This window comes from Streptomyces sp. NPDC088745 (genome assembly GCF_044751045.1).
Lineage (GTDB): Bacteria > Actinomycetota > Actinomycetes > Streptomycetales > Streptomycetaceae > Streptomyces > Streptomyces cremeus.
Map to the genome: position 1 here is coordinate 56,933 of NZ_JBIVLB010000014.1, position 110,553 is coordinate 167,485.

The following is a 110,553-nucleotide window of genomic DNA, read 5'->3' on the forward strand; positions in this document are numbered from 1 at the left end:
GGTCATGGGACCAGCCTACCCCCGCTCACTACATGTGTAGTAGCGTGCGAAGTGTCACTACAGGTGTAGTCACCCAGGAGGCGTCATGTCCCCGCACGTGCCCCGGAACTCGCAGCACCGGCCCCGCCGCGCCCTCGTCGTCGGCAGCGGCATCGGCGGCCTCACCGCCGCCGCCACCCTTCTCCAGCGCGGCTGGCAGGTCACCGTCCTGGAACGGGCCGCCTCCCTGGACCCGGTCGGCGCCGGCATCGGCCTCGCTCCCAACTCCCTGCGCGCCCTGGACGTCATCGGCCTCGGCGACACCGTCCGCGACCTCGCCGCCTGGCAGGGCGAAGGCGGGATACGCGCACCGGGCGGCCGCTGGCTGTCCCGTACCGACAGTGCCGCCGCCGCCGAGCGCTTCGGCGGACCGCTCGTCCTGCTGCACCGCGCCACCCTCGTGGACGTCCTGTCCGCCGCGCTCCCCGAGGGCACCGTCCGCACCGGCGCCGCCGCCTCCCTCGTGGACGCGGGCGAGCCCGGCGGACGGCCCGCCGTGGTCCGTACCGACGCGGGCGACATCGAGGCCGACGTCGTCGTCGGGGCCGACGGCGTGCGCTCGGGAGTCCGGAACGTCCTCTTCCCCGAGCACCCCGGAGCCGGCTACGCCGGGTTCACCACCTGGCGGGTCGTCGTCCCCGCGCCCACCGGCCCCTTCGCCCCGCACGAGACCTGGGGGCGCGGCATGCTCTGGGGCACCCAGCCCCTCAAGGACGGCCGGGTCTATGCCTACGCCGCCGCCCGCACCCCCGTCGGAGGCCGCTCGGCCGACGGCGAGAAGGCCGAGCTGCTGCGCCGCTTCGGCGACTGGCACCACCCCGTGCCGCAGATCGTCGCCGCCGCCACCGACGACCAGGTCCTGCGGCACGACGTCTTCCACCTGGACACCCCGCTCGACACCTTCCACCGCGGCCGCGCCGTCCTCATCGGCGACGCCGCACACGCCATGTGCCCGACCATGGGCCAGGGCGGGAACCAGTCCATCGAGGACGGCGTCGTCCTCGGCCACCACCTGGACCCGGACGGGGACCTCGGAGCGGGGCTCGCCGCCTTCACCGCGGACCGGCTGCCCCGTACGACCGGCATCGTCGCCAAGTCCGCGAAGATCGCCCGGCTGGCCATGCCGGCCGGCGCACCGGGCGCGGCCCTCCGCGACACCGTGCTCCGCCTGGCGGGCCTGGGCCCCTCCGCGCTGGCCCTGCGGGCCTTCGACGGAGTCTGCGACTGGCGGCCCCCGCAGCGCACGTATGCTGCCCGGACACCTGTTCACCAGGCACGACAGGCCCAGCAGTCCTAGCAGCACAGAGGGAGACCCCCGTGAAGATCGGCGTCATCGGCCTCGGCGACATCGCGCAGAAGGCGTACCTGCCCGTCCTCGCGTCCCTTCCGGGGGTCGAGATCCACCTCCAGACCCGCACCCTCGGCACACTGGCCCGCATCGCCGAGACCCACCGCATCCCGTCCGCCCGGACCCACACCACGCTCGACGGGCTCCTCGCGCAGGGCCTGGACGCGGCCTTCGTGCACGCGTCGACCTCCGCGCACCCGAAGCTGGTCACCGCCCTCCTGGAGGCGGGCGTCCCGACGTACGTGGACAAGCCCCTCGCGTACGACCTGGCCGACTCCGTGCGGCTGGTGGAGCTCGCCGAGGAGCGCGGGGTCAGCCTCGCCGTCGGCTTCAACCGCCGGCTGGCCCCCGGTTACGCGCAGTGCGCCGACCACCCGCGCGACCTGATCCTGATGCAGAAGAACCGCGTCGGCCTGCCCGAGGAGCCCCGCACCTTCGTCCTGGACGACTTCATCCACGTCGTCGACACCCTGCGCTTCCTGGCGCCCGGCGAGATCGACCACGTCGACGTGCGGGGGCGCGTGGTGGACGGGCTGCTGCACCACGTCGTGCTCCAGCTCTCCGGCGACGGCTTCACCGCGATCGGCACCATGAACCACGTGTCGGGCTCCACCGAGGAGATCCTGGAAGTCTCCGGCCAGGACAGCAAGCGGCAGGTCGTCAACCTCGCCGAGATCATCGACCACAAGGGGCAGCCGACCGTCCGCCGCCGCGGCGACTGGGTGCCCGTCGCCCGCCAGCGCGGCATCGAGCAGGCCGTCACCGGGTTCCTGGACTCCGTACGGGCGCAGAGGCTGCTCGGTGCCCGCGACGCGCTCGCCACGCACGAGCTGTGCGAGCGCGTGGTACGGACGGTCCTGGGACAGGCTTCCTGAGGCGGCGCACCCCCTCCGCGGCGAGCAGCAGCGCCAGTGCGGCCAGCGCCAGGTGCACCGCCCAGTCGCCGTACCGCGCGTACGGGGTCAGACCGGCCGCCAGCGGTACCTCGTAGACCGCGGCGGCGCTCCGGTCGGTGCCCAGCGGCCGCCCGATCCGGCGGCCGTCGGGCCCGTACACACTGCTCACCCCGGTGAGCGTGGCGTGCACCATCGGCCGCCCCGACTCGGCGGCCCGCAGCGCGGCGAGCGTCGCGTGCTGCTCGGGGGCCCAGCTGTGCTGGAAGGTGGACGTCGCGGACTGCGCGATCAGCAGGTCCGCACCGTCCCTGACCAGGCGGCGGCTCATGTCGGGGAACGCCGACTCGAAGCAGACCAGCGGGCCGGGACGCAGCCCGTTCGGCAGCGCCATCACCACCGGGGCCGTGCCCCGCATCCGGTCCTCGCCGGCCGCCTTGCCGACCGAGGTGGCCCAGCCGAGCAGGGCGCGCGCCGGGACGTACTCACCGAACGGGACGAGCCGCATCTTGTCGTACCGCGCCCCCGTCGGCCCCTCGGGCCCCACCAGCACCGACGACTTGAAGATGCCGGGCCGGTCGGAGCGCCGGGCGTCCACGTTCACCAGGAGATACGTGTCGAGGGCCCGGGACAGTGCGGTGATCCGGGCCGCCACGTCGGGCCGGGCCACCAGGTCCTCGCCGACGCTGCTCTCGCCCCACACCACCAGGTCCACCCGCTCTCCCGCGAGCGTACGGGTCAACTCCTCGCCCCGGGCCAGACGTTGTCCGGCACTGCCGTCGCCGTCGAAGATCCCGGGCTGGACGACGGCGACCCTGGCGGTGCGCTCGGCAGCCGGAAGCGGGGCCAGGAACCGTCCCGTCCCGGCGAGCACGGCGCAGCCCAGGAGGGCGCAGAGGGCCGCGGTGCGGGCGTGCCGCAGCGTCAGCAGCACCACGACGGCGGTGTTCACGGCCACCACCAGCAGCGTCACCAGCCACACCCCGCCCAGTGAGGCCAGCCGCAGCGCGGCCGTCACGTCCCACTGCGAGGAGCCGAGCAGCCCCCAGGGACCGCCCAGCGCCTCCCAGGAACGGGCCAGTTCCACCATCAGCCACCCGGACGGCAGCACGGCGACGGCGGCCGCGGCGCGCCGCACGGTCGGTCTGCCGCCGAGCAGGAAACGTACGAGCACACCCCACGGCAGCCACAGCAGCCCCAGCAGGGCCGCCAGCACCACGATGAACACATGCAGGCTCGGCATCAGCCAGTGGTGCACCGCCACCACGAACCCGACCCCGCCCAGCCACCCCTCCAGCGCGGCCCGCCGGCCGGTCGGCGCCGACCGGAGCAGCAGCATCCAGGGCACCAGGGCGACATACGCGAACCACCACAGCCCCGGCGCGGGGAACGCGAACACCGGCAGGGCCCCGGCGAGGAGCGCGGCGAGGGCACGCCGGGGACGGGTGGCGAGCACACGACGCCGGGGCGGCGCCGGTGTTCGGACGAGGTCCCCGGCGGGTGCCTCCCGGCCGTCGTCCGGTCGCAGGCGGTCCGGGTGCCCGCTCGACACCCACTGCTTCGGCATGCCGCGCCTCCTCACCACCGCCGTGATGATCCCAGTGTGGGGGAGCGGGGCACGGCGGGACAGTGGGCGTTCAGAGCGCGTGCGGGTCCGTGCGCCGCCACTTCTCGTGCACGGTCACCCGGCGCACCCGCCAGGCGCCCTCCTCGGAGCGCAGCAGCTCGAAGGCGTAGCGGCCGCCGGTGACGAAGTTCGGGGCCGGGGCGCCGGCCGGGCGGCCCGGCTGCTCCAGGAACATCGGGTTGAGGTAGTCGGCCTGGAGTTCCGCCCGGTCGCCCGTGTCCCCGTTGAGGTCCTCCAGCCGCAGCCGCCGGTTGACGATCAGGTGCTGACGTACGGGAAAGACCGTGAGCGTCTCCGCGAGCCACCCGGCGACCTCCCCCGCCGGGCCCTCGATGCCGCCGGCCGAGCGGTAGTCGGCGCGGCCGTCGGGGGTGAACAGGGCCTCGTACGCGGTCCAGTCGGCGTCGTCGACGGCCACGGCGTAGCCGGTGATCACCGCGTCGACGGCCAGCCGGTCCATAACGGTCGCGAGTTCCACACGCTGGGTCATCGCCACAGTCTCGACCAGCGCGGTCGCGCCGCCAAGGGCCCGTGGGGCACGAGTGTGCGCCGCCCCGGCCCGTGGCGCGCCCCGGCCGGCGGCTCAGCCCGCCGACTCGCCCGCGTGCGGGCTCAGCACGCCCATGCCCACCAGCACGAACAGCAGCACCCCGAGCGTGATCCGGTAGTACACGAACGGCATGAAGCTCTTCGTCGTGATGAAGCGCATGAACCAGGCGATGACGGCATACCCGACGCCGAACGCGACCACGGTCGCCAGGAGCGTCGGCCCCCACGACACGTGCCCCCCGCCCACGTCCTTCAGCTCGTAGAGTCCGGACGCCAGTACCGCCGGAATCGCCAGCAGGAACGAGTACCGGGCCGCCGACTCCCGGGTGTAGCCCATCAGCAGGCCACCGCTGATCGTCGCCCCGGACCGGGAGACGCCCGGGATCAGAGCCATCGCCTGGCAGAGGCCGTAGACCAGACCGTCCTTGACGCCCAGGTCCTTCAGCGTCTTGCGGTGGTTGCCCGCCGTGTGCCGGCCGGTCTCCCGCTCCGCGCGCGCCGCCAGCCGGTCCGCGACGCCCAGCACCACGCCCATCACGATCAGCGTGGTGGCGATCAGGCGCAGGTCGCGGAACGGGCCCTCGATCTGGTCCTTGAGCGTCACGCCCAGCACCCCGATCGGGACCGAACCCACGATCACCAGCCAGCCCAGTTGCGCGTCGTGGTCGCTCCGCATCGACTTGTCCCGCAGCGAGCGGAACCACGCGCCGACGATCGTCGCGATGTCCTTGCGGAAGTAGATCAGGACCGCCGTCTCCGTGCCGATCTGGGTGATCGCGGTGAACGCCGCCCCCGGGTCGTGCCAGCCCGCGAACGCCGCCGTCAGCCGCAGGTGGGCGCTGGAGGAGACGGGCAGGAACTCGGTCAGGCCCTGGACCAGGCCGAGGATGAAGGATTCGAACCAGCTCATGAGGGGTGGCGCCGTCCCGAGAGGGCGCGCGGCGGAGCGCCGCCGCGCGGAGGGTGGGGTGAGTGGTGCGCAGCGTACCCGCGGAAGGTGGCCGGAGGGTGATCAGCGGGCGTCGGGCGTGGCCCGGTGCCGCCGCCGGGAGTTCACTTGTGCGAGAGGGGGAGCGCGGGGGCCTTCGCCCGTTCGGGAGCCGGGTCCGAGGGGGCGTCGGCGGACGCCGGCACCGCGGACCGGCCGATCGAGTGCCGCTTGCACCAGGCCACCACCACCCCGGCGATGCTCGACACCACGATGAACCCCGTCGAGATCAGGAACGCCGGGGAGGTCGGTGAGGAGGCCTCGCTGCCCGCTATGACGTACGCCAGGGTGTTGGGGATCGAGCCGAGGCCGGTGGCCGTCAGGAAGGACAGGTACCGCATGCGGGAGACCGCCGCGCAGTAGTTCGCGGCGGCGAACGGCACCCCGGGGAAGAGCCGGATCGCCAGCATCGACCGGAACCCGTGCCGGCTCAGCACCCCGTCCGCCGCCAGCAGCACCCGCCCGCGCAGCATGGGCCGCAGCGCGTCCTGGCCCAGCAGCCGGCCCAGCCCGAAGGAGATGCCGGCGCCCAGCACGGTGCCGCCGATGGACGTGGTGAGACCGAGCGCGGTGCCGAAGAGGGCGCCCGCCGCCAGGTTGAGGATCGGGCGCGGTACGAAGGCCACGGTGCACAGTCCGTACGCGACCCCGAAGAGGACGGCGGCCATGGCCCCGCCCCACTGCGGCGGCCAGCCGTCGGCCAGCATCTTCTGCGGCTCGTAGAGCAGGACCGCGGTCGCCGCGGAGGCGAGGACGACCAGGAGCAGCGCGAGACGCGCCCAGGGCGACAGCAGCACGCGCGCGAAGCGCACGGCGGCGGGAGCGCCGGAACGGGTGGTGCGGGTGCGGGTGCCGTCCGGGCGGGGGGTCTCCGTGCCGGGGACGTCCGTGCGGCTCTCTGTGCGGGGGGCGTCCGTGCCGGAACCGTGCGTGCCGGTGCCGCCCGTGCCTGTGCCGTCCGGGCGGGGCCTCTCGATGCCGGGGCCGTCCGTGCCTGTGCCGTGCGGGCGGGGCCTCTCGATGCCGGGGCCGTCCGTGCCTGTGCCGTCCGGGCTGAGGCTCTCCGTGCTGGAACCGTCCGTGTTATGGCCGGCCGTGCCGGTGCCGTCCGAGCTGAGGCTCTTCATGCCGGGACCGTCCGTGCCATGGCCGACCGTGCCGTGGGCGTCCGGGCTCGGGCTCTCCGTGTCGGTGTCGGCCGTGTCGGGGTCCTCCCCGGCGGCGGTGCCCGTGACTCTGCCCGTGCGGGGTCCGTCCGCGTCGGAGCGGTCCGTGCACGGGGGGGCCGTGTGCGGTGCGTCCGTGCGGGGCGTGGCCCCAGAGGCGTGGTCGAACATCCCGGGAGACTAACTGACATACGCGTGTGATCGCCGTAATGTGCACCGCATGACCGGCTTGACCCGTACGGGCGACAGCGGCCCCAACGGCGCGCTCGCCGACACCGTCATGGCGCGGCTCACCACCGAGTACCCGGCCGCCGCGGACCCGGCACGGGCGGCGCAGGTGGCGGCGTACATGAAGCACATCGCCCCCTTCCTCGGCATTCCCACCCCCGAGCGCCGCGCCCTCTCCCGCACCGTCCTCGCCGGCACGCCGCGCCCCGACGAGGCCGACTGCACGGAGATCGCCCTGCGCTGCTGGGCCCTGCCGGAACGCGAATACCACTACTTCGCCGTCGACTACGTGCGCGAGCACGCCGGACGCCTCTCCTCCGGTTTCCTTCCGACGGCCCGGCACCTGATCACGACCACCTCCTGGTGGGACACGGTCGACCTGCTCGCCGCGCACGTCGTCGGCGCGCTGGTCGCGGCGGACCCCGGGCTGAAGCGCGTGATGGACGACTGGATCGGCGACGACGACCCGTGGGTCGCCCGCACCGCCCTCCTCCACCAACTGCGCTTCCGGGCCGCCACCGACAGCGGCCGCCTCTTCGCCTACTGCGAACGCCGAGCGGCCCACCCCGACTTCTTCCTCCGCAAGGCCATCGGCTGGTGCCTGCGCGAATACGCGAAGACCGACCCGGCGGCCGTCCGCGCCTTCGTCGACGCCCACCGCGACACGCTCTCCCCGCTGTCGGTGCGCGAGGCCCTGCGGAACCTCTGACCACGGCACGGCACGGGACGGCAGAAGGGGCCGTAAGGACCCGCGCGGACGCGGACCGTACAGCCCCTCCCGGACCCCCTACCCGAGCACCTCGCTCACGGTGCCCGCGCCGACCGTGCGGCCGCCCTCGCGGACCGCGAAGCCGAGGCCCGCCTCCAGCGGCACGTCACGGCCGAGTTCGACCGTCATGGTGACGGTCTCGCCGGGACGCGCGACGGCGGCCTCGCCCAGGTCCACGTCACCGACCACGTCCGCGGTGCGGAGGTAGAACTGCGGCCGGTAACCGGAGGTCAGCGGCGTCGTCCGCCCGCCGTCCCCGGCCGACAGGACGTGCACCCGCGCGACGAAGCGGCGCGCGGGCGTCACGCTGCCCGGCGCGGCCACCACGTGCCCCCGGCGCACCCCGTCGCGGGGCACTCCGCGCAGCAGCAGCGCGACGTTGTCCCCGGCCTGCGCGGAGTCCATCGGCTTGCCGAAGGTCTCCAGACCGGTCACCACCGTCTCGATGTCCGCGCCCAGCACCTCCACCCGGTCCCCGATCCGCACCGTGCCGCGCTCCACGGCACCGGTCACGACCGTGCCGCGCCCGGTGATGGTGAGGACGTTCTCCACCGGGAGCAGGAACGGCGCGTCCACGTACCGCTCGGGCATCGGCACATAGGTGTCGACCGCGTCGAGCAGCGCCTCGACGGACGCCTCCCAACGGGGGTCGCCCGCGAGGGCCTTGAGGCCGGAGACGCGGACGACCGGGACGGCGTCGCCGCCGTAGCCGTGCGCGGTGAGCAGTTCGCGGACCTCCAGCTCGACCAGGTCGGTCAGCTCGTCGTCCCCGGCGTCGGCCTTGTTGAGGGCGACGACGATGTGGTTCACGCCGACCTGGCGGGCGAGCAGGACGTGCTCGGCGGTCTGCGGCATGATGCCGTCGAGCGCGGACACCACCAGGATCGCGCCGTCCAGTTGGGCGGCGCCGGTGACCATGTTCTTGACGTAGTCGGCGTGGCCGGGCATGTCGACGTGGGCGTAGTGGCGGGTGTCGGTCTCGTACTCGACGTGACTGATGTTGATGGTGATGCCGCGCAGCGCCTCCTCCGGCGCCCGGTCGATGCGGTCGAACGGGACGAAGGTGGCGGCCCCCCGGTCGGCGAGGACCTTGGTGATGGCGGCGGTGAGCGTGGTCTTGCCGTGGTCGACGTGACCCATGGTGCCGATGTTGAGGTGCGGCTTGGTGCGGACGTATGCCGTCTTGGGCATGGCTGTTTTCCTCTGCGAAGTGACGCGAAGCGTGAGTGGACCCCCTGGGCCTGCCGACCCTCCCCGTACGGGGTCCGCCGGACGCGCTCCGGGAAGGGTCAGCTTCGGGCGCCGTCGAGGGGCGCTGCGGCAGCAGTTGCGACTGCTGCGGGGAATGCGGCCTCTGCCGCGAGGTGCGCGGACGCCGCGAGGTGTGCGAGGACGGCAGCCTTCGGCGCGTCCGCGACTGCGGACGGCGCTGCGAGGAAGGCGTACCGGAACATGAGCCAGATCATTGCCGATCCGCCCGCGTCCGGCGAATGGTTTTCCGGCAGGCGCCGGCGGGGCGGGGACCCCGGCGGGTCCGGGGGAGAATGTACGGATGAAGGAATCCGTGCCCGTCGTACGCGAGGTGGACGGCGGCGTCGCCAGGTTGCTCCCCGACGTCGACCGGCCCCGGGCCTGGCTGCTCACCGTCGACGGGGCGCCGCAGTCGTACGTCGACCTGGACGACCCCGCCCACCTGGAGTTCGAGTACGCGCGCCGGCTCGCGTACGTCGTGGACGGCGTGGGCGGGGCCGGGGAGGCGCTCGACGTGCTGCACCTCGGCGGGGGCGGGCTGTCGTTGCCGCGCTACGTCGCCGTCACGCGGCCCGGGTCGCGGCAGGAGGTCGTCGAGGCCGACCGGGGGCTGCTCCGGCTCGTCACCGAGCACCTGCCGCTGCCGGACGGGGGCGCGGGAGTCACCGTGCACGGGGCGGACGGGCGGCGCTGGCTGGAAGGGGCGGCGGACGCCTCCGCCGATGTGCTGATCGCGGATGTCTTCGGCGGCTCCCGGGTGCCCGCCGCCTTCACGTCGGTGGGGTACGCGCGGGAGGCGGCCCGGGTGCTGCGGGCGGACGGCGTGTACGTGGCGAACCTCGCGGACGGGGCGCCGTTCGGCTTTCTGCGGTCCCAACTCGCTACGTTCCGCGGCGAGTTCACCGAGCTGGCGTTGATCGCCGAGCCGGGGGTGCTGCGCGGGCGGCGGTTCGGCAACGCGGTCCTGGTCGCCTCGCGCGCCCCCCTGGACACCGCCGCCCTCGCGCGGCGCGCCGCCGCCGACGCCTTCCCCGCCCGGGTCGAGCACGGGGACTCCCTGGTGCGCTTCGTCAAGGGCGCGGCCCCGGTGCCCGACGCCGAGGCGGTGGCCTCGCCCGAGCCGCCGGCCGGGGCGTTCGGCATCGGGTGAGGCCCGGGCACGTACCGGATCGTCCGGCGAGGCCCCGGGCACGTACCGGATCGTCGGGTGAGGCCCGGGAACGCACCGGAAAAGGCGGACGGGCGTCCGGCACCTCCGTGGTGCCGGACGCCCGTTCAGCGGGGCCGGGGGAGCGGGTCGCGTCACCGGGCGGAGCGGATCACTTCACCAGCCGGAGCGTGCCCAGGATCTTCATGACGGTCGCGTCCGGAACCTCGTCCTTGACGCCCTTGGCGCTGTGGAAGACCCAGGTCTTGAAGTCGCCCTTCGCGTTCTTGAAGCCGAAGGCGTACGACTTGCCGTCCGACGCGCACTTGTTGGCCTTCTTCACGCCGACCGCCGTACCGACGGAGATGCTGCCCGCCACACCGGCCGTGGTGGTGAAGGGCCTGCCCTTCGTCACGTTGATCTTGCCGGTGCGCTTCTGGTCGTAGCCGCCGAAGACCCAGTTGCCGGCCTGGCCCTGGGCGACCTCCGCGGTGTCCTTCGCACCCTTGATGCTGCCGGTCGTGCCCACGTGGGAGAGGGCGCTCTTGTCCTGGTCGCCGTCGTTGTCCTCGTCGGTGACGCACCACTGCTCCTTGAGCGTGGCGGGCGCGGACATGATGGCGATCGGCGGGCCGGTCGGGTTCTTGGCGTCCTCGAAGCCGATGTACGTGTCGGTCGACTGGACGTCCCACTCCGGCGGCACGTCGAAGATCGAGCCGTGCTTGGGGTTGATGACGACCTTCCAGCCGGGGACGGTCGGCTTGGCGTCGATGCCCGCGCGCGGGTTGCCCGTGCCGCCCGCGCCTGGCGCGGGTGCGCTCGGGGCGGCGGTGGCGGGCTTGGAGTCCCCGTCGGCGCCGGACTGCGAGGCCTTCGGAGCGGCCGCCGGCGGCTTCTCCTCCTTGTCGCCGCTCAGGACGAAGACGCCGGTCACCGCGAGGGCGGCGACGACCACCACGCCCGCGACCACCGCGGTGATGACCGTCTTCTTGCGGTCGTCACCCGGACCGCCGGGTCCGGGCGGACCCGCCTGCATCGGCACCGTGTACGGCTCCTGGTGACCGAAGCCGCCGGGCGGGGGCGTCGGCGCGGCGGCGGGGTAGCCGTATCCGGGCTGGGTCGGCGGCTGGTGGTAACCCGGCTGCTGGTACCCGCCCGGCGGTTGCGTCGGCGGCTGCCCCGGCGGAGGGGGCGGCGTCGGCGGCCCCCCGGCGGGAGGCGTCGACTGGTACCCCGGCTGCTGGTACGGGTTCTGGTTCTGGTCCTGCGGGTTCTGCTCGCCCCCGGGCGGCTGCTGTCCTGGCCACATGGCCAGTAACCATAGAGGTGTGCGAGAGCGGGAGCCACCGTCGCCCCTGGAGGGAGACGGTGAAGGCTTCGCAGGAGGTGCGGGCGGAGGGGATGGCCAAGTCTGACTACTCGTGGGTAACATCACGGCCATGAGCGCAGATCAGATGTCCGTCGGCGAGATGCTCGCCGCCACCGTGCCGATGGCCCGCACCTTGGGGCTGGAGTTCCTGGAGACCACCCCCGAGCGGGCCGTCGTCCGCCTGCCGGACCGGGCCGACTACCACAACCACGTCGGCGGACCGCACGCCGGAGCGATGTTCACCCTCGCCGAGTCGGCGAGCGGCGCGATCGTGATCGCCGCGTTCGGCGACCAGCTCACGCGTGCCGTGCCGCTGGCCGTCAAGGCGGAGATCGGCTACAAGAAGCTGGCCATGGGCGTGGTCACGGCGACCGCCACCCTCGGCCGCCCGGTCGCCGACGTCGTCGCGGAGCTGGACGCGGGCGAGCGCCCGGAGTTCCCGGTCGAGATCGCGATCACCCGTGAGGACGGCGCGGTCACGGGCGAGATGACGGTCGTCTGGACGCTGCGGCCCAACAAGTGACCTGCCGGGCCCCCTTGACCCGGGGCCCTTCCGCGTCCTGCCGTCCGCCGTCGGTGCGAGACCGCGGACGCCGGCGGTGACGTCCTCGACGGCCGGATTCGACCACGAGTGCGGCCTCCGGGACGCAGCCGCCGCGGCCCGTCCAGGGGGGTAGGCTGCCCGGCGTGCGCCTTCGGGGCGCGGGCCGGGCAGTTCGCTTGAGCGCCAGAGATCCACGTACGACGGAGGAACCGGCTTTGCACGTCCAGGAATGGCTGGAGACCGTGCCTGCGGTCAGCATCTACATCCTGGTGGGGGTGGTCATCGGTCTGGAGAGCCTCGGCATTCCGCTGCCCGGTGAGATCGTCCTCGTCAGTTCGGCCCTGCTCGCCTCCCAGCACGGTGAGATCGACCCGTACGTCCTGGGCGCGTGTGCCACGGCGGGCGCGATCATCGGCGACTCGATCGGCTACGCGATCGGCCGCCGGGGCGGAAGGCCGCTGCTCGCCTGGATGGCCGGGAAGTTCCCCAAGCACTTCGGGGACGCGCAGATCGCGATGGCGGAACGGTCGTTCCAGAAGTGGGGCATGTGGGCGGTCTTCTTCGGCCGCTTCGTCGCGCTGCTGAGGATCTTCGCGGGGCCGCTGGCGGGTGTGCTGCGCATGCCGTACTGGAAGTTCCTGATCGCCAACGTGCTGGGCGGCATTCTGTGGGCGGGCGGCACGACGGCGGTCATCTACTCGGTGGGCGTGGTCGCGGAGGCGTGGCTGAAGAGGTTCTCGTGGCTGGGTCTGCTGCTGGCCGTGGCCTTCGGCATCGGGTCCATGCTGGTGCTGAAGAGCCGGGCGAAGAAGGCCGCGGCGAAGACGGAGGCGGAGCAGGCGGGCCAGGCAGGCCAGGGGGACCGGGCGGAGCAGGCGTCGGAGTCCCCGTCGTCGGCCGCCGCGCGCCCCGGGGCCCCGGCCCAGTCGGCGGCCGAGCGGGAGAAGATTTCCGCCAGCGCCGACTGACCCCCCGCGAGTTGCGTTCTCCCGCCCACGCCCCCGCGCCGACCACGGCGACGGGGGCGTGGCGCATTTCGCGCGCCTCGCCCAGCGCCGACGACGCGCACGCGGCGGGCACGGTGGCGGCCACGTCCCGGCCCGCGCGCGTCCACCGCCGGAGCGCCCCCCGTGCTTCGCGGAGCTGGTCGCTGCCGCGCGACGCCCGTGTTTCGGGGCACGGGCGGTGCTCCCGGGGAGGGACGACCGAGCGGAGGTACGCGGACCACCTGTGCGCGGCGTTCCGGCCGACCACCGCGCAGGGGGCGGCGGCACGGACCGGGCGGGACGCAGCCCGGGGCGGTCACGCGCCACCCCGCTCCGTCGTGCCCGGGCGGCGTCGTCTACGGTGCCGGGCAAGGACAGCGGCGCGGCAGAACCCGACAACGTACGCACAAGGACCCCATCATGACGGAAACAGCAGGCCGGCCCTTGATCATGGGCATCGGCGGCAAGCAGCCGAAGCTCGCGGACGACGCCTTCGCCGCCCCCACGTCGGTGGTCGTCGGCGACGTGACGCTCGCCGCGGGGGCCGGCGTCTGGTACCACGCGGTGCTGCGCGGCGACTGCGGGCCCATCGTGCTGGGCGCGGACTCCAACATCCAGGACAACTGCACCGTCCACGTCGACCCCGGCTTCCCGGTGACCGTCGGCGAGCGCGTCTCGGTCGGCCACAACGCGGTGCTGCACGGCTGCACCGTCGAGGACGACGTACTGGTCGGCATGGGCGCGACCGTGCTCAACGGGGCGGTGATCGGCGCGGGCTCGCTGGTGGCCGCCCAGGCGCTGGTACCGCAGGGAATGGTGGTGCCGCCGGGGTCCCTGGTCGCGGGCGTGCCGGCGAAGGTGCGGCGCATGCTGACGGAGGAGGAGCGCGAGGGCATCAAGGTCAACGCCCTGATGTACCGGGACCTGGCGGCGCAGCACGCGGCGGCGGCGCGGGAACGGGACGCGTCCGGGGCCTGACGCACACCCCCGGTCGCCACCGCGCAAGCCGCACGGGTCCGAACGGCCGCACTACGGGTCCGAACGGGCGTAACCCGTCCAGCCCTGTCATACGACGAATGGCGCACGGTATGCCTGAATGTGTCCCATTCCTCCTCACCTAGGAGATCAGTATGCGCGCCATAATCGGACGAGCGGTGGCGGCTTCGGCCCTGGCAGCCATCGCGATCGCGCCCCTCGCAGGCACTGCCTCGGCGAGCACGGCGGACCAGTCGGCCAGGGCGACCGCGGCGGCCGACCGCTGCTGGCACCACCACGGGGGCTGGCACTGTGACCACCACTGGCACGGTCATGACCACAATCTGCTGGACCTGGACCTGGGCCTCGGGCTCCTCTGACCCCGAGGGCCTGACCCAGAGGGTCTGACCTCACGCGTCCGACCCTTCGCAGTACCCGGAGCAGTACGCAGGGCCGTACGGAGCACCGTCCCAGTGCTCCGTACGGCCCTCGCGCGCAGGCCGGGCGTGGGGCGAAGATCACAGGTCACGGCGGTGACCGGCCTCCGCGCCGCCGACTACCGTGTGCGGGTGCCGAAGAACAGAAACACGTTCTCTTTTCCCGCCCTCCCGGCCCCGGTCTCGGGAGCCCTCGCCGCGGCCTCGCACTGGCGGCGGCGCGCGACGACGCGGGCCGTGCACGAGGGCTGGCGGCTGGTCCAGCAGGCCGGAGCGGTGAGCGCGCAACGGCCGGGGAAGCTGCGCTTCGGCTCCCTCGGCCACGGCAGCAAGCTGGCCTTCCCGCAGGGCACGGTCTTCGGCGAACCCTGGATCCACCTCGGGGACCACTGCATCGTCGGGGAGAACGTCACGCTGACGGCCGGCCTGATGCCGGGCCTGGACCTCGGCCCCGACCCCATCCTCACCCTGGGCAACGGCGTCGTCCTCGGCCGGGGCAGCCACATCATCGCGGACACCACCGTCACCATCGCCGACGACGTCTACTTCGGGCCGCACGTCTACGTGACGACCACCAACCACAGTTACGACGACCCCGGGACGCCCGTCGGCAAGCAGTGGCCGCGCATGGCGCCCGTGTCGATCGGGCCGGGCTGCTGGATCGGCACCAACGCGGTGATCCTGCCCGGCGCGAAGCTCGGCCGCAACGTCGTCGTCGCCGCCGGGTCGGTCGTCCGGAGCGAGGTCCCCGACCATGCGGTGGTCGCGGGCGCACCGGCCAAGGTCGTACGCACCTGGGACGAGGAGAAGGGCTGGCAGCCGCCGCTGCGCACGCCCGCGCCCGTGCCGATACCGGCGGACATCACGCCGGAACAGCTCGTCGCGCTGGCCGAGTTGGCGGAGGGGGAGGCCTCCTGAGGCGATCCCGGACCCGCACGGGCGTTCCCGTCGGTCCAGTGGATTCCAGTAAAGTGGACCAGCCGTCCAACGCATTGCACGGCCTGGCCACTTCTGGGACGGAACGGTACGTGTCGGACCTCGACCAGCTCACGCAGTCGCTCGCCCGCAACCTCAGGCGCTGGCGCGGTGAACGGGGCTTCACCCTCGACGCGCTGGCCGCCCGCGCGGGTGTCAGCCGCGGCATGATCATCCAGATCGAGCAGGCCCGCACCAACCCCAGCGTCGGCACCACCGTCAAGCTGGCGGACGCCCTGGGCATCAGCATCACCACCCTCCTCGACGAGGAGCAGACCACCCGGGTCCGCCTGGTGACGCCGGAGCAGGCCGTACGGATGTGGTCCACCGGAGCGGGCGGCCACGCCACCCTCCACGTCGGCACCGAGAGCGCGGGCCCCCTCGAACTCTGGTCCTGGCTCCTGATGCCGGGCGACTCCCGCGCCTCCGACCCGCACCCCCCGGGCACCGTCGAACTCCTGCGCGTGACGCGCGGGGAGCTGACCCTGCTGGTGGACGGCACGGCCCACCGGGTGCCCGCGGGCACCTCGGTGACGTTCGAGGGGGACGTACGGCACGCGTACGCCAACGAGGGCACGGAGCCCATGGAGATGACCATGGCGGTCTCGGTGCCGCCGGCCAGACCGGTGCCGCACGCCCGGTAGAAGACGTCGACTGCCGGGCCCGGGGAGTCCTACGATGTCGTGCGTCGACCGGAACGGGGAAGCGCAGTGAACGACCACACTTTGCCGGTGCAGGCACACGGCCAGGGGCAGCCGCCCTGGGGCCCGTTGGACGACCACCTCCTCTACACCTGCGGTGTCGTCCACGACCTCACCCGGGGCCTGCTGTGCAACCGGCCCCCGCTGCCCACCACCACCCGCCTCGCCCCCGGCGAACTCTCGCTGGCCGCGGGCCCCGCCGCCCGCTCCACCTGGCGGCCGCTCGGCGACGGCTCGTACACCCAGACCAGCACCATGGCGATGGGCTCCACCGGCTTCGTCGTCGGGGCGCTCGCCGTCAACGCCATGAGCAATGCCAGCCGCAGGAACCAGGCGATGGCCGCCGCCCAGCCCCGCTGGGTGATGGAGAACGGCCTCGGCGAACTCACCGTCACCGACCGGCGCGCCATCTACTCCCACCCCGAGACCTGGCTCGACCTGGGCTGGCCCGGCCTGGCCACCATGGACCTGGCCGCCCCGGACACCTTCGAGTGCGCCTTCCACGACATCAACGGCCGCGGCTACACCACCGTCCGCCTGCACAGCCTCTGGGCTTCCCTGATCTTCGTCCTCGCCGCCCACGCCGCCTTCCCGGCCCACCCCCGCCTGCTCTCCCACGGCTGGCTGCCCCCGGGCTTCGAGGCGCGGGCGGCGGCCCACGGACGGCCCTGCCCGCCCGTGCGCTGAGCGGCGCTCCGCGGCCTGCCGGTCGCGGCGTCCGCTCCTGATCGCCCAGCCTCAGCCCAGGCGCGGAATCTCGATGGCAGGGCAGCGGTTCATGACCATGTCGAGGCCGGCGGCGCGGGTGCGCTCGTACGCGGCGTCGTCGACGACGCCGAGCTGGAACCAGACGGCCTTCGCACCGATGGCGACGGCCTCGTCCGCGACCGCTCCGGCGAGGTCGCTGTTGACGAAGACGTCCACCACGTCGACGGGGAACGGAATGGCGCCGAGGGACGCGTACCCCTGCTCGCCGTGCACGGTCTCCGCCTTGGGATGAACGGGGACGACGCGCTTGCCGAACTGCTGAAGGACCCGCGCGACTCCGTAGGCCGCGCGCTCCTGGTTCGAGGACAGGCCCACCACGGCCCAGGTGTTCCCGGACTCCGTGAGGATCTTGCGGATCAGTCGCTGTTCCTCGTGCATGTGTTTCTCCTCAGTGCTGTGGTCCGTCGAGTTGAACATGGCCGGCGAGCCCGACTGACTCCGTATGCGTGGAAGGCTCCCACATCCGCGCGGAAGAGAGGACGGGGAGTGCGCGCAGCCCAGGACGGCCGGACAGCGCCGCGACCTGGGCTGCGGCCCGTGGCACTCGCGGCCATGTCGTGCAGGAGTGCGCCGTCTTCGGCGTCCCCGCCGAGAACGGCCTCGGGCAGCGCCCGGTCGCCGTCGTACGGCTCCGGCCCGGCACCGCCGAGCCCTCCGCCGACGAACTGCGCGAGCAGGGCCGCGAGGAACTCGCCGCCGCCGGACCCACCCCGTCGGCCGCCGTCCTCGTCGCCCACGACGCGGCCGGCTTCCCGACCGGCGTCACCCGCAAGGTCCTCGAGCGGGCGACGCGCACCCGTTGGGCCCCCCTCCTCACCGGCGCCGGCCGGGGCTGACTCCCACCGGCACCCGCGATCAGTCAGGAACTCCGAGGGGAGCCCTCCCACGTGCCGCCGTCCGCCCTGCCCGCCCAGCAGCCCTCCGCATACGAGCGCATCGTCCCCGGGGAACCGGACTGGCGCCGCCTTCCCGGCTGGTACGACGCCACCAACGCCCAACGGCGCGAAGCCCAGTGGCGGCGCGCGCACTGCGTCAAGACGCCCCGGCAGCCCAGGCCGTGGTCGGCCCCCTCCTCCAGGGACTCGTCGCGGACCTGCAAGCCCCCGGCCGGGGCGCCAGGGCCCGAGAACGCCTCGGCGGGCGCGCGTATCCGCAGGCCGCATAGGGTGGGCGGATGCAGGAGCAGTACCGGACCGTCGCCCAGGAGGGCGTGCACGAGACCGAGATCAACCGATCCCGGTTCCTGTGCGCCCTCGCGCCCGCCGCCACCGAGCAGGAGGCGCAGGACTTCGTCGCCCGCGTCCGCAAGGAGCACCCCACCGCCTCGCACAACTGCTACGCCTACGTCGTCGGGGCCGACGCCGGCGTCCAGAAGGCCAGTGACGACGGCGAGCCCGGCGGCACCGCCGGGGTGCCGATGCTCCAGATGCTGATGCGCCGCGAGGTGCGGTACGTCGTCGCCGTCGTCACCCGGTACTACGGCGGCGTCAAGCTCGGCGCGGGCGGCCTGATCAGGGCGTACGGGGGAGCGGTCGGCGAGGCGCTCGACGCGCTCGGGACGATCACCCGGCAGCGCTTCCGGCTGGCCACCGTCACCGTCGACCACCAGCGCGCGGGCAAGCTGGAGAACGACCTGCGGGCCACCGGGCGCTCCGTGCGCGAGGTGCGGTACGCGGAGGCCGTCACCATCGAGATCGGGCTGCCGGACGCCGATGTCGACGCCTTCCGCGGCTGGCTCGCGGACGCGACGGCCGGAACGGCCTCCCTCGCGCTCGGCGGAGAGGCGTACGGCGATGCCTGAGGGCCGTGGAGCAGGGGGCACAGCGGGTCACGAGGCCCGTGGGGCGGCGGATTCCCCCGTTGCCGCCTTGATCGTCGGACCCTCCCTTTACTCTCGTGAACCATGAGGCTTCTGCATACGTCCGACTGGCACCTCGGCCGGTCCTTCCACCGGGTGGGACTGCTCGACGCCCAGGCCGCGTACCTCGACCACCTGGTGGCGACGGTCCGCGAGCACGAGGTGGACGCCGTCCTGGTCGCCGGGGACGTGTACGACCGCGCGGTGCCGCCGCTCGCCGCCGTGCAGCTCTTCGACCAGGCCCTGCACCGCCTCGCCGCCGAGAACGTGCCGACGGTCATGATCTCCGGCAACCACGACTCCGCCCGCCGCCTGGGCGTGGGCGCCGGCCTCATCGAGCGGGCGGGAATCCACCTGCGGACCGATCCCGCCGGCTGCGCCACCCCGGTCGTGCTGTCCGACGGCCACGGCGACGTCGCGTTCTACGGGCTGCCCTATCTGGAGCCCGCTCTCGTACGCGACCAGCTCGGGGCCGCGAAGGCCCGGCACGAGGACGTGCTCGCCGCCGCCATGGACCAGGTGCGCGCCGACCTCGCCGCCCGCCCCGCCGGAACGCGGTCCGTCGTCCTCGCCCACGCCTTCGTCGCGGGCGGCGAGCCCAGCGACAGCGAACGCGACATCACGGTCGGCGGAGTCGCCGCCGTCCCCGCCGGGGTGTTCGCGGGCGTCGACTACGTGGCGCTGGGCCACCTGCACGGCGCGCAGACGGTCTCCGAACGCGTCCGGTACTCCGGCTCGCCGCTCGCCTACTCCTTCTCCGAGGTCAACCACCGCAAGACCATGTGGCTGATCGACCTCGGGCCGGGCGGCGAAATCGCCGCCGAGCGGCTCGACTGCCCAGTGCCCCGGCCGCTCGCCCGGCTGCGGGGCCAGTTGGAGGACCTGCTGGACGACCCCGCGCTCGACCGCCACGAGGGCTCCTGGGTCGAGGCGACCCTCACCGACCCGGTGCGGCCCCTGGACCCGATGGCCCGCCTGTGCGCCCGCTTCCCGCACACGGTGAGCCTCGTCTTCGCCCCCGAGCGCGGGCCCGAGGGCGAGCACCTCTCGTACGCCCAGCGGCTCAAGGGCCGGGACGACCAGCAGATCGCGGAGGACTTCGTGGCGCACGTGCGCGGCGGCAGCGGACCCGACGGACGGGAACGGGCCGTTCTGCGGGGCGCGTTCGACGCCGTGCGGGTCGAGGAGACGGTGCGCGAGGTGGCCCGGTGAGACTCCACTCCCTGCACGTCACCGCCTTCGGGCCCTTCGGCGCCCCCCAGCGCGTCGACTTCGACGCGCTCAACGCCGCCGGACTGTTCCTGCTGCACGGGCCCACCGGCGCGGGCAAGACCTCCGTCCTGGACGCCGTGTGCTTCGCGCTCTACGGATCGGTCCCCGGCGTGCGCGACGGGCGCGGCCTCACCCTGCGCAGCGACCACGCCGCGCCCGGCGTGCCCACCGAGGTCGTCCTCGACCTCACCGTCGGCGGCCGGCGGCTCGAAATCACCCGCCGTCCCGCCCAGTTGCGCCCCAAGAAGGGCAACCGGGCCGGCTTCATCACCGACAAGGCGCAGAGCTGGCTGCGCGAGCGCGACCCCGGGACGGGCCAGTGGCAGGCCCTGAGCCGCTCGCACCGGGAGATCGGCGAGGAGATCACCCAGCTCGTCGGGATGAACCGCGAGCAGTTCTGCCAGGTGGTCCTGCTGCCGCAGGGCGACTTCGCCCGCTTCCTGCGCGCCGACGCCGAAGCCCGCGGCAAACTCCTCGGCAAGCTCTTCGACACCCGCCGCTTCGCCGCCGTCGAAGAGCGCCTCGCCGAACTGCGCCGCACCGCCGAACAGCAGGTCAAGCAGGGCGACGACCGCCTCCTCGCACTCGCCGAACGCACCGCCGAGGCCGCCGGGCCCGCCGCCCGCGACCTGCCCCGCCCCGAGCAGCGGCCCGGCGACCCCGGACTCGCCGCCGCCGTCCTGGCCTGGGCCGCCGTCGCCCGCAGCGGAGCCGTGGAGCGCCGCGACCTGGCCGCCTGCGCCGTCACCGCCGCCGACGGCAGGCGGGCCGCCGCCCGGCACGTACTGGAGGAGCAGCGGGAACTGCTGCGGCTCCAGGAGCGGTACGCCGAGACCCGCCGCCGCGCCGCCGCGCTGGACGAACGCCGGGCACAGTTCGAGGACCTCTGCGCCCGCCAGGACCTGGCCAGGGCCGCCGACCGGGTCGCCCCCGCCCTGACCCTGCGGGACACCGCCGAACGCGAACACCGTGACGCCGCCCGCCTCTACGAGCAGGCCCGCACCCGCCTCCCGGCCTCCCTCGCGGACGCCGGGGCCGACCAGCTCGCCGAGCGGGAGCGGGGGATACGGCAGGAACTGGGCGGCCTCGACGCCGCCCGCCGGGCCGAGCGGCGCAGCGCCGAGATCGCCGCCGAGCGTGCCGCCCTGGACCGGGAGGCCCGCGCGGACGAGGACGTGCGCCAGGACGCCGAGGACTGGCTCGCCGGATGGGACACCGTACGACAGCGGCTCCAGGAGCGGATCGAGACCGCGCAGGCGGCCGCGACGCGTGCCGGGCAACTGGAGTCGCAGCTCGCTCCGGCCGCCGCCCGGCTGGCCGCCGCCCGCCGCCGCGACGCGCTCGGCCGACAGTCGGACGGTGCCGACCGGCACCTCCGGGACACCAGGGACGCAGCGGGCGACGCCCGCCAGCACTGGCTCGACCTGCGGGAACGCAGGCTCAGCGGCATCGCGGCCGAACTCGCCGCCGGACTCCGCGACGGCGAGGCCTGCAAGGTGTGCGGGGCCACCGCCCACCCCGCCCCCGCCCGCGCCGGCGCCGGACACGTCGACCGGGACGCCGAACAGCGCGCCGAGGACGCCTACGGGCGGGCCGACGAGGCCAGGGCGCAGGCCGAGAGCGCCCTGTCGCAGCTCCGGCAGGACCACGCGGCCGCCCGGGCGGAGGCCGGAGACGCGAGCGTTGAAGAACTCGCCGAGCTGGAAGGGGAGTTGCGCCGGGACCACGCGGACGCCCACGCCAGCGCGGGCGACATGCACGCCGCCCGGGAGGAGCTCGCCCGCGCGGAGCAGGAGCACGCCCGCCGTCTCGACGCCCGCGAGCAGGCGGACCGGCGCAGCGCCGCCCGCACCTCCCACCGCGAGGCCATCGAACGCGAACTGGCCGTAATCGAGGAGGAGTTGACGAGGGCGCGCGGCAGTGCGGGCAGCGTCGAGGAGCAGTTCGCCACCCTCACCCGCCGGGCCGCCCTGCTGGCGGAGGCGGCGCAGGCGGTCCGGGCGTACGAGGACACCGCCGAGCGCCTCAAGAGCGCCGACGGGGCCCTCGCGGACGCCGCGTTCAGGGCCGGATTCGCCACCCCCGGAGACGCGGCGCGGGCCCTGCTCGACCACCGCGAGCAGAACGCCCTCCAGGACCGCATCGACGCCTGGCAGGCCGAACGGGCCGCCGTCGCCGAGCGGTTGCGCGAGACGGACGCCGCCGAGGCCGCCGCCGGGCCCGCCGCCGTTCCCGGGCGGGCGCAGGCCGCGCTGGACGCCGCCGAGCGCGTCCAGCGGGACGCCACCTCGGCGTACGACGCCGCCCGCGACCGGTGTGCCGCACTGGCCCGCCTGGGCAGGCAGGCCGAGGAGGAGGCCCGTCGGCTGGGCCCGCTGCGCGCCGACTACGAGCGGGTCGCCCGCCTCGCCGGACTCGCCGCCGGAACCTCCGCCGACAACGAACGCAAGATGCGCCTGGAGTCCTACGTCCTGGCCGCCCGCCTCGAACAGGTCGCCGCCGCCGCGACCACCCGCCTGCACCGGATGTCCGCCGGCCGCTACACCCTCGTCCACTCCGACGAACGCTCGGGCGGAACGGGCAGCAGGCGGGCCGGACTCGGCCTGCACGTCGTCGACTCCTGGACCGGCCGCGAGCGCGACACCTCCACCCTGTCCGGCGGCGAGACCTTCTTCGCCTCCCTCGCGCTGGCCCTCGGTCTCGCGGACGTGGTCACCGACGAGGCGGGCGGAGTGCGCCTGGACACCCTGTTCATCGACGAGGGCTTCGGCAGCCTCGACGAGGCGACCCTCGACGAGGTGATCGACGTGCTGGACGCGCTGCGCGAACGCAACCGCAGCGTCGGCATCGTCAGCCACGTCGGTGACCTGCGCCGCCGCATCCCGGTCCAGTTGGAGGTGCTCAAGGGGCGTTCGGGCTCGACCGTACGCCGCAGAGGGGCGGAGGGCTGAGAGCGCGGATCAGGGGCTGATCGCCCGGCGCGGCAGCGGCGAGGAGTACACCACGCTGGTCGTCACCGAACCGAGCGCCCCGATCCGCCCGGCCACCTCCTCCAGGTGCCGCATCGACCGGGCGGCGACCTTCAGCACGAAGCAGTCGTCGCCGGTGACGTGGTGCGCCTCCAGCACCTCCCGCGTCACGTCGAGGAGGTCGTGGAAGGGCTTGTAGTTGCCGTGCGGGTAGCGCAGCCGGACGAAGGCGAGGATCGGCATGCCGATCCGCTCCGGCTCGACCACGGCGGCGTACCCCGAGATCACGCCCGCCTCCTCCAGGCGGCGCACGCGCTCGGTCACCGCGCTGGACGACATCGAGACGGTCCGCGCCAACTCCGCGAACGTGGCGCGGCCTTCGGCTTGCAGGGCTTCCAGGATGCGCCAGTCCGTGGCGTCCGGGGAATATCCGGTCATGCGCACAGACAACAGGGGAATCCCCGGCAGATCAAGAGGAGCGCCGGGGGAATCCACTTCAGCGGACGGATCGCCGACCGTAGATTTCTGGTCATGACCGACACCACGACGCACCCCGTCGCCTCCGCAGCCACCGTCGCACTCACTCCCGCCGCACCCGCCGTGCCGGCCGCCAACCCCGTGCTCCAGACCCCGCCCGCGGCCCCCGCCGACGCCGCCGCGTACTTCGCCGCCGACCTCGCCTTCCACGCGGACGTCTCCGACGTCGCCGCCACCCTGGCCGCTGCCGCCGCCACCGGCGCGGACCCCGGCTTCGTCGTCGTCGACACCCGCAGCACCGCCTCCTGGAACCAGGGCCGCGTCCCCGGCGCCCTGCACCTGCCGAACGCCCTCATCCCCGAGCAGGCCGAACGCCTCCTCGACCGGAGCGTCCCCGTCGTCACCTACTGCTGGGGGCCCGGCTGCAACGGCGCCACCCGCGCCGCCCTCGCCCTGGCCCGACTCGGTTACCCGGTGAAGGAGATGCTCGGCGGCATGGAGTACTGGATCCGCGAGGGGTTCACGTACGAGACCGGGGCAGGCCCAGTGACCCCCGCCGCCGACCCGCTAACCGCCCCGGCCGGCCCGGACGACTGCGGCTGCTGACGCCCCCGGGGCCGCCGGACACCCCGCGGCGGCCGGGAATCCGGTGGCGCGGAGGTGCCCGCTTCGAGAGGATCCGGGTCATGCCCGAGCTCCAGCACCCCGCCGCCGAAGACCTCCGACGCGACCCGCGCCCTCTCCTGGGCCGTACCGCACTCGTCACCGGCGCCAGCCGGCGCGGCGGCATCGGCTGCGCGGTGGCCCGGCGGCTCGCCGCGTACGGGGCGAGCGTCTATCTGCACCACCACGTCCCGCACGACGCCGCCCAGCCGTGGGGCGCGGACCCCGAGGGCCCCGAAGGAGTGGCCGCTGGCGTCCGCGAGGCCCGCAGCGACCCCGACGCGGTCGTCGCCCACGGCCCGGGCGACCTGAGCGCCCCCGAGGCCCCCGCCGCCCTGGTCGCCACCGCCGCCGAAGCCCTCGGCGGGCGCTTGGACGTCCTGGTCGCCAACCACGCCCTCAGCGGCTCGGACGGCACCCTCGACGAGATCGACGCGGACATGCTCGACGCCCACTGGGCCACCGACACCCGCTCGGTGATCCTGCTCGCCCAGGCCTACGCCCGACTGCGCGCCGCCCGGCCGGCGCGGGCCCCGGGCGGACGCCTGCTCCTGATGACCTCGGGCCAGGACCACGGCGGCGGCATGCCCGGGGAACTGGCCTACGCCCTCGCCAAGGGCGCCCTCGCCTCCGTGACCCGCAGCCTGGCCACGGCCTTCGCCGACCTCCGGGTCACCGTGAACGCGGTCAACCCGGGCCCGGTCGACACGGGCTACCTGTCCGGCGGGCCGCACGCCGCCGTCGCGTCGATGTTCCCGGCGGGCCGCTGGGGCCTGCCCGACGACCCGGCCCGGCTGCTCGCCTGGCTGGCCACCGACGAAGCGGCCTGGGTGACCGGCCAGGTCATCGACTCGGAGGGCGGTTTCCGGCGCGGTTGAGACCCGCGCCGGAAACCTCCTCGGCCGGCCGCCCCCGCCCCCGTTCGACGGCTCAGAGCTTCGACAGCTCGTCCACCAGGTCGTCCAGCCCCAGCGACCCCTGCGACAGCGCCGCCATGTGCCACGCCTTCAGGTCGAAGGACTCCCCGTGCGCGGCCCGCGCGTTCTCACGGCCCTTCAGCCAGGCCCGCTCGCCCAGCTTGTAGCCGATCGCCTGGCCCGGCATCGACAGGTACCGGGTCAGCTCGCTCTCCACGAAGTCCGCGGGCCGCCCGCTGTGCATCCCGAAGAACTCCTGGGCCAGGTCCGGCGTCCACCGCTCGCCCGGGTGGAACGGCGAGTCCGCCGGGATCTCCAGCTCCAGGTGCATGCCGATGTCCACGATGATCCGCGTCGAGCGCATCATCTGGGCGTCCAGGTAGCCGAGCCGCTGCTCGGCGTCCTTCAGGAAGCCCAGCTCGTCCATCAGCCGCTCCGCGTACAGCGCCCACCCCTCGGCGTTGGCGCTCACCAGACCGACCGACGCCTGGTAGCGCGACAACTGGTCGGCGACGTGCGCCCACTGGGCGAGCTGGAGGTGGTGGCCCGGCACGCCCTCGTGGTACCAGGTCGACACCAGGTCGTACACCGGGAACCGCGTCTCGCCCATGGTGGGCAGCCAGGTGATGCCCGGGCGGGAGAAGTCCTCGGAGGGGCTGGTGTAGTACGGGGCCGCCGCGCCGCCCGCGGGGGCGATCCGGGACTCCACCCTGCGCACCCGCTCGGCGAGGTCGAAGTGGGTGCCGTCGAGAGAGTCGATCGCCTCGTCCATCAGCGCCTGGAGCCAGACCCGCACCTCCTCGACGCCCTCGATGTGCGTGCCGTGCTCGTCCAGCCAGGCCAGAGCGGCCCACGGGGTCCCGGCTCCGGGCAGGACCTTCTCGGCCTCGGTCCGCATCTCGGCGAGCAGGCGGTGGTACTCCGCCCAGCCGTACGCGTACGCCTCGTCCAGGTCCAGGTCGGCGCCGTTGAAGGCGCGCGCCCACACCGCGTACCGCTCACGGCCCACGGCGTCGGGCGCGTCCTGCACGGCGGGGGCGTACACGTCCCGCATCCAGTCGCGCAGCGCCACCACCGACGCCGTCGCCGCACGGGCCGCCTCGTCCAGCTCCGCGCGCAGCGAAGCGGGGCCGTCGGCCGCGAACTCCTCGAACCAGCCGCGCTCCCGGCCCGCCCACTCGGTGAGCTGCTCGACGAACGTGGCGGTGGGGCGCGGGCCGCCCAGCAGGCCCTGCTCCAGGCCGAGTTCCAGGCACTGCCGGTAGCCCTCGAAGGCGGCCGGGACGCCGCGCAGGCGCTCGGCGATGTCCGCCCAGTCCTCGTCGGTCTCGGTCGGGTTGAGGGTGAAGACCTCGCGGACGGTGTGCGCGGGGGAGTGGATGTTGCTGACCGCGCGCAGGTCCTCCCGCGCCGCGTGCACCGCGAGCTCGGCGGTCAGCCGCTCGCGCAGCAGCCGTCCGCAGCGCCGTTCGGCCTCGGTGTCCGCCTCCGGCCGCTGCTCCGCCTCGTCCAGGACGGCGAGGGTGTGCCGGGCCAGTTCCGCGACGGCCTGGCGGCCCTCGGGGGAGTAGTCGGGCAGTGAGCGGTTGCTCGCCCGGACCCCGAGGCTGGTGCCGAGAACCGGGTCGAGGGCGATCAGGGCGTCGACGTACGCGTCGGCGACCTCGCGCGGGAGCGGGGTGCGAAGGGTGCTGTTGTCTGACATGCGGACATCCTCGTACGAGAAGGGGGTCCGCGTCACTAGTGTTCCGCGACTGCCCCCGGCCGCCCCGTGACCTGCGCGGACGCCGGGGGCAGCAGGGGCCCGCAGTCCCACTGCTGGAAGACCAGCCGGGTCTCCACCCGGGCGACCTCGCGCCGGGAGGTGAACTCGTCCAGGACGAGGCGCTGGAGGTCGGCGGTGTCCGCCACCGCCACCTGCACCAGGTAGTCGTCCGGCCCCGTCAGGTGGAACAGCGCGCGCGACTCGGGCAGCGCCCTGATCCGTTCCACGAACGGGCCGATCAGCTCCCGCCGGTGCGGGCGCACCTGCACCAGCAGCAGCGCCTCGATGCCGCGCCCCAGCTTCGCCGGGTCGAGCCGCAGCTGGTGGCCCAGGATCACACCGGAGCGGCGCAGCCGGGCCACCCGGTCCAGGCAGGTGGAGGGGGCGACGCCGACCTCGGCGGCGAGGTCGCGGTACGTCGTCCGGGCGTCGTTCTGCAGCAGGCGCAGAATGTGCAGGTCGACCGTGTCCAGTACGACGGAATCAGCCATCCGCCGAACGTAGCACGGGAGTTCGACGCATTGGCCCGTCAGGTGTTCAGACTGCGACCCATGACCGCAGCCTCCTCGCCCGCACCCCGGGCCCTCGCCACCCAGGCGGTTCACGCCGGCCGCGAAGACCTCGCCGCGCTGGGCGTGCACGCCGTGCCGCTCGACCTCTCCACGACGTACCCCTCCCACGACAGCCGGGCGGAGGCCGCCCGCATCGACGCCTTCGCCACGACCGGCGAACTGCCCGAAGGGCCGCCGGTCTACGCCCGTCTCGACAACCCGACGACCGCCCGCTTCGAGGAGGCGCTCGCCCGGCTCGAAGGCACCGACGCCTCCGTCGCGTTCGCCAGCGGCATGGCCGCGCTGACCGCCGTCCTGCTGGTGCGGGCGTCGGCGGGACTGCGGCACGTGGTGGCGGTGCGCCCGCTCTACGGATGCAGCGACCACCTCCTCACGGCCGGGCTGCTGGGCACCGAGGTCACCTGGGTCGACCGCACCGACCCGGCGGGCATCGCGGAGGCGATCCGCCCCGACACGGGCCTGGTGATGGTCGAGACCCCGGCCAACCCGACGCTCGCGGAGATCGACATCGCGGCGGTCGCCGCGGCCTGCGGCTCGGTTCCGCTGCTGGTCGACAGCACCTTCGCGACGCCGGTGCTGCAACGCCCGGTCGAGCACGGGGCGCGCCTGGTCCTGCACAGCGCCACCAAGTACCTGGGCGGGCACGGCGACGTGCTGGCCGGGGTGGTGGCCTGCGACGAGGAGTTCGCGCGGCGGTTGCGCCAGGTGCGGTTCGCCACCGGCGGGGTGCTGCACCCGCTCGCCGGCTACCTCCTGCTGCGCGGTCTGTCCACGCTCCCGGTGCGGATGCGGGCCGCCTCCGCGAACGCCTCCGAGCTGGCCCGCCGCCTCGCCGCCGACCCGCGCGTCGCCCGCGTCCACTACCCCGAGCTGGGCGGCGCGATGGTCGCCTTCGAGGTGTACGGGGACCCGCACGCGGTGATCGCGGGCGTCCGCCTGATCACCCCGGCCGTCAGCCTCGGCAGCGTCGACACCCTGATCCAGCACCCGGCCTCCATCAGCCACCGGATCGTGGCCGAACCGGACCGGCGCTCGGCGGGCGTCAGCGACCGGCTGCTGCGGATGTCGGTCGGGCTGGAGGACGTCGAGGACCTGTGGCGCGATCTGTGCGAGGCCCTGGCGGCGGCCGGTTCCGCACCGGCCGCCCGCCAGGGCCTCGACTCCCCGCTCCCCGCCGGCCTCAGCCCCGATCGGGGCCGGGGACGTACGGGAGGCCTTCCCCCGGCGCGAGCCGAAGGCGTTCCGGCGTGACGGGGGAGCCGAGCCGGGCCGTCACCACCAGCGTGCCTTCCTCGATCTGGTAGTCCAGCGGCAGTTCGAGACCGCGCATCGCGGCGACCATGCCGGTGTTGGAGGCCTGGGTGACGGCGTACACGCTCTCGCAGTCCGCCTCGGCGGCCAGTCCCACCAGCCGCCCGAGCAGCTCGGAGCCGATGCCCCTGCGCTGCCAGGCGTCCTCGACGAGCAGGGCCACCTCGGTCTCGTCGCCGTCCCACAGCAGATGGCCGAGGGCGACGAGCCGCCCGGACGCGGTCTGCACGGCCAGGGTGCGGCCGTAGCGGGGGCTGAGCAGGTGGGTGAGGTAGCGGTCCGCGTCGCCGACCGGGCCGTGGTAGCGGAGGTTCAGGGTCCGCTCGGAGCAGCGCCCGTGCAGGGCGAGCGCCGCTTCGAGGTCGTCGGGCCCGGCCCGCCGGACGGTGATGGCGTTGCCCTCGGGCAGCGTCAGCACGTCCTGGCTGCGCGGCACCCGCGGCCCGAGCCGGGCGTCCAGCTCCACCAGCGCCCTGGCCCGCGCGAACTCGGTGGGCGTGAACGGCAGGTACGGCCGCTCCACGGTGATCCCCCCGCCGGACGGGTCCCCGAACCGCATCACGGTTCCTTCGAGCACGCCCTCCACGGGAGCGGTGTGCCCCGACGGCCGGCCGGTGAGGGTGGTGGCGGGCAGCGAGTGGATGGTGCACCGGCCGAGCAACTGGCGCAGCGCGAGCGGCAGTTCGGCGGCATCGAGAGCGGTCCGGGTGGCGAGCCCGAGCACCCGGGCCGGCGCGTCCACGAGGTCGTGCGCGTCGGCCCGCTCCAGCCAGGTGTCGCGCCCCCCGGCGGCCGCGACCTCCCGGGACAGGTCCCGGATCTGCACCTCGGCGGGCGCCCTGAGCAGCAGCTCGTCCACCGTGCCGGCGCCCAGCGGGTGGGCCTGGAGGGTGAGGATGTCGACCTCCAGCCGCGCGAGGACCGTGCACAGCGCGGCCAGCGACCCCGGCTCGTCCTTGACCGTGGTGCGCATCCGCCACAGCGCGGTCCCACCCCGCTCCGGGGCGTCGCCGGTTCCCGTGGCCGCGACGGCTGCGGCGCTTTTGGCGGTTCCCGTGCTTCCGGCGGCTTCGGCGGCCGGAGCCGCGGCCGCCCCGGGATCGGTCGGCGGCGTCGGCGGGGGCGCGTGCCCGTGCTTCCTGGCCCACCAGGTGTGGAACCCGGCGGTGCCGGCGAGCGCCACCGCCGACGCCACGAGCAGCACGGGACCGTCGGGACCGTGCACGATCATGTTCGCGATCGAGTCGGCGACCGCCACCGCCGTGAAGAGCGCGGCCAGCTCCACGAGATCGCGCCGCCAGTGGTGGCGGTGCCGGGTCTTGGCGGGCCGGGAAGAGGATGCCGTGCGGCACTGCGTGTGTGTCATGGCAGCACTCTCGCTCAGCGGTGTTGCGCGATCACGAACGGTTTGTGACTGATGGGTTAAGTGTGCTTCTGGTCGTTTCGCCGCCCTTTTCGGCGGCGGTCGGCCGAAGCTGACCGATCCCGTGGCGGGACACGTTCACCCAGGTCAGGTGGGGGTGTCAAGCCCCTGGCCGCCCGCGATGGCCCGGAGGGCGGCCAAGTGGCGTCCGTACACCGCCCGCCCCTCCGCCGTGAGCGCGAGCCACGTCCGGGCCCGGCGCTCGACGCGCCCCTTGGTCACGGTCACCCACCCGGCCTCCTCCAGCGCCGCCACCTGCTTGGAGAGCACGGAGTCGGACACCTCCACCAGGTCGCGCACGAAGGCGAAGTCGGCCTTGTCGAGCGGGACGAGCGCCGCCACCACGGACAGCCGCACCGGTGAGGTCAACAGCGGTGCCAGCGCGTGCCGGGGGTGCGCCCCGGCCTGCTGCCCGCTCACGCCGTCCGCCGCAGTTCGTACGCCGCCCCCGCCAGCAGGGGCAGTGCGCAGGCCAGGGCGCCCCCGACGGCGAGCGGCACGCTGTCCGCCCACCCGTCCCGGCCGTGCAGCACGATCGTCGCCGCGTAGAGCAGTGCCCAGGAACCGATCAGCAGCCCGTGCCGGAGGCCGAAATGACGCCGCGCCGTCCGCTGCCCGGCCGCGTACACGCTCAGCAGGACGATCATCACCGCGTACCCGGTCATGGTGACGGCGGTGGCCAGCGCGCCGTGCCACAGGACGACCAGGGGGACGAAGCCGAACTGGGCGACGCCGAAGACCAGGAGGTAGCGCGCGTACCAGTTGCTGCCGCGCCGGGCGGCGCCCTCCATCTTCCGCGCCCGTCCCAATGCCGTGACCGCGTCCGTGTATTCGCTGTATTCGCTGTATTCGCTCATGACTCCCCCAACGTCCCGTGAGACCGGTGTTGTTGTCAGGGTGTCATCTGTTTTCCACTTTGGAAAGTAGCCGGTCGCCGGAAGCCGCGGGGCCTCAGCGGCTCGTGTCGAGGACGACCCTCGCCACCGCCGCCGGGTCGTCGTTCATCGGCACGTGCCCGCACCCCGGCAGCCGCACCAGCCGCGCCCCGGGCATGACCCCCTTGGCCCGCACCCCCTGCCGGCGCACCAGCAGCCGGTCCTTCGTCCCCCACGCCACCGTCACCGGCACCTCCCGCACGTCGTCCCGGAACTGCACGCTCAGCCCCGCCGCCAGCGTCGGTTCGAAGGCGGTCGCCCGCCGCAGCGCCAGGGTCTCCGCGACGACCGCGTCCGGCGTGCGGCGGCCGGGCTTGGCGTAGATCGTGCTGGTCAGCGCGAACCGGCCCGCCTCGCTCCGCGCCAGCCGCTCGATCATCGGCAGCGGCATGGCCTTCGCGGCCGCCCGCATCCCGCGCAGGGCGGTGAAGGCGTACCGGCGCTCGGGCGGCGTCCAGAAGCCCGCGGGCGACAGGGCCGTCACCGACCGCGCCAGCTTCTTCCGTCCCATCTCCAGGGCGAGCAGGCCGCCGAGCGAGTTGCCGGCGACGTGCGGCCGGTCCACCCCCAGCTCCCGGCAGAACGCGCCCAGTACCGGAACGACCGCCTCCAGGCCGTACGACAGACCCTCGGGGAGGGACGGCGACGCCCCGAACCCCGGCAGGTCCACGGCGATCACGTCACGCTCCGCCGCCAGCGCGCCCAGCACCGGCTCCCAGGCCTGCCAGTGGTGCCCGATGCCGTGCAGCAGGAGCAGCGGCTCGCCCCGCCCGCGGCGCTCGTACGTCACGGACGCGGTGCGCGGGCCGCCCGGGGACTCGACGGCGAAGGCGACGGTGGCGGTCATGGGGTGACTCCTGGGGGTGGGGAGCGGGCTGCCGGGGGAGCGGCCTTAGACACTCTGTCAGCAACAACTACTCTCCAGTAGCCCGGAGTTCAAGAGTGTGGCGCACACCGCTCGCGCCGTGCTGGACACCGCGTGGCCCGTGGGCTGGGATGGCACGATGACCTCCGAAACGGCCACCGGCGCCGCCGCCCTCTTCGAGGAGCACCGTCCCGTCCTGACCGGCGTCGCCTACCGGATGCTGGGCCGCGTCGCCGACGCCGAGGACGTCGTGCAGGAGGCGTGGCTGCGCTGGTCGGCGGAGGACCGCGAGGAGGTCCGCGCGCCGCGCGCCTATCTCGTACGGATCACCACCCGCCTGGCCATCGACCGCCTGCGGCAGGTGCAGTCGCGGCGCGAGGCGTACGTGGGCCCCTGGCTCCCGGAGCCGCTGGCCACCGACTTCGCCGCGGACGTCCCCGACACCGCCGAACGCGCCGTGCTCGCCGAGTCCGTCTCCCTCGCCGTCCTGGTCGTCCTCGAATCGCTCTCACCGCTGGAGCGCGCGGTGTTCGTCCTGCGCGAGGCCTTCGGATTCCCGTACGGGGAGATCGCCGCCGCCCTCGACAAGTCGGACGCCGCGGTGCGCCAGCTCGCGGGCCGCGCGCGCAAGCACGTGGAGGAGCGCAGGCCGCGCTTCGCCGTGGACCCGGCCGAACGCCGCGATCTCACCGAGCGCTTCCTCGCCGCCGCGACCGGCGGCGACCTCGGCGAGCTGCTCGCGCTGCTGGCCCCCGGGGCGCGGCTGGTCGGCGACGGCGGCGGCAAGGCACGGCTCTCGCTGCGGGTCATGGAGAGCGCGGACAAGGTGGCGCGCTTCCTGCTGGGCGTGGCGAAGAAGACGGTCCCCGGCACGGAGTTCCGCTTCGCCGAGCTCAACGGCGGACCCGCGCTGCTGATCGTGGTGGACGGGGAGGTGGACGGGGTGGTGCAGATCGATGCGGCCGAGGGACTCATTCAGACGGTTTACATCATGCGCAATCCCGACAAACTCTCCGCAGTGCTCCCGGAATAGCAACTTCCGGATTTCTCGCGCCGACCGCCGCCCCTGCCGCCGTCGCTGCCCCGTATCCGGCCGCCGGGTGCGGGGCAGTTTGCGGCTTCATGAACGGTCCGTGGCCTACGCGCATTTCGCTCCCCGCCTTCCATAACCTCCGTAAAGGAAAGCGGATTGGTCTTGACCAAGTAGGGGGGCCGACCTATGGTCGCAGAGTTAGTGCAAGGACCTTTAATAAACAAGGGCGCGGAACGGCGTCTTGGTGGACGTCTCGGAATGCCGCGGGGGTCGCGGCGATTGCGGAGGATCAGGGTGGGGACCACGCAGCTCGAAACGGTGCCGGAGCCGAAGTACTGGCACCTCAAGACCGTGCTCAGCGAGGCACTCGACTCCGACTTCTCGGTCGGCGAGATCCTCCCCAACGAACGGGAGCTCGCGGCCCGCTTCGGCGTCGCCCGGGCCACGCTCCGCCAGGCCCTCGAACAGCTTGAGCTGGAGGGCCGTCTGCAGCGCCGCCGGGGCGTGGGCACCACGGTCGCGCCGCCCCGCATGGGTGTCGACGTGTCGACCTCGCAGCACACCTGGCCGGGGACGGCCGACGACGCCTGGGTGGCCGTCGACTCCGTGCTCGGCGCGCCGCCCGCCGCGGTCAGCCGCATGCTCGGGACCCCCGTGGGGGACGAGCTGCACGTGGTGCGGCGGACGCGGATGACGCACGGGCAGCCGGTCGCGGCCGAACTGCTCTACGTGCCCGGCGCCTCCGTGCCCGAGCTGCCCGCCATCGAGGCCCCGTCGGGGCAGGTCCGGGCCCGTTCGGTGCTGCGCGAGCTCCAGCGGCTCGGCCTTGAGGGACAGGACCGGGCGGTCGAGCTGGGGTCCGCGCGGGCGGACGACGCCAAGCAGTTGGACCGGTTGCCGGGGGCTCCGGTGCTGGTCGTCACGACCCGGTACTTCGCGGCGGGGCGCACGGCGGCGGTGTCCGTGGCCACTTACCGGGCCGACACGTGCCGGTTGACCTTCGGTGACTCGGGTGACCTGGAGATAAGCCACCACGACACCCCAACCGCCCACGCCTCCTGACCTACCGCCCGGGCCCGGAGTACCTCCCTGATCCGCTCGGATGCCGGGCCCGCCCCGCTCCCTTGGGCGACGGGGCGCCTTCCCCTCCCCCCTTCCCCCGCCCCCTTGGGCGACGGGGCCGCCCCAAGGGGGCGGCCCCTCCCGCTCCCGGCCCACCCGGGTGCCGCCCCTTGCGTGAGCGCCTGCGCCGGGCACGCTCCTCCGCCAGGGCCGTGAGCTCAGCCCCGGCACCGGACGCGTCAGCCCCGTTCTGCTCACGCAGGACAGGCCCCGGGCCCGCCCCTTTCCCTAAAGCGCTCGCCGCGCGGCCAGTGCACGGTCCCGTGCAGGAGCGTCGTGGCTGGTCGCGCAGTTCCCCGCGCCCCTGACGGGGCACGGAGTAGCGGTCCGGCGTGGGATGGGTGCGCACGCGCTCAGCGGCGGGCCGTCACCGTCGTCTCCACCGCGAAGAGCTGCTCCTCCACATGGTCCAGCGCCAGCCGCAACGCCCCCGTCGCCACCGACGCCTCGCCGAGCAGCGAGAGTGCCACCCGGGGCGGGCGCAGGCAGAAGCGTTCCAGCTCCGAGCGCAGCGGGTCCAGGACGCCGTCCAGGCCGGCCGCCCACCCCCCGACCACCACCAGCTCCGGGTCCAGCGCCAGCACCAGCGCCGCCACGTCGTGCACCAGCCGCTGCAGGAACCGGTCCATGGCCGCCCGCGCCTGCGCGTCCCCGCGCTTGGCCTGCGCGAAGACCGCCGCCACCGCGTGCTCGTCCAGCGGGTGCAGGGGCTTGTCCGTCGTCGAGAGCAGGCTCTCGGGCCTGGCCTCCCGGCCCAGCAGGTGCAGGGCCCCGATCTCGCCCGCCGCCCCGCCGTACCCCCGGTGCAGCCGTCCGCCGATCAGCGAACCGGCCCCGGGGCTCAGCCCGGCCAGCACGAAGACCAGGTCGTCGGTGTCCTGCCCGACGCCCTTCCAGTGCTCGGCCACCGCCGCGGCGTTCGCGTCGTTCTCCACCAGCACCGGGCAGCGGAAGGACCGCCGCAACCGTTCGCCCAGCGGCAGTCCGGTCCAGCCGGGAAGCGCCGTGCCGAGCCGTACCGTGCCGTCCGCCTCGACGATTCCGGGGCTGCCCACGCCGACCGCCCGCAGTGAGCTGCGCGCCACCCCGGCCCGGCGCAGCACGTCGGCCACCACGGTCCGCACCCGCTCCAGCCGGTCGTCCGCGCTCGCCGACTCGTCCACCTCGCGCGATCCCGCGCCGACGATCCGCCCGTCCAGCCCGGAGATCAGCACCGACACCCGGTGCGGGCCGATCTCGATGCCCAGCAGGTGCCCCGCCTCGGCCCGGAAGCGGAACCGCCGCGCGGGCCGCCCCTGCCGCTTGGCCCCGCCCTCCTCCGCCTCGGCCTCGACGGCGAGCCCGGTCTCGATGAGGCCCTCGACGACGCCCTCGACGGTCGGCCGGGAGAGCCCGGTGACCCGGGTCAGGTCGGTCAGGGTGGGGGAGGCGGCCGCGTCCGCGCCGCGCAGCGCGTGCAGCACCACCGCGGAGTTGATCCGCCGCAACAGAGAGGGGTCCCCGCCGGTCAGCCGCCCCAACGTGTCCTCCCGCCTCGTACGTTTGTCTGGCTGCTGGATCGTATCCGCAGGCCACGCGCGGGGCGAGCCGCACCGTGCAAAGCGGAACCGGATCGTTGCCGGGCGCTAGCCGCCCGTGACGTCCTCGGCCGCCGCGCGCAGGCGCCCGTACTCCTCGGCCATCGTCTCCAGGCTCCAGTGCGCGTTGAGTCCGCTGGGGTTGGGCAGCACCCACACCCGCGCCCCGCCGATGGTCCGCTCCTGCGGGCCGATGCGCGCCTTCTTGTCGTCGAACGCCGTGCGGTACGCGGTCACGCCGACCACCGCCAGCCACGTCGGCCCCAGCCGTTCCACCTTCTCGGTGAGCAGCCGCCCGCCCTCGACGAACTCCTCCGCGCTCACCTCGTCCGCCCGGGCGCTGGCCCGCGCCACGACGTTGGTGATGCCGAGACCGTACGAGAGCAACTCCTCCTGCTCGGACGGCTTCAACTGGCGCGGGGTGAAGCCCGACCGGTGCAGCACCGGCCAGAAGCGGTTGCCGGGGCGGGCGAAGTGGTGGCCGGTGGCCGCCGACATCAGCCCGGGGTTGATGCCGCAGAACAGCACGCGCAGGCCGCCCGCGACCACGTCGGGAATGACGCGGTCACTGGCGGCCCGCAGCTCCTCGGGAGTCACCGGGACCTCACAGGATCGAGCCGGGGGTGTACGCCGCGGCCTCGGGGTGCTGCTTGACGATCTCGTCGATGCGCGCGACCAGCACGCCGACCTGCTGGCCGGCGGCCCCCGTGAAGGACAGCTTGTCCGCCATCAGCTCGTCCAGCTGCGCGCGGTCCAGCGGCATCCGGTCGTCGGCGGCGAGCTTGTCCAGCAGCTCGTTGCGCTCGGCGCCCTGCTCGCGCATGGCCAGCGCGGCGGCCACCGCGTGCTCCTTGATGACCTCGTGCGCGGCCTCCCGGCCGACGCCCGCCCGTACCGCGGCCATCAGGACCTTCGTCGTGGCCAGGAAGGGGAGGTAGCGGTCCAGCTCGCGCGCGACGACGGCCGGGAACGCGCCGAACTCGTCCAGGACGGTCAGGAAGGTCTCCAGCAGGCCGTCGAAGGCGAAGAACGCGTCGGGAAGCGCGACCCGGCGGACCACGGAACAGGACACGTCGCCCTCGTTCCACTGGTCGCCCGCCAGCTCGCCGGTCATCGACGCGTAACCGCGCAGGACGACCATGAGGCCGTTGACGCGCTCGCAGGAGCGGGTGTTCATCTTGTGCGGCATCGCCGACGAGCCGACCTGGCCGGGCTTGAAGCCCTCGGTGACCAGCTCGTGGCCCGCCATCAGACGGATCGTCCTGGCGACGGAGGAGGGCGCGCCGGCGAGCTGCACCAGCGCGGTCACCACCTCGTAGTCCAGCGAGCGCGGGTAGACCTGGCCGACCGAGGTGAAGGCGTGCGCGAAGCCGAGGTGGCCGGCGATGCGCTGCTCCAGCTCCGCCAGCTTCTGCGCGTCGCCGCCCAGCAGGTCGAGCATGTCCTGCGCGGTGCCGACCGGGCCCTTGATGCCGCGCAGCGGATAGCGGCCGAGCAGCTCCTCCAGGCGGCCGTACGCGACGAGCAGTTCGTCGGCGGCGGTCGCGAAGCGCTTGCCGAGGGTGGTGGCCTGGGCGGCGACGTTGTGCGAGCGACCGGCCATGACCAGCTCGGCGTACTCCGCCGACAGCTTGCCCAGCCGCGCGAGCACGGCGACCGTGCGGTCCCGCATCAGCTCCAGGGAGAGCCGGATCTGGAGCTGCTCGACGTTCTCGGTGAGGTCGCGCGAGGTCATGCCCTTGTGGACCTGCTCGTGCCCGGCGAGCGCGTTGAACTCCTCGATCCGGGCCTTCACGTCGTGGCGCGTGACCTTCTCGCGCTCCGCGATGGAGGCCAGGTCGACCTGGTCGAGCACGCGCTCGTAGTCGGCGAGCGCCTGGTCCGGAACCTCGATCCCGAGGTCCTTCTGCGCACGCAGCACGGCCAGCCACAGCCGGCGCTCCAGCTCGACCTTCTGCTCGGGGGACCACAGGACGGCGAGCTCCGCGGAGGCGTAGCGGCCGGCCAGGACGTTGGGGATGCGAGGCTTCGCACTTGCAGCAGTCACGTGAACAGAGTTTACCCGGCGTCCACAGGGGTCCCGACCCGTCCATGACAGGACGAAATCGCAGGTCAGATGCTCCCCAGCCGCACTCACCGTGACACGTCTGTGAGACGTGTGTGAGACGGCGACCCCGCCCGCTGTATCAGCAGCGAAACGGGGCCTAGATCCGAACCCCTCACTCCAGGGAGTCGAACCATGAGCATCACCGTATCCAACCCCGTCAAGCCGTCCGAGACCGAGACCGTCGCCGAGGCGGTCGCGGACCGCACCATCACGTACCCGCTGATCGGCGGGGGCTTCATGTCGGTGCCGTGCCCGTCCTGGTGCATCGACGACCACAGCAACGACATCAAGATCGGCATCACCCCGGACGAGCTGACTCACAGGGGCGAGACCGTGGCGGCCGAGTTCGCCCTGCAGGGCGGCCGGTCCGTGACCCTGCTGGAGGCCGAGGTACGGCAGGAGCCGTTCAGCAGCGTCCCCCGGGCCCGTGACCCGCACGTCCTGTTCAGCCCGGACTCGGCGTACAACCTGATCGGGGACGGGTACCTCACCGCCCGCGAGCTGGACCAGGTCATCAGCCAGTTGCGGGACCACACCAGCGAGCTGATGCGGCTGCGCGACAAGCTTGGGGAGTACCGCGCCGAGAGCCACCGGCAGCACATCGCTGACCGCAAGGTGACCGCGCGACGCTGGGAGAGCCTGACCCCCACGGACATCGAGGCGATGCCGGTCAGCTACCTGCTGGAGGTGTTCGAGGCGGTCGTCGTCGAGTGTGACGCGGAGGAGCTGCCGAAGAACTCCTTCGGCACGCTCACCACGACCGGCGGGAAGCTGACCATCACGTTCCCCCGCATCCTGACGCAGCCGCTCCGCGAGAGCACCGCCCGGAACCTGCTGATGAAGCACGCCGCCACGGTGTGCTCGGCCTTCCGGTACGAGCAGTGAGCGCCCCGCGCACCGTGACGGTGCACACCGTGGACCACGGCCCGGTGACGATCCCGGAGCCCACCTGGTGTGTGGGTGAGCACGAGGCGGAGGCGTACCGCGTCGACATCGAGCACCAGGGCGCGGAGACCGTGGCGACCGTCGAGACGGCCTGTCACGGCCCGGTGCCGGTGTTGTCGATGGCGCTCGTCCAGCGGCCGTTCTCCTCGACGGAGACGCGGGTGATGGCGGCCGTGTACGTCGACGGGGAGTGGCACGAGTTCGACGCGGCAGGCCTGAACGGGCTGATCGCGACGATCTGGCGGTTTGCGGTCGACGACATGCCGCGGATGGCGGCTCGTCTCGTGAAGCTGAACGGGGTGGGCCGGTGAGTACCAGTCTGGTGCGCCGGCCGACCGAGGACGCCGCCCTCGCGGCGGCGTCCCGCTCGCCCCGGCCTCGTCTGCATCTTCCCGTGATCCTCGCGGAGCTGATCTCCGCGAACCGTGCCGGTGACCGCCACGGCGTGAATCTCCTCGCGCATCGTGCCGTGCGCGAAGCACTCCCGGAGGTAGGCCGATGACCTTCACCAAGGACCCGGCCCGCGGCCTGGCCATCGGGGCGGGGGCGGTCATCATCGCCCTGACCGCGGCGGCGTTCTGGCTGTCCTACGCCCACCTTGCGGAGGTGGCGTTGGCGCACGGTCTCGGCGGTGCCGCCGAACGGGCGTGGGCATGGCCGGCCACTCTCGACCTGTTCATCGTCGCCGGGGAACTGCTGATGCTGCGGGCCGCGCTGGCGAAGCGGGTGGACTGGTGGGCGATCGGACTGACCACTGTCGGTTCGGTGGGCTCCATCGTCCTGAACGTGGCGGGGGTGTCGGGAACACGGGACCCTGCCACGGTGCCACTGCTGGACTACGTGGTCGCCGCCGTACCACCGGCGGCCGCACTCCTGGCGTTCGGTGCGTTGATGCGGCAGGTGCATCAGGCGCTTGCCGGTCACGCGGCACCCGTTGATGACCTTCGTGGTACCGCGGAAGTGACCACCGAGGTCCCGGCGGAGCCCATGTCGGAGTGCACCGTCGAGCGGCTGCCCGACCCGGTTGTGTCGGTCATTCCGACGCTTCCCGCGCTGCCGTCCCAGTCGCTTGTCTGGGACGACTTCACGACCAGCAAGGTGCCCGCGGCGGTACCGGCCGAGGCCCGGCGGGAGGTGGTCACCGAGGTGGTCACCCTCACCCCCACTGAACTGCGGCGACGGGCGCGCAGGCTCCACATGCAGGTGGTCAGCGAGGGGGGCCGGGGCGTGACCATCGATCAGTTGCGTGTGGCGTTCGGTCTCTCCCGCCGAGAGGCGACCGAGTTGCGCCGCGACGTCGTGGGGGGCCGGTCATGAGCGACGACATCAACAAGGCGTCCGCCGACGCGCTGGCCGCTGCCCGCCAGTCGGAGCAGTTCGCCATGATGCTCGCCGCGGTGGAGGCGGCCCGGGTGGCACAGCCGCCGGCCTGCCAGCACCCGGCGCCCGCCCCGAAGTCGAGCGCGGGGAAGTACGTGGCGATGGGTGCGGGGGCGTCGGTGTTCATGGTCGCCCTGGCCCTGTCCGCCGTAGCCGTGGCCATCTCGGCGGTGGCCTTGACCGTGTGCGTGCTGGTCCTGCGGTCGGTGTGGGCGGACATGCAGAAGGACCGCGACTGACAGTCCCTCCGTCCCCCGCGGCTTGTCCGCGGGGGTGCGGTGGGGCCGGACAGTCCGGACCCCTGCAGAAGGAGACCCCCATGGCGCAGGAGCAGAACGACTTCGCCCAGCGGATGCACGAGGCGTCGCAGGACGTCTACGCCCAGATCGTCCAGGGGAACGTCGGCGACGTCGAAGCCACCCTCATGGACGCCCACCTCAACGCGTCCGCCAACGACAAGTAGCCCACCTCGACCGTCACCACGAAAGGCACACCATGACCAGCGAGCAGTACCGCGAGAAGGCCGAAGAGCTGTTGACCAGCCGCCACTACCTCGACCTGCCGGACCGCCTTGTCGCCCAGGCGGACGTGTGGGCGCGGCTGGCCGTCGCCGCCGCGATCACCGAGACGAGCAAGGGGGTGCCCGCTGATGGCGAGTGACGGGCAGTTCCGGGGCGGAGACAAGGTGCTGATCGTGTCGTGTGAGGACGACCCGCGGGCCGCCGGAAAGACCGGCCGTGTCCTGGACGAGGTGCCGCCCGGCCCGCTCACCAACGGCCGGTGGACGGTCGACCGCATCAGTTGGCTGATCGCACCGGTCCTGTGCCACGCCCACGAACTGCGCAAGATCTGACCCCGGAAGGAACGACGCCGTGAGCTACCAGAAGCAGCCGGCCCCGCCCCTGACGCCTGGCGAGAAGGCGAAGGTCGCCTACTACGTGGCCCGGATGTGCAAGCGGGAGATCGCCGGGCCCGACGTCTATCAGGCCGACCTTGAACGGAAGGTCGAGCGCGTCCTCGACGGCGCCCGCAAGCGGGCCGAGAGGAACACCTAGCTGTGCCACGGGGCGGCCGTACCCGGCCAAGGATCACCGGCCGCCCCGTGCTCCCGGCGTAACGCAATCCGAAACGGAACACCGGAGATCACCATCATGACGGAAACCCTGGCAGGCCCGGTCAACGGGCACCCCACCACCAAGACGGACCTGCTGAAAGTCCCGGAGCCCACCCCGGCACCCGAGGCGGATCACTCTGCGGACACCCGCGAAGTGATCGAGGCGGTCGACCGCCCCGACAACCCCCTCGCGGACTGGCTGACGGTGCCGGACGTACCCGTACTTCCGGTGTGGGCCCAGTCCACGAAGTCCATCGTCGCCAACGTGAAGGCGTTCGCCCGCCTCACCTGGTGGCAGACCCGCTTCCACACCATCCGGGCCCCGAAGTACCTCGTGAAGACGGTGCTGCTGGCCGCCCGCGGGTTCTACCGGGCCACCCTCGGTATCTGGCCCACCCTGTCCGCGCAGGACCACACGGCCGCGGTGAAGGCGCTCCGTGCCCAGTGCAGGGCCCGGCCCGAGGACGTCGAGCTGGCCGTCCGGCTGCAAGCGGCGCACGCTGCCCGTACCGAGTCCCGTCGGTGGCGGTTCGGTGCCGCGGCCGTCGGTGTCGCCGCAGCTGCGACGGGGCTGCTCCTGGCCGACCCGCTGCTGCAGGCGGGCATGTCCGCCGCGGTGGTCGGCCCGCTCGCCTACCTGGGGCGCGGGAAGGAGACCCATCTCCTCGACCAGGGGGCGCCGCCGCTGAAGGTGGACATGTCCGCCCAGCAGCTCAACGACGCGCTGCGGGCGGCCGGCCTGCTGAAGGCGGGGAAGGGCGACGACGACGCCCCCAAGGTCACCTGCACCATGGGCCCGGTACGGGACGGGCGGGGGTGGGCGGTCATCTTCGACATGCCGCGCGGCGGCGGCAAGACCGCATCCGACGTGCTGGCGAAGCGGGAGGTCATCGCGCAGGAACTCGGGGTGGATGAGATCCAGGTCATCATGTCCCGCGTCCGCGCGTCCAAGGGCGGCAACGCCGGCCGGGTCAGCATGTGGGTGGCCGACGACGACCCCTACCTTGCGGAGCCGACCCCTTCGCCCCTGGCGACGCTGGACCGCTTCTCCATCTGGGACGCGGTCCCGTTCGGGCAGGATGCGCGCGGGAACCGGATCACCGTTCCGGTCATCTGGCAGTCGATGTTCTTCGGCGGACTGCCCCGCCGTGGCAAGACGTTCACCCAACGTCTGATGACGGCGGCCGGTCTCCTCGACCCGTGGGTACGGCACTACGTCGCCGACTTCAAGGGCGGCCAGGACTGGATGGGCATGCGGCACGTCGCCCACCGGCTCGTCCTCGGCGCCGAAGATGACGCGATCGAAGCGTTCAAGGCGATGCTGGCCGAACTCCTCGCCGAGATGGAACGGCGCTTCGCCCTGCTGCGGGGTCTGCCCACCTCCATCTGCCCGGAGGGCAAGCTCACCCCGGCGATCGTCGAGAAGTACCGGATGCCGTTCATCTTCGTCACCGTCGACGAGCTGCAGGAGGCGTTCCTCGCGGTCGACGACAAGGTCCGGGAACAGATCGTCGACGACCTGGCCCGCATCGCCCGCCGCGGCCCGGCCGCCGGGTTCATCAGCAACTACGCCAGTCAGCGGCCCGACGCCAAGAGCGTGCCCACGAAGCTGCGGGAGATCATCACCATCCGCTGCTGCACCCAGGTCACCGACAAGACGAGCTCGGACATGGTCCTCGGGTCGGGCAAGGCGGCCATGGGCGCGGATGCTTCCCTGCTGTCCGAGGACCACAAGGGGGTGACCGTCCTCGTCACCGGGCCCGCCTCGCACGCCACCGTCAAGAACGACCTGCTGACCACCGCCGAGTTCAACTCCCTGTGCCTCAAGGGCAGGCAGCTGCGCGAGGCGGTCGGGCAGATCAGCGGGGACGCGGCCGGGGACGTCACCGCGGCGGCCGGCCTGGCGGGTGTCACCATCGACCCGGTGTTGTCCGACGCGCTGGACGTGATGCGGCACTCCGACCGCATGCACTCCGTCGATCTCCTCGCCCGCCTGGTCAACCTCGACGAGGACCGGTACGGGGACTTCGACCTCGACCAACTGGCCGACGCGCTCACCGCGGCCGGCGTCGTCCGCACCACCAAGCAGATCAACATCAAGGGCAAGAACCTGGCCGGGTACCGGCGGGCCGACCTAGAGGCCGCCGTACCCGAGGAGCTGCTGTTGGCCGCACGGGAGGTAGAGGCCCCTCCCTCTACCCCGACCGCCGAATAGGCCCCGGGCGGGGGTACCGGATGGGTACCCCCGCCTAGCGGGGTCCCTCTACAGCCGTAGATCCCCCCGGTAGAGGCCCCTGGCCTGCGATGTAGACCCTCCTAGAGGGGTGTTGGGCGCTCGGCTGCAACTGCGGCCCGCGCGGGTTCCTGTACCGCAGGAACCCTTTCGGGGCATGTGATCACACACTCACGAGGAGTAGCGTTGACGGACCATCAAGGCACGACCGGAGGAGAACCGGTGAAGCCCAACCGCAAGGAAGCCGCGGAGCTTGTACGCGGCACGCGAGACCCATCGAAGGCGGGCCTATGGCGGGCCGCCCCCAACGAATCGCTCAGTGAGCACATCGAGCAGCTGATCCGGCTGGAGCGTGCAGCCGACAAGATCGAAGCGTGGCATCCGACCCTCATCCCGGGAATGCTGCAGACCTACCAGTACGCCGTGGAAGCCATCCAGGCGACAACTCCCGCCCTGCCCGCAGAGGATGTCGCGGAGCGCGCAGACCTGCGTCAGAAGCGCATCGACGCACTCGGGTACACGGCGGACCGCCGGGCGTGGTTCATCATCGACGAACAGGTACTGCGGCGGCCGGTCGGAAGCCGGGCGGTCCTCGTCGAGCAGCTGGAGCACCTGTTGAATGTCATCGCCCTGCGGCCGTCCGTCACGGTGCAGGTGCTGCCGCTCAGCAGTTCCGGACACCCCGGCGTGGCGGGGGCGTTCACCTCGTACCGCATCGGCCCGCAGCGGGTCGTGTTCACGGAGACCCTGACCGGCTCCGTGATCTCGACGCGGCCGGAAGACGTAGCCGCCTACTCCACCTCCTACGATCACTTGCAAGCGGCTGCGGCCAGTCCGGCCGAGTCGCTGAAGATGATCGACTCAGCGAGGAGAACGCTGTGCATGGAGCTGGACAAGATGGCTTGGTCTGGGTGAAGTCGACGTACACGGACAGCGGTAGCTGCGTCGAGTGGGCGCGGCCCGCCGACGGTGTGCTGGTGCGGGACTCTAAGCGGCCAGCCGGCGCGCGGATACCGCTCCGGCCGGACGCGTGGTCGGCGCTCGTCGACTGGGCCAAGACGCACGAGGTGTAGCGCACGAGGAAGCCCCGCCGCAGGAGAATTGCGGCGGGGCTTCCGTGCGTCCGGACCCCTCCATCATGCACGCCCTATGGGTCAGCCGCCTCCCCCCGGGGGCTTCCGTGCGTGGGGGACTAGGCGGCCATGTCGACTTCGACGATCGCGGACGGCCGCAGGATCTCGAGACCGAACCGGCCCTCGAAGCGGAAGCGCAGCATGTTCCGCTCGAAGTCGGAGGCGCCCTGTCCGGCGCCCAGCGCGTTCGGGTCGTACATGTTCTCCGACCAGTCCAGAACACCGTCCTGGCGGACCTGCAGACGCATCTGCGAGAAGTCCGCCAGGTGCGCCGTGCCGGTCGTGGCAGCGTCCGAGACGACGACGGGCACCGACCACAGCCGGCGGGAAGACGCGTTCACCGCGGCCTGCGGGCCCCCGTAGTAGAACTGCCCCTCGTTGTCCGCGAGGAGTTCGATGGTCTCCCAGTCCTCCGGGGTCATCACCCAGCCCGCACGGGCCAGGTAACCCCACCGCTCCAGCTTCGTGACCGCCTTGCGGGTCGTCGTCAGCACGTTGGACGAGAACGCCTGCACCTGGGCGCCGGACACGTTCGCCATGCCGGTGAAGTGCTCCCCGGTCCCGTCGCCCGACAGGATCTCCCGCTCAAGGGCGACGTCGAGCCCGAGGCGCATCTCCTGGTCGATGAACGTCCGCAGCAGCCCGATGTCGTCGAGATCCTGCTTGGCGATCGGCTCCGACAGGTGCGCGATCGTCCGCACCCGGTCGTCGACCCGCGCCAGGGTGTAGAGGGACGTCGGCTTCTTCGCCCCGTGCGCGACCACGGCCGCGTTGTTCGTCCGCACCGTCTGCCGCAGGTACGCGAACCGGCCCGTCGTGTTGCGCACATTCGGCATGAGCTGGCGCAGCGACAACACCGGAATGTCGGAGCGGACCGGCTCGGGGTCCAGCGGGACGTCGACGGCGACCGTGCCGTTCGCGAGAACCCCCTTGTACCCCTGCGGGCCGCCGAGACCGGCAACCACCTGCGCGCCCCACTTCGTACCGCCGGACGCCTTCACCCGCGGGTGCACGTCATCACGCGCGGCCGGACCGTCCCCGGAGACCCCGTTGCCGAGATCCTGCAGCGCCTGGCGCATGGTTGCCTTCGCCTCCGGGGTCTCCACCCTCCGGCCACCCGCCGCCGCGTGCGCCTCCTTCGACTCCGCGGGCACGTGCTCCGTCTTCGCGGCCGGCGGCTGCGCGGCCTTCAGCAGCTCCGCCAGTTCGGCGACCTGAGCCTTGAGCGCCGTCATGTCCTCGGTGTGCGTCATGTCCTGCTCCAGTTCTTCCTCGGTGACCCCCTCGTCGAGAGCCTGCTTACGTGCCTGTGCTGCCTCACTGCGCGCCTTCGACGCCGCCGTATACGCCGCGTCCACGGCATCCATGCCCTTGGCCTGCTGCAGCCGCTCCAGGGCCGTTGCAGCCCGGTCCCTGGCTTCTCGGTAGGCAGCCACGGGGGCCGACTTCACGTCGTCGGTACGGGTGTCTTGGTTCGCACCGACGATGCACGGCGACACCTCGTGCAGCTTGAGCTGGCGCAGCTCGTAAAACCCGCCGCGCGCACTCGACTTGGAGTCGACGAACCCGCCCTCTTCGACGTCGTAGGCGAATGACCAGTTCTTGATCCTCCGGCCCTTCAGCAGCCGGTACACCTGCGCCCCGTTGGCGCTGTCGAGATCGAGCTGAGCCGTCACCTGAAGACCCTCGTCGGTCTCCTCCGCCTTCGTGACGTGGCCGACGACCATGTTCGGATCGTCCATCCGGTGCGACCACAGGACCGGGATGGAATCGCCCGACGCCTGCCAGTCCGCGAGGGTTTTCGTGAACGCCCCCGGGGCGACCACGTCACCCATCGAGTCCTCACTGCCGAACACCGACACCAGGGCCGTCACGGTGCCCTTGTCGCCCTGCTGCTCCGCCGTCTTGATGACGGCCCGAGCCTCCTTCACTTTCATACGCTGCCCTTGCCGCGGGCCGGCGTCCCAGGACGTCACGGCCCGCTGATTCAGGTGGGATGCACGGCCCCGGAGGCATGGCCTACGACAGGGGCGTGCGGAAGGGAATCGCTGGCGGTCAACTAGCGGGCCCAATGCGGGCTGGCTGTGACGGCCGCAGAGATGGCGGCGGGCCCTCGGCGCGGCGGGCAGATGCCTACGCGACGCCGAAAAGCTGGCCTGATCACATGCTAAGCCACAACACCGACAACGCGGGAGATCTCAACACCCCCCATGTACCAGGTCACTTCGTAGTGGGCGCACTCGCACTTGAGCCACACCAGGCGCCGCACACCCATACCGTCCGGCTCGACGAACCAGTGCGCCCCCGCCCCGTCGAGCAGTTGCCCCTGCCCGGCGTGCGCCACCCACGGCTCCGGCAGCGGCACCTCGGCGGGCATCTCCTCAAGCACCGAGGCGGCCAGCCGCACGGCTTGGCCCTCACTGCCATCCGCCACGCGCATCCTCACAGGTCCCACCCCGTTCCGCCCCGGGTCCAGCGCCGAACCACGTCGTCCGAGCGCCACAGTGCGCCAGCCGCTGCCCATGCCCGGTCGTCCCACTCCGCGGCCGTCTCCAGGTCCGTCTCGACGTGCTCCTCCCAGTCACGCGTCCGCCAGCTGTAGCCGCGCGGCACGCGCACGCGAACGGGGGCTTCCTCGTCTTCCATCTCTGTCCTCCTACGCAAAAGGATTGTCGTCGTCGTTGGGTTCGCCCTGATCGGCCAGCCCGATACGCACGCGGGCATCCGTGGTCAGCCCCAGCTCGCGGGCCCAATACCGGAACTGCTGTGACGCCTCCCGCATCGCCACCGATGCCGGGTTCTTCACCATGCGGCCCCGGTCCATGTCGGAACGGCCCTCCACGACCGGGCCGCGCGTCATCAAGTCACGTTGAGCCGCCGCGAACGCCGACCACCAGCAGCAGTAAGCGATGACCGCCTCCCGCTCACCCTCGCGGAAGCGCGTCGCCTGCTGGGCGAAGCGTTCGGCCAGGTCGTCCCACAGCGCCAGGCCGTCGGCGTCGAGAAGGTCCGGGCGGGCGGACCAGTCGAGCCCCAGGCCGCCGATCTCGGCATCCTTCGCCACCGCCAGGGCGGTTTTGGGGGGCAGGATCTTCAACCCGGCAGGGATGTTCAGGGCGTTGTTCGTGCGTCGTGCAGGCATGTGCAGCCTCTCCAAAAGTGGTTCTGAAGCCGGGCGATACGTTTTTCACTGCCGCCGACGGTCCCGGTGGCGATCACTCCAGCGATTCCGACTCCCCTTCCCCCCTGCCGGTCACGACGTCGCCGCTCGTCGCGCTCGTCGCCGTTCGTTCCCGCGGGCGGTCTCGCGCTTGGACTTCTCGGCGTGGCAGGGGTGGGCGTGGATCAGCCCGAGGTTGCCCATGTCGGTGATGGCGCCGCCCTCGGCGACGGGTACGAGGTGGTCGAGCTGCAGGGTCTCGCCGTCGTCGGGTTCGCCGCCGCAGACGTAGCAGGTGTTGTTGTCGCGCTTGCCGACGCGCTTCTTCAGTGCGCGCCAACTGCCCGAGCTGATGCCGTAGCGCTCGCGCACGCTCGCCCTGTTGCCCCATGCGATGGGCTTGTGCTCGTCGCAGCGTCCGCGTGTGGTGGCGATGTTGTGGCACGTCGGGTCGGTGCATCGGGTTGGTGGTGCGGTGGGCATTGGTGTCTCCTCTCGGTGGTGATCAGAAGGCTGTGATGTGCGCCGCCGGCCGAAGTGTTTCCGGCCGGTCGGGCTTGGTGCCGAGGGTGAGGCCCAGCCCCCTCCCTCTTCTGGTAGGGGGCTGGGACGGTGGGGGCGGTCCCTGTGGCCGCCCCCGTGGGGGCACTCGGGGGCGGTCGGGGGACGGTGGGGCCATTCACGCTGACTCCTCAATGCCAGGGAGGGCGGCCGTGGCGGTGTACCAACCGCGCTTGATCTTGGTCAGGCGGCCGGACTCTTCGAGACGGCCGAGGTACTGGTACGCGTCCTTGCCGAACTTCTCGGCGACGACCCCGGCCCGCACCGGCTCCGGTCCCTGCTCGCGCACGAACTTGAGGATGTTCACCGACTGGTCACCGAGACCCGCCGCGTCCTCCCGGGACTGGGCAGTCTCCGCGGCAGACGACAGGTCGATTCCGTCGAGAGTCCACAGGCCCGAGTCCATGACGAGCGCGTACTCCGACTCGACCACGTCCCGGCCGGTCACCATCAGGACCGCCTCGGTCGCCTGCCGCTTGCGGGCCAGGACGACGATGGTGTCCGCCGCACCGGCCAGGCCGTGCGTGCCCGACACCGAGTCGACGAAGTCCTCCGACGCCGCCTTGCGGTCATGGTGCAACGCACTGATGGCCAGGCCGGGGTGCGCGTCGGCCACCCGCTTCAGCGCACCGGCCACCCGGTAGTCCCGCTGGTACGCGGACTCACCCGGCGCCGTCGGAGGCATGACCTTGCCGAGGGTGTCGATGATGATGAGCGCCGTGTCCGGGTGGCGTCGCATGAACGCCTCAAGCGTGTGCACGATGAAGCCGGGCCGGATGTCGGTCATGTAGTGGAAGAGATCCGGGATCGGGGCGTCACCGAGGAGCGTCCGGCACCGGTCCTGCATGCGCCGGTCGCCGTCCTCCAGGGCCAGGTACAGGACCCTGCGCTTGCCCTCCATGGCGATCTTCCCGACCGCGTTCCGTGCTCCCGAGATGGCAAGCAGGAAGTCCAGAGCAAGCCAGCTCTTGCCTGCCTTCGGGGGGCCGATGAGGAGAGAGAACCCTTCCGGCAGCAACCCCGGGATGGCGTACTGCAGCTCGGGGAACTCCTGCCGGTCCAGCCACGACCCGTCACGGATCGAGTCCAGGAGCTTGCGGTCGAACTCTTCAGCTTCCGCCTTCTCACGGTCGCCGTCAGAACCGTCAGAAGTGTCAGAAGGCATAGGTTCGTCTTCCCAATCTGACGGTTCTGACGGTTCTGACACGAGTGCGAGAGAGCCGGACGAGGTAGTCATGCGACCGCCCCCGCCCTGCGCGCCGACGCGATGGTCCTGCGTGCTTCGGCCTCAGCCAGCCCCGCAGAGACGGCCGCGTCGACGAGAACGCGCTCAACGTCGGCGGGCGCCATATGCCCGTCCTCCACATGAGCCCACGCCTTCGCCGCAGCCCAGAACAGCCGGTCGTTCCGGGTCCCCTGGGCCGCCTGCTGGACGACCCGCACGAGCCCGCTCAGGGCTGCCTCGGCCTTGTCCCCGGTCGGTTCGTACCGGCGGGCCGGACGGACGACGACGGGGGGCAGCATGAGCTTCAGCAGCTCCTCGGGGACCGGCTGCACTTCGACTTGGCCGAGGCGGGGGTGAAGCCCGTAGTCCCCGGCCCGTCCGATGCTGCCGGGGCCGACGAGGTACCCACCCGTTCCCCGGATGTCGATGCCGGGCCCGAGGCGGCCGGCCGAGTTCGGCACGGTCACTCCGCCAGGGATGGACAGCCAGAGGTGGAACCCTCCGGACGGGGTGCAGATGGTCATGGTGCGCGGGATGTCGAAGCCGTGCGTCGTGGCCAACTGGCGGAGGGTGGCGCAGCCGTCGACCCCGTTCTTGCGGTCGATGTCGAGCCCGACCATCCGGCCGCCGCACGCGATGCCGTACCCGGTCGCGCGGGGGGCCAGGTCAAAAAGACGACGGGCATAGGCGGGGACGGTGGTTGCGTCGTGGACGCCGTGTCCCGGCTGACCGCACTGCCCCTTGCAGTTGTGCCCCTGCTCGTGTGGGGACTTGATGGCCGGGCGCTTCTTGATGCCGAGGGGGAAGACCGCGTACCCCTGCTCGATGGCATACAGGGCGCTGTGGAGAGCGCGCTCCCAGTTGGTCATGCGGCCCTCCGGAGCTTGGCTTTCGGCTGCAGGAGGTACCGGGCGCCACAGGGGCCGGTCTTCTTGCCGAGGCTGATGTGCCGGTGCCAGTTGTGGCACTGCGGGCAACGTGCGGCGTACTCCACACGGCCCGCGGTGATGACGATGACGGGGCGGGCGATCGGCGTTACAGTGGCAGCGAGCTTGTCGCCCGCCGCGAAGAAGCTTTCCTGAGACCCGGCAGTGTGGAGCTGTCGGGTCTCTTTGCGCGTGGTCATGCCGCCCCCTGCTCCTCTCCGGATAGCACGCGCACGAGGTCGGCAGTGATGACGACGTGGCGAGTGCCGAACGGGATGGTCTTGACGGGGCTGTTGCCCTGCTTGATGCGCTCGTGCAGGTGGCTCTTGCTGCAACCAAGTGCCTGGGCGGCCTGGCCGACGTTCACCGTTGCCGGCCACTTGCGGATGTCGGCCAGCGTGGGCTGAGACGTTCGGGTCATGCGGCTGCCCCCTGGTCACCTCGGCGGGTGTACGCCTCAACGACGCTGCGGCGGTACCGCACGGGAGCGTTCGGGGTTTCGGAGAGCTTGAGGAACTGTGGCCCAACACCCTTGGCGCGCCAGTTGGCCAGGGTTCCGACAGAGACACGCAGCAGCGATGCCACCTCGGCGGGCTTAAGCAGATCGGACTTCATCCCAACTCCTTCGAGATAATCTCGATGAAGACTTGCGTCATCGCGTGAATTGCGGTGATGATGGCGAGAGTAGACGGAGCAGGATGTTTCTGCAAGAAGTCGAGGATCTTCGAGAAGATCGCGATGGCTACCATCGAGATCATGACGACAGGACGTATCGAGTTGAGTGCCAGTGGACGAACCGTCGCCGCGAACGTGGCGCGGCTACGAGCGGATCGGGGATGGAGCCTTCGCAAGCTCTCCGAAGCGCTGGCCGAGGCCGGCCGCGGGTTGAGCCAGGATGCGATCAACAAGATCGAGAATGGGGCCAAGCTCGATGACCCCAAGTACGCGGGTAAGCCCCCGCAGATTCGGCGCGTGGACGTCGACGACCTCATGGCGCTATCGGTCGCGCTTGGGGTATCTCCGGCCACGCTGCTGCTGCCGCACGACGCCCGCGGCGTCGCTGGCGTGACGGGAGTTGGGGAGGTGGACGCGCGCTTGGCCTGGCAGTGGATGTTCTGCCACGAGCCGCTGACCCTCCCCGCCGACGAGGCGGAAGCTGATCGGGCCGTCACGCGCTTCATGCTGGACTCGCGCCCCATCGGCCTCTTCGCCTCCGAAGGAGACGACCGAATCCCCAGCATGATCAGAGAGAGGCAGGGTGGCGATGGCTGAGCCGAAGCGGATCGTCCTGCAGGACGGTTCGGTGCGTTACCGCACCGTGGTCGACGCCGGCCGCGACGAGACCGGCAAGCGGGTCCAGATCACCATCACCAAGGACACCAAGGCCGAGGTCAAGAACGAGCGGGCGCGCATCCTGACGGAGCGGCAAGCCGGAACCCTGATCGTCCCCAGCAAGATGACCGTGGGGGAGTGGCTGGACCGGTGGCTGGAGTACAAGCGGCGCGACGTCGAAGAGACGACGATCCGCACGTACCGGCTCGCCCTGGTGCACGTCTATGACCGCCTCGGGCACGTCCGCCTGCAAGAGCTCGACGAGGACCAGGTGCGCGACTTCATCGACGCCCTGGTCGCCGGCGGGCGCCGCAAGGGCGGAGAGGCCGGTACCCGGCTGGCGGTGTCGACCGTCGAAGGCATCCTGACCCGGCTGCGCGAGGCCCTGGAGCGCGCGGTCAATAGGAAGCTGATCGCGGTGAACCCGGCCAAGTCGGTGCGGGTGTCCCTGGCCGACCGGAAGACCGACAAGCGGGAACGCGAGCGCCCTAAGCCGTGGACGGTCGACGAGGTGCAGGCGTTCATCAAGGGCATCGAGCCTGACCGGCTGTACGCGCCGCTGCTGCTGTCGTTGATGGGGTTGCGGCCGGCGGAGGTGTGCGGTCAGCGCTGGTCGGACATCGACCTGCAGTTGGGCACGCTGGAGATGGCCAACACCCGCACGATGATCGGTAACGCCCGGGTGCACGAGAAGGACGCGAAGACGGCCGCGGGGGAACGCATCCTGCCGCTCCCGTCGAAGGCGCTCGACGCGCTGAAGCGGTTCCGTGCCCAGCAGGCCCGGGAGCGGCTGGCCGCGGGGGAGGGGTACACCGATACGGGGTACGTCGCCGTCAATGAACTTGGTCTCTCACTGAACACGCGGCACCTTCGGGAGCACGCCTACCGCGAGATGACCCGCCTGGGACTGCGGCAGGTTCGCCTGTACGACGCCCGGCACTCCTGCTTGACCTACCTGGCGGTGAACGGCGTCCCGGACGTCGTGCTGGCCGCCTGGGCGGGTCACACGAACGCTTCGTTCACGAAGCGTAAGTACGTCCACGTCGCTCCGGAGGACATGCGGGCCGCCGCGGCGGCGTGGGACACCTTCCATGGAGGTGATCCAAAAGCCGCTACGTGAGAAATTGTGAGAGATGATCTCCGATAGGCCATCTCTTTAGGCTTCTGACCAGCAGGAACCCTGAACGACGCAGAACAGTGAACAGATTCTACTGGCGGTTCGTGCAGGCCAGGGCCGCGGGGCGGTTCGTGCGTTGCTACGAGAGCAGGGGCGTGCGCCGCGGGTCCATGTCGGGAGCGGGGGCGTGCGTGCCGGGCGCGGGCGGCGCGACCCGGGTCAGCGGACCGGCCCCTCCTCCGTCACCTCGCGCATGCTCTCGTACGGCAGCAGCTCGGGGCGCTTCGCCGGGCGGCCGTCCCCCGACGAGCGGCCCGTGAGCCTGCGTCCGATCCACGGCACCAGGTGCTCGCGCGCGAACTGCGCGTCGCTCACCCGGCGCGCGAGCCACCTCGGCGGGACGGCGGCGGGCAGCGGGCACAGCCAGTCGTCCTCCGCCGTCAGGCCGAGCGCCTGCCAGACCGCCTCGGCGACCCGGCGGTGCCCCTCGGCGGTGAGGTGGAGGCGGTCCACGTCCCACATCCGCTGGTCGCCGAGTACGGCCGCCCCGTACAGGTCGACGACGATCGCGTCGTGCTTCGCGGCGAGCTCCTCGACGACCGCGAACAGCTCCTCCACCCGGGGGCGGAACCGTTCGAAGACCGGCCCCCGGCGGCCCGGGCTGCGCATCAGCACGAGCTGCCGGCACGAAGGGGCCAGGGTCTCGACGGCCTCGGTCAGCTTCGCGCGGACGTGGCCCATGTCGACCTTGGGGCGCAGGGTGTCGTTCAGGCCGCCCACCAGCGTCACCACGTCCGCCTTCATCGCTGCGGCGAGCGGCGCCTGCTCGTCGGCGATCTGGCCGATCAGCTTGCCGCGCACGGCCAGGTTCGCGTACCGGAAGCCGGGCGTGCGCGCGGCCATCCGGGCGGCCAGCAGATCGGCCCAGCCGCGGTAGGAACCGTCGGGCAGGAGGTCGGACATTCCCTCGGTGAAGGAGTCGCCGACCGCGACAAGACTGGTGTAGGTGGCATTCATTTCCATGGCGGAGCGATCGTACCCAATCACCTGCGCACACGTGCGGTCGGGAAACGACAACTGCCGGGCGCCCTCCGACCGAGGGGCCCGGCAGTTCTCGCTCAGCCGCGGATCACGCCTGCTGCGGCGGCCCCACCAGCTCCCGCAGCACGTCCTCCATGGTGACCAGGCCGGCCGGACGGCCGTCCTCGTCGGCCACGGCGGCCAGGTGCGTACGGCTGCGGCGCATGGCCGTCAGCACGTCGTCCAGCGGCGTCTCGGCCCGTACCCGGGCGATCGGCCGCATCGCGGAGACCGGGAACGGCAGGTCCCGCGGCATCGCGTCCAGGGCGTCCTTGACGTGCAGGTAGCCCAGGATGCGCCGGGTCGAGTCGAGCACCGGGAAGCGCGAGAACCCGGACTCGGCCGCGAGGCGCTCCAGCTCCTCCGGCGTCGTCCCGACCGCCGCGTACACCACGCGCTCGACCGGCATCACGACGTCCCGCACCGGGCGCCGGCCCAGCTCCAGGGCGTCCCGCAGCCGTTCGGCGGCCCGGTCGTCCAGCAGCCCGGCGTCCTCGGTGTCCTTCACCAGCCGCGCCAGCTCGTCGTCCGAGAACGTCGCCGACACCTCGTCCTTCGCCTCCACCCGCAGCAGCTTCAGCAGCAGGTTGGCGAAGGAGTTGATCGCGAAGATCACCGGGCGCAGCGCCCGCGCCAGCGCCACCAGCGGCGGGCCCAGCAGCAGCGCGGTCTTCGTCGGCTCGGCCAGCGCGATGTTCTTCGGCACCATCTCGCCGAGCAGCATGTGCAGGTACGTCGCCAGCGCCAGCGCGATCACGAACGAGATCGGGTGCGTCAGCGCGTCCGGCACGCCCACCGCGTGGAACATCGGCTCCAGCAGGTGCGCGATGGCGGGCTCGGCGACGATGCCGAGCACCAGGGTGCACAGCGTGATGCCGAGCTGCGCGGCGGCCAGCAGCGCGGAGACGTGCTCCAGGCCCCAGATGACGCTGCGCGCCCTGCGGTTCCCGGCCTCGGCCTCCGGCTCGATCTGCGAACGCCGTACCGAGATCAGCGCGAATTCCGCGCCGACGAAGAAGGCGTTGACGACCAGCGTGAGCAGGCCGATGAGGAGCTGTATCGCGATCATCGCCGGGTCCCCGCCGTCTCGTCCTGCGCGGCCGCGGCGGCGAGCGGCGCGTGCATCAGCACCCGCGCCGCCCGGCGTCCGCCCGCGTCCACCACGTCCAACTGCCAGCCGGAGAGCTCCACGCGGTCGCCCACCTCGGGGATGCGGCCCAGCTCATTGGCGATCAGCCCGGCCAGGGTCTCGTACGGGCCGTCGGGCACGCGCATCCCGATCCGTTCCAACTGGTCGCAGCGGGCGGCGCCGTCGGCCGACCACAGGGCGTGGCCCTCGGTGTCCTCGCCCGCGCGGGCCAGGTCGGGGGTCTCGTGCGGGTCGTGCTCGTCGCGCACCTCGCCGACGACCTCCTCGACGATGTCCTCCAGCGTGACCACCCCGGCCGTGCCGCCGTACTCGTCGATGACCACGGCCATCGTGCGCTTGCCGGACAGCCGGTCCAGCAGCTTGTCCACGGTCAGCGTCTCGGGCACGAGCAGCGGCTCGCGGACCAGTTCGGTGACCGGGTGGCGGGGCCTGCGGTCGGCGGGGACGGCCAGGACGTCCTTGATGTGGACCAGGCCCACGACGGAGTCCAGGCTGCCCCGGTAGACCGGGAAGCGGGACAGGCCGGTCGCCCGGGTCGCGTTCGCGACGTCCTCGGCGGTGGCCTGCACGTCGAGCGCGGTGACCTGCACGCGCGGGGTCATCACGTTCTCCGCGGTCAGTTCCGCCAGGTTGAGCGTACGGACGAACAGCTCGGCGGTGTCGGCCTCCAGCGCGCCCTCCTTCGCGGAGTGGCGGGCCAGCGCGACCAGCTCCTGGGGGCTGCGCGCGGACGCCAGCTCTTCGGCGGGCTCCATGCCGAAGCGGCGCAGGATGCGGTTGGCGGTGTTGTTGAGATGGCTGATCAGCGGCTTGAACGCGGCCGTGAACCAGCGCTGCGGCGTCGCCACGACCTTCGCGACGGCCAGCGGCGAGGAGATCGCCCAGTTCTTGGGGACCAGCTCGCCGACGACCATCAGGACGACCGTGGACAGCGCCGTGCCGATCACGAGGGCCACCGAGGACGCCACGGCCGGGGACAGCCCGACCGCCTCGACCGGGCCCTTGAGCAGTGCGGAGATCGACGGCTCCGCGAGCATGCCGACGAGGAGGTTGGTGACGGTGATGCCGAGCTGGGCGCCGGAGAGCTGGAAGGTCAGGCCGCGCACGGCCTTCAGGGCGCTCTCCGCGCCCCGCTCGCCCCGCTCGACGGCCCGCTCCAGCTCGCCGCGCTCCACCGTCGTCAGCGAGAACTCCGCCGCGACGAAGGCGCCGCAGATCAGCGAGAGCAGTACCGCCACGAGGAGCAGAAGCACTTCAATCATCGGTTCACCTCCGTCCCATGATCGTTCAGGGTGGGGAGGATCGCGCGATGTCGGCTACTGGGAGGCTCGCCCATGGGCGGACGCTCACACCTTTCGAGGAGTGCGATGAGGCGGGGCACGGCGGACGCCTGCCCCGTCGATTCATCGGAGTGAGCCACCCATGGTAAACGACCGGCAAAATTACCGAGCGGGCGCGGGGTGGCGGGCTCAACGGGTGAGCGGCTTGACCCAACGCGTCCACTGGGGCTCGGGCGCGTACCCCGCCGACCGCCAGGCGGGGTGGGCGCCCTCGTTCGCGTCCAGCACCATCGCGTCCCCGCGCCGCCCGCCGAGCGCCGCGAACCGCTCCTCCGCGGCTGCCAGGAGAGCCCGGGAGACGCCCTGCCGCCGGTGGTCCGGGTGGACGGCCAGCCGGTACAGCGAGCACCGCCAGCCGTCGAACCCGGCGATCACGGTGCCGATCAGTCCGCCGTCGCGCTCCGCGAGGATCAGGGCCCCGGGATCGCGGGACACCAGGCGCTCGACGCCTTCCCGGTCGTCGCTGATGCTGGTGCCTTCGGCGGCGGTCTTCCAGAAGGCGAGGACGGCGTCGAGGTCGGCGGGGGCCGCGTGGCGCAGGCGGGTGCTCTCAAGATCGTTCATATGGGCATCCCACCACCGGGCCGCGCCCGGGGACGAGCGGGTTTCTCACGATGCGGTCAGGTGCCGCGCAGTTCCTCGACGACCGGGGCGAAGGCCTCCATGTACGGCTCCAGGACGCTGAAGTAGGAGAACCCGTACCGTTCCCGGGTGGCCCGGAACTGGGCCGCGATCTCCTCGACCGTGCCGACCGCGAGAACGGGCAGCCCCAGCACCTCCTCCTCCGTCAGGTACGGCGCGAAGGCGCAGTACTCCCGGAGCGCGGCCCTGCGGTCGTCGGTGATCACGACCAGTTGGATCAGCAGGTTCAGCTCCGCCTCCGTCGTCCGCCCGGCCGCGAACTCCCGGTAGCGGGCGACCCGCTCGTCCAGTCCTTCGGCGCTGAGCACCCGCAGCTCTCCCGGCGTGACCTGGAGGCCGCCCGCGAACGCCACCACGTCCGCCCGCTCGGCCGCCAGCTTCAGCACCCGGTCGCCGCCGCCGGCGATCAGCAGCGGCGGGCGGGGCCGCTGCGACGGCTTCGGCACGTGCTTCTCGTCCCGCAGGAACCGGTCCAACTCCTCGACCGTGCGCGCCAGGTGATCGACCCGCCCGCCGGGGGAGCGGTAGAGGATGCCGGCCGTCTCGTGCTCCTCCCTGACGTATCCCGCACCGATGCCCACCTCGAGACGTCCGCCGATCAGGCTGTCCACGGTCGCGACCTCACGGGCCAGCAGCGCGGGGTTCCAGAACGCCGCGTTGAGCACGAAGGTGCCGATCCGGGGCCGCTCGGTGGCGGCCGCCGCGGCGACCATCGCCGGGAACGGGGCGGGCATGCCGAGGTGGTCGGCCACCTGGATCACGTCGTACCCGATGTCCTCGGCCCGGCGGCACCGGGCGGCCCACTCGGCGCCGTCGGACAGCGTGACCATGTTGACCGAGAAGCGGAACGGCTTGACCACGAAGTCTCCTCCGGTGCTGGGCGGATGACGAGGGTTCAGCAAACGGCGGACTCGAACCTAGCCGCCGTCCGGGCGCCTCGCCACCCCCAGCACGCAGGCCGACGACGGCAGCCGGGGTCCCTTGCCGGGGATGTCCAGCCGCCGGTGCGCGCCCAGCTCCAGCCCCGCCGCGCGGATCGCGGCGAGGGGGTCCCGGGAGGTGTGGCAGTTGCCGAACAGCAGGGGCCACACGGTCCTGTCCAGGCCGCGCTGGAGGAGCGCCATGGCGCACCGTTCGTCCCGCCCGTGCTCGAAGAAGCGCAGCTCACCGCCGGGACGCAGGACCCGCTTCGCCTCCGCGAGGGCCCGCTCCACGTTCCGTACGCTGCACAGCACCAGGGAGAGCACCACCGCGTCGTACGCCTCGCTCTTGACCGGCAGCGCCTCCGCCGCACCGGGCACCACGTCCACCGGAACGTCCGCCCGCCGCGCCTCCTCCAGGGCCAACCGCCGCAGGGAGCGCTCCGGTTCGACGGCGACGACCTCGGCGACCGCGGGCGGGTAGTGCGCGAAGTTCAGCCCGTTGCCCGCGCCGATCTCCAGTACCCGCCCGGACAGCCCGGCCAGCAGCTCCGCCCGGTGCGCCGCGATGCCGCCGCGCGCGTCGGCGCAGACGCTGAACCGGGCGTAGCACCGGGCGAACAGGGGGTGGTGGACGGCGTCGTGCGGAACCTTGCGGGCCCGGCCCGTGAGGCTCCCCGGGAGCCGGGTGCTCCGTCGGCTCCGGGTGTGCCGGGCGGGACGTCGGCGTTCGGCCATCGCGGACCTCCTTCGCGGAGTCCGGGGACTCCGGGACGCGGGCGGACACCTCCGATTGTCCTCCCGGGCGGGCCCGGTGGCAGCCCGTCAGCAGCTCACGAACCGCTCACGAACCGCTCACGAAGCAGAACTCGTTGTCCTCGGGGTCCAGCAGGACCTGGAAGGAGCCCACGTCCTGCGTCACGATGCCGCCGGACAGCTTCGCCCCGAGCCGCACCGCCTCGGCGCTGAACTTCTCGATGTCGTCGGCCAGCAGGTCGATGTGCAGCCGGTTCTTGGCCGTCTTGCCCTCCGGGACCCGCTGGAAGGCGAGGCGGGTGAAGTCGGGGACGTCGATGTACGACCAGTCCGGGCTGCGGTCGTGGGGCTCGCCGCCGACCAGGTTCGCCCAGAAGCGGACGAGGGCGGCGGGGTCGGCGCAGTCGAAGACGATTTCGTCGATACGTGCTCGCATGGCCCCAGCCTACGCACGGCCCGCGGCGGGCTGCCCGGCATTCCGGGCGAGCCGCCCGGCGTCCCACGTGCCGCCCAGTTCCGGCGCCAGCCACCCCGTCGCCGCGGCCGCGAACTGCTCGGGTGCGAGACCGCCCGCGCCCTGCGGGACGGCGCCGAGCAGCGGCGCGCCCGCCATCTCGGCCAGCTCCTCGACGTTGCAGCGTTCGGCGAGGCCGGGTGTGTGCGGCCAGGCGCCGATGACGACCCCGCGCGGAGTCAGCCCCCGGGCCCGCAGGGCCTCCCCGGTCAGTCGGACCAGGTTGAGCGTGCCGAGGGCGGGGGCCGCGACGGTCAGCACGGGGGCGCCCAGCAGCCCGGCGACGTCGGCCAGGGTGCCGCCCTCGCCGTCCATGCGGACGAGGAGGCCGCCCGCTCCCTCCACGAGGACCAGGTCGTACGTGTCCGCCAGCTCGCGGGCGGCGTCCGCGGCCTCCTGCGGGGTGACGGGGCGCATGCCCGCCCGCCTGGCCGACGTCGCCGGCGCCAGGGGCTCCGGGAACCGGGCGAGTTCGAAGGCGTCGACGCCCTCACCCGCCAGGCGGGCGGCGACGTGCGCGTCACCGGGCTCGCCGGGGGCGAGGCCGGTCTGCGCGGGCTTGAGCACGGCGACGCGCTGTCCGGCGGCGCGGGCGAGGGCGGCGATCGCGCCGGTGACGACGGTCTTGCCGATGTCGGTGTTGGTCCCGGTGACGACGAGAGTGGGCATGGCTGCTCCTTGTTTCTGCTTTCTTCCGCGAGGTGAGTGGCTTCCGCCGTCCTGACACGGGGAGATCACGCGGCTCGTGGCGGGTCGTTCGCGCGGTTTCCCGCGCCCCGCCGGGCGCGCCCGCCCGGGGAGGCGTCCGCCCCTACCCCGCCCGGGCCGCCGCGCAGACCCCCCGCGTCACCCGCTCCAGGTCCTCGTCCCCCGTGACGTACGGCGGCATCACGTACACCAGGTCCCGGAACGGCCGCACCCACACGCCCTCGCGCACCGCGGCCTCCGTCGCGGCCGCCATCGACACCTCGTGGTCGAGCTGCACCACGCCGATGCCGCCCAGCACCCGCACCTCCCGCACCCCCGGCAGCTCGCCCGCCGGCGCGAGGCCCTCCCGCAGCCCCGCCTCCAGGCGCTTGACCTCCGCCTGCCAGTCCTGCGACAGCAGCACGTCGATCGACGCGCACGCCACCGCCGCGGCCAGCGGGTTCGCCATGAACGTCGGCCCGTGCGCCAGCACCGGCACCTCGCCCCGCGAGATGCCCTCGGCCACCCCCGCCGTGCACAGCGTCGCCGCCATGGTCAGATAACCGCCGGTCAGCGCCTTGCCCAGGCACATCACGTCCGGTGAGACCGACGCCTGTCCGGCCGCGAAGAGCGTGCCCGTGCGGCCGAAGCCCGTCGCGATCTCGTCGAAGACGAGCAGGACGTCGTGCGCGTCGCACGCCTCGCGCAGCACCCGCAGGTACTCCGGCGCGTGGAAGCGCATCCCGCCGGCCCCCTGCACCACCGGCTCCACGATCACCGCCGCCAGCTCGTCCGCGTGCCGGGCGATCGTGTCGCGCAGCAACTGCGCGTACGTCTCCTCGTACGCGACGGGAGGTTCCGGCACGAAGAGCTGACGCGGCAGCAGGCCCTGCCACAGCTCGTGCATCCCGCCCTCGGGGTCGCACACCGACATCGGCTGCCAGGTGTCCCCGTGGTAGCCGCCCCGCCAGGTCAGCAGGCGCTGCTTGGCCGGGCGGCCCACCGAACGCCAGTGCTGGAGGCACATCTTGACCGCGACCTCGACCGACACCGAACCGGAGTCGCAGAGGAAGACATGGCGCAGGGGCTCCGGGGTGATCTCGACGAGCTTCGCGGCCAGCCGCACGCCCGGCTCGTGCGTGAGGCCGCCGAACATCACGTGGCTCATCCGGCCGAGCTGCTCGCGGGCCGCCTCGTTGAGGACGGGGTGGTTGTAGCCGTGGATCGCCGACCACCAGGACGACATCCCGTCGATCAGCTCGGTCCGGCCGAACGCCGGCCGGGCCAGGCGCAGGCGCACGCCCGACGCCGACTCCACGAGGAGAGGCTCGGTGCGGCCGGGCATCGGACCGTACGGGTGCCAGACGTGCTCCCGGTCCAGGCGGAGGAGGTCGGCGGGGGAGAAGGGCAGGTCAGGCATTGGGGGCGAGGTCCGTTCCCGCGCCACGGCGCCGTACCGCGACCAGGTCCGTACGGGCCTCCTCGCGCGCGGCGGGCACGGCGGGCTCCTCGGACGCCGTCGTACCGCACACCGAACCGCACCCCTCCTCCGCGGCGGCGGCAGTCGAACCACAGCCGCCGCCCACGCGGTGCCCCGGCAGCGTCGTCGTGTCCGTGCCCTCCACCTCGAAGCCCGCGTCCGCGATCATGTCCAGGTCCGCCTGGCCCGCCTGGCCCTCACTGGTCAGGTAGTCGCCCAGGAAGATCGAGTTGACCAGGTGCAGGGCGAGCGGCTGCATGGTGCGCAGGTGCACCTCGCGCCCGCCCGCGAGCCGTACCTCCACGTCCGGGCAGACGAAGCGGACCATCGCCAGGACGCGCAGCGCGCGCTGCGGCGTCAGGTTCCACTCCTTGGCCAGCGGGGTGCCCTCGAAGGGGATGAGGAAGTTCACCGGCACCGAGTCCGGGTCCAGTGCGCGCAGGGCGAAGACCACGTCGACGAGGTCGGCGTCCGACTCGCCCATGCCCGCGATCAGCCCCGAGCAGGCGGACAGGCCCGCCGCCTGCGCCTGCTGGACCGTCTCCACCCGGTCCGCGTAGGTGTGCGTCGTGGTGATGTCGCCGTATGTCGACTCGGAGGTGTTGAGATTGTGGTTGTACGCGTCCGCGCCCGCCGCGCGCAGGCGCTCGGCCTGGCCGTCGGAGAGCAGGCCGAGGCAGGCGCACACCTCGACGCCCTCGTTCTGCTCCTTGATCGTCTCGATGGTCTTCGAGACGCGGTCCACATCCTTGTCGGTCGGGCCGCGCCCGCTCGCCACCAGACAGACCCGCTTCGCGCCGCCCGCCACGCCCGCCGCCGCCGCCTTCGACGCCTCGTCGGCCTTCAGCCAGGTGTACTTGAGGATCTCCGCCTTGGAACCGAGCCGCTGCGAGCAGTACGAGCAGTCCTCCGGGCACAGCCCCGACTTCAGGTTGACGAGGTAGTTGAGCTTCACCCGCCGCCCGAACCACTGGCGGCGCACCTTGCCGGCGGCGGCCACCACGTCGAGCAGTTCGTCGTCCGTCGTCGCCAGTACGGCGAGCGCTTCTTCGCGGGTCGGCAGCTCGCGCCGCAGCCCCTTCTCCACCAGTGTGTTCAGCAGGTCCATGCGCATGATCCTGAACCATGGCCCCGCTCCGGGCCAAGGAGGATTCGTACAACGGTGCCTGTTCGGGGTGTGGGTATTGCCACACCCTGACAGCGGATCGGGGCGGCTAGTGTCTGTGGGCTGCCTACAAAAGCGGTCCGCGCCCGTGTGCGCGCCCGCCGCCACGGGGCGCATCCCGTCCCCGGCTCCACGGAGGGTCCACCCATGCTTGAGCGCGTCACCGCCCCGACCCCCTTCGGACGGCTCGCGGCGGAGGCCGCGCGCCGGGAGCGCGCCGGGCTCGTCCGGACGCTGCGGCCGCGCGCCGCCGACAGCCCCCTGCTGGACCTCGCGAGCAACGACTACCTCGGGCTGACCCGGCACCCGGAGGTCACCGCCGCCGCGGCCGACGCCGTCCACCGGTGGGGCGCGGGGGCCACCGGGTCGCGGCTCGTCACCGGGAGCACCGAGCTGCACGCCGAACTGGAGCGCGAACTCGCCGAGTTCACCGGATTCGAGGCCGCGCTCGTCCTGTCCTCCGGGTACGCGGCCAACCTCGCGGCGCTCACCGCGCTGACCGCGCCCGGCTCCCTGATCGTCTCGGACGCGGGCAACCACGCCTCCATCGTGGACGGTTGCCGCCTCTCGCGGGCCGAGACCGCCGTCGCCGCGCACACCGACCCCGCCGCCGTGCGCAAGTGCCTCGACGGGCACACCGGGGAGGCCGTCGTGGTCACCGACTCCGTGTTCTCGGTGGACGGGGACGCCGCCCCGTTGGCCGAGACGGCCGCTGTGGTACGGGAGTTCGGGGCCGGTCTCGTCGTCGACGACGCACACGGGCTCGGCGTGCTCGGCGCCGGCGGGCGCGGCGCGCCGAACGCGGCAGGACTCGCCGGGGCTCCGGACGTCGTCGCCACCGTCACCCTCTCGAAGTCGCTCGGCAGCCAGGGCGGAGCGGTGCTCGGGCCGGCGCACGTCATCGACCACCTGGTCAACGCCGCCCGCACCTTCATCTTCGACACCGGGCTCGCCCCGGCCGCCGCCGGCGGGGCGCTCGCCGCGCTGCGGCTGCTGCGCCGGGAGCCCGGCCGGGCCGCGCGGGCGCGCGAGGTCGCGTCCTCGCTGCACCGCCGGCTGACCGGCGCCGGCCTCGTCGCGGCCGTGCCGGACGCGGCCGTGGTCTCGGTACGGGCGCCGTCCGCCGGGGCGGCGCTGCGGTGGGCGGCGGACTGCCGCGCGGCGGGACTCGGGGTGGGGTGCTTCCGGCCGCCGTCCGTGCCCGACGGGATCTCCCGGCTGCGGCTGACCGCGCGGGCCGATCTGGACGACACGCAGATCGCGGGTGCGGTGGACACCGTCGTCCGTACCGCACCCGCGAGTTGAGGGGCGTCAGTCGCAGGTCAGAGCGCCTCTTCGCGCACCGCGCCGAGGAAGCGCTCCCATGCGTGCGGGGTGAAGAGGAGGGCGGGCAGCAGCACGCGCTTGGAGTCCCGGACGGCCCGCAGGCCGTCGGGGGCAGCAGCGGTTTCCACGCAGTTGTTCATGCCGGTGCTGCGACTGCTGCGACGCCACGCTGCGTCGGGCAGAAGCGAGCTGGAAGGTACGACTCCGAAGTGTGGGGACATGGCGTCTCCCTGCGCGTCGTCACCGGTTACGGGGATGTGTCAGGCGCCGCTTTCGATGTCGTCGATCAGGTGCAGCGACTCCTGCGGGGACAGGGCCTGTTCCTGGATCCTGCGGAATGCCGCGGAGTATTCCGCGAGGTCTTCTTTCCGCTCCAGGGAGAGGCTACTCGCCAAGTGGTCGATAACAACCACATCCAGATCTGAAATGGCCGGAAAGGAGAAGATGACGAAAGCACCGGCGAGGCCCGTGTGCGCGCCCGCCGCGAAGGGGAGCACCTGTAACCGGACGTGCGGCAATTCCATTGCCGCCCGCACATGCCGCAGTTGTTCCTTCATGACGGGCCCGCCGCCCACCCGCCGGCGCAGCACCGCCTCGTCCAGCACCGCGCTCAGCGCCAACGGGTCCCGTGAGCGCAGTACTTCCTGCCGGGCCAGCCGCACTTCGACCAGGGTGTCGATCTTCCCCGCCGACAGTCCCGGCAGCATCGCCCGCGTCACCTCACGCGCGTAGTCCGGCGTCTGGAGGAGTCCCGGCATCACCGAGGTCTCCAGCGTGCGGGCCCGGGACGCCTGTGACTCCAGGGAGATGAAGTCCCGGTACTGGCTGGGCAGCAGCCCCCGGTAGGCGTGCCACCACTGGGTCCCCGACTCGCCGGACGTCTGCGCCAACGCCTCCAGGAGCAGCCTGAGTTGCGGGTCCTGGAGGTCGTACACCTCCAGCAGCCTGGCCACGTCCTCGGTCTTGACCCCACTGCGGCCGGTCTCGATCCGGCTCACCTTCGACTGGTGCCAGCCGACGAGGCGCGCGGCCTCCGGGCTGGTGAGCCCCGCCCTGTCGCGCAGCTTGCGCAATTCCTCCCCGAGTTTGCGGCGGCGTACCGCGGGACCGTGGCGCATTGCGGCTCCTTCCGGTGGTGCATCCCATCCCCGCCGGAAGTCAGTCTGAGGTCACATACGGTCTTGCGTCGTAGAGTTCACTACTTTGAGTGGCAGATATATGTATGCCTGGGAGGAACACCGCCCGCGCGCACACCATGAGTGACACTCTGGCGCGGAACAGGTCCGGGGCCGGCCCCGCACCATTCCGCGTACGACACAGAGTCCGGCCCCGGTGGGAAAGGGACAGCGTCGCCATGGCAGATCACCAGGAAGTATCCGTCACCCTGCCGAGCGATCCCGCTTCGGTGTCCACGGCCCGGAAACACGTCGCGGAAGTCCTCGCCGCATGGGGCCTGCCGGCGGATTCCGAGACCGCCGACACGGTCCGGCTGATCGTCTCCGAACTGGCCACCAACGCCGTGCAGCACACCTTCGGCCAGTCGCCGACCTTCACCGTGGACGTCCAGCTCGACCGGGACGAGCGGCTGCGCGTCGGCGTCACCGACAGCCATCCGCGCTGGCCCCAGCGGCTGCCCGCCGCCGTCCAGCAGGACAACGGCCGGGGCATGGTCATCATCCGCTCGCTCGTCGCCGAGTGCGGCGGCCGGCTCTCGGTCACGCCGACCGCCGAGGGCGGCAAGACGGTGTGGATCGCCGTGCCGTGGACCGTGTCCGTGCAGCGGTGACGGCTTCCGCGCGCAGCGAAGGACGCGAAGGGCCGGGAAGGGCGACGGCGCGCCGGGGAGCGTGCCCCCGGCGCGCCGGACGGTGGCCGGACCCCGGGCTCGGGCCCGCCGTCACGTCACCCGGCCGTCACTTCACCCGGCCGTACCAGACGCTCTTGGTCCAGATCCGCTCCAGCCGCACCACCGTGCCGCGCCGCGGCGAGTGCCACATCTTGTTCGACCCGGCGTAGATGCCGACGTGGTAGACGCTGCGCCCGCGGTGGAAGAACACCAGGTCGCCGCGCTGGCGTTGGGAGGCGGAGATGTGCCGGGTCTTGTTGTACTGCGACTGCGCCGTGCGCGGCAGGGTCTTCCCGGCCCGCTTGAACGAGTACAGCGTCAGCCCCGAGCAGTCGAACCTCGACGGGCCGGCGGCGCCGTACTTGTAGGGGGCGCCGCGCTTGGAGGCGGCGATGTTGAGCGCCTTCGTCGCGAGCGTGGCCGCCTCGGCCTCCGCGGAGGCTCCGGGGACCAGCAGTCCGCCGCCCACCACGGCGAAGGTGAGGGCGGACGCGGTGGAGGCCCTGGCCAGCAGTGACGGGCCGCTCTGCGCGGGCCGGGGGCCGTTCTTCGCGTGCCGGCCGCCGCCGCGCGCCGGACGCTCCGCGGGCGGACCGCTGTGTGCCCGGTGACGTCCCGTGGGGCCGTTGTTCGCCGGGCGGCCCCTCCCCGGTCCGTCCTTCGCCGGACGGTGCGTTCCCGGGCCGTTCCTCGCCGGGTCGTCGTTCTCCGTAATGCGGCAGTTGACGTGCGCAGTCATGCGCAACCCTTCGTCGACCAGACGTCCCGGCCGGCGCCCGAAGTTCGTGCGACGCCCGCCAGGACCGCCCCGCCACGACGGCGGGGGCTTGTCGTCCCACGGATCTTGACCCGGTCGACGGCCGGTTTCCGAGTGGGAGCAGGGGTTTGTGAGGCTCCTCACCCCTCGGCCGTTCGGGTGGACAAGTGGCGCACCGATCTTGCGCGTCGACCCCCAGGGAGCCCCGCACCAGCACCGGAACAGCTCATTCCGTGCAGGCGCCCGCCGTACGGCGCAACTCGATCAGTACGGACGCCGTAGACCCGGGTGGGCCGAACGGGGGAGGCGTACTGGTCCTCGTACGACACCCCGCACACCGACGGCGGTGATCAACTGGCGTGTTCCGGCGGCACCGTGAGGCGTCCGGCCCGCCGCTCGCCGTCCAGGACGCGCAGCGCCCGCCCCAAGGTCACCGGATGCAGTCCGCTCTCCCCCCTGTCGTGCATGAGGGTGAGCGCCTCGCGCAGTGCGGCGGCCCGCCCGACGAGGGCCTGCGCGGCGCGCACCGCGCCGTAAGTGTCCGTGGAGCGGGCCGGGTTGATCCGGCCGAGCAGGTCCACGACCTCCAGGTAGGCGTCCACCACCGCGCACTCGGCACGGGTCAGCGCGGGCAGCGGGGGCAGTTCGGGCGGCAGCACGCCCCGCTCACCGCCCGGTGGGGGTCATCGCCGCCCGGCGGCTCGCGACGATGCGGTCGACCAGGCCGTACTCCTGTGCGGCCGGCGCGTCCAGGACCTTCGTACGGTCGAAGTCCGCCTCGATCTGCTCGGTGGGCCTGCCCGTGTGCCGGGCCAGCATCCCGGCGGTCATCGCGCGCAGCCGCACCAGCTCCGCCGCGTGGATCTCCAGGTCCGAGGGCTGCCCCTGGGCGGGCTCGTCCAGGGCGGGCTGGCTGAGCGTGACGCGCGCCCCGGGCAGGGCGCAGCGCTTGCCGGGGGTCCCGGCCGCCAGCAGCACGGCGGCGGCGTCCAGCGCCTGCCCCAGGCAGACGGTCTCCACGTCGCAGGCGACGAACTGGATCGTGTCGTAGACGGCGGACATGGCGGTGTAGGAGCCGCCGGGGGAGTTGATGTAGAGCGAGATGTCCTGATCGGGGGCGTCGTGCTCCAGATACATGAACTGGGCGGCGATGTCATTGGCCGCGGCGTCGTCGACCGGGGTGCCGAGGAAGACGATCCGCTCGCCGAGCATCTTCGAGTACGGGTCGAGGGTGCGGGTTCCGGTGCTGGTGCGCTCGGTGAAGGACGGCAGCACGTACCGGGCGGAGGGCCGGAGCAGGTGCGGCGGGGTCATCGCGGAACGGTTCATGGCGCGCTCTCTTTCGGCTGAAGTGCGGCGTGCGCCTGCCTCTGTAAAAAATGTACAGGACGTACGTTCAGTACGATGGGGAGCATGACCTACGAGATTCCGGTGACGCAAGCCCGGGCCGAGCTCGCCGACCTGATCAACCGCGTCGTCTACGGCGGCGAGCGGGTGGTCGTGACGCGGCACGGGAAGCCGCTCGTGGCCCTCGTCTCGGCCGCTGACCTGGAGCGATTGGAGAATGAGCCGGAGGCGGCGGCCGAGGAGCAGGTGATCAGCTCGGTCTCCGCGCTGGGCGGCTCGCTGTCCGCTCCGGGCGAACGCCACCGCTTCGGCATCGCGGCCGAGCACCGGGGCGAGGAACGGCGCTGAGGAACCGCGCCGACCGGGGGTCCGGTTGATCATGGGCTGGCAAAGCATCAGTTAACGCGTTGGAAAAACTCGGGCTCTAACGTGCAATTCCTGGCCGGGTGGCCGGGGTTGACGACTCAACGACCTGTTGAATTCGGATATGGTCCCGCTGCGCCGAGGCGGGTGCCCTTTACACCTTTCTGGTGCCCCCGCCGCGTACCTGCGCAGGGTGTTTGACAACCAGGAGGTGGGAAGCGTGCAGCTGTCCCCGCACGAGCAGGAACGCCTGCTCATCCATGTGGCCGCCGACGTGGCCGAGAAGCGCAGGGCGCGCGGGGTGAAGCTCAACCACCCCGAGGCGGTCGCTCTCATCACCTCGCACATCCTCGAAGGCGCCCGCGACGGCCACACCGTCGCCCAGCTCATGTCCTCCGGGCGCAAGGTGCTGCACCGCGACGAAGTCATGGACGGCATCCCGGAGATGATCCACGACGTGCAGGTCGAGGCCACCTTCCCGGACGGCACCAAGCTCGTCACCGTGCACGAGCCGATCCAGTGACCCCCTCGCCCCGGCCGGTCGTACCCGGCGAGATCCTGTACGGCGACGGGCCCGTCCTCTTCAACGAGGGCCGCCCCGTCACCCGCCTCACCGTCCTCAACGCGGCCGACCGGCCCGTGCAGGTCGGCTCCCACTACCACTTCGCCGAGGCCAACCCGGGCCTCGACTTCGACCGTGCCGCCGCCCGCGGACAGCGGCTGAACATCGCCGCCGGGACGGCCGTGCGCTTCGAGCCCGGCGTCCCCGTCGACGTGGAACTCGTACCCCTGGGCGGACGGCGGATCGTCGCCGGTCTGCGCGGGGAGATCGGCGGTGCCCTCGATGTCTGACCGTACGCCCCCGGGCTCGACCCACCCCGGGATCTCCCGGCCGGTCTACGCCGACCTGTTCGGCCCGACCACCGGCGACCGCATCCGGCTCGCCGACACCGACCTGCTGATCGAGATCGAGGAGGACCGCTCCGGCGGCCCCGGACGCGCGGGCGACGAGGCGGTGTTCGGCGGCGGCAAGGTCGTCCGCGAGTCGATGGGCCAGGCCCGCACCACCCGGGCCGAGGGCGCCCCGGACACCGTCGTCACCGGCGTCGTGATCCTCGACCACTGGGGCGTCGTCAAGGCCGACGTCGGCATCCGGGACGGCCGCATCACCGGCATCGGCAAGGCCGGAAACCCCGACACCATGGACGGCGTCCACCCCGACCTGGTCATCGGCCCCGAGACCGAGATCATCGCGGGCAACGGCCGCATCGTCACCGCGGGCGCCATCGACGCCCACGTCCACTTCATCTCCCCGACCGTCGTCGAGGCGGCCCTGTCCTCCGGCATCACCACCCTCGTCGGCGGCGGCACGGGCCCGGCCGAGGGCTCCAAGGCGACCACGGTCACCCCCGGCGGCTGGCACCTGGCCCGGATGTTCGCGGGGCTGGAGCACTGCCCGGTCAACATCGGCCTGCTCGGCAAGGGCAACACGATGTCCCGCGAGGCGATGCACGCCCAACTGCGGGGCGGCGCGCTCGGCTTCAAGATCCACGAGGACTGGGGCGCGACCCCCGCCGTGATCGACGCCTGCCTGTCCGTCTGCGACGAGACCGGCGCCCAGCTCGCCATCCACACCGACACCCTGAACGAGGCCGGATTCGTCGGCGACACCCTCGCCGCCATCGCGGGCCGCACCATCCACGCGTACCACACCGAGGGCGCCGGCGGCGGTCACGCGCCCGACATCATCACGGTGGTCTCCGAGCCGCACGTGCTGCCCAGCTCCACCAACCCCACCCGCCCGCACACCCTCAACACGCTCGACGAACACCTCGACATGCTGATGGTCTGCCACCACCTCAACCCGGCGGTCCCCGAGGACCTGGCCTTCGCCGAGTCCCGCATCCGCCCCTCCACCATCGCGGCGGAGGACATCCTGCACGACCTGGGCGCGATCTCGATCATCTCCTCGGACTCGCAGGCGATGGGCCGCGTCGGCGAGGTGATCCTGCGTACGTGGCAGACGGCGCACGTGATGAAGAAGCGCCGCGGCGCCCTTCCCGGCGACGGCCGCGCGGACAACCACCGGGCCCGCCGCTACGTCGCCAAGTACACCATCAACCCCGCCGTGGCCCAGGGCCTCGGCCACGAGATCGGCTCCGTCGAACCCGGCAAGCTCGCCGACCTCGTCCTGTGGGAACCGGCCTTCTTCGGCGTCAAGCCCCTCCTCGTCATCAAGGGCGGCCAGATCGCGTACGCGCAGATGGGCGACGCCAACGCCTCCATCCCCACCCCGCAGCCCGTCCTGCCGCGCCCGATGTACGGGGCGACCGGCGTGGCCCCCGCCGCGAACTCCTTCAACTTCGTCGCGGAAGCCGCCGTCGAGGACGGCATCGCCGAACGCCTCGGCGACCGCTACGGCATCCGCAAGACCTTCGCCCCGATCACCAGCACACGCGGGGTCACCAAGGCGGACATGCGGGAGAACGACGCGATGCCGAGGGTCGAGGTCGACGCGGACACCTTCACGGTGACCATCGACGGCGACCCCGTCGACCCGGCCCCGGCCGCCGAACTGCCCATGGCCCAGCGCTACTTCCTCTTCTGAGAGCCCGGACCATGGACTTCCAAGGCCCTGCCGCGCACACCGGACCGCCAGACGCACCGGCTGCGCCCTCACGGGCGCGGGGCGGCGCACCTGCCGCGTCCCCAGGGGGGCGGGGCGGCGCATCGCCACGGCCCGTCGCCCCCGATGCCTCCTGTGCCCCCGACACCTCCGTCCCCTCCGTCGCTCCGGAAGCCTCCCGGGCGAATGGTGGCACCCGTACGACCGTCACGCACACGGCGCGCCGCCGCGAGGACGCGGGCCCGAGCCGTCCTGCCTCGGCTGCGGGCGTCCCGCCGGGGCGGTCCGCGCCGGCCGCCCCGGGCGGCGGCCCCGCGGTGACGGCGCCCGACGCCGCGTCCGCCGGACCGTCACCGGTACGCCCCGCAGGACGGCGTCCGCTGCCGGGCAGGCCCCCGTCGGGCCGCCCGGGAGCACGCCTCGCCCCGCTGGGGGAGCGGCTCGCGGCGGTCACCCGCCCGGCACCGGGCAGCCGACACGACGGACCGCCGCCCGCCGCGCGCCCCCCGGCCGCCGACATGCGTCCCGCACCGGAAGACACCGCCCCGGTGCGCCCCGCCCCCGCCAGGCCGGCCCCTCCGCCGCCGTCGCCCGTCCCGGGCGGTGCCGACGGAGCTGAGCCGTCCTCCTCGGGCGGCAACGGCGCCCCCGGCACCCCCGGCAGGGCGGATGCCGCGCCCGCCGCCCTCGCGCCCGCAGGGAGCACCCCCTCCCCGCCTGCGGAAGCCGACAGGGCCGACGGGGCCGGTCGGCGGGCCGAGGCCGTGGCCCACGCGGGTGCGACGCCCGCCGGGGCCACCTCGCGGGCCGCCCTGCTCGTCCTCGCCGACGGCCGGTTTCCGGCCGGGGGGCATGCGCACTCCGGGGGAGCCGAGGCCGCCGTCAAGGCCGGACGGATCACCGATCACCGCGATCTCGCCGCGTTCTGCCGGGGACGCCTGCACACCGCCGGGCTCACCGCCGCCGGACTCGCGGCGGGCGCGGCGGCCGGACTCGATCCGCTGGAACTGGACGCGGCGGCCGACGCCCGCACCCCCTCGCCCGCCCTGCGCGCCACCGCCCGCAAGCTCGGGCGGCAGATGATGCGCGCCGCCCGCGCCACCTGGCCCTCCCCGGAGCTGGACGCGCTCGCCGCCGCCCGGCCGCGCGGGGTGCACCAGCCCGTCGTGCTCGGGCTCGCCGCCCGGGCCGCCGGGCTCGGGCCCGAGGACGCCGCGCACTGTGCCGTGTACGAGTGCGTCAGCGGGCCCGCGACCGCGGCCGTCCGGCTGCTGAGCCTCGACCCGTTCCAGGCCACCGGCGTCCTCGCCCGCCTCGCCCCCGAGATGGACGAAGTCGCCCAACGCGCGGCCGACGCCGCCCGCCGGGGCGTCGACGCCCTGCCCGCCGCCTCCGCCCCGCTGCTCGACATCACGGCGGAGGCCCACGCCGCCTGGCCCGTACGCCTCTTCGCCTCCTAGACCCACCCCCGCAAGCCAAGGAGCCCGCACCATGCACCTCGACCACGGCCCCCACGCCACCGCCGTCAGCGCCGACGCCCACCGCCCCGACGGCACCCGCCGAGCCCTGCGCATCGGGCTCGGCGGCCCGGTCGGTTCCGGCAAGACCGCCACCGTCGCCGCGCTCTGCCGCGAACTGCGCGACACCCTCTCCCTCGCGGTCGTGACCAACGACATCTACACCCGCGAGGACGCCGAATTCCTGCTCCGACAGGCCGTGCTGCCGCCCGAGCGCATCCAGGCCGTCGAGACCGGCGCCTGCCCGCACACCGCCATCCGCGACGACATCTCCGCGAACCTGGAAGCGGTGGAGGACCTGGAGGAGGCGGTCGGTCCGCTCGACCTGATCCTGGTCGAGTCCGGCGGCGACAACCTCACCGCCACCTTCTCCAAGGGACTCGTCGACGCCCAGATCTTCGTCATCGACGTGGCGGGCGGCGACGACATCCCGCGCAAGGGCGGCCCCGGCGTCACCACCGCCGACCTCCTCGTCATCAACAAGACCGACCTCGCCCCGCACGTCGGCTCCGACCTGGCGCGGATGGCCCGCGACGCCAAGGAGCAGCGCGGCGAACTCCCCGTCGTCTTCACGTCGTTGACCACCGGCGAGCAGGTCAAGCCGATCGCCGACTGGGTGCGCGCGCAGCTCGCCGCCTGGACCGCGCCCGCCGTGCCCGCCGCGTGAGTCTCACCGCCACCGCCCGCGTCGTCGCCGCCCCGGGCGGCAGGCTCCCCGTCCTGGCGGGCGAAGGACCGCTCGCCCTGCGGCGTACGCGATCGGCGGACGGCCCCGACCGCAGCCGGGTCACCGTCGTCGGCGCGATGAGCGCACCCCTCGGCGGCGACCGGCTCGCCGTCGAGGTGGAGGTCCTGGAGGGGGCGGCGCTCACGGTGGACGCGGCGGCGGCCACCGTCGCGCTGCCGGGCCGGCTCGCCCGACGCGCGCACTACGACGTGCGCCTGACGGTGGGTCAGGACGCCGAGCTGCACTGGCTTCCCGAGCAGCTCATCTCCGCCCGGGGCAGCGACCTGCGCATGACCACCACCGTCGATCTCGCCCCCTCCGCCCGCCTCGTGCTGCGCGAGGAACAGGTCCTGGGCCGCCACGGCGAGGAGACCGGCACCCTCTTCACCCGCCTCACCGTGCGCCGCGCCGGACGCCCGCTCCTCGACCAGGAACTGGCGTACGGTCCGGGCGCGCCCGGCGGCTGGGACGGCGGCGCGGTGCTGGGCGGCCATCGCGCGACCGGTCAGCTCCTCGTCGTGCGGGAAGGGACGGCACACAGCGAACCGCGGCCCCGCCTGCTCGGCGAGACCGCGGTTCTGACCCCGTTGGGGGGTGAGGCGGTACTGGTGACGGCGGTGGCCCCTGATGCCAGGGCGCTGCGCCAGGTACTGGACGTGGCGCTGAGCGATGTCAAGGACGGCGTACCGTCGGGGTGAGCGGTCACCCGCCGATGAACAAGCCGAATCCGCGGGTGAGCATCAGGACGACGCCGATCACGGTGTCCACGATGCCCAGGACGATGGCCGCCTTCGCCATGCCGTTGCCGCCCTTGCCCGCCTGCCGCAGGGCCAGTGCGCCGAGCAGAATGGCTATCGGTCCGAAGAGGATGGCCAGGAAGATCAGTCCGATGATGCCGCTGGCGAGACCGCCGATGGCCAGCCAGTTGGTCTCCGTGCGGGTGTGCCCGTGCGTGCCGCTCATGCCGGTAGCCATCTGAACTCCCTTGTCGCGAAGGTGTGTTGAGGACATCCACTTATCCCGCCCTGACAGGTTCATGCATGGACCCACACAAAGGATCTTGTGCGGAGATTCCGCCGGTACCGCTGAGCGGACCCCGCGCACCGGCTATTGGTTCGGTAAAGAAACACCCGTACGGTCTGGTCCCGGTGTCCCTGCAACCGCAAGGATGCCGCCGGGGCCCGGTTCAGGGCTCCCGCAACTCTGAGGGGGAGGTCCCACGTGCGACGCACCGCCGTGCTCGGCTCTGCCGGCACCCTGCTCGCGGGCACACTCATAGCCGGAGCGGTGGCCGCACCGGCCGCCACCGCCGACGCCGTACAGCAGAACAAGGGCTCCAGCAGCCTCCAGGACCGGGGAGGCGCCGAGGCGTACGGCGTGAAGGTCGCCGCCGACCGGGCCGCCCGCGCGGGCGTCGACTGGACGGACTGCCCGGCCGACTGGGGCCTGGCCAAGCCCATCCAGTGCGGCTGGGTCACCGTTCCGCTGGACTACCGCAAGCCCCACGGCAAGCAGATCAAGCTGGCCGTCGACCGCGTCGGCAACACCGGCACCCAGCAGGAGCGCCAGGGCTCGCTCATCTACAACCCCGGCGGCCCCGGCGGCTCGGGAATGCGCTTCCCGGCCCGCGTCACCGGCAAGAACGCCATCTGGGCGGGCGCGGCCAAGGCGTACGACTTCGTGGGCTTCGACCCGCGCGGCGTCGGCCACTCCACCCCGATCTCCTGCGTCGACCCGCAGGAGTACGTCAAGGCGCCCAAGGCCGACCCGGTGCCCGACAGCGAGGCCGACAAGCGCGCCCAGCGCAAGCTGGCCGCCGAGTACGCGGACGGCTGCGCCGAGAAGAGCGGCTGGATGCTGCCGCACATGACCACCCCGAACACCGCCCGCGACCTGGACGTCATCCGGGCCGCGCTCGGCGACAAGAAGCTCAACTTCGTGGGCGTCTCCTACGGCACCTACCTGGGCGCGGTCTACGGCACGCTCTTCCCGTCGCACGTGCGCCGCATGGTCGTCGACAGCGTCGTCGACCCCTCGCGCGACAACATCTGGTACCAGGCCAACCTCAACCAGGACATCGCCTTCCAGACGCGCTGGAACGACTGGCAGGACTGGGTCGCCAAGAACGACGCGGTCTTCCACCTGGGCACCACTCGGGGACAGGTCGAGGCCCAGTGGCAGAAGCTGCGCGCGGACGCCAAGAAGAAGCCGCTCGGCGGGGTCATCGGACCGGCCGAGCTGATCGGCTTCTTCCAGAGCGCCCCGTACTACGACTCCTCGTGGGTGCCGGTCGCCAAGGCGCTCAGCGCGTACGCGGCGGGCGACCCGAAGCCGGTCGTCGAGGCGGCCTCGCCCGACCTGACCGACATCCAGGGCAACATCGCCAGCGAGAACGGCAACGCGGTCTACACGGCCGTGGAGTGCGCCGACGCCAAGTGGCCCACCAACTGGCAGAAGTGGGACCGGGACAACTCCCGGCTGCACGAGAAGTACCCGTTCCTGACCTGGTCCAACGCCTGGATGAACCTGCCGTGCGCCACCTGGTCCACCAAGCAGAACACCCCGGTGGAGGTCAGGACCGGGCGCGGACTGCCGCCGGTCCTGATCGTGCAGGCCACGCGGGACGCCGCCACCCCGTTCAAGGGCGCCGTCGAGCTGCACAAGCGCTTCCAGGGCTCCAGCCTTCTCATCGAGAAGGACGCCGGATCGCACGGCGTGACCAACCTGGTCAACCCGTGCATCAACCCGCGCGTCGAGGGCTACCTCCTCACCGGCAAGGCCGGCCCGAAGGAGTCGACGTGCGCCCCGCACGCGACCCCCAAGCCGTAACGGCCCGTCAGCGGCACTGACCCGACGGCCCGTTACGCACAGCGGGGCGGCCGGTGCTCTCCCACCGGCCGCCCCTGCGCTGTGCCGCGCGACCCGCGACCCGCGTCCCGCGCTTCACGACCCGCGCGCCTCAACGCCGGATCCGGGGGAACTTCCTTCCCTGTTCCGCCTGTTCGGCCTTCACGTCGGCGGCGTAGCGGTCCACGTACTCCTGTCCGGACAGTGCCAGGACGGCGTACATGATCTCGTCGGTGACGGCCCGCAGCGCGGTCTTCTCGTCCTCCATCCCGGCGTACCGGGAGAAGTCCAGCGGCTCCCCGAACTTGATGGTCACCCGCTTCACCTTGGGGATCTTCCGTCCGGGCGGCTGGATCTCGAAGGTCCCCACCATCGCGCACGGCACCACGGGCACGCCCGCCCGGATCGCCATCACCGCGACCCCCACCTTGCCCTTGTAGAGCCGCCCGTCGTGCGAGCGCGTCCCCTCGGGGTAGATCCCCAGCAGCTCGCCCTTGGAGAGCACCCCGAGCCCCTCCCGCACGGCCGCTTTACCGGCCTCCTTGCCCGACCGGTCCACCGGGATCTGCCCCGCGCTGCGGAAGAACGCCGCCGTCAGCCGCCCCTTCAGGCCGGGCCCGGTGAAGTACTCGGCCTTGGCGAGGAAGGTGATCCGCCGCTTGAGCACGGCGGGCATCAGGAAGTGATCGGAGAACGACAGGTGATTTCCCGCGACGATCGCCGCCCCGCTCTCGGGAACGTGCTCCAGCCCTTCGATCCGCGGCCGGAAGAGAATCCTCAACAGCGGTCCGAGAACGACATATTTGAGCACGTAATAGAACACTCGGTTTCTCCCTACGCTACCCTACCGCTGCGAGAACTAGGTTTTTGCTGGTCAGAGGCTGTTTCGGGGGTGTTTAGTGTATGTACAGGCATAGCCTCGTGTAACCATCTTTCGTCGTACCAATGCTGACCTCACGCTGACTTAACTGATGGTGCAGCAGTTCTTCGCGGAGACATCTGACACCGGCATTCAGCTGCGCTGGGGGCAGGGCCAACCGACTCGTCCCCGGCTGGAAGCGCGAGCGGCTTGGGTCGGCTGCGAGCCTTGCGCCGGACCGGAACCGCCGGGGCGCCCTGGACGCCGTCGAGCGGCTGGCAGCGGGCGAGGAGTCCTCGGCGCACGGCGGGGACGGTGGTGACGCGCAGGGTGTAGCCCTGGCCGCGCCGTACGGTCGTCCCCTGGTCGAGTGCGACGCGCTCGGCGGGCTTCAGCTCAGTGGTGCGGAGGTAGTCGGTGACCTTGTCCGGCATGTCGAGGGTGACCGGCAGCTCCGGGGTGGGCATGTCCTCTGGAGGTGGACAGTGCCCTCGGGGGTGGGAACATCTCCGCGTGCACGGGGAGCAGTCCTCGGGGCTGTACGGCGACAGGACGTCGGCGGGAGCATCCCCGCGTGCACGGGGAGCAGCGTGCTGCTCATGACGCGAGTCTCCCGTGCTCGGGAACATCCCCGCGTGCACGGGGAGCAGCGCGGCGCTGCCGCCCTCGCGGCGCTGGGAGAGGGAACATCCCCGCGTGCACGGGGAGCAGCCACCGCTCACCCCGGCCGACCAGCCCGCCGAGGGAACATCCCCGCGTGCACGGGGAGCAGGCTTTTTCCGTCGGCTTCCGTCAGTGAGTTCTGGGAACATCCCCGCGTGCACGGGGAGCAGTCCCTCGGTGGAGGGGAATTCAGCCCTGGCGGGGGAACATCCCCGCGTGCACGGGGAGCAGTCTTCCTGAACTGCGGCTTTACGGCTGAGAACGGTGGTTCTCGACCACTTTCGCCGTTCCGGACAAATTGTACATAAGGTCAGTTCTGTTCTTGCCTGCTGGTGAGTGGCTTGAGGAGGCCATCGTACGTCGTGGCCCGGCCGGTGCTGCGTTGTACCAGCAGGGGCGGCGGTACGGGTGATTTCGCCAACCTGCGTACAGGGGGCGGGATTTGCCTGTACTGATCAGGTTATGACCGTTGAGGGTGAGTCCCGTTCGGGGCTCTGGGCGCGGCTGGCGGAGCCGGCGCGGGCCGTGTGGGCGAAGTATGACCGGGGCAGTGAGGGGTGGCTGCCCTTGTGGCGGCATATGGAGGACAGTGCGGCTGTCGCGGGGCTGGTGTGGGACGAGTGGCTGCCGACGAACGTACGGGCGCTGGTGGCCGGTTCGTTGCCGGGCGGGGAGGCGGAGGCGCGGCGGTTGTTGGTGTGGCTGGCTGCGGTGCACGACATCGGGAAGGCGACGCCGGCCTTTGCCTGCCAGGTGGATTCGCTGGCCGATGTGATGCGTGGGCAGGGGTTGGAGATGCGTACGCAGCGTGCGTACGGTCCGGAGCGGAAATTGGGACCGCACGCGTTGGCGGGGCAGCTGCTGCTGGGGGAGTGGCTCCAGGGGCGGTACGGGTGGGCGGGTCGGCAGAGCGAGCAGTTTGCGGTGGTCGTCGGGGGCCACCACGGGGTGCCGCCGGATCATCTGCAGATCACGGACCTGGATGCGCACCCGCACCTGGTGCGTACGCGTGGGGCGAGCCGCGCAGTGTGGCGCCGGGCGCAGGAGGAACTGCTCGACGCGTGTGCCGAGGAGTACGGGGTCGGTGGACTGCTCGCTGGGTGGCGGGCGGTGAAGATTTCCCAGCCGGTGCAGGTGTTGCTCGGCGCGGTGGTGATCCTGGCCGACTGGATCGCCAGCAATCCCGACCTTTTTCCGTACTTTCCGCAGGAGAGCCCCCGCAGCGGCGAGGAGCGGATCGCTGCGGCCTGGCGGGGGTTGAACCTGACGCCGCCCTGGCAGCCCGCCGAACCGGTTGGGAGTGTCCAGGAGTTGTTCGCCGCGAGGTTCGCGTTACCGCCCGGGGCGAAGGTGCGGCCGGTGCAGGAAGCAGCAGTCCGGTTGGCGCGGTCGACGGTGGTGCCGGGGCTGATGGTGATCGAGGCGCCGATGGGGGAGGGAAAGACGGAGGCCGCGCTCGCCGTGGCTGAGACCTTCGCCGCACGGTCGGGAGCGGGCGGGGTGTTCTTCGCGCTGCCCACCATGGCCACCGGCAACGCCATGTTCCCGCGGTTGCTGGACTGGCTGGAGCGGCTGCCCGCCGAGGAGGGGATCCGCTATTCCGTACTGCTGGCGCATTCCAAGGCCGCGCTGAACGACAGGTTTACCGGCCTGGTGCGTGAGGGGCGCCAGCAGGTCGCCGCGGTGGATGTCGACGCGGAGGTGCCGGACTGGACGCCTTCGAGCCAGGGGCAGGCGGCGCCGGCGGAGCTGATCGCGCATGCCTGGCTGCACGGGCGGAAGAAGGCGATGCTGGCGTCATTCGTCGCGGGGACGATCGATCAGTTGCTGTTCGCGGGGCTGAAGAGCCGGCATCTGATGCTGCGGCATCTCGCGGTGGCCGGGAAGGTCGTCGTCATCGACGAGGCGCACGCCTACGACACGTACATGAGCGTCTATCTCGACCGGGTGCTGTCCTGGCTGGGCGCGTACGGAGTGCCGGTCGTGGTGCTGTCCGCGACGCTGCCCGCCGGCCGCCGCCGGGAGCTCGCCGAGGCATACGCGGGGGCTGCCCCGGGGGCTGAGGAGTTCGAGGAAGTGGCACAGGCCGAGGGGTATCCGCTGCTGACCGCGGTGGCACGTGGGGAGGCTCCGGTCGTGGAGCGGCCGGGGGTGTCCGGGCGAAGCGGTGAGGTGCGTCTGGAGCGGGTCGAGGAGGACGTGGAGGTTCTGGCAGACCGGCTGAAGAGGGAACTTGAAGGCGACGGTTGCGTTCTGGTCGTACGCAACACGGTCAGCCGGGTACTGGAGGCTGCCCAGGTGCTCCGCAAGTGCTTCGGTGAGGAGCATGTCACCGTGGCGCACTCACGGTTCGTGGATGTGGACCGGGCAGCGAAGGACGCAGGGCTGCTGAGCCGGTTCGGGCCCCCGGAAACGTCCGAGCGCCCCGGGCGGCACATCGTCGTGGCCAGCCAGGTCGCCGAGCAATCGCTCGACGTCGACTTCGACCTGCTGGTCACCGACCTGTGCCCGGTCGACCTCCTGTTGCAGCGAATGGGGCGCCTGCACCGCCACCAGCGCGGGGAGAGGGAGGCGGACCTGCCCCGGCGGCTGCGTACTGCCCGATGCCTGGTCACCGGCGTCGACTGGCGTGACGGGGTGCCCGTCCCGATCAGGGGTTCGGTGGCGGTGTACGGCAGGTATGCGCTGTTGCGCGCGGCAGCCGTCCTCCTTCCGCATCTGGAGGCGGGGCGGCCGGTGCGGCTGCCGCAGGACATCAGCCCGCTCGTACAAGAGGCCTATGGCGAGGCGGCGGTCGGTCCCACCGCGTGGGGTGAAGCGATGACCTCGGCGTGGGAGCAGCACGAGCGCCATCGTGCACGGCAGGCGGACAGCGCGGAGAAGTTCCGGCTCGGCGCAGTGGGCCGGCCCGGCCGCTCGCTGGTCGGCTGGGTCGCGGCGGGTGCGGGGGACGCGGACGACACCCGGGCGGGCCGGGCCCAGGTGCGTGACAGCACCGAGAGCCTGGAGGTCATTGTCGTACAGCGGCGGGCGGACGGTTCGCTGGCGACTCTGCCGTGGCTGGAGAACGGGCGGGGCGGTCTCGAATTGCCGCAGGACCGTGCCCCCGCCCCGCGGGCCGCGCGGGCGGCAGCCGGGTGCGGACTGCGGCTGCCGATTCAGTTCTGCGACCCGAAGGTGATGGACCGGGCGATCATCGAACTGGAGGAACTGTACGTGCACGCCTGGCAGGGCAAGGACAGCCACTGGCTCGCCGGTCAGCTGATTCTTGCGCTGGACGCCGACTGTCAGACCCACCTGGCAGGCTTTCGCCTCCGGTACAGCAAGAGCGACGGACTGGAGGTGACCAGTGACCGAAGCCAGTGAAACGGCCCCAGGCGGTCGGGTGTTGTCGTTCGACCTGACCGCCCGCCCGTGGCTGCCGGTCCTGCGCCTTGACGGAACATCGGACGAACTCTCGCTGCGGGAGGTGTTGGCCCAGGCCGATGAACTGCACAAGCTGGCCGGGGACCTGCCTACCCAGGAGTTCGCGCTGCTGCGCCTGCTGCTGGCGGTGTGCCACGACGCCCTCGACGGCCCCACGGACAGCGAGGAATGGGGCGAACTGTGGGCGGATCGCGACTGCTTCGCGAAGGTGCCTGCCTACCTCGACGCCCACCGTGAACGTTTTGACCTGCTGCACCCGCAGGCGCCGTTCTTCCAGGTGGCGGGGTTGCGTACGGCGAAGGACGAGGTGTCCTCCCTCAACCGGATCGTCGCTGATGTCCCCAACGGTGACCCCTTCTTCAGCTCTCGGAGGCCCACCGTGGACCGGCTCGGCTTCGCGGAAGCCGCCCGCTGGCTTGTCCACGCACACGCCTACGACACCTCTGGCATCAAAACCGGTGCGGTGGACGACGAGCGGGTCAAGGGAGGCAAGGTCTACCCCCAGGGCGTGGGATGGGCCGGAGCCCTCGGCGGGGTCTATGCCGAGGGGCGCACTCTGCGTGAGACGCTGCTTCTGAACCTGGTCGCCGCCGACACCTCAGGGCTGCACTTCGGTGATGACGACCGCCCGGCATGGCGACGCGCACCGTGCGGCCCCGGTGCCGGCGGTGACCGACGGCCGTCCGGAGTACGGGACTTGTACACCTGGCAGAGCCGGCGGGTGCGGCTGCACTACGACGCCGACAGCGTGCACGGCGTCGTCCTGGGGTATGGCGATCCGCTGCCCGCGCACAACATGCACACCCATGAAACGATGACGGCCTGGCGGCGCAGCCCGGCGCAGGAGAAGAAGCGCAAGGAAGCCGTTGTCTACCTGCCGCGTGAGCACGATCCTGCGCGGGCTGCCTGGCGTGGACTCGAATCCCTTATTGCCGGCAAGGCGGAGGGTGTCCAGACTTCCGAGGCCGCCCGGTATCTGCGGCCCGGGATCTTCGAGTGGATCGCCCAGCTCGTCACCGGCGGGGAGCTGGAGCGCGGGTTCCTGATCCGGGCGCATGTCGTGGGTGCGGCGTACGGCACGCAACAATCGGTGATCGACGAAGTCGTCGACGACCGCGTCGCCATGGCGGTGGTCCTGCTGCACCGCCAGGACCGCGAGTACGGGCAGCAGGCCATCGACGCCGTCCACGAGGCCGACGAAGCCGTCAAGGCACTTGGTGATCTCGCCAGCGACCTCGCACGGGCGGTGGGGGCCGACCACGAGGGGTCCCGGGCGGCCGCCCGCGACCGCGGCTTCGCGGCCCTGGACGCCCCGTACCGCACGTGGTTGTCCCACCTCGCCAAGGCCGAAGACCTGGACGCGCAACGCCGGTACTGGCAGCAGGACGTCCACCGGATCATCGCCCGGGTCGGCGAGGGACTGCTCTGCGACACCGGGGACGCGGCCTGGGAAGGCCGGATCGTGACGGGCCCGAAGGGCGCGGAGTGGCGCAACTCCGCCCACGCCGACAAGTGGTTCCGCCTGCGCCTTGACAAGTGCCTCAGCAACCCCTTCCGCCGCACCCCGGACACCGACGGGACAGCAGACACCCGGCCCGCTGCCGAAGGAGCCCCCATGACGACCCGAGCCACCGGATTCACCCACGCCCGCAAGCGGGTCGGCGAGGTCACCGCGGAACTCATCCGGCCGTTGCAGAGCGGCTATCTGCGCGACGACTCCGTCAGCGTGGGGGCGCGCGCACGCCTGAGCCGGGGTGCAGGCAAAACCTTCGGACAGGTCATCGATCTGCTGGGGCTGGTTGACACCAGTGCGTTGTACGACGCTCCGGCGGGCGGTGGCCATGCCTTGCGGGAGGCGGATCTTTCCGCTGCTGAGGACGCGGTGCACACCGCCCTCACCCTGTGGGCCCTCCACCAGCAGTCCCGGGGAAGCGGAATGCACCGCCGGGACAGTTCCCGGGGGAGCCGGGCCGGACTCGGTGCGGCGGTCCGCCGGTTGATGAAGCCTGGAGAAGTCGACCAGACCATTCTCAAGCGGCTCGTACGGGCAGGCAGCGCACCGGACACAGAGGCCCTGTCGGTGCGGCTGCGGGAGATCGTGCTGTTGCTGCGCGAGGCGGAAGTACCCCTCGATTACGGGCTCCTGGCCGGACAGCTCTTTCAGTGGCAGCAGCCCGGCGGACGGGACCTCGTCCGCCGGGAGTGGGGTCGCTCCTTCCAGTCCGCCCCCACACCGGAGAACGACGAGACCACCGGGCCCGACGCACAGACCGGCTCCGGCGACGACGACATTCTCGCCTCGAACGACAAGGACGCTTCGTGAACCGCTACTTCCTCGACGTGCACGCCCTGCAGACCGTGCCGCCCAGCAACCTGAACCGCGACGACACCGGCGCACCGAAGTCGGCCGTCTACGGGGGAGTGCGCCGGGCCCGGGTCTCCAGCCAGGCATGGAAGCGCGCCATCCGCACCTACTTCGGCGACGAGCACCTGCTCGACCCGAACGAACTCGGCGTACGTACCAAGAAGGTCGCCGAGATCCTGGCAGCACGGATCACCGAGCGTGAACCTTCTCTGGAGGACACGGCGGCGCTTGATGTGGCGGCTGCGGTGATCGAGGGCGCCACTGGCTCCAAGATCGAGGCACCGAAGCGGAACGCCAAGGACGAGGAGTCCGGGCAGGAGACAGCACCGCGGTCGAAGTACCTGATGTTTCTCAGCGCCCGCCAGCTCGACGGTCTCGCCGACCTCGCGGTCCAGGGGGCGGACGACATCACGGCCTACCTCAGGGACAAGAAGAACAAGGCCCGCGCCAAGGAGATCGCCGACACCCTCCACTCGGTCGACATCGCGCTCTTCGGCCGCATGGTCGCCGACTCCGCCGACATCAACGTCGACGCCGCCGTCCAGGTCGCCCACGCGATCAGCGTGCACCGGGTGGAGAACGAGTCCGACTACTACACCGCCGTCGACGACCAGAACACCGACGCCGAGCCCGGCGCCGGAATGATCGGCAGTGTCGAGTTCAACTCCGCCACTCTCTACCGGTACGCGGCCGTCGGCATCCATCAACTCGCCGACAACCTGGGCCAGGGCCTGCAAGAGGGCGAGCCGCTCAGTACCCCGGTCCGCCGCGCCGTCGAGGCGTTCGTGCAGAGCTTCGTGGAGTCCCTGCCCACCGGCAAGATCAACACCTTCGGCAACCACACCCTCCCCGACGCGGTCGTCGTCAAGCTCCGCACCACCCGCCCGATGAGCTACGCAGCGGCCTTCGAAGAGCCCGTCACCGGTGACCACAGCGGCGGACACGTACGCGAGGCCGCTGAGCGCCTCGCCGCATACGTACCCGACATCGAGAGGGCATACGGCGACGAGGACACCACCCGCACCTGGGTGCTGCACGTCGGCTCCAACACCACCGCGCTCGCCCAACTCGGCGAAAAAACCGACAAACTGAGCACACTCGTCGCCTCCGTCGGCCAGGCCGTCGCCGACCGCCTGGACGGAGCGGACACGCCTTCATGAGTGTGCTCACGCTGAGGCTGGCCGGCCCCCTCCAGTCCTGGGGGGCCACTGCCCGCTTCACCCGCCGTACGACCGAGTCCGCACCGACCAAGAGCGGCGTCATCGGCATGCTCGCCGCCGCCAGAGGCATCCCACGCGGAGACGACGACGCCCTGGCGTGCCTCGCAGCGCTGCGCTTCGGGGTTCGCATCGACCAACCCGGTACCCGTGTAAGGGACTTCCAGACTGCCCACCACCAGGTCACCGACAAGGCCATGCCGCTGTCCGAGCGCTTCTATCTCGCAGACGCCGTCTTCGTTGCCGCCCTCGAAGGCGACACCGCGCTGCTTGCCGAGCTGTGCGAGGCGCTGCGTAACCCCGTCTACCCGCCCTTCCTCGGCCGCCGCTCCTGCCCGCCGACCGGACAGCTCGTACTCGCCCAACACGACAACGCCGAGCTGGCACAGGCGTTCATGGAAACGAACTGGCAGGCGTCCGGTTGGTATCGCCAACGGCACCGCCAGTCCACCGTCCAGCTGCCTCTGCTGCTGGAAGCCGCCCCCGGGACCACCAAGGGCGACCTCCTGCGCGACCAGCCGATCAGCTTCGACGCGGCCCACCGCAAGCACACCCTGCGCACCGTGTTCAGCACGACCGTGCAGGCACCCAACCCCCGCCCCGCTCTGCGGCCGAGCCCCACCCCGGTCCGTTCCGTGCCGGTGCACGACCCGTTCGCCGCGCTGTCTGACCCTGGCCGAGGAAAGGGCCGGGCGAGTCCTGAGCTCCCGCATGATCCGTTCGCCGCTCTGGAGGAGAGCACCTGATGCACCTGACCCGCTTCCGTATCAATACCGCGCGCACCGGAGCCCGCCGCCTGCTCTCCTCACCCCAGTCCCTACACGCGGCCGTCATGAGCGCCTTCCCCGCCCTGCTCCCGGCCGCCCCGGATCAGCAGGTGGGCAATTCCGGGCCACGGGTCCTGTGGCGTCTGGACCACAACGCCCGCGCCGAGGTGTTCCTGTACGTCGTCAGTCCTGACCGGCCCGACCTCACCCACCTGGTGGAGCAGGCCGGCTGGCCCGCACTCGCGGCCGGCCCCGCCACCCCGGGCTGGGAGACCCGCCCCTACACCCCCCTCCTGGACCGCCTCGACAAAGGCGGCATCTGGGCGTTCCGGCTCACCGCCAACCCGGTGCATTCCGTCCGCAACAAGGACGGCGCACCGACGAAACGGACCGCGCACATCAACCCGGTCCACCAGATGGGCTGGCTGCTCAAGCAACAGGAACGCGCCGGCTTCCGCATCCTCGAAAAGCCCGAGGGAGCACGGCTGCTGCCCGCCGGAACCACCCACCAGGGCCACCCCCGCCACGGCGACCGGTACGAGCTGGTGGTCCGCGACCAACGCGGCCTGTCCTTCGCCAAGTCCCCTGCCGTACGCGGTGTCAAGCGCGCCGCTGTCACCCTGGTCACCGTTACCTTCGACGGCCGCCTCGAAGTCACCGATCCGCAACTCCTGCGCCACACCCTCACCCACGGTCTCGGCAAGGCCAAGGCATACGGCTGTGGTCTGATGACTCTCGCCCCGCTCGCCCTCACTCCGGCCCGGTAGCGCGGTGACGACCGTCGGCCGGCGCACCGCGCTCACTCCACGCCAGCTCACCCGAACGGGTGACCGCGTCTCTTACGTCTACCTGGAGAGATGCGTCGTCCACCGGGACGCCAACGCCATCACCGCGGAAGACGCCAACGGCACCACCCACATCCCCTCCTCCTCGGGCCCGGCACCCGCATCACCCACCAGGCCATGAGCGTCCTCGGTGAAACCGGTGCCGCGGTGATCTGGGTCGGCGAGTACGGCGTCCGTTACTACGCGGCGGGCCGGGCCTTGACCCGCTCCTCCGCCCTTGCAGAAGCACAGGCGGTCCAGTGGGCCAACGCCCGTTCCCGCGTTGCGGTCGCCCGTGCCATGTACCGGCTCCGCTTCCCGCACGAAGACCCTGCAGGCCTGACCCGGCGCGAACTCCTCGGCAGAGAAGGCCAGCGCGTCAAGGACTGCTACCGCGCCCAGTCCGCTCGCACCGGAGTTCCCTGGCGGGGCCGGAGGTACACCCCCGGCGACTTCACCAGCGGCGATCCGGTCAACCAGGCGATCACCGCCGCCGCTCAGTGCATGTACGGCATCGCCCACGCCGTCGTGATGTCTCTCGGCTGCAGCCCCGCCCTCGGCTTCGTCCACTCCGGCCACGAACTCTCCTTCGTCCTGGACATCGCCGATCTCTACAAAACCGAGATCGGCATTCCCCTGGCCTTCGACATCGCGGCGGAAGACGAGGAAGACGTGGGCCCCCGCACACGGCGCGCCCTGCGCGACCGCATCAACGACTGCTCTCTCCTCGACCGCTGTGTCGACGACATCAAAGCCCTCCTCCTTCCCGAAGACACCACCCCGCCCGGCCCCCGCCGCACCGGGGACTTCGACGCCGACACCGTCACCCTTCAGAGCGACGCCGGCTGGGAAGTGGCCGCAGGCCGCAACTACGGTGACGGGGCGAACATCTGGTGACCGTCATCGTTCTGACCAGCTGTCCACCGGGCCTGCGCGGGTTCCTCACCCGCTGGATGCTTGAAATCTCCGCCGGCGTCTTCATCGGCAACCCCTCCGCACGAGTCCGCGACGCGCTGTGGGACGAAGTCCGGCAATACGCCGACCAAGGCCGCGCACTGCTCGCCCACACCACCAACAACGAACAGGGCTTCACCTTTCGCACCCACGACCACGCCTGGCACCCCACTGACCACGAAGGCCTGACCCTGATCCGCCGCCCGAACGAGAGGGGGCCCCAGCCGGTGGTTGAACGGAATGGGAGGCCGGGGTGGAGCAAGGCATCGAAACGCCGTCGCTTTGGCAAGTAGAGAAGGAGTAATTATCCCTAATGTCGGAAGTCGTGAAAGTGGTTCAAAGTGAGTGCCGGTCGCCATGAATCCCCAGTTCAGGAAGCCTGCTCCCCGCGCACGCGGGGATGGACCCGGGGGGATTCTGGGATGAGAGTAAGCAGCCCGCTGCTCCCCGCGCACGCGGGGATGGACCCGAGCATCCCGGCGTCGGCGGCGGCGTCGACCACTGCTCCCCGCGCACGCGGGGATGGACCCCTGATCACCTCCAAGGGGGAGGCGGCGACCCACTGCTCCCCGCGCACGCGGGGATGGACCCCCCGAGCCGAAGATTCCCCACCAGCGCTGAACCTGCTCCCCGCGCACGCGGGGATGGACCCCAGTGGCTGGCCGACCGGCGGACGAAGTTCGACTGCTCCCCGCGCACGCGGGGATGGACCCGCGTTCCGGGCCAAGAGACCAGGCCCCTCCGGCTGCTCCCCGCGCACGCGGGGATGGACCCACCGCAATGAGGTTATCCCCGATCGTGCGTATCTGCTCCCCGCGCACGCGGGGATGGACCCGCGTTCCGGGCCAAGAGACCAGGCCCCTCCGGCTGCTCCCCGCGCACGCGGGGATGGACCCACCGCAATGAGGTTATCCCCGATCGTGCGTATCTGCTCCCCGCGCACGCGGGGATGGACCCGGGACGGGCGGGAATCTCGCCGGAGGCTTCGGCTGCTCCCCGCGCACGCGGGGATGGACCCTGGGGTGATTCGGGCGGGTGTCTGGGGGTCAGCTGCTCCCCGCGCACGCGGGGATGGACCCACGACGGCGGCGATGACCCAGCCCTTGCCGACCTGCTCCCCGCGCACGCGGGGATGGACCTGAAAACTGCGGATTCGTGCGCCGGTAGGCGGACTGCTCCCCGCGCACGCGGGGATGGACTCTCCGCCGCATCGACGGCTGAACGGAGAACTCACTGCTCCCCGCGCACGCGGGGATGGACCCACGGCGTTGGCGGTGCTCAGGTCGGTGCCGCGCAAGTCGGCTATGTGGAGGTCGGCGCGGTGGAAGACCGCGCCGCGGGCGTCGGCCTTGCGCAGGTTCGCCTCGTGCAGGTCCTACTACGCCACCACCGGCGTCCAGGCCTTCCCCGCCGCCTACCGTTGACCGATGCTGCCACACCGCATCCGACACACCCTTGAGGGGACCACATGACCTGGTCCGAGCGCACCGTTGTGCGCGACGGCGTACGCATCTCCTGCCGCGACTGGGGCGGGACACAGCCCCCTGCCGTCCTGCTGCACGGACTGGCCGGCCACGCGGGCGAATGGGATGCGATCGCCCAACACCTAAGCCCCCGGCACCGTGTCGTCGCAGTCGACCAGCGCGGCCACGGCGCCAGCGAGCGGCACCCTCAAGACCGCTCGCGCGCCGCATACATCGCCGATGTCGTCGCGGTCATCGACCAACTGGACCTCCGGCAGCCCGCCCTGATCGGCCAGTCGCTCGGCGGCCATACCGCCATGCTCACCGCCGCCGCACATCCCGACCTCGTCCGCGCACTCGTGCTTGTCGAGGCAGGACCCGGCGGGTCGAGTCCTGCTGTTCCCGCCGAGATCGGCAGATGGCTCGACTCGTGGCCGACCCCGTTCCCATCGAGAGAGGCTGCCGCAGCGTTCCTCGGCCACGGCCCGGTCGGCGAGGGCTGGGCCGCCGGACTGGAAGAACGTGACGGCGCGTGGTGGCCGCGCTTCGACCGCGATGTGCTGGTCGACTCACTGGCCGAGAACGCCCAGCGTTCCTATTGGGACGAGTGGGCAAGCATCGCCTGCCCGACGCTGGTCGTGCTTGGCCAATCCGGGATCATCGCTCCGGAGGAATCCGGCAGGATGCTCCAGCAACGACCCGAAACGGTAGCCATGAGCGTCCTCGGGACGGGACACGACCTCCACCTGGAACAACCCGACATCCTGCAAGGAGCGCTCGAACGGTTCCTGCGAGATTCCGACGAACCCCCCACCGCCAAGCAGACCTGACTCCCGGGACGTCTCCGCGTCCGGTGTCCCCGCGCCCACGTGAAGTTTTTTTCGGGCCGTGCACCGAACCACCGCCGCACCTCTTCCCGCGGGAGGCGGTTACCGGCCTATCCACCCCGGCGGCATCCCCCTGCCGTCGAGAACCAGAAGGCCCCGCAGTCACCTCCCGGCTGTGGGGCCTTCGCACGTAAGCGACCCAACGTCCGCGTCGGGAGGCTTACCACCGTGGTAACTCGCAAATCGTCAGTGATCCGACGCTGCGGTCGGATCACTGATCAACCTGATAACCGGGCTGCCCTCCAGCTATTGCACCGGCTTCCACGTCCCGCAGTCCCGCGACGTGAACTGCCCGTCCGACGCCCGGATCCGCACCGTGATCTCTTGCGCCGATGTCGCGAAGTCGTTGGCGATGATCTCTCCGGACCGGCTGGTGCGCTCCCAGTAACAGTTCTCGAGCTGGCCCGTGACTCGGTACGTGCCCGGGCCGATCTCCGGCGGGCCCTCCTCCTCGTCGAGCGGGTCCGGCCTCGCAGGCTTGGCCTTCACCACATACGTGTCGTCCGGGTAGGTCCACACGTAGTCCCCGTCCAACGCCCGCAGCGCGACCTTCGACCACTTCGGGCACAACTTCGGCATCCCCGCCCGCAGAAGGGCCGGCTGGTCGCCCTCCACACGTTCCGCGAGCCAACCGCCCGGATCCGTGCCATACCCCTGCTGCGACGTCATCGACACACAGATGTCCGCCACGTACGCCGACGCCGACTCGTAGATCGAGTCGACCGCCCATCCTTTCTCGTCCGCCAGCTTGTCGAAGTCGCCTTCCTTCGTCGCCGGGTAGGACTTCTTTTCTTCCGGCACGGTCGAATCGTCGAACGGAGGCTCCTCCGGTTCCACCACGCCCAGATCCTCAGGCATCGGGTCCCCGTCCGCGGGCCCCGCGCCTCCACACCCCGACACCATTAACGCCACAGCCACCCAGGCCGCGGCCCTCACCCCTGCACGCACGCGTCTCATGCGGCGCAGGATGGCACCCCCCGCCTGGCCCAGAGAAGCACAATCACCAGATAGGGGATCATCAGAGGGGGGCGCGGGGCCCGACAACTCATACACATGCGGGAGTCCCGACCGCGATGACCCGCCCCGAAGCCCAACTCGCCGAAGTCGCCGCCCGCCGCGCAGCCCTGGTCCGGCTCCACCCCACCTGCGTCCCCTTCGAGTACGAGCGGATCCTGCCCCTCGGCTACTCCAGCCGCCACCACGCCACCAAGGACCTCGTCCGCCCTTGCCGAGCGCCGCGACGACCAGCAACGTCTGACGCCAACGTCCGGAGCACGTAATAGAACACCCGGTGGCTCCCTACGGTGACGGACTGCCTTGTGGGCTGTCTTCCTGCTGGTCAGGGCTATTTTCGGGGGCGCTCAGTGTATGTCCGGGTAGCGCGTCCCGAAACCGTTCGCGGTCACGCGGGTTCCCGGGGGAGGGCCGGGCGGCGTCTCACAGTTCCGCGGCGCGGTGTGTCGGGGCGCCGTCCACCACCGTCAGCAGCACCGGCACGTCGGCCAGTTCCGTCGCCGGGACCGTCAGCGGGTCGGCGGCCAGGACCGTCAGGTCGGCGCGGTGGCCGACGGCGAGCCGGCCCGCCGCGTCCTCCTCACCGGCCGCGTACGCCGCGTTGACGGTCATTCCGCGCAGCGCCTCCAGGGCGGTGAGCGCCTGCTCCGGGCCGTGCGGGGCCTGGGTGAGGTCACGGGACGGGCGGCGGTGGACCGCGCCCGCCATGACGCCCAGCGGCGGGAAGGGGGCGATGGGCCAGTCGGAGCCGAGGGCCACCACCGCGCCCGAGTCGTGCAGGTCGCGGCAGCGCCAGGCGTGCGAGGCACGCGGCTCGCCCAGGCGGCGGGACCAGTTGTCGGTGTGGTCGGCGCGGGTGAAGTCGCAGCAGTGGGTGGGCTGCATGGAGGCCACCACGCCCAGTTCGGCGAAGCGGCGCAGCGTGTCGTCCGGGACGGTCTCGATGTGCTCCACCCGGTGCCGCGGCCCGGGCCCGAACTCGGCCTGCGCCTTCTCGACGGCGTCCAGCACGTGACGTACGGCGGCGTCACCGATGGCGTGGGTGGCGGTGGGGACGCCCGCCCGGTGCAGGGTGGCCACGAGGCGGGTGTACTCCTCGGGGTCCGGCCAGAAGGCGTGCCGGGACTCGCCGTGGCAGTCCGGCTGCTCCAGCCAGGCGGTGCCGTTGTCGATGGTCCCGTCCATGAAGATCTTGACCCCGGCTACCTCCCACAGCCGGCCGCCCGTGCCCTGCTGCTCGATCAGGGCGCGCACTCCGTCGGCGTCGGTGCCGGGCTGGCACCAGGGGGCGATCCGCAGCCGCAGCGGCAGCTCGCCCGCCTCGGCCAGCTCCGCGACGAGTTCGAGGCTGTCGCCGTTGGCGTCCATGGCGTGACCGCCGGTGAGCCCGGCGGCGGCCATGGCGCGCAGGGCCGCCGCGAGCCGGTCGCGCCGCTCCTCACGGGTGGGCTGCGGGGCGACGCGCTCGACGAGTTCGCAGGCGGCGTCCTCCAGGAGCAGGCCGGTGGGCCGGCCGTCGGCGTCGCACACCACGTCGGCGGTGGCCTGGTCGAAGGTACGGGGCCCGTCCACCCCGGCGAGTTCCAGCGCGCGGCGGCTGGCCAGCGCGGAGTGCGCGTCGAAGAGCAGCAGGAACGCGGGGACGTCGCCCAGCACCTGGTCGAACGGGGCCGTGTCGACGGGGAGTTCGCCGAAGACGTTCGGGTCGAGCCCCCAGGCGTGCAGCCACGCCCCGGGCGCCAGGTCGCGTACGGCGCGGGCGAGGGCCTGCCGGGTCTGCTCCAGGTCGGTGCAGCCGGACAGGTCGAGGCCGCTGGTGAGTTCGGAGCCGTGGACCGGGTGGATGTGGCCGTCGACCAGACCGGGGGTGACGACCGCGCCCTTCAGGTCGATCACCGTGGTCGTGTCGTCCGCCAGCGCGCGGATCTCCCGGTCGTCGCCGAGGGCGGTGATGCGCCCGTCCGCCGCGGCGAGCGCGGTGTGCGGCAGGAAGCCGCCCGTCGCCGGGTCGAGCAGGCGGGCCGAGAGGAGGATCAGGGTGGTGCGCACGAGGGCTCCTTGGGAGGCGGGCGGTTCGGAAGGGGGGTGAGGTGTTCGAGGTGGCGTCCGTCGCCGGAAGCCACCGGCGGAACGGAGCCGGCGGGGCCCTGAGGTCCGGGTCCGCTTGCGGGCGGGCGGGCCGGGTGCCGTCAACTCCGTTCGAGTCCGGGGTTGCCTGCGGGCGGGCCGGGTGCCCTCAGTCCGTTCGAGTCCGGGGTTGCCTGCGGGCGGGCCGGGCACCGTCGGTCCGTTTGCGTCCGGGGGACGCTCGCGGGCGGGGGCGCCGTCAGTCCGTGACCTCCACGGCCGACAGCGCGCCGACGGGCAGGCCCAGCACCCGCTCCGCGGTGGTCAGCGGCAGGCGTTTGATCTCCGGCGGGTCCTCGGCCGGGGAGATGCCGTTGACGAGCATGCCGAGGCCGTCGAGGACGACCATGATCTGGATGGCCGACACCAGAGGGTCCTCCGTACGGAACTCGCCGATGGCCACTCCGTCGCGGATCAGCGCCACCAGCCGGTCGCGCCAGGCGTTCTCCTGCTCGGCGACCCGCTCGCGCAGCGCCGGCCGGTAGCGGCTGAGGTGACGGGCGTTCAGCCAGAGCCGGCTGACGTCGTCGTACGCCTCCCCGGCGGCCCGCCGGAGGAAGCGCGCCAGGTGCTCCGTCGGGGTCGCGCCCGCCCGGTCGGCGGGCAGCAGCTCTTCGATTTCCGCGTCGGCCGCGCTGCCGTACGCCTCCGCCACCAGATCCTCCACCGCGGGGAAGTAATGGCTGATCAGGCCCGGCCGTACGGACAGCTCGTCGGCGATCCGCCGCAGCGTGATCCGCTCCAGTCCCTCGGCCAGTGCGACAACAGAGGCCGCCGCAACGATTTCCGCACGTCGGGAGGCCGGAGATTTGCGGATTCGCTTGTTCTGAATGCTTGACGGCATGGAATCGATGCTATTGAGTGTGCGACCAACAAGCAAGCAGGGGTGAACAGCACACTGGAGGGGCCCCATGGCGTCCACGATTCCCGAACCGAAGTCAGACGCCCACGCGAAGGGCGCGGAGCCCCGGCCACCCTCCGAACGCGCGGTCCGCGTCGAAGCCCACGGCATCGACCACATCGCGGACGGCGAACGCCACGGCCACCCCCGACGGCTCTTCTCCGTCTGGGCGGCCGCCAACGTCTCCTACCTGAACCTGGTGACCGGCGGCGCCCTGATCCTCATGGGCCTCTCCCTCGGGCAGGCCCTCGCCGTGATCGTGGCGGGCAACCTGCTCTGGCTGCTCACCGGACTGCTCGCGACATCCGGTCCCGCGGCGGGCACGCCGAGCGAAGTCATCACCCGCGCCATCTACGGAGTCCTCGGCAACCGCGTGAACAACGCGATCGTCGGCTGGCTGATCTCCGTCTGCTACTTCGCCATCAACCTGGCCGCCGCCGCCTCGGCCGCCTTTGCCCTGGTCGAGATGGCCGGCGTCACCGCCAACACCTTCGTCAAGGTCGTCGTGGTGATCGTCATCGCGGCGCTCACGCTGACCATCGGCGTCTACGGCCACGCCATGATCATGAAGCTGTACCTGCCGATCACGCTCGCCCTGGCCGCCGTCTTCGCCGTCGTCGCCGTCGCCGTGTTCCAGCACACCGACTACGCCTACACACCGGCCGAACCCCTCTCCGGGGCCGCGCTGTGGGCCGTCCTGATCGGCGGCTTCACCCTCATCGGGTCCGGCCCGCTCTCCTACACCACCAGCGCCGACTTCTCCCGCTACCTGCCCCGCACCACCTCCCCCCGGGCCGTCGTCGGCTGGACCGCGCTCGGCGGCTTCCTGCCCGGAGCGGCGGTCGGCTGCCTCGGCGCGCTCGCCGCGACCACCGTCGACATGGCGGACCCGCAGGCGGGCCTGCGGCAGATCCTGCCCGGCTGGTTCGGCCCGGTCCTGCTGCTCGCCCTGGTCCTGGGCACCATCGCCATCAACGCCCTGACCTCGTACAGCGCGGGCCTCGCCCTGCAGGCCGTCGGCATCCGCATCCGCCGCTCCCGCAGCGTGGTCGTGGACGGCCTGGCGGCGGTGGCCCTGACGCTGTACGGGCTGCTCACCGCGGGTTTCCTGGACACCGTCAACCACATGCTGGAACTCACCGTCGTCATCGTCGGCCCCGCGATGGCCGTGTACGCCACGGACATCGTGCTGCGCCGCAACCGCTACGACGGCCGCGCCCTGCTGGACGAGTCACCCGGCGGTCCCTACTGGTTCACCGGCGGCTTCAACCCGGCCGGCACGGTGGCCCTGGCCGCCGGCGTCGTCGTGGCGGCCCTCTGCGTCAACAACCTCTACACCGGCCCGATCGCCCGCGCCCTGGGCGGCATCGACCTCGCCCTGCCCGCGGGCCTGGTCGTCTCCGCGCTGCTGTACGCGGTCCTGGCCCGCGACCTCAGGTCACAGGCGCCCGCCTCCTGACGCCGCGCCCGGCCCCGCCGCCCGCCCCGGTGCGGGCGGCGTCCGGTGCGGGCGGCGGGGCGGCCCGCACCCGGTGACGTTCCGGCCGGTCACACCAGTCCGGTCAGCGCGCCCGTGAACGCCAGCAGGGCGCACATCCCGAAGTTGATCACCTTGTGCTGCATGAAGACCGCCGCGAACTCCCGGATGATCGCGCTCGGCCAGAAGTACCGGGCCGTCCGCGAGCCCACGACCTGTCCGTTGATGCCGGTCTTGCGGGCCATCAGGGCGGCGCGGAAGGCGTGGTAGTTGTTCGTGACGACCACGCACCGGTAGCCCGGGTCCACGTCCCGCATCAGGGCGCCGCTGAACGCGAGGTTCTCCTCGGTGGTCCGCGACTGCGTCTCCTGGATGATCCGGTCTCCCGGCACGCCCGCCGCGATCAGGTACTCGGCCATCGCCTGCCCCTCCGGCCGGTCCTCGTCCGGACCCTGCCCGCCCGAGGTCACCAGCATCGGGCTGCCCCCGGCGGCGAGCTGGGACTCGTACACCTTCAGGCCCTTGTCGAGGCGGCCCGCGAGCAGCGGCGGCACCTGGTTGCGGATCAGCCCGGCGCCCAGCACCACCACGAAGTCGATGCGGCCGCGCGGCTTGAACCAGCCGTACAGCAGCGCGTACAGCAGGAAACAGGTGAAGAGGAAGGATACGTAACCGACCACCAGCACCGCGACCACCGTCACCGTGCTGAGCGCCCGCGAACCCGTCGCGAGCGAGGCGATCAGCATCGCACCGAGGCCGATCATGCCCAGGCCCGCCAGCAGCGAGAGCAGATTGCCCAGGCTGCGCCCCTCCTTGCGGAGCATCGTCAGTCCGTTGCGCACCAGGAACCACGCCAGCACCAGCGCGGAGAGCAGCGCCAGCACCAGGAGCACCCCGGCGAAGGCCACCGCGAGACGCGGATGCGTCTGCCCGGTCTTCAGCATCACTCCCACCAGCGTGAAGAACAGGGCGAAGACCAGATAGAAACCGTTGCGCAGCCGGCGTCGGTCGCGCAGCATGCCGACCACCAGCGCCAGGAGGAAGATCCCGGCCGGAACAAAGACGATCATGGGATTACGGTACGTCACCGCCGGACGTCCCGGACCCGATTCCGTGCGGCCGGACGGCCCAAGGACATCCTCCGGGCGGGCGACCCGCACGGCGTGGCCCGTTGCGGCCGGGGCGGTACGGCGGGTGCGCTCGTGCGGACACCCCCGCTCCCGTCCTCCGGAGAGACACATGCACCCCCTCCGCACCACCGCGCTCGCGGCAGCCGCTCTGCTCGCCCTGGCCCCCGCGGCCACCGCCGTCGCCGAAGCCCACCCGGCCCCCCGGCACGGCCTGCTGCTCACCGTCAGCGGCGCCGGGAACACCTGGATCAGGGGCGTCGGCCTGCACTGCTCCTCCCCGGTCGGCGGCGGTCACCCGGCCGCCCGGGCGGCCTGCGACGACCTCACCTGGGCGCGCGGCGACTTCGACGCGCTGCCCGGCGACCCGCACCCGTGCTCCAAGCAGTACGACCCGGTGACCGCCACGGCGGACGGCACCTGGCGCGGGCGCACCGCGCACTGGAAGAAGACCTTCCCCAACGCGTGCGAACTCGACGCGGCGACGGGACCGGTCTTCCGCTTCTGAGTCCGCCACCAGGCGGGGCCGCCGGGATCAGCGGCCCCGCCTGGTCGCGATCGTCCCCACGGTGGCCAGCAGCAGCACCACCCAGCCGAACCACAGCCAGCCGTTGCTGCCCAGCGCCGCCGTGTACGCGGTCACCACGACCAGCATCCCGACGGTCAGCGCCCCCATCGACTTCGGCGAATTGTTCACGCACGCCCCCTCACCTCGGAGTGGAGGGTCATCGTCGCCCGCCGGGGCGCGCCGCCGCTACAGCCGTGCGGTCACCGGTGTGTCGCGCTAGGACTGGCTGCCGCGCGCCCGGAGCGAGGCCAGGTACGCGTTGTACTCCGCCAGCTCCTTGTCGCCGTCCCGGTCCGCCGCCCGGTCCGAGCGCCGCGCCACGCGCTGCTCGGAGCGGTACCACTGGAAGACCAGCGCGATCAGCACCAGCACGGACGGGATCTCGCTGAACGCCCAGGCGATGCCGCCCGCCGCGTTCTGGTCGGCGAGCGCGTCGATGCCCAGCGAGGCGGGCGGGTTCTTGTACGCCTCCACCATCGGCTGCGAGGCCATCATCAGCGCGATGCCGAAGAACGCGTGGAAGGGCATCCCCGCGAACAGCTCCAGCATCCGCATCACGTAACCGGGCCGGTGCGGCCCCGGGTCGACGCCCATGATCGGCCAGAAGAAGACCAGACCCACGGCCAGGAAGTGCACCATCATCACCACGTGCCCGACCGGGTTGCCCATGAGCATGTCGAACAGCGGGGTGAAGTAGAAGCCGTACAGGCTCGCGATGAACAGCGGGATGGTGAAGGCCGGGTGCGTGATGATCTTCATGTAGCGGCTGTGCAGGAGCGCGAGCAGCAGCTCGCGCGGCCCCTTGCGCCCCTTGCGGCCGCGCCCCGACACCGGCAGCGCGCGCAGCGCGAGCGTGACCGGCGCGCCGAGCAGCAGCAGGATCGGCGAGAGCATGCTGACGATCATGTGCTGCACCATGTGCACGCTGAACATGACCATGCCGTAGTCGTTGAGCTTGGTGCACATCACCAGGAGCACGGTGAGCACGCCGGTCACGAAGAAGACGGTGCGGCCGGCCGGCCAGTCGTCGCCGCGCCCGCGCAGCCGCGCCACGCCCCACCCGTACAGGGCGAGCGCCGCGAGGCAGCCGACCAGGAAGAAGGGATCGGGGGAGAGCTCCAGGCCCCGTCCCAGCGTGAACGGCGGCAGGTCCATGTTCATGCCGTGCCCGCTGTGGTCCATCCGCTGACTCCTGATTCGTGCCGGTTGTCCGGTCCAGAGTAGAGCCGCCCCCGGCCGCGACCGCGACCGGGGGCGGCTCTCAGGAGCGCGGCGTCGTCACAGCACGCATTCGGCTTCCCCGTAGCGCGCCGCCGGCACGGTCTTGAGCTCCTCGACGGCGCCGGCCAGCGGCACCATCTGGATCTCCGTGCCGCGCAGCGCCGTCATCATGCCGAACTCGCCGCGGTGCGCCGCCTCCACCGCGTGCCAGCCGAAGCGGGTCGCGAGCACGCGGTCGTACGCGGTCGGGGTGCCGCCGCGCTGGACGTGGCCGAGGATCACCGGGCGGGCCTCCTTGCCCAGGCGCTCCTCCAGCTCGATGGCGAGCTGGTTGGCGACCCCGGCGAAGCGCTCGTGCCCGTACTGGTCCTTCTTGCCGACGTTGAACTCCATCGACCCCTCGCGCGGCTTCGCACCCTCCGCGACGACCACGATCGCGAACTTCTTGCCCGCCGAGAACCGCTTGCCGACCAGCTCCGTCAGCTCGCCGATGTCGAAGGGCCGCTCGGGCACGACGATGGCGTGCGCGCCGGCCGCCATGCCCGAGTGCAGGGCGATCCAGCCGGTGTGCCGGCCCATGACCTCGACGATCAGCACGCGCTGGTGGGACTCGGCGGTGGTCTTGAGCCGGTCCAGGGCCTCGGTGGCGACGCCGACGGCGGTGTCGAAGCCGAAGGTGACGTCGGTGGAGGCGATGTCGTTGTCGATCGTCTTCGGCACGCCGACGATGGGCAGCCCCGCCTCGGAGAGCAGGTGGGCGGCCTTGAGGGTGCCTTCGCCGCCGATCGGGATGATCGCGTCGAGGCCGAGGTCGGCGACGTGGCCGCGGGTCTGCTCGATGCCGCCGCGCAGGTGCGCGGGCTGGACGCGGGAGGAGCCGAGGATGGTGCCGCCGCGGGCCAGGATGCCGTTCACGGCTTCGAGGTCCAGGGTGCGGTAGTCGCAGTCGAGCAGGCCCCGCCAGCCGTCGTGGAAACCGATGACCTCGTCGCCGTGGTCGACGACGGCACGGTGGACGACGGAGCGGATGACGGCGTTCAGGCCGGGGCAGTCGCCGCCGGAGGTGAGGACACCAATGCGCATGGCGCGAAAACCTTTGCAACGTGGGCCGAATGACCGGACCACGTCGTCCGGGCGGGGTCCCGTCACCCTACAAGCGTTGGGTGACGGGACCGAACCGGACGTCCGGCAGTTGGACGTTCGTACCGTTGCCCGCTGAGCCCGTGTCAGGCGGGCTGCGTGGCGCTGGCGATGCGCTCGGCGCGCAGCGCCTCGTACCAGCGGTCGTCGGTGGGCGGCAGCGCGTTCACGTCCAGGGCCAGCTTCAGCAGCAGGTCCGCGATCTGCGGGTTGCGGGCGAGCACCGGGCCGTGCATGTACGTGCCGAACACCGTGTCGTTGTACGCGCCCTCGGTGCCGTCGCCGGTGCCGTTGCCCTTGCCGAGGCGGGTGCGGGCGAAGGGGCGGGCGGTGGGGCCGAGGTGGGTGATGCCCTGGTGGTTCTCGAAGCCGGTGAGCTGCGGGAGGTTCAGCGGGGCGTCGATGTCCGCGAGCACGTCGCCGACGCACCGCTCGCCCTCGCCGCGGGTGGAGATGACGTCGAGCAGGCCGAGGCCCTGCTCGCGCTGGCCGAGGTCGTTGATGAACTCGTGGCCCAGGATCTGGTACCCGGCGCACACCGAGAAGACGATCGCGCCGTTGGACACGGCGCGGCTGAGCCCGCCGTCCTTGCGCAGCCGCTCGGCCGCCAGGCGCTGCGGACGGTCCTCACCGCCGCCGATCAGGTAGATGTCGCCCGAGGTGGGCACCGGCTGGTCGCTGCGTACGTCGACCCGCTGCACGTCGAGGCCGCGCTGGCGGGCCCGGCGCTCGACGACGAGGGCGTTGCCCTGGTCGCCGTACGTGCTGAGGAGGTCCGGGTAGATCCAGACCAGCCGCAGACTGCTGTCGTTCATTCGAGTCATGGTCCCTGCGGTTTCTGTCAGTTGCGGCGCGGGTCAGTTGCCGACGCGGCGGCGGAGGTCCTGGAACGCGGTGTAGTTGGCGATCGTCTCGATCAGCCCGGGCGGCGCCGACTGCACGGCCTCGTCCAGCGTCTCGCAGACCCGGAACTGGAGGTTCGCCACTTCCAGGCGCACCGCGAGGTCCAGCTTGCGGTCGCCGAGGACGAAGATCGGGTGACCGGCGAGCCGGGTGTAGTCGACGTCCCACAGCCAGGAGGTGTCGGTGCCGTCCGCGCCGCGGGCGTTGACGGACAGGATCACCGGCGTCGGCGGCTGGTTGATCAGCGAGAACGTCTCCAGCCAGCCGGCCGGGTTCTTCGCCAGCAGCAGCCGCAGCTCACGGCCCTGGAACTGGACCACGTCGTAGCGTCCGGCCACCGCCTGCACCTGGTACATGCGCTCCAGCGCCACCTGCGGCGGCACCCCGAAGGTCGCCGCGACGGCGGCCGAGGTGGCCGCGTTCGCCTTGTTGGCGCGGCCCGGCAACTGGAGGTGGATCGGCCAGGCGGAGCCGTGCGGGTCCAGGACGTGGTCGCCGGAGAGCACCCAGCTCGGCGTCGGGCGGCGGAAGCCGCACTCGCCGCAGAACCAGTCGTCGCCCGGACGCTGCATCACACCGCCGCAGGAGGGGCACGACCAGGCGTCGTCCTTCCACTCCTGGCCGGCCGCCACCCACACCACGTTCGGCGACGAGGACGCCGCCCACACGATCAGCGGGTCGTCGGCGTTGGCGATGACGACGGCCTTGGAACCGGCCAGGCCCTCGCGCCACTTCTCGGCGAGCATGCGGGTCTCGGCGGCGCGGTCGAGCTGGTCGCGCGAGAGGTTCAGCAGCGCGATCACCTTGGGCGTCACGTCACGGGCCACCCCGGCGAGGTACTTCTCGTCGACCTCGATGACGCCGTACTTGGCGTCCGAGCCGCCGGCGAGGGCGGAGGTGATGCCCGCGGGCATGTTCGCGCCGAGCGCGTTGGACACGACCGGACCGCTGGCCCGCAGGGCCTCCGCGATCAGGCGAGTCGTCGTCGTCTTGCCGTTGGTCGCCGAGACCAGCACCACGTCCAGGTGGTTCGCCAGTCGTCCCAGCAGGTCCGGGTCGAGCCTGAGCGCGACCTTTCCGCCGATCACCGAACCGCTGCCGCGTCCCGCGGCGCGGGACACCGCCGCCGCGGCCTTGCCTGCCGTCACGGCCAGCTTGGCCCGCGGCGACAACGGCTCCGTGTTGCCTGCCATCGTCACTGATCCTCCTTGCATCCGGCGCCGCACTTGCCCCAGGTCCACCGGTCAACAGTCCGGGCTCAGCCTATCGAGGTCCCGCTGTACGCCCGAACCGCGGCACCCGTGGGCGAGGGCGCGGACCAGCCTCGACGGTACGGGACGCGCGGCGGAACGTACGCTTACGGCCATGCGACACCGCCCCATTCCCGGCAGTTCCGGCACCGTACGCCCGATGACGCTGCTCGGCGACCCCGTCCTGCACGCGCCGTGCGAGCCCGTCACCGCCTTCGACGCGGCGCTCGCGCGCCTGGTCGAGGACATGTTCGCGACGATGTACGCGGCCGAGGGCGTCGGCCTCGCCGCCAACCAGGTGGGGGAGTCCCTGCGGGTCTTCGTCTACGACTGCCCGGACGACGAGGAGGTGCGCCACCTCGGCCACGTGGTCAACCCGCGTCTGGTGGAGGCGGACGGCTTGGTCGTACGGGGGTCCGAGGGCTGCCTGTCCCTCCCCGGCCTGGAGGCGGGCACCCCGCGCCACGACCACGCGGTGGTCGAGGGCTTCACGGTGACGGGCGCGCCGGTGACGGTCACCGGCACCGGGTTCTTCGCCCGTTGCCTCCAGCACGAGTGCGACCACCTGGACGGCATGGTCTACCCGGACCGCCTCACCGGATGGCGCAGGGCGAAGGTGCTGCGCCGGGCGGGCAGGGCGAAGTGGGGGCGTACGCCGTAGGGCTTCGGCGGGCGGGCGCGGGTCCGTGCGGGGGCGGCGCGGCCGGCCGCGTGGTTCCCGGTACGCCGCTCCGGCCGGCCTAGAAGCCCGGTCCGCCCGGGCGGTCGCCCGCGGCGGCGAGCCGGCCCCACAGGAGGTCGGCGAGGCTGCTCACCAACTCCGCCCGGGAGCAGGGGCGTTCGCCGAGCCACCAGTCGCCCGCCGCATGCATCATCCCGACGATCCCGTGCCCCCAGACCCGGGCGAGCTGCTCGCTGTCGGGCCCGAGGTCCACCCGCTCGGCGATCACCTCGGCCAACTCCTCGCCCATCCGCCGCAGCAGCGGCGCCGAGTGCCGCCCCACGTCGAAACCCTGCTCGGGGGCCGGGGCGGCGGCGTCCTCCGCCGGATGCATCAGGAAGCGGTAGACCTGCGGGCGGGACTCGATCGCCGCGAGGTAGGTGTCGAGGGTCCGTTCCACGCGTTCGCGCCGTCCGGCGGGGGCGTCCAGGGCGGCGCGCAGCGCGGCCAGCAGGGCGTCGGTGTGCCGCTTGGCGAGGGCCCGGTAGAGGCCGCCCTTGTCGCCGAAGTGCCGGTAGAGGATCGGCTTGGTGATGCCGGCCTCGGCGGCTATGGCGTTCATGGAGGCCTGCGGACCGTCCCGCAGGACCACCCGGTCCGCGGCTTCGAGCAGCTCGCGCCGCCGGGCCTCGGCACTCGACCGCTGCGCTGACGCCTGCTGTGTGGACTCCATCGGTGCTCTCCCCGCCCAGGTGATTCCGTTCCGTGACCCCCGCGCAACGTAACACTGCCCGGTGACAGCCGACTGTTGACAGGGGCTACCCGTGGGTAACACACTCGGGGTTACCGCAAGTAACGTGCAGGTGCTGGAGGGGACATGGCCGAGTTCACGCTCGATCTCAACGATGACCAGAAGCAGGTCCGCGACTGGATCCACGGCTTCGCCGCGGACGTGATCCGTCCGGCCGCCGCGGAGTGGGACGAGCGCGAGGAGACGCCCTGGCCCGTCATCCAGGAGGCCGCCAAGGTCGGAATCTACTCGCTCGACTTCTACGCACAGCAGTACTTCGACCCTACGGGCCTGGGCATCCCCATGGCTATGGAAGAGCTCTTCTGGGGTGACGCGGGCATCGCGCTGTCCATCGTCGGCACCGGTCTGGCCGCCGTCGGCGTCCTGGCCAACGGCACCGAGGAGCAGATCGGCACCTGGATACCGCAGATGTACGGCGACGCGAACGACGTGAAGGTCGCCGCCTTCTGCTCGTCCGAGCCGGACGCGGGCTCCGACGTGGCCGCCCTGCGCACCCGCGCCGTCTACGACGAGGCCAAGGACGAGTGGGTGCTCAACGGCACCAAGACGTGGGCTACCAACGGCGGCATCGCGAGCGTCCACGTCGTCGTCGCCTGCGTCGACCCCTCCCTCGGCTCCAAGGGACACGCCTCCTTCATCGTCCCGCCGTCCACCCCCGGCCTGTCTCAGGGCCAGAAGTTCAAGAAGCACGGCATCCGCGCCTCGCACACGGCGGAGGTCGTCCTCGAAGACGTACGCGTCCCCGGCTCCTGTCTGCTCGGCGGCAAGGAGAAGCTGGACGAGCGGCTGGCCCGGGCCCGCGAGCGGGCGGCCAACGGCGGCGGCGAACGCGTCAAGAACGCCGCGATGGCGACTTTCGAGGCCTCCCGCCCGGCGGTGGGCGCGATGGCCGTCGGCACGGCCCGCGCCGCGTACGAGGTCGCCCTCGACTACGCCAGGACGCGCGAGCAGTTCGGGCGCCCCATCATCGACAACCAGGGCATCGCCTTCCAGCTCGCCGACATGCGCACCCAGATCGACGCCGCCCGGCTGCTGGTCTGGCGGGCCTCCTGGATGGCCGTGTCGGGGAAGCCGTTCACGGCGGCGGAGGGCTCGATGTCGAAGCTCTACGCGAGCGAGGTCGCCAAGAAGGTCACGGCCCAGGCCGTGCAGATCCTCGGCGGCAACGGCTTCACCCGCGAGTACCCGGTGGAGCGGATGCACAGGGACGCCGCGATCTACACGATCTTCGAGGGCACGAGCGAAATCCAGCGCCTGGTCATCGCCCGGACGCTGTCGGGCATGCCGATCCGCTAGGGCGCGGGGCCGGCGGGGGCGGGGTGTGCTTCGCTCGGGCGGGGGAGGGGTAGTCCTGCGGCGAGCGGGCACTTGCGGATGCGGTGCGTGAATCCGTACGGCCCCCGCCGCCCCCGAGCAGAAGTGAGTGCACGTCATGCAGGACTGGATCTATTGCGTGAATCCCACCCTGGCGAGCGCGGGCGGCGAACCGGAGACCAAGGAGTACGTGCGTGAACTCGCCGCGACGCGGCCGGAGATGGTGCTGTGCCTGGCCGCACGCCGCTACCTGGAGCCGGGGGACCGCATCTGGATCTACTTCGCCACACCGGTGAAGGAGATCGCCGCCCTGACAGTGGTGGCGGCCGTCCCGAAGGAGGAGCCGGGGGACGCCCGCTACCCCTGGAAGGTCAGCACCGTACTGAATGCGAAGGCGACCGGGGCCCTCTACGACCGCCCGGTTCCCCTCGCCGCCCTGGCCAACCAGCACCCCCAGGGGGTCATCCGTGCGAAGCCGGCCGACGTGCCGCTGCTCGAAGCGCACGCGGAGCTTCTGAGGGAGCCGGGACAGCGTGGCCCGGCGGGAGCCGAGCGCGGACGGCATGGGCGCCTGTCTCCGTGAAGAAGGCGCCCATGCCGGGGCTCCGGGCCGTGGGCCACTGAGCCGTCGAGCCACTGAGCCGTCGAGCCGTCGAGCCGTCGGGGTCAGGCGGGCAGATGGGCTTCGATGGCCGACACGAGCACGGTGTCACCCGGCTCGGTACGCGGGCGGAAGCGGGCCACGGGTGCGCCGTCCGTGCCGATGAGGAACTTCTCGAAGTTCCACTGCACGTCCCCGGCCTCGCCCTCCGCGTCCGCGGTCTTCGTCAGTTCGACGTAGAGCGGGTGGCGGTGCTCGCCGTTGACCTCGGTCTTCTCCAGGAGCGGGAAGGTGACGCCGTAGCTCGCGGAGCAGAAGGCGGCGATGTCCTCCGCGCTGCCGGGCTCCTGGCCCGCGAACTGGTTGCACGGGACGCCGAGGACCGTGAAGCCGCGGTCGGCGTAGGTCTTCTGGAGCTCCTCCAGGCCCGTGTACTGCGGGGTGAGGCCGCACTTCGACGCGACGTTGACGATCAGGACGGCCTTGCCCCGGTGGGCGGACAGGCTCGTCGGCGTGCCGTCCAGTGCGTGCAGCGGGATGTCGTACAGGCTCATGAGCCGCTCCTCCTGTTGCGTCCGGCGGGAATCGTCGGAGACCAGCCGCAGGCTAACCCCCGCGGTGCCCGGGCCGGGCAGTCGCCCCCCGGGAGCCCCGAGGCTCCGGGGGCTGCCGAGAGTCCCGGGAGCCCCGGCGGGGAGAGGCCGGGCCCCCGCCCCTCGTGCTCCGGGCGTCCTGGTCACCCCGAACGGCACGGGAGCGACGGGCGCCGAGGTGCGGCCGGCGGGGGAGGCCCGGAGGTCCCTCGCGCGAGGCGGGCGAGGGGTGTTGTCAGTGGTGCGTCCTACGCTCGTTCCATGAGTACGGATGTGCGTGATCCGCGCCTGCGCCGGGAGCCGACGGCCGAGTTCGAGCGGCTCGCCTCCGAGGACCGCCTGCCCGCGCTCGCGTACGCGGTTCGGGATCATCCTCCGGATCCGGTACGGCTCGGCCTTTGGGCCCAGGACCTGCGGGCCGGGGGCGGCCAAGTCCTCCTGATCGGCCCGGCCGTCCGGCGTACCGGCGGCGGCAGGAGTGCCGCCGCCGGTCGCTTCCGGCCTGCCCGGCACCGCTCAGCCGTCGGAGCCCTGAGGTGCTTCGTAGGTGCGGAACAGCCCTTCCTGGACGACCGAGACGAGCAGCCTGCCCTCCCGGTCGTAGATCCGGCCCCGCGCCAGGCCCCGGCCGCCCGTGGCGATCGGGGACTCCTGGTCGTACAGGAACCACTCGTCCGCCCGGAACGGACGGTGGAACCACATCGCGTGGTCCAGCGACGCGATGTCGAAGTTCCGCGAGCCCCACAGCGGCTCGACCGGCAGGCGCACCGCGTCCAGCAGCGTGGTGTCGCTCGCGTACGCCAGCGCGCACGTGTGGACGAGCTGGTCGTCGCCCAGCGGGCCCACCGCCCGCATCCACACCGCGCTGCGCGGCTCCGCCCCCTCGATCTCCTCGCGCGTCCAGCGCAGGCCGTCCACGTAGCGGATGTCGAAGGGCTGGCGGCGGGCGATGCGCTCCAGCGCGTCCGGGAGCGAGCCCAGGTGGGCGCGGATCTCCTCGGCCACCGACGGCAGCGACTCCGGCGGCGGCACCTCGCGGCGCGGCGGGAGCTGGTGCTCGATGCCGCCCTCCTCCGGCTTGTGGAAGGAGGCCGTCAGGTTGAAGATCGTCCGGCCCTGCTGGACGGCCGTCACCCGGCGGGTGGTGAAGGAACGCCCGTCGCGCACCCGTTCCACCTGGTAGACGATCGGCACCCCGGGGCGGCCCGGGCGCAGGAAGTACGCGTGCAGCGAGTGCACCGGGCGGTCGCCGTCGGTGGTGCGGCCCGCGGCGACCAGCGCCTGGCCCGCGACCTGCCCGCCGAACACCCGCTGGAGGTGCTCCTGCGGGCTGTGGCCGCGGAAGATGTTGACCTCGATCTGCTCCAGGTCGAGCAGATCGACGAGTCTCTCGGCCGGATTCGTCATCGTGAGTTCCTTCGCTGGGTAGGGCTAGAGCTGGCCGACGGACGTGACGCGCACGACCGCGCGCGCCTCCTCGTCCGACGCCGCGAGGTCGACCTCGGCACTGATGCCCCAGTCGTGGTCGCCCGCCGGGTCGGCGAAGATCTGGCGGACCTTCCACAGCCCGTGCGCCGCGTCCTCCTCGATGATCAGCAGCTTGGGGCCGCGCGCGTCCGGGCCCGTGCCCAGGTCGTCGTGCTCGTCCCAGTAGGCGTCCATGGCCTCCCCCCACGCGTCCTCGTCCCAGCCGGACTCCGCGTCCAGCTCGCCGAGCGCGTGCACGTTGTCCAGCGCGGCCAGCTCCACCCGGCGGAACATGGCGTTGCGCACGAGGACCCGGAAGGCGCGGGCGTTCGACGTGACCGGCTTGACCTGGTCGGCCCGCTCCTGCGCCTGCTCGGCGGTCTCCACCTCGGGGTTCGCGAGCTGCTCCCACTCGTCGAGCAGTGAGGAGTCCACCTGGCGCACCAGCTCGCCGAGCCACGCGATGAGGTCTTCGAGGTCCTCCGACTTCAGGTCGTCGGGGATGGTGTGCTCCAGGGCCTTGTACGCGCCCGCCAGGTAGCGCAGCACGATGCCCTCGGTGCGCGCCAGCTCGTAGTGCGAGGTGAACTCGGCGAAGGTCATGGCCCGTTCGTACATGTCACGGATGACCGACTTCGGCGAGACAGGGTGGTCGCCGACCCACGGGTGGCTCTTGCGGTACACGTTGTACGCGTGCCACAGGAGCTCCTCCAGGGGCTTGGGGTACGACACCTCCTGGAGGCGCTCCATCCGCTCCTCGTACTCGACGCCGTCCGCCTTCATCTGGCCGACGGCCTCGCCGCGCGCCTTGTTCTGCTGCGCCCCCAGGATCTGCCGGGGGTCGTCCAGCGTCGACTCCACGACGGACACCATGTCGAGCGCGTACGACGGCGACTCGGGGTCGAGGAGGTCGAAGGCGGCCAGCGCGAAGGTCGACAGCGGCTGGTTCAGTGCGAAGTCCTGCTGGAGGTCGACGGTCAGCCGTACGATCCGGCCCTCGGCGTCGGGCGTGTCGAGCTGCTCGACCACGCCGCCGTCGAGCAGCGAGCGGTAGATGGCGATGGCCCGGCGGATGTGGCGGAGCTGCGCCTTGCGCGGCTCGTGGTTGTCCTCCAGGAGGTGGCGCATCGCGTCGAAGGCGTTGCCCGGACGTGCGATCACCGACAGCAGCATGGTGTGTGTGACCCGGAAACGGCTGGTCAGCGGCTCGGGGTCGGAGCCGATCAGCTTGTCGAAGGTGGACTCCGACCAGGCGACGAAGCCCTCCGGGGCCTTCTTCCTGACCACCTTGCGGCGCTTCTTCGGGTCGTCGCCCGCCTTGGCGAGCGCCTTCTCGTTCTCCACGACGTGCTCGGGGGCCTGCGCGACGACGAAGCCCGCCGTGTCGAACCCGGCCCGGCCGGCCCGCCCGGCGATCTGGTGGAACTCACGGGCGCGCAGGGTGCGGACCCGGGTCCCGTCGTACTTGGTCAGCGCCGTGAAGAGCACGGTGCGGATCGGTACGTTGACGCCGACACCGAGGGTGTCCGTACCGCAGATGACCTTGAGCAGACCGGCCTGCGCCAGCTTCTCCACCAGGCGGCGGTACTTCGGCAGCATGCCCGCGTGGTGCACGCCGATGCCGTGGCGGACGTAGCGGGAGAGGTTCTGGCCGAACTTGGTGGTGAAGCGGAAGTTGCCGATCAGCTCGGCGATCTTCTCCTTCTCCTCCTTGGAGCACATGTTGATGCTCATCAGCGACTGGGCGCGCTCGACGGCCGCCGCCTGCGTGAAGTGCACGATGTAGACCGGCGACTGCCGGGTGTCGAGCAGCTCGGTGAGCGTCTCGGTGATGGGCGTCATCCGGTACTCGTACGACAGGGGGACCGGCCGGGTCGCCGACCGTACGACCGCCGTCGGGCGGCCGGTGCGCCGGGTGAGGTCCTTCTCGAACATCGAGACGTCGCCCAGCGTGGCCGACATCAGGACGAACTGCGCCTGCGGCAGCTCCAGCAGCGGGATCTGCCAGGCCCAGCCCCGGTCGGGCTCCGCGTAGAAGTGGAACTCGTCCATCACGACCTGGCCGATGTCGGCGTACTTGCCGTCACGCAGCGCGATCGAGGCCAGCACCTCGGCCGTGCAGGCGATGACCGGGGCGTCCGCGTTCACCGAGGCGTCGCCGGTGAGCATGCCGACGTTCTCGGTGCCGAAGAGCTTGCAGAGGTCGAAGAACTTCTCCGAGACCAGGGCCTTGATCGGCGCCGTGTAGAAGGTGACCTTGTCCTGGGCCAGCGCCGTGAAGTGCGCACCCGCCGCGACCAGGCTCTTTCCGGAGCCGGTGGGCGTGGACAGGATCACGTTCGCGCCGGTGACCACCTCCATCAGCGCCTCTTCCTGCGCCGGGTAGAGGGCGATGCCCTGCCCCTCGGCCCAGGTCGAGAAGGCCTCGAAGAGGGTGTCGGGGTCGGCGTTCGGCGGGAGCTGATCGATGAGGGTCACGCCCCCCATCTTGCCCGGTGCCGGTACGGATCGCGGAACCGGAGGGTATGTGCAAGATCATCCCGGATAGGGTGGCGGACCAGCCCATCGGCGGCCGCGACTCAACTCGGCCGCGCCAGGGAAGAGATGGGGGAACACACAACAAATGGGGCGGGAACGACCATGATGGGACCGGCGCACTCACTGTCGGGAGCGGCCGCCTGGCTCGGGGTGGGAGCCGCGGCCGCCGCAGCCGGCCACGCGATGCCCTGGCCGGTGCTCGTCGTCGGCGCACTGATCTGCGCGGGGGCCGCCCTCGCCCCCGACCTCGACCACAAGTCGGCGACCATCTCGCGCGCCTTCGGGCCGGTCTCCCGGCTGCTCTGCGAGATCGTCGACAAACTGTCGTACGCCGTCTACAAGGCGACCCGCACCAAGAAGGACCCGCGCCGCACGGGAGGCCACCGCACGCTCACGCACACCTGGGTGTGGGCCGTGGCCGTCGGCGCGGGCTGCTCGGCGGCGGCCATAGGGGGCGGCCGCTGGGCCGTCCTGGCCATCCTCTTCGTGCACCTCGTGCTGGCGGTGGAGGGCCTGCTGTGGCGGGCCGCCCGGGTCTCCAGCGACGTGCTGGTGTGGCTGCTGGGCGCGACCAGCGCGTGGATACTGGCGGGCGTGCTGGACAAGCCGGGCAACGGCGCGAACTGGCTGTTCGAGGCCCCCGGCCAGGAGTACCTGTGGCTGGGCCTGCCGATCGTCCTGGGGGCGCTCGTGCACGACATCGGGGACGCGCTGACCGTCTCCGGCTGCCCGGTCCTGTGGCCGATCCCCATCGCGGGCAAGCGCTGGTACCCGCTGGGGCCGCCGAAGGCGCTGCGGTTCCGGGCCGGGAGCTGGGTGGAGCTGAAGGTGCTGATGCCGGTGTTCATGCTGGCCGGGGGAGCGGGCGGGGCGGCGGCGCTCGGCTACATCTGAGCCGCCGACCACGCTGCGCGCCGCCGCCCGCCCCGGGTGCGGCGCTACGGTGGGGCCGGGGCGCGCCCGCCCCGCCCACCGTGCTGTCCGACGCCAGGAGGCCCCGGCCGATGCCCGCTCCGTACCCGGTCCTTCCGCCCCACGACCACGGTCTGCTCGACGTCGGCGACGGCAACCGCGTCCACTGGGAGGTCTCCGGCAACCCCGCCGGTCGGCCCGCCGTCGTCGTGCACGGCGGCCCCGGCACCGGCAGCAGCCCGCGCAACCGGAAGCTCTTCGACCCCGACCGCTACCGCCTGGTCCTCTTCGACCAGCGCGGCTGCGGCCGCAGCACCCCGCACGTCGCCGACCCCACGACGAGCCTGGAGCACAACACCACCGCGCACCTGGTCGCCGACATGGAGAAGCTCCGCGAACACCTGGGGGTGGAGCGGTGGCTGCTCTTCGGCGGCTCCTGGGGCTCGACGCTGATCCTCGCGTACGCCCAGGCCTTCCCGGAGCGCGTGAGCGGGATCGTCCTCGCCGGGGTGACGACGACGCGGCGCTCGGAGACGGCCTGGCTGTACGGGGGAGTGGGCCGCTTCTTCCCGGAGGCGTACGCCAGGTTCCGGGCGGGGGTGCCGCAGGACGAGCGGGACGACCTGGTGGCCGCGTACGCGCGCCGGGCGTCCAGCACGGA

Annotated in this window: 116 protein-coding genes, 2 pseudogenes and 2 CRISPR repeat arrays (2 of these 120 only partly in view); of the genes and pseudogenes, 59 read left to right on the plus strand and 59 right to left on the minus strand. The window is 72.1% G+C overall.

The window, feature by feature from the left end:
* Positions 1 to 6, minus strand: partial view of a TetR/AcrR family transcriptional regulator gene (locus ACIP93_RS29415; RefSeq protein WP_401763441.1) — the beginning only. 636 nt of this gene lie to the left of the window's left edge; only the first 6 of its 642 coding nucleotides appear in the window; it begins with the start codon at positions 4 to 6; its stop codon lies off the left edge, out of view.
* A 79-nt stretch (positions 7 to 85) separates the two neighbouring features.
* Here ACIP93_RS29415 and ACIP93_RS29420 point away from each other — a divergent pair, with 79 nt between their 5' ends.
* Together ACIP93_RS29420 and ACIP93_RS29425 are read left to right on the plus strand one after the other, a co-directional pair.
* On the plus strand, positions 86 to 1,336 hold the full coding sequence (locus tag ACIP93_RS29420) for an FAD-dependent monooxygenase (protein WP_401763443.1): 1,251 nt from the start codon (positions 86 to 88) through the stop codon (positions 1,334 to 1,336).
* Between the two features lie 20 nt (positions 1,337 to 1,356).
* Complete coding sequence (locus tag ACIP93_RS29425; RefSeq protein WP_345225214.1) at positions 1,357 to 2,262, plus strand: Gfo/Idh/MocA family oxidoreductase; 906 nt, start codon at positions 1,357 to 1,359, stop codon at positions 2,260 to 2,262.
* Here ACIP93_RS29425 and lnt read toward each other — a convergent pair.
* From lnt to ACIP93_RS29445, 4 genes are all read right to left on the minus strand, one after another.
* Entirely contained in the window at positions 2,147 to 3,847 is a 1,701-nt protein-coding gene (lnt, locus tag ACIP93_RS29430) for an apolipoprotein N-acyltransferase (protein WP_401763446.1), read from the minus strand. The genes ACIP93_RS29425 and lnt overlap by 116 nt on opposite strands.
* A 70-nt stretch (positions 3,848 to 3,917) precedes the next feature.
* Entirely contained in the window at positions 3,918 to 4,397 is a 480-nt protein-coding gene (locus ACIP93_RS29435; protein ID WP_401763449.1) for a nuclear transport factor 2 family protein, read from the minus strand.
* Positions 4,398 to 4,490: 93 nt separating this feature from the next.
* Positions 4,491 to 5,366 (minus strand): undecaprenyl-diphosphate phosphatase, encoded by an 876-nt coding sequence (locus ACIP93_RS29440; protein ID WP_401763451.1) that lies wholly within the window; start codon positions 5,364 to 5,366, stop codon positions 4,491 to 4,493.
* Between the two features lie 143 nt (positions 5,367 to 5,509).
* Positions 5,510 to 6,256 (minus strand): TVP38/TMEM64 family protein, encoded by a 747-nt coding sequence (locus tag ACIP93_RS29445; RefSeq protein WP_401763689.1) that lies wholly within the window; start codon positions 6,254 to 6,256, stop codon positions 5,510 to 5,512.
* A gap of 574 nt (positions 6,257 to 6,830) precedes the next feature.
* Here ACIP93_RS29445 and ACIP93_RS29450 point away from each other — a divergent pair.
* Complete coding sequence (locus tag ACIP93_RS29450) at positions 6,831 to 7,547, plus strand: DNA alkylation repair protein (protein ID WP_401763454.1); 717 nt, start codon at positions 6,831 to 6,833, stop codon at positions 7,545 to 7,547.
* Positions 7,548 to 7,625: 78 nt separating this feature from the next.
* Here ACIP93_RS29450 and tuf read toward each other — a convergent pair whose 3' ends face one another.
* The gene (gene tuf / locus ACIP93_RS29455; RefSeq protein ID WP_401763456.1) at positions 7,626 to 8,798 is read right to left on the minus strand and encodes an elongation factor Tu; all 1,173 of its coding nucleotides are present in this window, start codon (positions 8,796 to 8,798) and stop codon (positions 7,626 to 7,628) included.
* A 361-nt stretch (positions 8,799 to 9,159) separates the two neighbouring features.
* Between tuf and ACIP93_RS29460 the strand changes: the two genes are divergently transcribed.
* A complete protein-coding gene (locus ACIP93_RS29460; RefSeq protein ID WP_401763459.1) occupies positions 9,160 to 10,008 on the plus strand; it encodes a spermidine synthase in 849 nt (282 codons plus the stop codon).
* Positions 10,009 to 10,177: 169 nt separating this feature from the next.
* Here ACIP93_RS29460 and ACIP93_RS29465 read toward each other — a convergent pair whose 3' ends face one another.
* Positions 10,178 to 11,314 (minus strand): hypothetical protein, encoded by a 1,137-nt coding sequence (locus ACIP93_RS29465; protein WP_401763461.1) that lies wholly within the window; start codon positions 11,312 to 11,314, stop codon positions 10,178 to 10,180.
* 145 nt (positions 11,315 to 11,459) lie between these two features.
* On the opposite strand from ACIP93_RS29465, the gene ACIP93_RS29470 reads away from it, so the two are divergent.
* The 7 genes from ACIP93_RS29470 (at position 11,460) to ACIP93_RS29500 (ending at position 16,679) form a co-directional block, all read left to right on the plus strand.
* The gene (locus ACIP93_RS29470) at positions 11,460 to 11,897 is read left to right on the plus strand and encodes a DUF4442 domain-containing protein (protein ID WP_345226688.1); all 438 of its coding nucleotides are present in this window, start codon (positions 11,460 to 11,462) and stop codon (positions 11,895 to 11,897) included.
* 236 nt (positions 11,898 to 12,133) lie between these two features.
* Positions 12,134 to 12,886, plus strand: coding sequence for a DedA family protein (locus ACIP93_RS29475; protein WP_401763464.1), 753 nt, complete (start codon positions 12,134 to 12,136; stop codon positions 12,884 to 12,886).
* A 438-nt stretch (positions 12,887 to 13,324) separates the two neighbouring features.
* A complete protein-coding gene (locus ACIP93_RS29480; RefSeq protein ID WP_401763466.1) occupies positions 13,325 to 13,882 on the plus strand; it encodes a gamma carbonic anhydrase family protein in 558 nt (185 codons plus the stop codon).
* A 152-nt stretch (positions 13,883 to 14,034) separates the two neighbouring features.
* Positions 14,035 to 14,259 (plus strand): hypothetical protein, encoded by a 225-nt coding sequence (locus tag ACIP93_RS29485; protein WP_345225235.1) that lies wholly within the window; start codon positions 14,035 to 14,037, stop codon positions 14,257 to 14,259.
* Positions 14,260 to 14,448: 189 nt separating this feature from the next.
* Positions 14,449 to 15,234, plus strand: coding sequence for an acyltransferase (locus ACIP93_RS29490; protein ID WP_345225237.1), 786 nt, complete (start codon positions 14,449 to 14,451; stop codon positions 15,232 to 15,234).
* Between the two features lie 110 nt (positions 15,235 to 15,344).
* Entirely contained in the window at positions 15,345 to 15,935 is a 591-nt protein-coding gene (locus ACIP93_RS29495; protein WP_345226691.1) for an XRE family transcriptional regulator, read from the plus strand.
* A gap of 66 nt (positions 15,936 to 16,001) precedes the next feature.
* Complete coding sequence (locus ACIP93_RS29500; protein ID WP_345225239.1) at positions 16,002 to 16,679, plus strand: hypothetical protein; 678 nt, start codon at positions 16,002 to 16,004, stop codon at positions 16,677 to 16,679.
* Positions 16,680 to 16,730: 51 nt separating this feature from the next.
* Here ACIP93_RS29500 and ACIP93_RS29505 read toward each other — a convergent pair whose 3' ends face one another.
* A complete protein-coding gene (locus ACIP93_RS29505) occupies positions 16,731 to 17,138 on the minus strand; it encodes a CoA-binding protein (protein ID WP_401763470.1) in 408 nt (135 codons plus the stop codon).
* 179 nt (positions 17,139 to 17,317) lie between these two features.
* Here ACIP93_RS29505 and ACIP93_RS29510 point away from each other — a divergent pair, with 179 nt between their 5' ends.
* From ACIP93_RS29510 to ACIP93_RS29525, 4 genes are all read left to right on the plus strand, one after another.
* On the plus strand, positions 17,318 to 17,596 hold the full coding sequence (locus ACIP93_RS29510) for a hypothetical protein (RefSeq protein ID WP_401763473.1): 279 nt from the start codon (positions 17,318 to 17,320) through the stop codon (positions 17,594 to 17,596).
* Between the two features lie 338 nt (positions 17,597 to 17,934).
* Positions 17,935 to 18,561 carry a YigZ family protein gene (locus ACIP93_RS29515; RefSeq protein WP_345225243.1) on the plus strand — a complete coding sequence of 209 codons (627 nt, stop codon included), beginning with the start codon at positions 17,935 to 17,937 and terminating at the stop codon, positions 18,559 to 18,561.
* Between the two features lie 102 nt (positions 18,562 to 18,663).
* Entirely contained in the window at positions 18,664 to 19,830 is a 1,167-nt protein-coding gene (locus ACIP93_RS29520) for an exonuclease SbcCD subunit D (RefSeq protein WP_345225245.1), read from the plus strand.
* Positions 19,827 to 22,841 carry an AAA family ATPase gene (locus ACIP93_RS29525; protein WP_401763477.1) on the plus strand — a complete coding sequence of 1,005 codons (3,015 nt, stop codon included), beginning with the start codon at positions 19,827 to 19,829 and terminating at the stop codon, positions 22,839 to 22,841. Before ACIP93_RS29520 ends, ACIP93_RS29525 begins: the two co-directional genes overlap by 4 nt.
* Positions 22,842 to 22,850: 9 nt before the next feature.
* Here ACIP93_RS29525 and ACIP93_RS29530 read toward each other — a convergent pair whose 3' ends face one another.
* Positions 22,851 to 23,297, minus strand: coding sequence for an Lrp/AsnC family transcriptional regulator (locus tag ACIP93_RS29530; RefSeq protein WP_345225250.1), 447 nt, complete (start codon positions 23,295 to 23,297; stop codon positions 22,851 to 22,853).
* 93 nt (positions 23,298 to 23,390) lie between these two features.
* On the opposite strand from ACIP93_RS29530, the gene ACIP93_RS29535 reads away from it, so the two are divergent.
* Together ACIP93_RS29535 and ACIP93_RS29540 are read left to right on the plus strand one after the other, a co-directional pair.
* Positions 23,391 to 23,942, plus strand: a complete 552-nt coding sequence (locus ACIP93_RS29535) for a rhodanese-like domain-containing protein (RefSeq protein WP_401763480.1) — start codon at positions 23,391 to 23,393, stop codon at positions 23,940 to 23,942.
* A gap of 80 nt (positions 23,943 to 24,022) precedes the next feature.
* Positions 24,023 to 24,877: an SDR family oxidoreductase gene (locus tag ACIP93_RS29540; protein ID WP_401763482.1), complete on the plus strand. Its 855-nt coding sequence runs from the start codon at positions 24,023 to 24,025 to the stop codon at positions 24,875 to 24,877.
* 52 nt (positions 24,878 to 24,929) lie between these two features.
* On the opposite strand, the gene ACIP93_RS29545 is transcribed toward ACIP93_RS29540, so the two are convergent.
* Together ACIP93_RS29545 and ACIP93_RS29550 are read right to left on the minus strand one after the other, a co-directional pair.
* Complete coding sequence (locus ACIP93_RS29545) at positions 24,930 to 26,621, minus strand: DUF885 domain-containing protein (protein ID WP_345225255.1); 1,692 nt, start codon at positions 26,619 to 26,621, stop codon at positions 24,930 to 24,932.
* A gap of 35 nt (positions 26,622 to 26,656) precedes the next feature.
* Entirely contained in the window at positions 26,657 to 27,172 is a 516-nt protein-coding gene (locus ACIP93_RS29550; protein ID WP_345225258.1) for an Lrp/AsnC family transcriptional regulator, read from the minus strand.
* A gap of 60 nt (positions 27,173 to 27,232) precedes the next feature.
* Between ACIP93_RS29550 and ACIP93_RS29555 the strand changes: the two genes are divergently transcribed.
* Positions 27,233 to 28,504, plus strand: coding sequence for a trans-sulfuration enzyme family protein (locus tag ACIP93_RS29555; protein WP_401763484.1), 1,272 nt, complete (start codon positions 27,233 to 27,235; stop codon positions 28,502 to 28,504).
* Here the strand turns inward: ACIP93_RS29555 and ACIP93_RS29560 are convergent.
* The 4 genes from ACIP93_RS29560 to ACIP93_RS29575 all read right to left on the minus strand — a co-directional run bounded on the left by ACIP93_RS29560 (position 28,434) and on the right by ACIP93_RS29575 (position 31,769).
* A complete protein-coding gene (locus ACIP93_RS29560; protein ID WP_401763486.1) occupies positions 28,434 to 29,930 on the minus strand; it encodes a GNAT family N-acetyltransferase in 1,497 nt (498 codons plus the stop codon). The genes ACIP93_RS29555 and ACIP93_RS29560 overlap by 71 nt on opposite strands.
* A gap of 144 nt (positions 29,931 to 30,074) precedes the next feature.
* Positions 30,075 to 30,407: a transcriptional regulator gene (locus tag ACIP93_RS29565; RefSeq protein WP_345225265.1), complete on the minus strand. Its 333-nt coding sequence runs from the start codon at positions 30,405 to 30,407 to the stop codon at positions 30,075 to 30,077.
* Positions 30,404 to 30,844 (minus strand): hypothetical protein, encoded by a 441-nt coding sequence (locus ACIP93_RS29570; protein WP_401763489.1) that lies wholly within the window; start codon positions 30,842 to 30,844, stop codon positions 30,404 to 30,406. The genes ACIP93_RS29565 and ACIP93_RS29570 overlap by 4 nt, the downstream gene beginning before the upstream one ends.
* Before the next feature lie 94 nt (positions 30,845 to 30,938).
* Entirely contained in the window at positions 30,939 to 31,769 is an 831-nt protein-coding gene (locus ACIP93_RS29575) for an alpha/beta fold hydrolase (RefSeq protein WP_345225269.1), read from the minus strand.
* A 157-nt stretch (positions 31,770 to 31,926) separates the two neighbouring features.
* Between ACIP93_RS29575 and ACIP93_RS29580 the strand changes: the two genes are divergently transcribed.
* Together ACIP93_RS29580 and ACIP93_RS29585 are read left to right on the plus strand one after the other, a co-directional pair.
* Positions 31,927 to 32,820 carry an RNA polymerase sigma-70 factor gene (locus ACIP93_RS29580; RefSeq protein ID WP_401763492.1) on the plus strand — a complete coding sequence of 298 codons (894 nt, stop codon included), beginning with the start codon at positions 31,927 to 31,929 and terminating at the stop codon, positions 32,818 to 32,820.
* Between the two features lie 294 nt (positions 32,821 to 33,114).
* On the plus strand, positions 33,115 to 33,882 hold the full coding sequence (locus ACIP93_RS29585; protein WP_401763495.1) for a GntR family transcriptional regulator: 768 nt from the start codon (positions 33,115 to 33,117) through the stop codon (positions 33,880 to 33,882).
* A gap of 413 nt (positions 33,883 to 34,295) precedes the next feature.
* Here the strand turns inward: ACIP93_RS29585 and ACIP93_RS29590 are convergent, their stop codons facing one another.
* The 3 genes from ACIP93_RS29590 to purB all read right to left on the minus strand — a co-directional run bounded on the left by ACIP93_RS29590 (position 34,296) and on the right by purB (position 37,566).
* Positions 34,296 to 35,462, minus strand: a complete 1,167-nt coding sequence (locus ACIP93_RS29590) for an ROK family protein (protein WP_345225275.1) — start codon at positions 35,460 to 35,462, stop codon at positions 34,296 to 34,298.
* A gap of 105 nt (positions 35,463 to 35,567) precedes the next feature.
* Positions 35,568 to 36,116 carry a G/U mismatch-specific DNA glycosylase gene (gene mug, locus ACIP93_RS29595; protein WP_345225283.1) on the minus strand — a complete coding sequence of 183 codons (549 nt, stop codon included), beginning with the start codon at positions 36,114 to 36,116 and terminating at the stop codon, positions 35,568 to 35,570.
* A 7-nt stretch (positions 36,117 to 36,123) separates the two neighbouring features.
* Entirely contained in the window at positions 36,124 to 37,566 is a 1,443-nt protein-coding gene (purB, locus tag ACIP93_RS29600) for an adenylosuccinate lyase (protein ID WP_401763499.1), read from the minus strand.
* A 192-nt stretch (positions 37,567 to 37,758) separates the two neighbouring features.
* On the opposite strand from purB, the gene ACIP93_RS29605 reads away from it, so the two are divergent.
* The 11 genes from ACIP93_RS29605 (at position 37,759) to ACIP93_RS29655 (ending at position 44,371) form a co-directional block, all read left to right on the plus strand.
* Positions 37,759 to 38,511, plus strand: a complete 753-nt coding sequence (locus tag ACIP93_RS29605) for a DUF6907 domain-containing protein (protein WP_401763501.1) — start codon at positions 37,759 to 37,761, stop codon at positions 38,509 to 38,511.
* Positions 38,508 to 38,882 (plus strand): DUF6907 domain-containing protein, encoded by a 375-nt coding sequence (locus ACIP93_RS29610; RefSeq protein ID WP_401763503.1) that lies wholly within the window; start codon positions 38,508 to 38,510, stop codon positions 38,880 to 38,882. Before ACIP93_RS29605 ends, ACIP93_RS29610 begins: the two co-directional genes overlap by 4 nt.
* A 187-nt stretch (positions 38,883 to 39,069) precedes the next feature.
* On the plus strand, positions 39,070 to 39,888 hold the full coding sequence (locus tag ACIP93_RS29615) for a DUF2637 domain-containing protein (RefSeq protein WP_401763506.1): 819 nt from the start codon (positions 39,070 to 39,072) through the stop codon (positions 39,886 to 39,888).
* Positions 39,885 to 40,190: a hypothetical protein gene (locus ACIP93_RS29620; protein WP_401763509.1), complete on the plus strand. Its 306-nt coding sequence runs from the start codon at positions 39,885 to 39,887 to the stop codon at positions 40,188 to 40,190. Before ACIP93_RS29615 ends, ACIP93_RS29620 begins: the two co-directional genes overlap by 4 nt.
* Before the next feature lie 80 nt (positions 40,191 to 40,270).
* Positions 40,271 to 40,414, plus strand: a complete 144-nt coding sequence (locus tag ACIP93_RS29625) for a hypothetical protein (protein WP_401763512.1) — start codon at positions 40,271 to 40,273, stop codon at positions 40,412 to 40,414.
* 32 nt (positions 40,415 to 40,446) lie between these two features.
* A complete protein-coding gene (locus ACIP93_RS29630; RefSeq protein ID WP_401763514.1) occupies positions 40,447 to 40,611 on the plus strand; it encodes a hypothetical protein in 165 nt (54 codons plus the stop codon).
* A complete protein-coding gene (locus tag ACIP93_RS29635; RefSeq protein WP_401763517.1) occupies positions 40,601 to 40,804 on the plus strand; it encodes a hypothetical protein in 204 nt (67 codons plus the stop codon). The genes ACIP93_RS29630 and ACIP93_RS29635 overlap by 11 nt, the downstream gene beginning before the upstream one ends.
* A gap of 19 nt (positions 40,805 to 40,823) precedes the next feature.
* Positions 40,824 to 41,006, plus strand: a complete 183-nt coding sequence (locus ACIP93_RS29640; protein WP_401763520.1) for a DUF6257 family protein — start codon at positions 40,824 to 40,826, stop codon at positions 41,004 to 41,006.
* Between the two features lie 96 nt (positions 41,007 to 41,102).
* Positions 41,103 to 43,280, plus strand: a complete 2,178-nt coding sequence (locus ACIP93_RS29645) for a cell division protein FtsK (RefSeq protein ID WP_401763523.1) — start codon at positions 41,103 to 41,105, stop codon at positions 43,278 to 43,280.
* A 240-nt stretch (positions 43,281 to 43,520) separates the two neighbouring features.
* Complete coding sequence (locus ACIP93_RS29650; RefSeq protein ID WP_401763526.1) at positions 43,521 to 44,213, plus strand: DUF5753 domain-containing protein; 693 nt, start codon at positions 43,521 to 43,523, stop codon at positions 44,211 to 44,213.
* A complete protein-coding gene (locus ACIP93_RS29655; RefSeq protein ID WP_401763528.1) occupies positions 44,210 to 44,371 on the plus strand; it encodes a DUF397 domain-containing protein in 162 nt (53 codons plus the stop codon). The genes ACIP93_RS29650 and ACIP93_RS29655 overlap by 4 nt, the downstream gene beginning before the upstream one ends.
* Positions 44,372 to 44,490: 119 nt before the next feature.
* On the opposite strand, the gene ACIP93_RS29660 is transcribed toward ACIP93_RS29655, so the two are convergent.
* From ACIP93_RS29660 to ACIP93_RS29705, 10 genes are all read right to left on the minus strand, one after another.
* On the minus strand, positions 44,491 to 46,362 hold the full coding sequence (locus ACIP93_RS29660) for an HK97 family phage prohead protease (protein ID WP_401763530.1): 1,872 nt from the start codon (positions 46,360 to 46,362) through the stop codon (positions 44,491 to 44,493).
* A 236-nt stretch (positions 46,363 to 46,598) separates the two neighbouring features.
* Entirely contained in the window at positions 46,599 to 46,865 is a 267-nt protein-coding gene (locus ACIP93_RS29665; protein ID WP_401763532.1) for a hypothetical protein, read from the minus strand.
* An 8-nt stretch (positions 46,866 to 46,873) separates the two neighbouring features.
* The gene (locus tag ACIP93_RS29670) at positions 46,874 to 47,077 is read right to left on the minus strand and encodes a hypothetical protein (protein ID WP_401763534.1); all 204 of its coding nucleotides are present in this window, start codon (positions 47,075 to 47,077) and stop codon (positions 46,874 to 46,876) included.
* 10 nt (positions 47,078 to 47,087) lie between these two features.
* Positions 47,088 to 47,573, minus strand: coding sequence for a phage terminase small subunit P27 family (locus ACIP93_RS29675; RefSeq protein WP_401763537.1), 486 nt, complete (start codon positions 47,571 to 47,573; stop codon positions 47,088 to 47,090).
* 111 nt (positions 47,574 to 47,684) lie between these two features.
* Positions 47,685 to 48,074, minus strand: coding sequence for an HNH endonuclease (locus tag ACIP93_RS29680; protein WP_401763540.1), 390 nt, complete (start codon positions 48,072 to 48,074; stop codon positions 47,685 to 47,687).
* Between the two features lie 196 nt (positions 48,075 to 48,270).
* Positions 48,271 to 49,317 (minus strand): AAA family ATPase, encoded by a 1,047-nt coding sequence (locus ACIP93_RS29685; RefSeq protein WP_401763543.1) that lies wholly within the window; start codon positions 49,315 to 49,317, stop codon positions 48,271 to 48,273.
* A gap of 68 nt (positions 49,318 to 49,385) precedes the next feature.
* Complete coding sequence (locus tag ACIP93_RS29690) at positions 49,386 to 50,246, minus strand: bifunctional DNA primase/polymerase (RefSeq protein ID WP_401763546.1); 861 nt, start codon at positions 50,244 to 50,246, stop codon at positions 49,386 to 49,388.
* Positions 50,243 to 50,503, minus strand: a complete 261-nt coding sequence (locus tag ACIP93_RS29695; RefSeq protein WP_401763549.1) for a hypothetical protein — start codon at positions 50,501 to 50,503, stop codon at positions 50,243 to 50,245. Before ACIP93_RS29695 ends, ACIP93_RS29690 begins: the two co-directional genes overlap by 4 nt.
* Positions 50,500 to 50,724: a DNA-binding protein gene (locus ACIP93_RS29700; RefSeq protein ID WP_401763552.1), complete on the minus strand. Its 225-nt coding sequence runs from the start codon at positions 50,722 to 50,724 to the stop codon at positions 50,500 to 50,502. The genes ACIP93_RS29695 and ACIP93_RS29700 overlap by 4 nt, the downstream gene beginning before the upstream one ends.
* A complete protein-coding gene (locus tag ACIP93_RS29705) occupies positions 50,721 to 50,918 on the minus strand; it encodes a helix-turn-helix transcriptional regulator (RefSeq protein WP_401763555.1) in 198 nt (65 codons plus the stop codon). Before ACIP93_RS29705 ends, ACIP93_RS29700 begins: the two co-directional genes overlap by 4 nt.
* Before the next feature lie 123 nt (positions 50,919 to 51,041).
* On the opposite strand from ACIP93_RS29705, the gene ACIP93_RS29710 reads away from it, so the two are divergent.
* On the plus strand, positions 51,042 to 51,575 hold the full coding sequence (locus tag ACIP93_RS29710; protein ID WP_401763558.1) for a helix-turn-helix domain-containing protein: 534 nt from the start codon (positions 51,042 to 51,044) through the stop codon (positions 51,573 to 51,575).
* On the plus strand, positions 51,568 to 52,755 hold the full coding sequence (gene xerC / locus ACIP93_RS29715; protein ID WP_401763561.1) for a tyrosine recombinase XerC: 1,188 nt from the start codon (positions 51,568 to 51,570) through the stop codon (positions 52,753 to 52,755). Before ACIP93_RS29710 ends, xerC begins: the two co-directional genes overlap by 8 nt.
* A gap of 216 nt (positions 52,756 to 52,971) precedes the next feature.
* Here xerC and ACIP93_RS29720 read toward each other — a convergent pair whose 3' ends face one another.
* The 10 genes from ACIP93_RS29720 to bioB form a co-directional block, all read right to left on the minus strand.
* A complete protein-coding gene (locus tag ACIP93_RS29720) occupies positions 52,972 to 53,775 on the minus strand; it encodes an SGNH/GDSL hydrolase family protein (protein WP_401763564.1) in 804 nt (267 codons plus the stop codon).
* A 106-nt stretch (positions 53,776 to 53,881) separates the two neighbouring features.
* A complete protein-coding gene (locus tag ACIP93_RS29725; protein WP_345225290.1) occupies positions 53,882 to 54,901 on the minus strand; it encodes a hemolysin family protein in 1,020 nt (339 codons plus the stop codon).
* Positions 54,898 to 56,244, minus strand: a complete 1,347-nt coding sequence (locus ACIP93_RS29730; RefSeq protein ID WP_345225293.1) for a hemolysin family protein — start codon at positions 56,242 to 56,244, stop codon at positions 54,898 to 54,900. Before ACIP93_RS29730 ends, ACIP93_RS29725 begins: the two co-directional genes overlap by 4 nt.
* 207 nt (positions 56,245 to 56,451) lie before the next feature.
* Entirely contained in the window at positions 56,452 to 56,886 is a 435-nt protein-coding gene (locus ACIP93_RS29735; protein WP_345225297.1) for a GNAT family N-acetyltransferase, read from the minus strand.
* A gap of 56 nt (positions 56,887 to 56,942) precedes the next feature.
* Complete coding sequence (locus tag ACIP93_RS29740) at positions 56,943 to 57,824, minus strand: TIGR03621 family F420-dependent LLM class oxidoreductase (protein ID WP_401763566.1); 882 nt, start codon at positions 57,822 to 57,824, stop codon at positions 56,943 to 56,945.
* A 57-nt stretch (positions 57,825 to 57,881) separates the two neighbouring features.
* Positions 57,882 to 58,622, minus strand: a complete 741-nt coding sequence (locus ACIP93_RS29745) for a class I SAM-dependent methyltransferase (RefSeq protein ID WP_401763568.1) — start codon at positions 58,620 to 58,622, stop codon at positions 57,882 to 57,884.
* Positions 58,623 to 58,728: 106 nt separating this feature from the next.
* The gene (locus ACIP93_RS29750; RefSeq protein ID WP_345225307.1) at positions 58,729 to 59,076 is read right to left on the minus strand and encodes a VOC family protein; all 348 of its coding nucleotides are present in this window, start codon (positions 59,074 to 59,076) and stop codon (positions 58,729 to 58,731) included.
* Between the two features lie 9 nt (positions 59,077 to 59,085).
* Positions 59,086 to 59,823, minus strand: a complete 738-nt coding sequence (gene bioD / locus ACIP93_RS29755; protein ID WP_401763572.1) for a dethiobiotin synthase — start codon at positions 59,821 to 59,823, stop codon at positions 59,086 to 59,088.
* 142 nt (positions 59,824 to 59,965) lie between these two features.
* Positions 59,966 to 61,261 (minus strand): adenosylmethionine--8-amino-7-oxononanoate transaminase, encoded by a 1,296-nt coding sequence (locus ACIP93_RS29760; RefSeq protein ID WP_401763575.1) that lies wholly within the window; start codon positions 61,259 to 61,261, stop codon positions 59,966 to 59,968.
* On the minus strand, positions 61,254 to 62,429 hold the full coding sequence (gene bioB / locus ACIP93_RS29765; RefSeq protein ID WP_401763577.1) for a biotin synthase BioB: 1,176 nt from the start codon (positions 62,427 to 62,429) through the stop codon (positions 61,254 to 61,256). Before bioB ends, ACIP93_RS29760 begins: the two co-directional genes overlap by 8 nt.
* A gap of 204 nt (positions 62,430 to 62,633) precedes the next feature.
* Between bioB and ACIP93_RS29770 the strand changes: the two genes are divergently transcribed.
* A complete protein-coding gene (locus ACIP93_RS29770) occupies positions 62,634 to 63,791 on the plus strand; it encodes an 8-amino-7-oxononanoate synthase (protein ID WP_401763580.1) in 1,158 nt (385 codons plus the stop codon).
* A 17-nt stretch (positions 63,792 to 63,808) separates the two neighbouring features.
* Here the strand turns inward: ACIP93_RS29770 and ACIP93_RS29775 are convergent, their stop codons facing one another.
* A complete protein-coding gene (locus ACIP93_RS29775) occupies positions 63,809 to 64,033 on the minus strand; it encodes a DUF397 domain-containing protein (protein ID WP_345225318.1) in 225 nt (74 codons plus the stop codon).
* Positions 64,034 to 64,072: 39 nt separating this feature from the next.
* Positions 64,073 to 64,930 carry a helix-turn-helix transcriptional regulator gene (locus tag ACIP93_RS29780; RefSeq protein ID WP_345225320.1) on the minus strand — a complete coding sequence of 286 codons (858 nt, stop codon included), beginning with the start codon at positions 64,928 to 64,930 and terminating at the stop codon, positions 64,073 to 64,075.
* Between the two features lie 236 nt (positions 64,931 to 65,166).
* Here ACIP93_RS29780 and ACIP93_RS29785 point away from each other — a divergent pair, with 236 nt between their 5' ends.
* Complete coding sequence (locus tag ACIP93_RS29785) at positions 65,167 to 65,598, plus strand: ATP-binding protein (RefSeq protein ID WP_401763583.1); 432 nt, start codon at positions 65,167 to 65,169, stop codon at positions 65,596 to 65,598.
* A 127-nt stretch (positions 65,599 to 65,725) separates the two neighbouring features.
* Here the strand turns inward: ACIP93_RS29785 and ACIP93_RS29790 are convergent, their stop codons facing one another.
* From ACIP93_RS29790 to ACIP93_RS29800, 3 genes are all read right to left on the minus strand, one after another.
* Positions 65,726 to 66,172 (minus strand): C40 family peptidase, encoded by a 447-nt coding sequence (locus ACIP93_RS29790; RefSeq protein WP_345226692.1) that lies wholly within the window; start codon positions 66,170 to 66,172, stop codon positions 65,726 to 65,728.
* Positions 66,173 to 66,765: 593 nt separating this feature from the next.
* Positions 66,766 to 67,074 (minus strand): hypothetical protein, encoded by a 309-nt coding sequence (locus ACIP93_RS29795; RefSeq protein WP_345225324.1) that lies wholly within the window; start codon positions 67,072 to 67,074, stop codon positions 66,766 to 66,768.
* A 7-nt stretch (positions 67,075 to 67,081) separates the two neighbouring features.
* On the minus strand, positions 67,082 to 67,714 hold the full coding sequence (locus tag ACIP93_RS29800) for an ATP-dependent Clp protease proteolytic subunit (RefSeq protein ID WP_345226693.1): 633 nt from the start codon (positions 67,712 to 67,714) through the stop codon (positions 67,082 to 67,084).
* A gap of 114 nt (positions 67,715 to 67,828) precedes the next feature.
* Between ACIP93_RS29800 and ACIP93_RS29805 the strand changes: the two genes are divergently transcribed.
* The 7 genes from ACIP93_RS29805 (at position 67,829) to ACIP93_RS29835 (ending at position 73,693) form a co-directional block, all read left to right on the plus strand.
* Positions 67,829 to 68,110, plus strand: a complete 282-nt coding sequence (locus tag ACIP93_RS29805) for a type II toxin-antitoxin system Phd/YefM family antitoxin (protein ID WP_345225331.1) — start codon at positions 67,829 to 67,831, stop codon at positions 68,108 to 68,110.
* Positions 68,111 to 68,345: 235 nt separating this feature from the next.
* Positions 68,346 to 68,648, plus strand: a complete 303-nt coding sequence (locus ACIP93_RS29810) for an urease subunit gamma (RefSeq protein WP_189826297.1) — start codon at positions 68,346 to 68,348, stop codon at positions 68,646 to 68,648.
* Positions 68,645 to 68,977 carry an urease subunit beta gene (locus ACIP93_RS29815; protein ID WP_345225339.1) on the plus strand — a complete coding sequence of 111 codons (333 nt, stop codon included), beginning with the start codon at positions 68,645 to 68,647 and terminating at the stop codon, positions 68,975 to 68,977. Before ACIP93_RS29810 ends, ACIP93_RS29815 begins: the two co-directional genes overlap by 4 nt.
* Positions 68,970 to 70,733, plus strand: coding sequence for an urease subunit alpha (locus tag ACIP93_RS29820; RefSeq protein WP_401763585.1), 1,764 nt, complete (start codon positions 68,970 to 68,972; stop codon positions 70,731 to 70,733). The genes ACIP93_RS29815 and ACIP93_RS29820 overlap by 8 nt, the downstream gene beginning before the upstream one ends.
* Before the next feature lie 782 nt (positions 70,734 to 71,515).
* Positions 71,516 to 72,211, plus strand: a complete 696-nt coding sequence (locus ACIP93_RS29825) for an urease accessory protein UreF (protein ID WP_401763694.1) — start codon at positions 71,516 to 71,518, stop codon at positions 72,209 to 72,211.
* Positions 72,212 to 72,242: 31 nt separating this feature from the next.
* Complete coding sequence (ureG, locus tag ACIP93_RS29830; protein WP_345225345.1) at positions 72,243 to 72,935, plus strand: urease accessory protein UreG; 693 nt, start codon at positions 72,243 to 72,245, stop codon at positions 72,933 to 72,935.
* A complete protein-coding gene (locus ACIP93_RS29835; RefSeq protein ID WP_401763587.1) occupies positions 72,932 to 73,693 on the plus strand; it encodes an urease accessory protein UreD in 762 nt (253 codons plus the stop codon). Before ureG ends, ACIP93_RS29835 begins: the two co-directional genes overlap by 4 nt.
* 4 nt (positions 73,694 to 73,697) lie before the next feature.
* Here the strand turns inward: ACIP93_RS29835 and ACIP93_RS29840 are convergent, their stop codons facing one another.
* On the minus strand, positions 73,698 to 73,970 hold the full coding sequence (locus tag ACIP93_RS29840; RefSeq protein ID WP_401763589.1) for a DUF4190 domain-containing protein: 273 nt from the start codon (positions 73,968 to 73,970) through the stop codon (positions 73,698 to 73,700).
* A gap of 246 nt (positions 73,971 to 74,216) precedes the next feature.
* Between ACIP93_RS29840 and ACIP93_RS29845 the strand changes: the two genes are divergently transcribed.
* On the plus strand, positions 74,217 to 75,824 hold the full coding sequence (locus ACIP93_RS29845) for an alpha/beta hydrolase (protein WP_401763592.1): 1,608 nt from the start codon (positions 74,217 to 74,219) through the stop codon (positions 75,822 to 75,824).
* Between the two features lie 130 nt (positions 75,825 to 75,954).
* Here the strand turns inward: ACIP93_RS29845 and ACIP93_RS29850 are convergent, their stop codons facing one another.
* Positions 75,955 to 76,665 (minus strand): lysophospholipid acyltransferase family protein, encoded by a 711-nt coding sequence (locus ACIP93_RS29850; protein ID WP_345225354.1) that lies wholly within the window; start codon positions 76,663 to 76,665, stop codon positions 75,955 to 75,957.
* 535 nt (positions 76,666 to 77,200) lie between these two features.
* A CRISPR array of direct repeats spans positions 77,201 to 77,595; the repeat unit is 29 nt; unit sequence GGGAACATCCCCGCGTGCACGGGGAGCAG.
* 231 nt (positions 77,596 to 77,826) lie between these two features.
* On the opposite strand from ACIP93_RS29850, the gene cas3 reads away from it, so the two are divergent.
* The 7 genes and pseudogenes from cas3 to cas2e all read left to right on the plus strand — a co-directional run bounded on the left by cas3 (position 77,827) and on the right by cas2e (position 87,210).
* Entirely contained in the window at positions 77,827 to 80,730 is a 2,904-nt protein-coding gene (cas3, locus tag ACIP93_RS29855; protein ID WP_401763595.1) for a CRISPR-associated helicase Cas3', read from the plus strand.
* Between the two features lie 19 nt (positions 80,731 to 80,749).
* On the plus strand, positions 80,750 to 83,113 hold the full coding sequence (gene casA / locus ACIP93_RS29860) for a type I-E CRISPR-associated protein Cse1/CasA (RefSeq protein WP_401763597.1): 2,364 nt from the start codon (positions 80,750 to 80,752) through the stop codon (positions 83,111 to 83,113).
* Positions 83,110 to 84,315, plus strand: coding sequence for a type I-E CRISPR-associated protein Cas7/Cse4/CasC (gene cas7e, locus ACIP93_RS29865; RefSeq protein WP_401763600.1), 1,206 nt, complete (start codon positions 83,110 to 83,112; stop codon positions 84,313 to 84,315). The genes casA and cas7e overlap by 4 nt, the downstream gene beginning before the upstream one ends.
* A complete protein-coding gene (gene cas5e, locus ACIP93_RS29870; protein ID WP_401763603.1) occupies positions 84,312 to 85,118 on the plus strand; it encodes a type I-E CRISPR-associated protein Cas5/CasD in 807 nt (268 codons plus the stop codon). Before cas7e ends, cas5e begins: the two co-directional genes overlap by 4 nt.
* The gene (gene cas6e / locus ACIP93_RS29875) at positions 85,118 to 85,906 is read left to right on the plus strand and encodes a type I-E CRISPR-associated protein Cas6/Cse3/CasE (protein WP_401763605.1); all 789 of its coding nucleotides are present in this window, start codon (positions 85,118 to 85,120) and stop codon (positions 85,904 to 85,906) included. The genes cas5e and cas6e overlap by 1 nt, the downstream gene beginning before the upstream one ends.
* A gap of 4 nt (positions 85,907 to 85,910) precedes the next feature.
* Positions 85,911 to 86,860: pseudogene (gene cas1e / locus ACIP93_RS29880) on the plus strand (type I-E CRISPR-associated endonuclease Cas1e).
* Positions 86,857 to 87,210, plus strand: coding sequence for a type I-E CRISPR-associated endoribonuclease Cas2e (gene cas2e, locus ACIP93_RS29885; RefSeq protein WP_401763607.1), 354 nt, complete (start codon positions 86,857 to 86,859; stop codon positions 87,208 to 87,210). Before cas1e ends, cas2e begins: the two are co-directional and overlap by 4 nt.
* 86 nt (positions 87,211 to 87,296) lie before the next feature.
* A CRISPR array of direct repeats spans positions 87,297 to 88,179; the repeat unit is 29 nt; unit sequence CTGCTCCCCGCGCACGCGGGGATGGACCC.
* 17 nt (positions 88,180 to 88,196) lie between these two features.
* On the opposite strand, the pseudogene ACIP93_RS29890 reads toward cas2e, so the two are convergent.
* Positions 88,197 to 88,289: pseudogene (locus ACIP93_RS29890) on the minus strand (pentapeptide repeat-containing protein); the annotation flags it as partial.
* A 96-nt stretch (positions 88,290 to 88,385) separates the two neighbouring features.
* Here ACIP93_RS29890 and ACIP93_RS29895 point away from each other — a divergent pair.
* Entirely contained in the window at positions 88,386 to 89,210 is an 825-nt protein-coding gene (locus ACIP93_RS29895) for an alpha/beta fold hydrolase (protein WP_401763610.1), read from the plus strand.
* A gap of 303 nt (positions 89,211 to 89,513) precedes the next feature.
* Here ACIP93_RS29895 and ACIP93_RS29900 read toward each other — a convergent pair whose 3' ends face one another.
* Positions 89,514 to 90,125, minus strand: coding sequence for a hypothetical protein (locus ACIP93_RS29900; RefSeq protein ID WP_401763613.1), 612 nt, complete (start codon positions 90,123 to 90,125; stop codon positions 89,514 to 89,516).
* Between the two features lie 215 nt (positions 90,126 to 90,340).
* Here ACIP93_RS29900 and ACIP93_RS29905 point away from each other — a divergent pair, with 215 nt between their 5' ends.
* Positions 90,341 to 90,547 (plus strand): hypothetical protein, encoded by a 207-nt coding sequence (locus tag ACIP93_RS29905; protein WP_401763615.1) that lies wholly within the window; start codon positions 90,341 to 90,343, stop codon positions 90,545 to 90,547.
* 157 nt (positions 90,548 to 90,704) lie between these two features.
* On the opposite strand, the gene ACIP93_RS29910 is transcribed toward ACIP93_RS29905, so the two are convergent.
* Both ACIP93_RS29910 and ACIP93_RS29915 read right to left on the minus strand, forming a co-directional pair.
* Positions 90,705 to 92,330, minus strand: a complete 1,626-nt coding sequence (locus tag ACIP93_RS29910) for an amidohydrolase (RefSeq protein WP_401763617.1) — start codon at positions 92,328 to 92,330, stop codon at positions 90,705 to 90,707.
* A 277-nt stretch (positions 92,331 to 92,607) separates the two neighbouring features.
* Positions 92,608 to 93,252 (minus strand): TetR/AcrR family transcriptional regulator, encoded by a 645-nt coding sequence (locus ACIP93_RS29915; RefSeq protein WP_401763620.1) that lies wholly within the window; start codon positions 93,250 to 93,252, stop codon positions 92,608 to 92,610.
* A 67-nt stretch (positions 93,253 to 93,319) separates the two neighbouring features.
* Between ACIP93_RS29915 and ACIP93_RS29920 the strand changes: the two genes are divergently transcribed.
* The gene (locus ACIP93_RS29920) at positions 93,320 to 94,768 is read left to right on the plus strand and encodes a purine-cytosine permease family protein (protein WP_401763622.1); all 1,449 of its coding nucleotides are present in this window, start codon (positions 93,320 to 93,322) and stop codon (positions 94,766 to 94,768) included.
* Positions 94,769 to 94,857: 89 nt separating this feature from the next.
* Here the strand turns inward: ACIP93_RS29920 and ACIP93_RS29925 are convergent, their stop codons facing one another.
* Positions 94,858 to 95,856 carry a YdcF family protein gene (locus ACIP93_RS29925; protein ID WP_401763625.1) on the minus strand — a complete coding sequence of 333 codons (999 nt, stop codon included), beginning with the start codon at positions 95,854 to 95,856 and terminating at the stop codon, positions 94,858 to 94,860.
* Between the two features lie 169 nt (positions 95,857 to 96,025).
* Between ACIP93_RS29925 and ACIP93_RS29930 the strand changes: the two genes are divergently transcribed.
* Positions 96,026 to 96,421: an SSI family serine proteinase inhibitor gene (locus ACIP93_RS29930; protein WP_401763628.1), complete on the plus strand. Its 396-nt coding sequence runs from the start codon at positions 96,026 to 96,028 to the stop codon at positions 96,419 to 96,421.
* Between the two features lie 27 nt (positions 96,422 to 96,448).
* On the opposite strand, the gene ACIP93_RS29935 is transcribed toward ACIP93_RS29930, so the two are convergent.
* The 5 genes from ACIP93_RS29935 to ACIP93_RS29955 all read right to left on the minus strand — a co-directional run bounded on the left by ACIP93_RS29935 (position 96,449) and on the right by ACIP93_RS29955 (position 100,938).
* Positions 96,449 to 96,610: a hypothetical protein gene (locus tag ACIP93_RS29935; RefSeq protein ID WP_401763697.1), complete on the minus strand. Its 162-nt coding sequence runs from the start codon at positions 96,608 to 96,610 to the stop codon at positions 96,449 to 96,451.
* An 87-nt stretch (positions 96,611 to 96,697) separates the two neighbouring features.
* A complete protein-coding gene (locus ACIP93_RS29940; RefSeq protein ID WP_345225377.1) occupies positions 96,698 to 97,663 on the minus strand; it encodes a cytochrome c oxidase assembly protein in 966 nt (321 codons plus the stop codon).
* A 96-nt stretch (positions 97,664 to 97,759) separates the two neighbouring features.
* Positions 97,760 to 98,785: a 6-phosphofructokinase gene (locus ACIP93_RS29945; RefSeq protein WP_401763631.1), complete on the minus strand. Its 1,026-nt coding sequence runs from the start codon at positions 98,783 to 98,785 to the stop codon at positions 97,760 to 97,762.
* A 143-nt stretch (positions 98,786 to 98,928) separates the two neighbouring features.
* A complete protein-coding gene (locus tag ACIP93_RS29950; RefSeq protein WP_345225381.1) occupies positions 98,929 to 99,657 on the minus strand; it encodes a glutamine amidotransferase in 729 nt (242 codons plus the stop codon).
* A gap of 42 nt (positions 99,658 to 99,699) precedes the next feature.
* Positions 99,700 to 100,938, minus strand: coding sequence for a MurT ligase domain-containing protein (locus ACIP93_RS29955; protein ID WP_345225383.1), 1,239 nt, complete (start codon positions 100,936 to 100,938; stop codon positions 99,700 to 99,702).
* 172 nt (positions 100,939 to 101,110) lie between these two features.
* On the opposite strand from ACIP93_RS29955, the gene def reads away from it, so the two are divergent.
* Positions 101,111 to 101,656, plus strand: a complete 546-nt coding sequence (gene def / locus ACIP93_RS29960) for a peptide deformylase (RefSeq protein ID WP_345225386.1) — start codon at positions 101,111 to 101,113, stop codon at positions 101,654 to 101,656.
* 79 nt (positions 101,657 to 101,735) lie between these two features.
* Here def and ACIP93_RS29965 read toward each other — a convergent pair whose 3' ends face one another.
* Positions 101,736 to 102,389: a TetR family transcriptional regulator gene (locus ACIP93_RS29965; protein WP_345225388.1), complete on the minus strand. Its 654-nt coding sequence runs from the start codon at positions 102,387 to 102,389 to the stop codon at positions 101,736 to 101,738.
* A 144-nt stretch (positions 102,390 to 102,533) separates the two neighbouring features.
* Between ACIP93_RS29965 and ACIP93_RS29970 the strand changes: the two genes are divergently transcribed.
* Together ACIP93_RS29970 and ACIP93_RS29975 are read left to right on the plus strand one after the other, a co-directional pair.
* Positions 102,534 to 103,763 (plus strand): acyl-CoA dehydrogenase family protein, encoded by a 1,230-nt coding sequence (locus tag ACIP93_RS29970; RefSeq protein WP_401763636.1) that lies wholly within the window; start codon positions 102,534 to 102,536, stop codon positions 103,761 to 103,763.
* A 157-nt stretch (positions 103,764 to 103,920) separates the two neighbouring features.
* Complete coding sequence (locus ACIP93_RS29975; RefSeq protein ID WP_401763638.1) at positions 103,921 to 104,364, plus strand: hypothetical protein; 444 nt, start codon at positions 103,921 to 103,923, stop codon at positions 104,362 to 104,364.
* A gap of 83 nt (positions 104,365 to 104,447) precedes the next feature.
* On the opposite strand, the gene ACIP93_RS29980 is transcribed toward ACIP93_RS29975, so the two are convergent.
* The 3 genes from ACIP93_RS29980 to ACIP93_RS29990 all read right to left on the minus strand — a co-directional run bounded on the left by ACIP93_RS29980 (position 104,448) and on the right by ACIP93_RS29990 (position 108,920).
* Complete coding sequence (locus ACIP93_RS29980; RefSeq protein ID WP_345225395.1) at positions 104,448 to 104,936, minus strand: glutathione peroxidase; 489 nt, start codon at positions 104,934 to 104,936, stop codon at positions 104,448 to 104,450.
* Between the two features lie 555 nt (positions 104,937 to 105,491).
* Positions 105,492 to 106,382, minus strand: coding sequence for an acyl-CoA thioesterase II (locus ACIP93_RS29985; protein WP_345225397.1), 891 nt, complete (start codon positions 106,380 to 106,382; stop codon positions 105,492 to 105,494).
* Between the two features lie 24 nt (positions 106,383 to 106,406).
* Positions 106,407 to 108,920, minus strand: coding sequence for a DEAD/DEAH box helicase (locus tag ACIP93_RS29990; protein ID WP_401763641.1), 2,514 nt, complete (start codon positions 108,918 to 108,920; stop codon positions 106,407 to 106,409).
* A 162-nt stretch (positions 108,921 to 109,082) separates the two neighbouring features.
* Here ACIP93_RS29990 and ACIP93_RS29995 point away from each other — a divergent pair, with 162 nt between their 5' ends.
* Positions 109,083 to 109,874: a metal-dependent hydrolase gene (locus ACIP93_RS29995; RefSeq protein ID WP_345225401.1), complete on the plus strand. Its 792-nt coding sequence runs from the start codon at positions 109,083 to 109,085 to the stop codon at positions 109,872 to 109,874.
* Positions 109,875 to 109,984: 110 nt separating this feature from the next.
* Positions 109,985 to 110,553, plus strand: the 5' portion of a protein-coding gene (pip, locus tag ACIP93_RS30000; protein ID WP_401763644.1) for a prolyl aminopeptidase. It continues 397 nt past the right edge of the window; only the first 569 of its 966 coding nucleotides appear in the window; it begins with the start codon at positions 109,985 to 109,987; its stop codon lies off the right edge, out of view.

Coding starts and splice junctions, on each gene's coding strand:
- ACIP93_RS29420 (WP_401763443.1), top strand. CDS start 86: ATGTCCCCGCACGTGCCCCGGAACTCGCAGCACCGGCCCCGCCGCGCC.
- lnt (WP_401763446.1), bottom strand. CDS start 3,847: ATGCCGAAGCAGTGGGTGTCGAGCGGGCACCCGGACCGCCTGCGACCG.
- ACIP93_RS29435 (WP_401763449.1), bottom strand. CDS start 4,397: ATGACCCAGCGTGTGGAACTCGCGACCGTTATGGACCGGCTGGCCGTC.
- ACIP93_RS29440 (WP_401763451.1), bottom strand. CDS start 5,366: ATGAGCTGGTTCGAATCCTTCATCCTCGGCCTGGTCCAGGGCCTGACC.
- ACIP93_RS29450 (WP_401763454.1), top strand. CDS start 6,831: ATGACCGGCTTGACCCGTACGGGCGACAGCGGCCCCAACGGCGCGCTC.
- tuf (WP_401763456.1), bottom strand. CDS start 8,798: ATGCCCAAGACGGCATACGTCCGCACCAAGCCGCACCTCAACATCGGC.
- ACIP93_RS29460 (WP_401763459.1), top strand. CDS start 9,160: ATGAAGGAATCCGTGCCCGTCGTACGCGAGGTGGACGGCGGCGTCGCC.
- ACIP93_RS29465 (WP_401763461.1), bottom strand. CDS start 11,314: ATGTGGCCAGGACAGCAGCCGCCCGGGGGCGAGCAGAACCCGCAGGAC.
- ACIP93_RS29470 (WP_345226688.1), top strand. CDS start 11,460: ATGTCCGTCGGCGAGATGCTCGCCGCCACCGTGCCGATGGCCCGCACC.
- ACIP93_RS29480 (WP_401763466.1), top strand. CDS start 13,325: ATGACGGAAACAGCAGGCCGGCCCTTGATCATGGGCATCGGCGGCAAG.
- ACIP93_RS29485 (WP_345225235.1), top strand. CDS start 14,035: ATGCGCGCCATAATCGGACGAGCGGTGGCGGCTTCGGCCCTGGCAGCC.
- ACIP93_RS29505 (WP_401763470.1), bottom strand. CDS start 17,138: ATGCACGAGGAACAGCGACTGATCCGCAAGATCCTCACGGAGTCCGGG.
- ACIP93_RS29515 (WP_345225243.1), top strand. CDS start 17,935: ATGCAGGAGCAGTACCGGACCGTCGCCCAGGAGGGCGTGCACGAGACC.
- ACIP93_RS29520 (WP_345225245.1), top strand. CDS start 18,664: ATGAGGCTTCTGCATACGTCCGACTGGCACCTCGGCCGGTCCTTCCAC.
- ACIP93_RS29530 (WP_345225250.1), bottom strand. CDS start 23,297: ATGACCGGATATTCCCCGGACGCCACGGACTGGCGCATCCTGGAAGCC.
- ACIP93_RS29535 (WP_401763480.1), top strand. CDS start 23,391: ATGACCGACACCACGACGCACCCCGTCGCCTCCGCAGCCACCGTCGCA.
- ACIP93_RS29540 (WP_401763482.1), top strand. CDS start 24,023: ATGCCCGAGCTCCAGCACCCCGCCGCCGAAGACCTCCGACGCGACCCG.
- ACIP93_RS29545 (WP_345225255.1), bottom strand. CDS start 26,621: ATGTCAGACAACAGCACCCTTCGCACCCCGCTCCCGCGCGAGGTCGCC.
- ACIP93_RS29550 (WP_345225258.1), bottom strand. CDS start 27,172: ATGGCTGATTCCGTCGTACTGGACACGGTCGACCTGCACATTCTGCGC.
- ACIP93_RS29555 (WP_401763484.1), top strand. CDS start 27,233: ATGACCGCAGCCTCCTCGCCCGCACCCCGGGCCCTCGCCACCCAGGCG.
- ACIP93_RS29560 (WP_401763486.1), bottom strand. CDS start 29,930: ATGACACACACGCAGTGCCGCACGGCATCCTCTTCCCGGCCCGCCAAG.
- ACIP93_RS29570 (WP_401763489.1), bottom strand. CDS start 30,844: ATGAGCGAATACAGCGAATACAGCGAATACACGGACGCGGTCACGGCA.
- ACIP93_RS29575 (WP_345225269.1), bottom strand. CDS start 31,769: ATGACCGCCACCGTCGCCTTCGCCGTCGAGTCCCCGGGCGGCCCGCGC.
- ACIP93_RS29580 (WP_401763492.1), top strand. CDS start 31,927: ATGACCTCCGAAACGGCCACCGGCGCCGCCGCCCTCTTCGAGGAGCAC.
- ACIP93_RS29605 (WP_401763501.1), top strand. CDS start 37,759: ATGAGCATCACCGTATCCAACCCCGTCAAGCCGTCCGAGACCGAGACC.
- ACIP93_RS29615 (WP_401763506.1), top strand. CDS start 39,070: ATGACCTTCACCAAGGACCCGGCCCGCGGCCTGGCCATCGGGGCGGGG.
- ACIP93_RS29620 (WP_401763509.1), top strand. CDS start 39,885: ATGAGCGACGACATCAACAAGGCGTCCGCCGACGCGCTGGCCGCTGCC.
- ACIP93_RS29625 (WP_401763512.1), top strand. CDS start 40,271: ATGGCGCAGGAGCAGAACGACTTCGCCCAGCGGATGCACGAGGCGTCG.
- ACIP93_RS29630 (WP_401763514.1), top strand. CDS start 40,447: ATGACCAGCGAGCAGTACCGCGAGAAGGCCGAAGAGCTGTTGACCAGC.
- ACIP93_RS29635 (WP_401763517.1), top strand. CDS start 40,601: ATGGCGAGTGACGGGCAGTTCCGGGGCGGAGACAAGGTGCTGATCGTG.
- ACIP93_RS29645 (WP_401763523.1), top strand. CDS start 41,103: ATGACGGAAACCCTGGCAGGCCCGGTCAACGGGCACCCCACCACCAAG.
- ACIP93_RS29670 (WP_401763534.1), bottom strand. CDS start 47,077: ATGGAAGACGAGGAAGCCCCCGTTCGCGTGCGCGTGCCGCGCGGCTAC.
- ACIP93_RS29675 (WP_401763537.1), bottom strand. CDS start 47,573: ATGCCTGCACGACGCACGAACAACGCCCTGAACATCCCTGCCGGGTTG.
- ACIP93_RS29680 (WP_401763540.1), bottom strand. CDS start 48,074: ATGCCCACCGCACCACCAACCCGATGCACCGACCCGACGTGCCACAAC.
- ACIP93_RS29685 (WP_401763543.1), bottom strand. CDS start 49,317: ATGCCTTCTGACACTTCTGACGGTTCTGACGGCGACCGTGAGAAGGCG.
- ACIP93_RS29690 (WP_401763546.1), bottom strand. CDS start 50,246: ATGACCAACTGGGAGCGCGCTCTCCACAGCGCCCTGTATGCCATCGAG.
- ACIP93_RS29695 (WP_401763549.1), bottom strand. CDS start 50,503: ATGACCACGCGCAAAGAGACCCGACAGCTCCACACTGCCGGGTCTCAG.
- ACIP93_RS29700 (WP_401763552.1), bottom strand. CDS start 50,724: ATGACCCGAACGTCTCAGCCCACGCTGGCCGACATCCGCAAGTGGCCG.
- ACIP93_RS29705 (WP_401763555.1), bottom strand. CDS start 50,918: ATGAAGTCCGATCTGCTTAAGCCCGCCGAGGTGGCATCGCTGCTGCGT.
- ACIP93_RS29710 (WP_401763558.1), top strand. CDS start 51,042: ATGGCTACCATCGAGATCATGACGACAGGACGTATCGAGTTGAGTGCC.
- xerC (WP_401763561.1), top strand. CDS start 51,568: ATGGCTGAGCCGAAGCGGATCGTCCTGCAGGACGGTTCGGTGCGTTAC.
- ACIP93_RS29720 (WP_401763564.1), bottom strand. CDS start 53,775: ATGGAAATGAATGCCACCTACACCAGTCTTGTCGCGGTCGGCGACTCC.
- ACIP93_RS29725 (WP_345225290.1), bottom strand. CDS start 54,901: ATGATCGCGATACAGCTCCTCATCGGCCTGCTCACGCTGGTCGTCAAC.
- ACIP93_RS29730 (WP_345225293.1), bottom strand. CDS start 56,244: ATGATTGAAGTGCTTCTGCTCCTCGTGGCGGTACTGCTCTCGCTGATC.
- ACIP93_RS29735 (WP_345225297.1), bottom strand. CDS start 56,886: ATGAACGATCTTGAGAGCACCCGCCTGCGCCACGCGGCCCCCGCCGAC.
- ACIP93_RS29745 (WP_401763568.1), bottom strand. CDS start 58,622: ATGGCCGAACGCCGACGTCCCGCCCGGCACACCCGGAGCCGACGGAGC.
- ACIP93_RS29750 (WP_345225307.1), bottom strand. CDS start 59,076: ATGCGAGCACGTATCGACGAAATCGTCTTCGACTGCGCCGACCCCGCC.
- bioD (WP_401763572.1), bottom strand. CDS start 59,823: ATGCCCACTCTCGTCGTCACCGGGACCAACACCGACATCGGCAAGACC.
- ACIP93_RS29760 (WP_401763575.1), bottom strand. CDS start 61,261: ATGCCTGACCTGCCCTTCTCCCCCGCCGACCTCCTCCGCCTGGACCGG.
- bioB (WP_401763577.1), bottom strand. CDS start 62,429: ATGGACCTGCTGAACACACTGGTGGAGAAGGGGCTGCGGCGCGAGCTG.
- ACIP93_RS29770 (WP_401763580.1), top strand. CDS start 62,634: ATGCTTGAGCGCGTCACCGCCCCGACCCCCTTCGGACGGCTCGCGGCG.
- ACIP93_RS29775 (WP_345225318.1), bottom strand. CDS start 64,033: ATGTCCCCACACTTCGGAGTCGTACCTTCCAGCTCGCTTCTGCCCGAC.
- ACIP93_RS29780 (WP_345225320.1), bottom strand. CDS start 64,930: ATGCGCCACGGTCCCGCGGTACGCCGCCGCAAACTCGGGGAGGAATTG.
- ACIP93_RS29785 (WP_401763583.1), top strand. CDS start 65,167: ATGGCAGATCACCAGGAAGTATCCGTCACCCTGCCGAGCGATCCCGCT.
- ACIP93_RS29805 (WP_345225331.1), top strand. CDS start 67,829: ATGACCTACGAGATTCCGGTGACGCAAGCCCGGGCCGAGCTCGCCGAC.
- ACIP93_RS29820 (WP_401763585.1), top strand. CDS start 68,970: ATGTCTGACCGTACGCCCCCGGGCTCGACCCACCCCGGGATCTCCCGG.
- ureG (WP_345225345.1), top strand. CDS start 72,243: ATGCACCTCGACCACGGCCCCCACGCCACCGCCGTCAGCGCCGACGCC.
- ACIP93_RS29840 (WP_401763589.1), bottom strand. CDS start 73,970: ATGGCTACCGGCATGAGCGGCACGCACGGGCACACCCGCACGGAGACC.
- cas3 (WP_401763595.1), top strand. CDS start 77,827: ATGACCGTTGAGGGTGAGTCCCGTTCGGGGCTCTGGGCGCGGCTGGCG.
- cas5e (WP_401763603.1), top strand. CDS start 84,312: ATGAGTGTGCTCACGCTGAGGCTGGCCGGCCCCCTCCAGTCCTGGGGG.
- cas6e (WP_401763605.1), top strand. CDS start 85,118: ATGCACCTGACCCGCTTCCGTATCAATACCGCGCGCACCGGAGCCCGC.
- ACIP93_RS29895 (WP_401763610.1), top strand. CDS start 88,386: ATGACCTGGTCCGAGCGCACCGTTGTGCGCGACGGCGTACGCATCTCC.
- ACIP93_RS29900 (WP_401763613.1), bottom strand. CDS start 90,125: ATGCCTGAGGATCTGGGCGTGGTGGAACCGGAGGAGCCTCCGTTCGAC.
- ACIP93_RS29905 (WP_401763615.1), top strand. CDS start 90,341: ATGACCCGCCCCGAAGCCCAACTCGCCGAAGTCGCCGCCCGCCGCGCA.
- ACIP93_RS29915 (WP_401763620.1), bottom strand. CDS start 93,252: ATGCCGTCAAGCATTCAGAACAAGCGAATCCGCAAATCTCCGGCCTCC.
- ACIP93_RS29920 (WP_401763622.1), top strand. CDS start 93,320: ATGGCGTCCACGATTCCCGAACCGAAGTCAGACGCCCACGCGAAGGGC.
- ACIP93_RS29925 (WP_401763625.1), bottom strand. CDS start 95,856: ATGATCGTCTTTGTTCCGGCCGGGATCTTCCTCCTGGCGCTGGTGGTC.
- ACIP93_RS29930 (WP_401763628.1), top strand. CDS start 96,026: ATGCACCCCCTCCGCACCACCGCGCTCGCGGCAGCCGCTCTGCTCGCC.
- ACIP93_RS29940 (WP_345225377.1), bottom strand. CDS start 97,663: ATGGACCACAGCGGGCACGGCATGAACATGGACCTGCCGCCGTTCACG.
- ACIP93_RS29945 (WP_401763631.1), bottom strand. CDS start 98,785: ATGCGCATTGGTGTCCTCACCTCCGGCGGCGACTGCCCCGGCCTGAAC.
- ACIP93_RS29950 (WP_345225381.1), bottom strand. CDS start 99,657: ATGAACGACAGCAGTCTGCGGCTGGTCTGGATCTACCCGGACCTCCTC.
- ACIP93_RS29955 (WP_345225383.1), bottom strand. CDS start 100,938: ATGGCAGGCAACACGGAGCCGTTGTCGCCGCGGGCCAAGCTGGCCGTG.
- def (WP_345225386.1), top strand. CDS start 101,111: ATGCGACACCGCCCCATTCCCGGCAGTTCCGGCACCGTACGCCCGATG.
- ACIP93_RS29965 (WP_345225388.1), bottom strand. CDS start 102,389: ATGGAGTCCACACAGCAGGCGTCAGCGCAGCGGTCGAGTGCCGAGGCC.
- ACIP93_RS29970 (WP_401763636.1), top strand. CDS start 102,534: ATGGCCGAGTTCACGCTCGATCTCAACGATGACCAGAAGCAGGTCCGC.
- ACIP93_RS29980 (WP_345225395.1), bottom strand. CDS start 104,936: ATGAGCCTGTACGACATCCCGCTGCACGCACTGGACGGCACGCCGACG.
- ACIP93_RS29985 (WP_345225397.1), bottom strand. CDS start 106,382: ATGACGAATCCGGCCGAGAGACTCGTCGATCTGCTCGACCTGGAGCAG.
- ACIP93_RS29995 (WP_345225401.1), top strand. CDS start 109,083: ATGATGGGACCGGCGCACTCACTGTCGGGAGCGGCCGCCTGGCTCGGG.